Origin of the sequence: Floridaenema evergladense BLCC-F167, from assembly GCF_041929205.2 — a bacterium.
GTDB lineage: Bacteria > Cyanobacteriota > Cyanobacteriia > Cyanobacteriales > Aerosakkonemataceae > Floridanema > Floridanema evergladense.
This window is the reverse complement of the sequence record NZ_CM171625.1, coordinates 4,992,501-5,107,843: the sequence shown is the minus strand read 5'-3', so window position 1 is coordinate 5,107,843 and position 115,343 is coordinate 4,992,501. Positions and strand designations below refer to the sequence as shown.

The following is a 115,343-nucleotide window of genomic DNA, read 5'->3' as shown; positions in this document are numbered from 1 at the left end:
AACGCTAATTTGGGAAGGTTGCAGTTGACTAATGCTTCTGGCGATATTGATGGCGATGGAGATTTCGATCGCATCGAAGCGCTGGGTGCTCGCTCCTTTTCCATTTGGGATGAAGACGCTAAACTAGTCTTTGACAGCGGCGATCAACTAGAAAGAATCACTGCCGCTCAAGTACCTGGCATTTTCAACTCTGATGGTAACTTTACTAACGTAACCTTTGACAGTCGCAGCGACAACAAAGGCCCAGAACCAGAAGGAGTAGTTGTTGGTGTTGTAGGCGATCGCACATACGCCTTCATCGGTTTGGAACGCACAGGCGATGTCATTGTTTATGATGTCAGCGAACCCACCAAACCCCAATTTATCGAATATATCAACACTGCCGAAGATCTTGCCCCAGAAGGATTAACCTTTATTTCCGCTGCTGATAGTCCCACAGGTAAACCGCTATTAGTTACAGCTAACGAAGTTAGCAGAACCGTTGCAGTGTTTGAATTTACGCCTCCGGTGCGGATTAGCGATATTCAAGGTGCGGCGCACATTTCACCGTTCAATGGCAAAGCAGTTAGCAACGTTGCAGGTATTGTAACAGCGATCGCATCCAACGGCTTCTACATTCAAGACCCCACCCCCGACGCTAACCCAAAAACCGCAGAAGGTATTTTCGTCTTCACAGGTACTAATTCTCCCATCAGAACTGCCCGCAGAGTTGGCGAAGCAGTCTTGGTAAGTGGCACAGTTTCCGAGTTCCGTCCCGGTAACAACGCCAACAACCTAAGCATTACTCAAATCTCAAACAATAACAACGTTGGAGTACTTAGCGTTACACCTTGGACAACTGCACCTACTACAACTATTAAACCGATCGTCATTGGTGAAGACCGCATTCCACCTAACTCAATCATCGACAACGATGCCGTTGGCGGAAATGTAGAAAACCCTGCCACACCTTTCGATCCTGAAGAAGATGGCATCGACTTCTACGAAAGTTTAGAAGGAATGGTAGTTCAGATTAACAACCCTGTCGCTACCTCTCCCACCGCAAACTTTGGTAACTCCGAGGAAATCTGGGTATTGGCAAACAATGGTGAGGATGCTACCAGCCGCACTGCTCGTGGTGGTAGCCTAATTACAGCAGATGACTTTAACCCAGAACGGATTCAAATTGATGATTTAATCAACGAGTCTACAACCTTACCAACGGTAAATGTAGGTGCTAAACTGAGCAATATTACCGGGGTTGTTAACTACGACTTCAACAACTACGAAGTTTTGGTTGCTACTGCACCAACAGTTGTGCAACCATCCACTTTGCAAAAAGAAGTTACCAACTTAACTAGCAGTGCAAATCAACTCACAGTTGCTACCTTCAACGTGGAAAACCTCGATCCAAGTGATGGTGCAGCTAGGTTTAATGCGATCGCAGGTGCGATCGTCAATAACCTGAAATCACCCGACATCATCAACGTTGAAGAAATTCAAGATAATAATGGTGCGATCAATGACAGCGTGGTAGATGCCAGCGTCACATTTCAAACTTTGATCAATGCGATCGCTGCCGCAGGTGGCCCAACTTATCAATATCGCCAAATCAACCCTGTAGACGATACCAATGGTGGCGAACCAGGGGGTAACATCCGAGTTGGGTTCCTGTACAATCCAAATCGGGTTAGTTTTGTCGATCGTCCCGGTGGCACATCTACTTCTAACACCACTGTTACAGACATCGGCAATGATGGCATCCCAGACTTATCTGCCAGTCCCGGTTTAATCGATCCTACCAATCCCGCCTTTAACGCCAGCCGGAAACCCTTAGTTGGCGAATTTCTGTTCAACGGTCAAACGGTTTATGTGATTGGCAACCACTTTAACTCCAAAGGTGGCGATCAACCTTTGTTTGGCCCATCCCAACCACCTACCCTCACCAGCGAAGCACAACGCATCCAGCAAGCAACCATTGTCAAAGACTTCGTGCAAAGCATTTTGGACGTTAACCCCAATGCTAACATTGTGGTTGCTGGCGACCTAAACGACTTCCAGTTTTCCGAACCTCTCACCATTCTCAAAGATGGTGATTTGAATATTTTGATAGAAACCTTGCCAGAAAATGAGCGTTATACCTACAACTTCCAAGGTAACGCCCAAGTTCTGGATCATATCCTCGTTAGCAACAACTTGTTTAACAAGCTGAATGGCTTTGATGTGGTTCATATTAACTCAGAGTTTGCTGACCAAATCAGCGATCACGACCCAGTTATTGCTCAGTTTAATCTTCCCACTCCTAGAACCATTAATGGTACTAGTGGAAACGACACGCTGATTGGTAGCAGTGGTGATGATTTAATCAACGGCGGTACGGGTGATGATTTACTCAATGGCGGTGCTGGCAATGACACTCTCAATGGTGGTGCTGGTAACGATACTTTTGTAATTTCACGTAACGGTAATGGAACCGATCGAATTCAAGACTTTACCCTTGGACAAGACAAAATTGGTTTATCAGGAGGATTGAATTTCGCACAATTAAGCATTGTGGATGAGAACGGCAATGCTACGATTAACTTTGGCGGTGAAACGCTGGCATTTTTGCTAGGAGTGAATTCTAATCAACTCACAGCATCCAGTTTCACAACAGTTTAACTGTAGAAACAAGGCATCATTAAATCATTTTGAGCATCCAAAATTTTAATGATGCCTTGTTTTTACAAGTGAAAATTACTTATTGAGATTATGGCTACAGAATAAAGTTTTTTACTATAGCTTTATCTATGTGAAATTTCAGTAAATTTTTTGTATTCAGTGTAATTCCTTAACCGACACTTAATATAACAGTGAGAATCTGGATACTTGGAATCCGAAATTACACTTAATATTCCGTAATGTTACGGCAATATCCTTGATTACATAGAGTCTTTTCCTAGCTATGCAATTTTGTCATGTGTATTTTTGCTGCTTTCCTTGACGATCGCCAGTCTCGTTAAAGACAGATGAGCGATCGTTAATCACACTAAATTTCTTTGCAAACTTTTACCCTCTAAATCACACCTATGCCGTTTAACTTTACTGGGACGTATTCTCAAAATTTTGACACCCTGGCTACTTCCGGTACCAGTAACGCCTGGACAAACGACTCAACTCTTTTAGGTTGGTCGCTCTTCCGTCAACCTGTCCCAGGTACAGCAATTACAACCTACGGTGCTGACAGCGGCTCTAGCAATGCAGGTAACTTTTATAGCTACGGCAGTGTAAGTAATTCCGATCGCGCCCTGGGTGGACTGGGTTCTGGCGGTGCGTACTTCGGTAGTCCGGCTAGCGGTGCGGTGGCTGGCTGGATTGCTTTCTCTGCTACCAATACCACTGGCGCAACAATTAGCGATCTGACTGTTGCCTTTAACGGGGAACAGTGGCGCAATGGTGGAAACACAACCGCCCAAACAATGACGCTACAGTACGGCTTTGGCAGTAGCTTTACAACCGTTTCTACTTGGAATACACCAGGCAGCACTTTCAACTGGGCTTCGCCCGTGGCAACAACAACGGCAGGAGCAGTAGATGGTAATATTGCTGGTCGAGTTGCTAATGTGGGTGGTGTGCTGTCTGGCTTGAACTGGGCAAATAACGACACGCTTTGGTTCCGTTGGATCGAGAACAATGACATAGGGACCGATCATGGATTGGCGATCGATGACTTCTCTCTGACAACCTCTACCGTTCAACAGCCAGGAGTTACGATTACTCAGACTGGTGGCAATACCAGTGTAGTTGAAGGTGGAGCGACGGATACTTATACGATCGCTCTCAACACCACTCCTACAGGCGCGGTTGATATTGCGATCGCAGCGGATGCACAAACGGAAATCAGCACCGATGGCACCAACTTCTCCAACTCCGTTACCCTCAACCTGACTAGTACTACCCCACAAACCATTACAGTACGGGCAATTGACGATACTGCGGTAGAAGCAGCTACCCACACAGGAACGATCGCCCACACCATTACCACCAGTGCCGATCCAGCATACTCCGGGCTAACGATTCCCAACCTCACAGTCAGCATTACAGACAACGATATTCCTGCGACAATCCGCATCCGTGACATTCAAGGAACAGGTCATACTTCACCCTTAAATGGTCAAACCGTCAGCAATGTAGCAGGTATCGTTACAGCAGTTGCTACAAATGGCTTTTACTTCCAAGACCCCAACCCCGACAACGACGACAGAACCTCTGAAGGTCTGTTTGTCTTCACCAGTTCTGCTCCCACAGTTGCGGTAGGAGACTCAGTGCGGGTTAACGGTACCGTAACAGAGTTCCGTCCGGGAGGCAATGCCAACAACCTCACGATCACAGAGATTACCAGTCCCGCTGTCACTGTATTGTCAAGCGGCAATGCTCTACCTGCTACAACCATTTTGGGCAATGGCGGACGGGCGATTCCCACCCAGTCGATTAATAACGACTTCACCAGCAGCGGCAATGTGGAAACCGGAGGAGATTTCGATCCGGTTAATGAAGGCATCGACTTCTACGAAAGCTTGGAAGGGATGTTAGTTCAAATTAACAACCCAGTCACCACTTCTCCACTCAATGTCTTTAGTAGTTCAGAGGAAATCTGGGTATTAGCAGACAATGGTGCCAATGCTACCAGCCGTACTGCTCGTGGTGGTAGCGTGATTACCTCCAGCGACTTTAACCCAGAGCGGATTCAGATCGATGATTTGATCAACGGTTCTACTACTCTGCCAACTGTAAATGTAGGTACTCAACTGAGCACAATTACAGGGGTGGTTAACTACGACTTCAGCAACTACGAAGTTCTAGTACCGACTGCACCTACTGTAGTGCAAGCTTCTCCTCTGCAAAAAGAAGTCACCAACCTGACGGGTACTGCAAATCAACTCACGGTTGCTACCTTCAACGTGGAAAACCTCGATCCGGCTGATGGTGCAGCGAAATTTACTGGTTTGGCGAATGCTATTGTCAATAACTTGAAATCTCCCGATATTATCAATTTGGAGGAAGTTCAGGATAACAATGGTGCGACCAATGACAGTGTTGTGGATGCCAGCGTGACGTATCAAACTTTGATAAATGCGATCGCAGCCGCAGGTGGCCCAACCTACGAATACCGCCAAGTCAACCCCGTAGACGACACCAATGGCGGCGAACCGGGAGGTAATATTCGAGTTGGTTTCCTATTCAATCCGAGTCGGGTTAGTTTTGTCGATCGACCCGGTGGCACCTCGACTTCCAGCACAACCGTTACAGACATCGGCAATAATGGCACTCCCGATCTCTCTGCGAGCCCTGGTTTGCTTGACCCAACTAACTCTGCCTTCAATGCCAGCCGTAAGCCTCTAGTTGGCGAGTTTGTCTTTAACGGACAGACCGTTTACGTGATTGGCAACCACTTCAACTCTAAAGGTGGCGATCAACCCCTGTTTGGTGTGAACCAACCTCCGACCCTCAGCAGTGAAGTGCAGCGCAACCAGCAAGCGACGATTGTTAAGAACTTTGTGCAAAGCATTCTGGCGATCGATCCCAACGCCAACATTGTTGTTGCAGGCGACCTGAACGACTTTGAGTTCTCTAACCCCCTCACCATCCTCGAAAGTGCTGGACTCAATACGCTGGTGGAAACTTTGCCAGCCAACGAACGTTACACCTACAACTTTGAAGGTAACGCCCAAGTACTCGACCATATTTTGGCAAGCGGCAATCTGCTCAGTAAATTGGATGGCTATGATGTGGTTCACATCAACTCCGAGTTTGCCGACCAAGTGAGTGACCACGATCCAGTATTGGCAAGGTTCAACCTGGGAGTTCCTAACCAAGCACCGACAGCAGTTAACCTAACTAATACTGTAACCACCCTGGCAGAAAACACCAGCACCGCAACTCGGATCAAAGTTGCTGATATTGGCATCACTGATGACGGTGTTGGGACTAACGCCCTCAGCCTCAGCGGTACCGATGCCAGCTTCTTTGAACTGGATGGAAATGCCTTGTACTTGAAGGCGGGTACAACCCTGGACTTTGAAACCAAACCTAGCTATGGGGTGACGGTGAATGTGGATGATGCGACTGTAGGTAGCACCCCTGACGCTTCGGCAAACTATACCTTAACCCTGCAAAATCAGGTAGTTGAGGGCGTGGATTTGTCCAATTATGTGCGGATTGGTCGCTACGACTTGCCCGAACCAACCAGAACCACTGCGCCTACCAACAGCCTGTTATCTCAAGAAGTTTCTGCTGTAACCTACAACTGGGATACCGATACTTTGTTTGTTGTGGGTGATGGTGGTCGATCGATCGTCCAAGTCAATAAGACTGGGCAACTGATCGACTCGATGACCTTGGCTCTTGGCACTAGTCCCCAAGGTACAGAATTCTATGATACAGAAGGACTAACCTACATTGGCAATGGTGAGTTTGTTTTGATCGAGGAGCGCGATCGTCAAGCCAACTTGTTCACCTACGCCCCAAACACGACACTTACCAGAAGCAACGTCCAAACTGTCAAACTCGGTACCACCGTCGGCAACATTGGAATTGAAGGCATCTCTTACGATCCACTAACCAGCGGATACATCGCCGTTAAGGAGATCACACCACAAGGTATCTTCCAAACCGGAATTGATTTTGCAGCGGGTACAGCAACCAACGGTTCACCTACCACAGTGAACTCGATCGACCTGTTCAATCCAGCTTTAGCTAACCTGGTAGACTTCGCTGACGTTTACGCTTTATCAAATCTGCCTTCTTTAACTGGAACGCCAGATTACAGTCGTTTGCTGGTGTTGAGTCAGGAATCGGGCAAAATTATCAATATCGATCGCTCTGGAAATATCTCCAGTTCTTTGACGATCGCTTCCGATCCAGGAAATCCCCTGACAGTTGTGAATCAGGGTTTTGAAGGGGTGACAGTCGATCGTAATGGACTCCTCTACCTCACCAGCGAAGAAGGTGGTGGCGACATCAATCACCCACAACTTTGGGTCTACGCACCAGCCTCATATACCTACACAAATCAAGCCCCCATCGCTCTCAGCCTAGCCAACACTACCAACAGTTTGGCAGAAAACACCAGTGTTGCAAATCCCATCAAAGTTGCCAACATTATCATCAGCGATGACGCTTTGGGAACCAACACTCTGTCCTTAACAGGTGCAGATGCCAATTCCTTTACAATTTCTGGTACTGAGTTATTCCTCAAAGCGGGAACCACTCTCGATTTTGAAACCAAGACCAGCTATAACGTTACCGTCAATGTCAACGACGCAACCGTTGGCAGCACACCTGATGCAACGACCAACTTTACCCTCGCTGTCACCGATATTACGGAAGCTCCCTCACCGCTAATCATCTCTGAGGTAGCACCCTGGGCTAGTGGTAATAGTTCCCTTGGTGCTGATTGGTTCGAGTTGACAAATACCAGTTCCAGTGCGGTGAACATTACTGGTTGGAAGATGGATGACGACTCAAACTCCTTCACTACAGCAGTTGCCTTGAATGGTATTACCAGCATTGCTCCTGGCGAGTCAGTCATCTTCTTGGAAAGTAGTTCACCAGCTACAGTCATTCCAAACTTCAGATCCCTGTGGTTTGGTAGCAATGCCCCTGCAAACTTGCAAATTGGTACTTACACCGGATCGGGTGTAGGCTTGAGCACAGGGGGCGATGCCGTAAATATCTTTGACGCAACTGGTACAAAGATTACAGGAATCAGCTTCGGTGTATCCACAGCAACCGCACCTTTCCGCACCTTTGATAACGCGGCTGGTTTGCAAAATGCCGCAGTTTCAACCTTAAGTACTGTCGGAGTCAACGGTGCCTTCGTTGCGGCAACCACACCCAACGAAATCGGCTCTCCCGGACGGATTGCCAATGTCAATCAAGCGCCCACTGCTGTGAGTCTGGCTAACACCGTCACCTCTCTAGCAGAAAACACCAGCACCGCAACTCGGCTAAAGGTAGCTGATATCAGCGTCACCGATGACGGTTTAGGTACCAACGTTCTTGGTTTGAGTGGCACCGATGCCAGCTTCTTTGAACTTGACGGGTCGGTTCTGTACTTGAAGGCTGGAACTGCTCTCGACTTTGAAGCTAAACCCAGCTATGTAGTAGCGGTGAATGTGGATGATGCTGCGGTTGGTGGTACTCCTGATGCCAGCACTAATTTTACCCTCGCTCTCACCAATGTTAACGAAGCTCCAACGGCTGTTAATGATACTGTGAACACTACAGATCTACAAGCAGTTGTGATTCCAGTTCTGGCAAATGACACCGATCCAGATGCAGGCGATGTCTTGTCGATTCAGTCCTTCACCAATCCTTCTAGCGGTACAGTAGTGCAGAATACCGACAACACCTTCACCTACACACCTGTAGCTGGCTTTGCTGGCAACACCAGTTTCAACTACACCCTACAAGATGCGGCTGGCTTAACTTCTACCGCTACCGTAGCTCTCACCATAACTGCTGACACTAACTCCATTGTGGGTACCAATGGCAATGACAACTTGGTAGGTACTAGCGGCAACGATCTACTGCGGGGGCTAAATGGTAACGATACCCTCAATGGTGGTTTAGGCAATGATACCTTGGATGGTGGCGCTGGTGGCGATCGGATGATTGGTGGCGCTGGCGATGACACCTACGTTGTCAATGACTCCGATTTTGATAGAGTGGTGGAAGCTTTGAATCAGGGGATTGACACGGCGATCTCTTCAGTGACTTATTTTCTCCCTAATAATGTAGAGAACCTCATCCTGACGGGTTCTGCTGTGGAAGGTCAGGGTAACAGCCTGAATAACCAAATTACGGGCAATGCCAGAAACAACATCCTGAGTGGTGGTGCTGGCAATGATACCTTAATTGGTAATGCCGGGGCTGATAACCTATTTGGTGGTGCTGGTGATGATATTCTGGTCGGTGGTGCTGGCAATGACAATCTCACAGGGAATGCAGGTAGCGATCGGTTCGTCTACAATTCCTTAGATGACCGCAACGATACGATCTTAGATTTTAACCGCAATCAGGATCAACTTGACTTGCGGGCGTTGAACCTGGGTGGAAATGCCGTTGCTGATGGTTTCTTGAGATTTAATCAGTCGGGAAGCAGTACCTTAGTCCAAGTCGATCTTGATGGTACTGGCACAGCGTCTACCTTTAGTACGTTGGTGACTCTCAACAGTGTAACTGCTACCAATCTGGTTGTAGGCACCAATGTTTTGGTTGTAGGCACTATAGCGATTCCTACTTAAGTGAGGTACAGCAAAACCCTTGATTAATCAGCAATTTAGCTCTTATGGTCGTGTAGCGATCGCGTTTGACAACTATTAAGCTCTTCGATGTACTCTAAATACTAGTCATTAGTTATTACTTAGTGATAAACTAATGACTAGTTTTTTATTAACTACCAATTCCGATTGGTCAAGAATCTACTACCCATAATGCTTCTTCAGGCATAGAATGAAAAATTAGCCACGAGCTTGCTCAAATTAAAAAAAAGTAAATTTTTTTTAATTTTGAAGATTAAGACGTTATAGAATACTCTTAATTTCCTATCCTGAAGATCGTCAGGCTTTAATCCACATTGAAAAATTTGCAGGTAATTACAATGGAAATCGAATTGGACGAAATTGGGAAAAAATTTGCTGGCTTGGGTCTTCCTGGCGTAATTCTTATAATTATGGCAGCATCAGCAGCAGGTAGTAATGCCGTTGTTGCAGCCACCCTAACAGGATTAGGAGGACCATTTGGTATCCTGGGCGGAATTGGAATACTGGGTTTATTGGGCGTTTTAGGAGACGTTTTAGGAGGATATGGAATTGAAGCCGTTCTCAAATTAGTTTACAAGGAACGTAGCAAAAATGAATCTTTAACCTCTCTAATCCAAGAAATTAACAATCTACCCATTAAAGATGAGCTAAAAACCACGCTCAAAAATCATGTCAGCCCAGAAATCTTCAGAGATCCTACAGAACCAAGAATAGTGGATATAGTTGAGTAATTTACTAGCATTGTGGCTGTAAGTTTACTCAAGAAAGGATTGGCAAATAATCAAGAGAATATATGACTTTTTGTTGGTGTCGGGTCAAGTCATAATTGTTTCTAGGCTACCAATCTAATGAGGGACATTCAAATGAGGGAAGGAAATTCCTGAAAAAGAAATAGATATTTCTTTGGTGCTGTCCCAGCGAATGGTTGGTAGCCTGTTTTTAATTAAATTAGTCAAATTACCAATTTTATATAAAATTGGTAACTTTAGATTTGGAAGAATCTTTAATTAACAGATAAGTAAGTAAAGTGAATATAGCATCTCAATGCTAAATCAAATGAAATTAGGCGATCGCATCGACGAGAGCTCAAATATTAAATATTGAGATTCCCTAAGTAAGGTTAGGCAAAAAAAGGTGATGTATTCTACTGATTCAGTTCATAAACTCTCTACTTTAACCGATCGACAACAGCATAAAATATTAGTGGAGTGGAACAATACAAGAACAGATTACCCCAAAGACTTGTGCATACATCAGTTATTGGCAGCACAAGTAGAAAAAACCCCAGACAATATTGCTGTTGTTTTCAATGAGTCACAAATTACTTATCAAGAATTGAACCAGCGATCGAACAAAATAGCCCATTATTTGCAATCTTTAGGTGTAGGAGCAGAAGTCCTCGTCGGAATTTGCCTGGAGCGCTCCCTAGAAATGATTGTAGGATTATGGGGAATTCTCAAAGCAGGTGGCGCATATCTGCCCTTAGATCCCACCTATCCGCCAGAACGTCTGAGTTTCATGTTGTCGGACTCCCAAGCACAGGTGATATTAACTCAGCAAAAGTTAGTAGAACGATTTACTGAAAGCGGGGTAAACTTAGTTTGTCTGGATACTGACAGGGAATCGATCGACCAACAGAGCCAAGAAAATCCTCACAGTCAAGTAACATCAGAGAATCTAGCTTACCTAATTTACACATCAGGCTCAACCGGAACACCCAAAGGCGTGATGATTCAACATCAAAGCCTGTGTAATCTTGCCCTAGCACAAATAAAACTGTTTGACGTACAGCCACACAACCGCATTCTCCAGTTTGCCTCCCTCAGCTTTGATGCCTCAGTTTCGGAAATTGTGATGGCTCTGTGTTCTGGAGCTAGTCTAACTTTGGGAACTCAAGATTCATTGCGCCCAGGAGCAGATTTAATGCAAATGTTGCGGAAGCAAGCAATAACTCACGTCACACTACCACCCACAGTACTAGCAACTTTACCAATAGAAGAATTGCCAAACTTGCAAACCTTAATTATTGCCGGAGAAGCTTGCCATCCCAAACTGATAGCGCAATGGTCAACCGGACGGCGCTTTTTCAATGCTTACGGCCCAACGGAATCAACAGTTTGCGCCACAGTAGGAGAATCTACCTCTAGCGATAGAGTATCAATTGGTCGCCCGATCGCTAACATACAAATTTATATTCTTGATAACAATTTGCAACCCGTGTCCATTGGCACTGTCGGCGAACTATATATTGGTGGCGACGGTTTAGCCAGGGGCTACCTGAATCGTCCAGAATTAACTAAAGAAAAATTTATTCCTAATCCGTTTATTAACAGTGAACAGGGAACAGGGGAGAAAACTAAAAAACTTGCTCCCAGCGCAAAACTTTATAAAACTGGTGACTTAGCCCGGTACTTACCAGAGGGTAACATTGAATTTCTCGGTCGAGTCGATCGCCAAGTCAAAATTCGCGGCTTCCGCATAGAATTAGATGAAATCGAAACCAGGTTAATTCAACATCGAGACGTACAGCAAGCAGCGGTAATAGTGCGTGAAGACCGCCCAGGAGATAAACACCTTGTTGCCTATATTGTCCTCGACCAAAAACTGCCAACAACCGTCAATACTTTAAAAGACTTTCTGCAAGAAAAGCTGCCCAACTATATGGTGCCGGGGGTATTTGTAATATTAGATTCTTTGCCCCTGACACCTAATGGTAAAGTCGATCGCCGAAATCTTCCGATTCCCGATCGCACCAGCGCCGAACTAGAAGAAACCTTTGTTGCACCGCGTAACCCAATTGAAGAAAGATTAGCAGGTATTTGCGCCGAATTACTAGGTTTTCAGCAAGTAGGAATTCATGATAACTTTTTCCAACTGGGCGGTCACTCCTTAATATTCGCGCAACTCCTTTCCCGCATCCAAGAAAATTTCTCTATCAAATTATCCTTTCAAAACATCTTTGCTAACCCTACTGTAGCTAGTTTTGCCAAACTGATTGAAACCCAGAGTCAGCTAAAACCGCAGTTGCAGTTTTCAGCGATGCCAGCAGTTAAGAGAACAGGTAAATTACCCGTCTCCTTTGCCCAAGAGCGAGTTTACTTCATTCAGGAAATCGCCCCAGAAAATAGTGCCTACCAAGCCCAAGCAACTCTCAGATTCACAGGGCAACTTGATGTCACAGTGTTACAAAAGTGTCTCAGTGAAATTGTGCGACGGCATGAAATCTTTCGCACAACATTTCCGGCAGCAGATGGACGATTATTTCAAACGATCCATCCAACCTCACCAATCAGTTTCCGAGTGGTAGACTTGCAATTAATTCCTGAATCCGATCGGGAAACCCAAGCGCAGCGCCTATTTGATGCAGAAGTGCAAAAGCCCTTCAACATCGATCGACTACCTTTAGTTAGGTGGACTTTGTTGAAGCTAAGCGAGCAAGAACATTTATTGATCCACATTGAACATCATTTAGTTCATGATGGTTGGTCTTTTAACAATGTCTTCTTGGGAGAGTTGATAGAACTTTATCGAGCTTTCAGTTTAGGTAATCCCTCGCCTTTGCCAGAATTGTCATTTCAATTTGTGGACTATGCCCTTATGCAGCGAGAATGGGTGAAAAGCCAGGAAGCTCAAGCCCAACTCGCCTATTGGCAGCAAAAATTATCTGGCAGTTCTCCCCTGTTGGAATTACCATTAGATCGTCCAAGACCAACCCAACAAACTTACAACGGTGCTCAAATTAGGGTAGAGTTGTCGCTCGATTTATCTCAATCGTTACAAGTTTTGAGTCGTCAAGAGGGTGTCACCTTATTTATGACCACCCTGGCAGCTTTTTTAGTAATGATGCAGCGCTACAGCCGACAGGACGATCTGTGTGTAGGGACAGCAGTTGCCAATCGGCGGATGCGCCAGACAGAAAAGATCGTTGGCATGATTGTCAATAACTTAGTTTTACGCACAGATTTGTCAGGCAATCCCACTTTTCGAGAATTGCTCGATCGCGTGCGTTCCTGTACCTTAGAAGCCTTTGCCAACGAAGATTTGCCCTTCGATAAAGTAGTGGAAGCTCTCAAGCCAGTACGCAACCTCAGCTATAATCCTTTGTTTCAAGTGATGTTCAGCTTCCATGATACGCCCCTGCCTTCCTTGAGTCTTCCCGGCTTGAACATCAGTCCCAATGTCGCTCTGAGCAACAAATCTACAAAATTCGATCTGGATGTGGTTTTGATCCCAAATTCTGAGGACAAACAGAAGGGAATCACCGTTATTTGGGAATACAACACCGATCTATTTGATGCAGCCACAATTCAAAGAATGGTAGAGGAGTATCAAACTTTACTACAAGCAATTGTTGCTAACCCAGAGCAACGAATTTATCAATTACCACTACTGACGGCGATCGAGCAGCAGTTATTACAGTCGTGGAATCAGACAGAGAGAGAGTATAACTGTAAGCAGTGTATTCATCAGTTGTTTGAGGCTCAGGTCGAAAAAACCCCTGATGCTGTAGCTGTTTGGCATTTGGGTCAACAATTAACTTACCGTGAATTGTGCGATCGCGCCAACCAATTAGCACATTATCTGCAAAGTTTAGGAGTCAAACCAGAAACTTTGGTTGGCATCTGCGTTGAGCGTTCCTTAGAAATGATAGTTGGGTTACTCGGCATTCTCAAAGCTGGAGGTGCATACATTCCCCTTGACCCTGCCTATCCCACAGAAAGAATAACTGACATTATTGCAGATACGCAATTGAACATTGTCTTAACCCAAGAGAGATTTCAACCTAAATTACCAAATTACACTGGAATAACGATTTGTTTAGATAAAGATTGGTCGATCGTTGCTCAACAAAATACAGCTAATCCTGTTAGTAATGTTCAACTGCACAACCTCGCTTATTTAATTTACACCTCTGGTTCCACAGGTAAACCCAAAGGTGTAATGATTGAACATCGATCGCTAATTAATTTTGTCATGACAGCGATTCAAGAATATGAAATTAACCAATCTGACAGGATTTTACAATTTGCCTCCTTCTGCTTTGACGCATCCATTGAAGAAATTTTTCCCTGTCTTGCAGTCGGCGCAACCTTAGTGTTACGCACCGAAGAAATGTTGCATTCAATTGATGAATTTTGGCGCTGTTGTCAAGAATGGCAATTAACAGTTTTGGATCTCCCCACCGCTTTTTGGCATCAGTTAGTAGGGGCAAGTTTAGTAGATCAGTCTGCAATCACAACAAAAAAATTAAGCACAAAACCCGCCCTTACTCCGCAAGATTCCCCAATTCCTGAAACTCTCAGAGTTGTGATTATTGGCGGAGAAGAAGCACATCTAGAAAAAGTGAAGCGTTGGCACAGTGGTATTGCACATTTTACCCAGCCGCCTCTATTATTTAACACTTACGGGCCAACAGAAGCCACAGTCGTCACCACTCTAGAGCGTTTAAATTCTGCAACAGATACTTTTGTTTTTATTGGACGACCGATCGCTAATGTTCAAATTTATATTTTAGATCGATATCTGCAACCCGTGCCGATCGGAGTTCCCGGAGAATTGCACATTGGTGGCGCTTCCTTAGCCAGAGGCTATCTAAATCGCCCAGAGTTAACCCAGGAGAAATTTATCCCCTTTGTCACCAGCAGAGAAGCAGGGGAAACCCAAAACTTTCCGAGTCCCCAGTCGAACCTCCCCAGTCCCTCGAAACTCTACAAAACAGGCGATTTAGCCAGATTTCGCACCGATGGCAGTTTAGAATACCTGGGACGAGTTGACGATCAAGTGAAGATTCGCGGTTTTCGGATTGAGTTGGGAGAAATCGAAACAGTTTTGAATCAACATCCGCAGGTATTTCAAGCTGTTGTTGTGGCGCGTGAAGACAACTTACCCGGACAAAAGCGCCTTGTTGCCTATATTGTACCCCACAAACCGCAACCAAAAATTGAGGAATTGCGCCTTTTCTTGAAAGAGAAATTGCCTAATTATATGATTCCGGCGGCTTTTGTGCTGTTAGATAAGTTGCCAATGACGGGGAATCAAAAGGTTGATTATCGTGCTTTACCAGCCCCCGATTTTTCTCATAAAGAGGATGATTTTGTTGCCCCTCGTAGCATAATAGAAGAGAAATTAGTAGAGATTTGGTCGGAAATTTTAAGAATAGAAAAGGTGGGGATTCATGATAATTACTTTGAATTGGGTGGCGATTCTATCCTCAGCATTCAGGTAATTTCTCGTGCTAAACAAGCGGGGATACAAATTGCCCCTAAACAATTATTTCAGTACCAAACGATCGCAGAATTAGCTGCTGTGGCAGGTGTTACTCGTCAAGTTAATGCCCAACAAGGTTTAGTGACAGGAAAGGTGGCGTTAACCCCGATTCAGCATTGGTTTTTTGAGCAAAAATTAACCGAATTTAATTACTTTAATCAGTCAGTATTATTGGAAGTTGCACCCGATGTAAAACCCGAATTATTGCAGCAAGTTGTACAACAATTGTTAGTCCATCATGATGCTTTGCGGTTGCGGTTTGTGCCAGAGGGTGAAAGTTGGCAGCAGATTAATGGGGATGTTGAAGAATCAGTGCCGTTTAGTGTTATTGATTTATCCCACTTATCACCAGAAGCACAAGAAACAGCGATTAAAGCTAAAAATGCAGAATTGCAAGCTTTTTTGAATTTGGCAACAGGATCGATCGCACAAATAGCACTAATTCAGTTAAGTAAGAATCAACCAAATTTATTACTTTTCATCATTCATCATTTAGCGGTAGATGGTGTTTCTTGGCGGATTTTGTTAGAAGATTTAGCTATTGCTTATAAACAAATCAGCAGAGGTGAAGTTATTAAATTACCACCGAAAACAACTGCTTGGCAATATTGGAGCGATCGCTTAACAGCTTATGCCCAATCAGAAGCAATAACACAAGAAATAGATTACTGGCTGAATGAGTCTAATTTCTCATTTACAAAATTACCATTAGACTATCCTTCAAACACAGAAAACAACACTGTAGCTTCAACCTCTGCTGTATCATTTTCTTTAACTGAAGAACAAACTCGTGCGCTCTTGCAAGATGTACCATCTAAATATAATACTCAAATTAATGATGTGTTATTGACCGCCCTAATGGAAAGTTTTGCCCAATGGACAGGAGAACGTTCTCTGTTAATTGACCTGGAAGGTCATGGACGGGAAGATTTGTTTGAAGATGTGGATTTATCGCGCACCGTAGGCTGGTTTACCACCTTATTTCCCGTGCGATTACACTTAGGAAACAACGACCATCCTGGTGAAACTTTAAAGTTAATTAAAGAAAAACTTCGGCAGATTCCTAACCGAGGGATTGGTTATGGCATATTGCGATATTTGCCCAAAAATGATGCTATCCGCAGAAAATTAGAAGCGCTATCTCAAGCACAAGTGAGTTTTAATTATCTTGGTCAGTTCGATCGAGTATTATTAGCATCTGCTGAGTTAGGTTTGGTTAAAGAATTTAAAGCTGAACAAAGCTTACTAAACAAGCGTAGTCATCTGCTAGGAATTAGTGGTTTTATTCGGGGCGGAATTTTGGAAATGACTTGGGCTTACAGTGAGAATGTTCATAAACAAAGCACCATTGAAGAGTTAGCTTCCGGCTTTATGGAAGCATTAAAAAATCTAATTACTCACTGTCAATCAACCGAGTTCAAAGATTATACACCTTCTGACTTTGCTGCCGCTAGACTTAATCAACAACAACTTGACAAATTCATGGCAAAACTTAACAAAAAGAAAAATAATAAGAGGTGAGATCGTGAATAATATTGAAGATTTATATGAACTGTCACCTATGCAACAGGGAATGCTGTTTCATAGTCTCTATTCTCCTGAATCAGAATTCTATTTTGAGCAGCTATTATGTACTCTCAAAGGTGACTTAGATTTACCGATTTTTCAGGAAGCTTGGCAACAAGTTGTTTCTCGTCATCCAGTTTTAAGAACTTCCTTTCATTGGGAGGAAATCGAAAAACCATTACAAATGGTAAATAAATGGATTGATTTGTCTTGGATTTGTCACGATTGGCAAAATTTTACCAAAGCTGAACAACAAGAAAGGTTAGAGAATTTTCTGAAAAGCGATCGCAAAAAAACCTTTGATTTAAGTGAAGTTCCCCTAATGCGCTTCACTTTAATCCAGTTAGAGGAACAAACTTACCAATTTATTTGGAGCCATCATCATATTCTATTTGATGGCTGGTCAATGCAGATTATTCTTAAAGAAGTTTTTGTCTTATATGAAGCTAATTATCGCGGTGAATCTTTATCCCTAACACCTTCTCGCCCCTATCGAGACTACATTTATTGGTTACAACAACAAGATATTGAAAAAGCAAAAACCTTCTGGAAAGAAACTTTAAAAGGGTTTGAATTTCCTACACCTTTTAGAGTAGATAAAAAATCGAGAGAAGACAAGCCAGAAGAACAGCAAAATTATGATGAACAGCTATTTACCTTATCTAAAGAAATTACCGAAAACCTGCAATATTTGGCTCGACAGCATCATTTAACTTTGAATACTTTAGTACAAGGAGCTTATGCTTTGTTGCTCTCTTGCTACAGTGGAGAAAACGATCTAGTTTTTGGTGCGACTGTAGCTGGTCGCCCAACTAAACTTCACAAAGTAGATTCAATGGTCGGACTATTTATTAATACTCTCCCCGTCCGAGTTCAACTTTTTGGAAATGTAGAATTAGTACCTTGGCTTAAGGATTTACAAACTAAACAAATTGAACAAGAAGAGTATGCTTATTATTCTTTAGCAGATATTCAAAGCATTAGCGATATTCCTCCGCAAATGCCACTGTTTGAGAGTATTTTGGTATTTGAGAATTATCCGATCGATACTTCTAAATCGGAAAGTCAAAAAGCTTTAGAAGTTAGCAATCTTCGTTGTTTTGAGCAAACAAATTATCCGCTAACGATCGTCATTAATCCTGAAAGAGAATTAGCTGGCAGGATTATCTACGATACTAGCCTTTTTGCAACGGATACGATCGCACGTATGATTGGACATTTCCAAAAATTACTCTCAGATATTGCCACCAATCCTCAACAAAACCTTTCTCAATTCTCCTTGTTAACAATAACTGAACAAGAAGAAATAGTAAAGGCAGAAAGTACTGCTACAACTGAATATGAGTATAAATGTGTTCATAAATTATTTGAAGAACAAGTAGAAAAAAGTCCAGATGCTATAGCTTTAGTTTATGAAGAACAACAGTTAACCTATAGAGAATTAAATAAACGCGCCAATCAATTAGCCCATTATTTGCAAACATTGGGAGTTAAACCAGAAGTAAAAGTTGGGATTTGTGTAGAGCGATCGCTCTTAATGGTAATAGGAATATTAAGTATTCTCAAAGCAGGAGGAGCCTATATTCCCCTAGATCCAGCTTTTCCTTCAGAAAGACTACAATTCATGATGGAAGATGCCCAAATCACCATCCTGTTAACGCAAAATCACTTACAAGATAGACTCCCAATCAACGATAAAACTGTAATTAAACTTGACTCCGATTGGGAAATAATTGCCCAACAAACACAAGATAATTTACTCACAGAAGTTAATCCAGAAAACTTAGCTTATATTATTTACACCTCTGGCACAACCGGAAACCCAAAAGGATCGGAAGTTCCCCATCGTAGCTTCATTGGTTTTATGTTTGGGGTGAATTACATTCAACTTGATGCAAAACAAATTTGGCTGCAACACTCATCAATTTCTTGGGATGCACTTACCTTAGAACTTTGGACTCCTTTACTTTACGGTGGGCGTTGTGTACTTTACCCAGGAAAAATTCCCACACCCGAAGATTTAAGCAAAATTATCCGCGAACAAAATGTTAATACTCTGTTTCTAACTACAGCCCTATTCAATTACATAATCGATACAATACCGAAAGCGTTGTTAGGAATTAAACAGCTTTTGTTTGGGGGAGAATCTGTTTCTGTACCTCATGTTTTTCGTGCATTAGAACTATTACCAGAAACGCAAATTATTCATGCTTACGGCCCTTCAGAATGTACAGTTTTTACTTGTTGCTATCCAATTCCTAAACAACTTCCCGAAAATGTCAATTCAATTCCCATTGGCAAACCTATTGGCGACAGGAAAGTTTATCTTCTAGATGAATATCTCCACCGAGTTCCCATTGGTGTTCCGGGACAACTTTATGTCAGTGGCGCGAGTGTGGCTAGAGGTTACTTGAATCAACCAGAATTAACCAGGAAAAATTTTATTGCTAATCCTTTTTTGGAAGGCGATCGACTTTACAAAACTGGAGATTTAGTTTGCCGTCTTCCTGATGGGAATTTAGAATTTTTAGGGCGAATTGATACTCAGGTAAAAATTCGGGGTTTTCGCATAGAAATAGAAGAAATTGAGGGAATTTTAAATCAGCACAATAACATCAAACAAGTTGTTGTTATAGCGCGAGAAGATGAACCGGGAAACAAGTATTTGAGTGCCTATATCGTTGCCAAAAATAATGCGCCAACTGTTAGCAGTCTGCGAAACTTTCTCAAGACAAAGTTGCCTGATTACATGATTCCTGCAACTTTCGTATTTTTGGAAGCATTGCCTCTAACTTCTAATAATAAAATCAATCGTCGCGCTTTACCTGTTCCTGATATTTGCCAAAGAAATTTAGACGTTAATTTTGTTGCTCCTCGTAATTCTACTGAAACTGAATTAGCCCAAATTTGGACTGAAGTTTTGCGATTAGAAAAGGTGGGAATTTACGATAACTTTTTCGAGTTAGGAGGACATTCTTTACTAGCTACACAAGTGATTTCTCGATTAAGAGAAGCATTTTCTATAGATTTTACTCTGCGTTATTTGTTTGAAAATCCCACGATTGCTAAATTATCACAAATAGTAATCGATCGACAATTTGAACAGGTCGGAGATGATGAACTAAATCGTATTTTAAGGGAGGTTAATGAGTTATCAGATCGGGAAGTAAAACAACAATTAAGTTCTGGATAGACCAAAGACAAATGTATATTTACCGTAATAAAAGTGAGAAAAAAACAAATCTTTAACTGGCATTAAAGAATTTGTTATTGGTTCTTTAGTAAAGTACTCTAACTACTGGAAAGGTTCTCAATTAACGCTATAATTTACAGAGCTACTTGGAGTAAAAAAGCAATGTCTATCAGAAAGAAAAAAACCAAAAACCAACAAGAAGATCAACTAGTAACCGAAGATGAAAATTTAACTGAAGTTACTGAAGAAGATGCAACGGAATCATCTTTTATCGAAGAAAATGAACAACCAATTACGACAATAGAAACATCATCTACTGGCGAATCTGAACAAACAATTACTATTGAAACATCATCTACAACGGAAGGAATTGAACAACCAATGACGGCAATAGAAACATCATCTACTGGTGAATCTGAACAACCAATTACTATTGAAACATCATCTGCAATGGAAGGAATTGAACAACCAATTACGACAATAGAAACATCATTTACTGGTGAATCTGAACAAACAATTACTATTGAAACATCATCTACAATGGAAGGAATTGAACAACCAATTACGACAATAGAAACATCATCTACAGAGCAAGGAATTGAACAAATAATTACAGCGATCGAATCATCTTCTCTTGCTGTAGGAATTGATATGGCGGGAGGAATTGAACAAATTACAACGGCGATCGAATCATCTTTTCCAGAAGGGATTGAACAAATAATTATTGCTCCAGAATCAGCCACTACAGGAGAAACTGAACAACCAACTATTGCAGTTAATGAGAATGAACAAACTCCCCAGTCGCCAGTTGTTGTGGGGAAGAAAAAACGCTTAGTAGTTTGTTGTGATGGAACTTGGCATGAACTAACGAGTGCTTATCCTACAAATGTACTAAAATTAGCCCGGTTGGTTAAATATACAGCTGACGATCAAACGCCACAATTAGTATTCTATTCATCGGGATTTAGTAGAGAAGATGGTAATCTACCTGATTTGATCGATCGCTTTGGTGATAGCGCTTTTAGGTGGGGAATCGATCGGCTTATTCAAGATGCCTACCGATTTCTATGTATGAACTACGATCCAGACAGTCAGGATGAAATTTATCTATTTGGTTTTAGTCGCGGAGCTTATATTGTTCGTTGTTTAGCGGGGATGATTTACAAATGTGGTTTATTAAGACGTTCCAAGATTCAAGAAATTAGAAAAGCTTATGAGCTTTATCGAGATAGTAAAATCGTTCATGATTCTCTAGAAGCTCAAGAATTCCGTCAAGAAAACTCTAAAAAAGTTTCTCAGGGAGCAACTGATTTAGAGAATAACATCTCCATCAAAATGTTAGGCTGCTGGGAAACAGTGGGAACATTAGGCATTCCTGATGTACTACCTTTGCCAGCCATTGAGAGAATCTGGAATATCAATTATCAATTTTATGATGCTACCCTAAGCCCAATTGTGGAAAATGGTTTCCATGCTGTAGCTATTGATGAAAAACGCAAAGTTTTTCCTTCGACTCCTCTAAAGAAAAATGAAAAAAATCCTAATCAAGTAGTAGAGGAAGTGTGGTTTGTTGGTGAACATAGTTGTGTTGGTGGAGGGAATAAAAATTATCGAGGATTATCAGATTATGCACTGCAATGGATGCTCCAGAAGGCACAAAATTTAGGGTTGGAATTTTATTCAACTGAAAATGACAGCGAAGATTTTCAGATTAAACCAGATCCAACAACTTATTTTGATAATACCGTCGAGGGAGTTTATCTGTTAAGAGGAGAGGGATGGCGATCGACAAATTCATTACGAATTGCAGTTCATAGTAGTGTTGTAAAACGACTGAAAGCTTGCTTAGAGTATCGCCCGGAGAATCTTAAATCTGTGATTCCACATTTACTTGCTTCTGAGTGATTAGTAAGCCAACCTTTACAAATATCTTTTTTGACTTAATTAAAGATATTTGTAAAGGTTGATATTCACAATAAAATGATGATTAAATCATTAAAATTGGCGTTTCTCTGAATGATATTATGACTAACTTATTCAAACGTCTGGAAAATCTTTCTCCTGAAAAACGTGCATTAGTTCTGCAAAAGCTCAAAGAGCAACAAGAATTATCTCGGAAAAATGATTTTCAACAAAATTCATCCCTAAGACAGGTTTCTCGAAAACAGCCGATTCCTCTTTCTTTTGCTCAACAAAGATTATGGTTTATTGATAAATTAGAAGCAGATAATTGTCCCTATAATGTTCCTATTTTTTGGCAAATTACGGGCGATCTTAAGATATCTGTTTTAGAAAAATCTATTAGAGAAATTGTCCAAAGGCATGAAGTTTTACGCACTACATTTTCAGTTATTGATGGTTCGCCAATCCAAGTAATTCACTCTAGCGTACAACTGTCAATACAGGTGCTAGACTGGCGAGATTTGACAGAAACAGAGCAATTAAAGAAAGCTCAACACTTAGCAATAGAAGAATTCCAAAGACCTTTTGATTTATCAAATTCTCCTTTGTTACGGGTAAAATTGTTGCAATTGTCTGATAATTTTCATCTACTATTGATTGTTATCCATCATATAATTTTTGATGGTTGGTCAATGGAAATATTCCGACGAGAATTGTTTAGTCTTTATGCTGCTTTTAGCGATGGAAAACTTTCTCCATTACCCCCATTATCGCTGCAATATGCAGATTTTGCTCATTGGCAAAGAGAATGGTTACAAGGAAAAATACTGCAAACTCAACTTAATTATTGGCAACAACAATTAGCTGATGTTCCGCCTTTGTTAGAATTGCCAACAGATCGATCGCGCCCTTCAGTGCAATCTTTTCGGGGAGGGAGCGAATTTTTGCGGCTCGATCGCAATTTAACCCAAAAGTTAAAGCATTTGAGTCAAGAGTCAGGAACAACGCTGTTTATGACTTTGTTGACAGCATTTACGATTTTACTTTCGCGTTATAGCAGACAAGAAGATATTGTTTTGGGCTCTGCGATCGCTAATCGCAACCGTAAAGAAATTGAAGGGTTAATTGGCTTTTTTGTCAATAGTTTAGCCTTGCGAATTAACTTACAAGGAAATCCCACTTTCTTAGAATTACTTGCTAGAGTAAAACGAGTAAGTTTAGATGCTTACGACCATCAAGATTTGCCCTTTGAAAAATTAGTGGATGAACTGGGATTAGAGCGATCGCTTGCTCATCATCCCTTATTTCAAGTAGCATTTGGTTTGCAAAATGAAACTAACGAAAATCTAGAAATCAATGGATTAACTGTTACTACTTTTAAGTGGGAAAATACAACTACTCTGTTTGATTTATCGCTAATTTTTCGGGAAACTTCCCAAGAATTAATCGGGGAATGGGAATATGCTACTGATTTGTTTGACCAGAACACCATTCAACGAATGACTCAACATTTTACTGTGTTGCTGGAAGCAATTGTCGATCGCCCTCAACAACCGATCAATAGCCTACCATTACTCACAAAAAATGAAATTCAGCAATTACGAGACTGGAATCAAACAGATACTAATTATTGCTTGAATCAAACATTCGTTGACCTATTTGAACAACAAGTTGCAAAAAATCCCGATCGAATCGCTTTAGTATTTGAATCCCAAAGCCTAACTTATCAACAACTCAATCAAAAAGTTAACCAAATTGCTCATTATCTAATTCATAATCACCACATTAAATCTGAAACTTTAATTAGTATTTGTGTAGAACGTTCTTTCGAGATGATTATTGGCATATTGGCTATCTTAAAAGCAGGTGGCTGTTATGTGCCAATTGACCCAAAATATCCCCAAGAACGCATTCAATTCATGCTCGAAGATTCGGGGACATCAGTATTACTAACTCAAAGTTCTATCAAAGATAAATTACCAATAAAAAGTACTTGCCAAGTTATTTATTTAGAATCTGGAACTTTCGCTGACGAATCAACAGAAAATCTTCTACCACAAACTAAACCAGAAAATTTAGCATATCTAATTTATACTTCTGGTTCCACAGGACAACCCAAAGGAGTGATGATTGAACACCGCGCCTTGGTGAATTTAATCTTAACTTGGGCGGAAACTTTTCAAATTAAACCGGAAACTCGTTGGCTGCAATTTGGTGCTTTTAGTTTCGATTTATCAATTGGCGAAATTGCCACTGCTTTATCCGCAGGTGCTACTTTGTATCTAGCTAAATCAGAAACTTTATTACCTAGTCAAAGCTTGGTTAATTTGTTGCGCGATCGCCAAATTTCTCATATAGCTCTACCTCCTTCCACCTTATCTATCTTACCTCAAGCTTCACTACCAGACCTACAAAACATAATCGTTGGCGGCGAAGTTTGTCCAGCAGAAATAGTAACGCAATGGGCAAAAGAACGACGGTTTTTTAATTGCTATGGACCGACAGAATCAACGGTTACAGTGAGTATAGCCGAATGTAACCCGAATGGGAAAAAACCCGACATTGGTAAACCAATAGCTAATAACCGAATTTATATTTTAGATGCCCAAAATCAACTTTTACCTCCGGGAATTCCCGGAGAATTATGTATTGCAGGAATTGGATTATCCAGAGGTTATTTACATCGTCCTGACTTAACCAAAGAAAAATTTATTGAAGTTGATTTGTTTGGTAAAAGTGAGCGAATTTACAAAACTGGTGACTTAGCCAAATGGAATTTCCAAGGAAATATTGAGTATCTTGGACGCATTGACGACCAAATTAAACTCAGAGGATTTAGAGTAGAAATTGGTGAAATTGAAGCAACTTTATTACAAAATAAATGGGTTAAAGAAGCCGTTGTCATTCTCTACGAAGCTGATGATAATCCTCGGTTAGTGGCATATATCACAACAGCGGAGAAATCCAGCAATTTAGGTAATCAACTTAAGGAATACTTAAAAACGCTATTACCAAATTATATGGTTCCAGCGCAGATAATCCTATTGGATAAATTACCAATTACTCCTAATGGTAAGCTCGATCGCAAATCCCTACCAACACCAGACATAAATGCTGCAATTAACTGGGAAATGCCAATAACTCCCACAGAAGAACTACTGGCTAGTTTATGGCAAGCTCTTTTAAAAGTTAAATATGTTAGTCGTCGAGACAATTTCTTTGAACTTGGCGGACATTCTCTGTTAGCTACTCAATTAATTACTAGAATTCGTGATAGTTTTGGAGTAGAAATATCTGTACGCAAGGTATTTGAGTATAGCATTTTATTTGAGTTAGCAATAGAAATCGATCGAGCTGCTTTAGGTGTCACCTTACCTCCGATCGCACCTCAGCCAGAAAATGAACCCAAAACATTATCATTTGCTCAATCAAGGCTTTGGTTTTTAGCGCAATTAGAAGGTTCAGGAACTTGGGGTAACTATAATATATCAACAGCTTACTCACTTAATGGTAATTTGAATATAGAAGCCTTGCGTGCCAGTTTTGCTTATTTGATTAAACGCCATGAAATTCTCCGCACTTGTTTCCCAGTGATTGAAGGAGAGGCGCAAGTAATTATTAAAAATCCTGAACAGATAGAAGTTTTAGCGATCGTCAATCTGCAAGAACTCCCTCCCCAAATTCAAGCAGAAACCGTCCAAAACTTAGCAGACATTCATGCAGCAGAACCATTTGATTTAAATGTTGGGCCACTGTTAAAAATCAAATTATTACAACTAGGCAAACAGAAAAATGTGCTGCTTATTAATATGCACCATATTATTAGTGATGGTTGGTCAATGGGAGTATTTAAACGGGAATGGGAACAAGCTTATTCTGCTTTTGCCAGCGGGAATCTTCCCAATTTCTCACCATTACCAATTCAATATACTGATTATGCAGCTTGGCAGCGTAATTGGCTACAAGGAGAGATTTTAGAAACTCAAAAAAACTATTGGAAACAACAGCTAAAAGATGCGCCTCAATTACTTGATTTACCTACTGATTATCCTCGTCCAGCACAACAAAGTTATCAAGGTGGACGCGAAGAATATAGTTTGAGTGGGGAGTTGACTGAAAAACTAAAACTTTTGAGTCAAAAACAGGGAGTTAGTTTGTTTATGACTCTGTTGACGGCTTTCAATATTTTACTATCTCGTTATAGCCGTCAAGAAGATTTATGTGTTGGTTCTGCGATCGCCAATCGCACCCACAGTCACACCGAAGGATTAATTGGATTTTTCGTTAATACATTAGTTTTGCGGAGTCAAATTAAGCCAGAACAAAACTTTATTGAATTACTCCAAAAAACCCGCCAAACTTGTTTAGAAGCATACTCCCATCAAGATATTCCCTTTGAATATTTGGTAGAACAATTGCACCCGGAACGCAGTCTTAGTTATAACCCTTTGTTCCAGGTAATGATAGTTTTGCAAAATATGGAAAGTGCAGGGATAAAAGTTAAATTACCAGAACTTGATATTAAATATTTGGAGCAAGATTATCCATTTACCAAGTTTGATTTAACCTTGGATGTTTCTGAAAGGGATAATCAACTGCATTGTATGTGGGAATATGCGACAGATTTATTCGCGCCGACAACAATTCAACGGATGGCAGGACACTTGGAAATATTGCTAGAAGCAATTACTCAAAATCCCCAACAATCAATCAGTACGCTACCTTTAATTACCACCGTAGAAATCAAACAGCTACAACTTTGGAATCAAACAAATATTGATTATCCTCAAGACCAAACATTAATAACTCTGTTTGAACAACAGGTAGCGAAAACCCCCGATCGAATTGCTCTAGTGTTTGAAAACAAAACCTTAAGTTATGAAGAATTAAACCAAAAGGCTAATCAGTTAACTTATCATTTGTTAGCAATAAAAGAAGAGAAAAAATTGCCGAATAATTCATTGATGGCAATTTGTATCGAACGATCGCTAGAAATGGTTATCGGGATATTCGCTATTCTCAAAGCTGGTGGAGCTTATGTAGCGATCGATCCCAATTATCCCCAAGAACGCATTCAATTAATGCTCGAAGATAGTAATGCTTCTTTACTACTAACAACCAGCAATATTAAAAAGAAACTGCCCTTAGAAAAACTGCAAAATAACTGTCAAGTAGTATTTTGGGAACAAGAAATATGGACGAATCTAGCAACAGAAAACCTAATTCCTCAAAGTAAACCTAATGATTTAGCTTATGTAATTTATACTTCTGGTTCCACAGGACGACCTAAAGGCGTTGCCATTGCCCATTATAGCCCAGTAGTTTTAATCAAGTGGGCACACTCAATCTTCAGTACAGAACAACTTGCAGGTGTTTTAGCATCAACCTCAATTTGTTTTGACCTTTCAATTTTTGAAATTTTTGTTCCTCTCACTCAAGGCGGTAGTGTAATAGTAGTAGAAAATGCACTTTATATTGAGCAAGCACAAAAAAGTATTGTCCCAATTACCTTGATTAATACAGTACCGAGTGCAGCAGCGGAATTGTTGAATATGAATGTAATTCCCCCCAGCGTGAAAGTGATTAATTTAGCAGGAGAAGCATTAAGAAATAGTTTGGTACAGTCATTATATCAAGCCACATCAGTAACAGAAATTTATAATCTTTATGGCCCTTCTGAAGATACAACTTACTCAACTTTTACGAAAGTTGCTAAAAATGCCCAACATGAACCAACGATCGGAAAAGCGATCGCCAATACCCGCATTTACATTCTAGATAAACATAATCAACTCCTTCCTCCTGGTATTCCTGGGGAACTTTGTATTGCAGGTAAAGGATTGGCTCAAAATTATTTAAATCACCCCGAACTTACTGCGGAAAAATTCATTCATCTCAACCTATTCAATCAAACTGAACGAATTTATAAAACAGGTGATTTAGCCCGTTGGCTACCTGATGGGAATTTACAGTATTTAGGTCGGATCGATCGGCAAATCAAGCTGCGTGGTTTTCGGATTGAATTAGGCGAAATTGAAACATTATTAATCGAACATCCAACGATTCAAGAAGCTGTCGTTATTGTCAGAGAAGACATCGAATTCGATCGAAGTTTAGTAGCGTATATTGTCCCCACCTCAACCAAAAATGATGACCTGCAAAATCAACAAGTAGAACTCTGGCAACAAGTATTTACCGATGCTTATCTTAACTCTAATTCCTCAGAAGATCCTACACTCAATCTAGCAGGTTGGAACGATCGATACACAGGAGAACCTTATCCCAAATCAGCAATGCAAGAATGGCGAGATACAACAGTTGAGCAAATTCTAGAACTTAAACCGATTCGAGTTTGGGAAATAGGTTGTGGAACGGGAATGTTATTGTTTAAAATTGCGCCCCATTGTCAACATTATCTAGGTACAGATTTCTCATCGGAAGCATTGCAGTACATTGAAAAACATCTCAAACAACAATCTCTTCAGGAAAAAGTCACTTTAAAAACCTGTGCTGCTAACCAATTTGATGGCATTGAAATCGGTGCTTATGACTTGGTAATTATGAATTCTGTTATCCAATATTTTCCCTCATTGGATTACTTTTTGTCGGTACTGGAAGGGGCGATCGCAGCAGTAAAAAATCAAGGAGCAATTTTTATAGGAGATGTGCGAAACCTCAATTTATTAGCAGCTTTTCACACCGCAGTTGAATTTTATCGTGCCGAAGACAACTTATCAATTAAAGAATTGCGTCAACGAATTCAACAAAGTATTTGTAACGAAGGTGAATTACTAATTGACCCCGATTTCTTTATTACCATAAAACACAAATTTCCGCGAATTAGTCAAGTAGAAATTCAATTAAAACGTGGTTATACTCACACAGAAATGAGTCGGTTTCGCTATGATGTAGTTTTACATCTAGACCAAATAAATAATTCTTTCGTAACTCCAGAATGGTTAGACTGGGAAAGTGAAGAATTGAACTTGGAAAAAATTGAGCAACTTCTCACAACACAAAAATCAGATTTGCTAGGTATTAGAAATATCCCCAATGCTCGACTAACTTCAGAGATGATACTGTTAGAAAAAATTAATCAATTAGAGAGCAATGTTTCGGATTTAAAAATGGCAATTTATCACGCTAAATTAGGAATAGAACCTGAAGCATTCCGAACTTTAGTCAGGGAATTATCTTATACACCTTTTGTCCAATATAACTCAACAGATTTTTCTAGTTACGATGTTGTTTTTCAAAGGAATAATGCTGAACAAACTAGAATACCAAGATTCACTCAAGAACATAATTTGCGATCGAAACCTTGGCAACATTACGCCAATCAACCTTTACACTATCGCACCGCAGAAATCGATCCAGGATTATTAGATGAATGGCGAAGTTTTCTCAGTAAAACTCTCCCAGAATATACGATCCCTAATCATTTCATTGCTTTAGAAAAACTCCCACTCACCCCAAACGGAAAAATCGATCGCAAAGCTTTACCAAAACCAGGCACAACATTAACAACAAAAAACATTGAATTACCTGTAACATCAACAGAAAAATTGCTTGCAGAAATCTGGACAAAGTTGCTGAAATATGAATTAATTGCCCGTGAAGACAACTTCTTCAAATTAGGAGGACATTCTTTATTAGGCACTCAACTATGTTCTCGTATCCGTGACAAATTCAAAGTAGAAATACCTCTGCGAAAACTGTTTGAATTACCCACACTAAATGAATTAGCAAATTATATCGATACCTGTTTATGGATGAATTATTCCTCCGCAGATATCCAACCTTTAAACTCCGATGAAGAGGAAATAGAACTATGACACAAAAAGAGCAAGTAATTTCTTTGATGCTTAGTTTACAAAACCTGGGTTGCAAAATTTGGGCTGAAGATGATAAATTACGAATCCGAACCAGTAAAAATGCCCTTACTTCTGAACTTAAGCAGGAAATTCAAAGCCACAAAGCAGATATATTAGCCTTCTTAAAGGCTGCCAAAGTTGAAAATACTATGGCAGAGGCAATTCCTAAATTATCAGATGATGCACCAAAAATTCTTTCTTTTGCTCAACAACGCCTCTGGCTGTTAGCGCAATTTCAAGAGTTATCAGCTAGTTACAATATGCCGATCGCTCTACAATTAAAAGGCAACCTTAATATTAATGCCTTGCACTCTAGTTTCGCCTATCTGCTTAACCGTCATACCAGTTTAAGGATATACTTTCCTACAATAGCAGGACAACCTCAAGTCGCAATCCGAAATTTAGAAGAAATCGAAATTCTCAACATACTAGACTGCCAAAATCTTGATGAAAATCCTCACTCTCCCAATGTCAAGCAGTTAATTAATAGTTACGTTCAAGAACCATTTAACTTAAATATTGGCCCTTTATTTAAAGCGGAACTGTTGCAATTAAAAGAGCAAAAATATCTGTTGCTAATTAATATGCACCATATTATCAGTGATGGTTGGTCAATGGGAATATTTGTTAAAGAATTACGCCAAGCTTATATTGCCTTCGCCCAAAATCAAACCCCAAATCTGCCTCCTCTAACTATTGAATATAGCGATTATGCAACCTGGCAAAGAAACTGGTTACAAGGGGAAGTATTAGAAAGCCAAATTAACTATTGGAAACAGCAACTTAATCATGCTCCACCTTTACTGGAATTACCTACTGATTATCCCCGTCCCGCATTACAAACTTACAAAGGAAACCGCTATTCATATACTCTAAATTCTCAATTAACTGCTGCCATTAAAACATTCTGTCAGCAACAAGGAGTAAGTCTATTTATGATTTTATTGGCAGCTTTAAGTATTCTACTTTCTCGTTATAGTCGCCAAAACGATCTTTGTATTGGTTCTCCCATTGCTAACCGTACCCATAGCCAAACTGAATCATTAATCGGTTTTTTTGTCAACACATTAGTATTGCGTAGTCAAATCAAACCTGAGCAAACTTTTATCGAATTTCTCCAACAAATTCGCCAAAATTGTTTAGATGCTTATGCTCATCAAGATATCCCCTTTGAAGTTTTGGTAGAAAAGTTACAACCAGAACGCAGTACGAGTCATCATCCATTATTTCAAGTGATGTTTACCCTAGAAAATAATGAAAGTCCCGACCTAAATTTGCCAGGGTTAGAAATTCAATGGCTGGGATTAAGTTATCCATTTGCTAAGTTCGATTTAGCATTAATAGCCAGCGAATCCGATCGCCAGTTAAATTGTTCTTGGGAATATGCTACCGACCTTTTTGAGAGTAGCACCATACAACGAATTGCAGAACATTTTGTGATTTTACTTCAAGGAATTATCGATCGCCCCCACCAACCAATAAATACACTATCTTTTATCACAGCATCCGAACTGCTACAACTACAACACTGGAATCAAACTCAAACCAATTACCCCCTCAATCAAACTTTTGTTGACCTATTTGAACAACAAGTTGAACAAAATCCCGATCGAATCGCTTTAGTATTTGAATCTCAAAGCCTAACTTATCAACAACTCAATCAAAAAGCCAACCAAGTCGCTCATTATCTAATCAATCATCACCAAATTCAGCCCGACACCTTAATTGCTATCTGTGTTGAACGTTCTTTTGAGATGATTATTGGCATATTGGCTATTTTAAAATCAGGTGGTGCTTATTTGCCGATCGATCCCGACTATCCGCAAGAACGCATTCAATTTATGCTCGAAGATTCGGCAACATCATTATTGCTAACTCAAAGTTATATCAAAGATAAATTACCATTAAACACTTTAAAAAAATCCTGTAAAGTTATTTGTTTAGAACCAGAAACATTTGATTTCCAATCAATAACAAACCCCCCAACTCGAAGTAAACCGGAAAATTTAGCTTATCTAATTTATACTTCTGGTTCGACTGGACAACCAAAAGGAGTAGCGATCGAACATCGGGGATTGACTAATTTTGTTTTAGCATGGGCGCATAATTTTCAACTACAATCCCACAGCCGTTGCTTACAACTAGCATCTCTTAGTTTTGATATGTCTCTGGGTGAAATCGCCCCTACTCTCATTACCGGAGCTTGTTTATACCTGAGCAAAAAAGAAACTTTATTACACAGTCAAAGCTTGCTTAACTTCATAGCAAAAAGCAAAATTTCCCATATTATTATTCCTCCTTCAATTTTATCTGTATTACCTCAAACTGCTTTACCTGATTTGCAAAGTATTGTAGTCGGTGGCGAAGTTTGCTCGGCGGAATTAGTCACAAAATGGGCAGATGGAAGACAATTTTACAATGGTTATGGACCAACAGAAACTACAATTTGTGTGGTAGTAGCTCCTTGTCAAACTAATGGCAAAAAACCCCCGATTGGTAAACCTTTTCCAAATATCCGCATTTATATTTTAGATGCACAAAATCAACCGCTACCCCCTGGAATACCCGGAGAATTGTGTATTGCTGGAGTGAGTTTAGCTAGAGGTTATTTACATCGTCCCGAATTAACTGCCGCTAAATTTTTGCAAGTTGAGTTATTTGGAAAAACTGAGCGAATTTATAAAACAGGCGATTTAGCTAGATGGAATGATAAGGGCAATTTGGAGTATTTAGGACGCATTGACGACCAAATTAAACTTAGAGGTTTTCGGATTGAACTGGGTGAAATAGAGGCAATTTTGTTACAACATCCATCAGTAAAAGAAGCCGTTGTTACTTTATATAAAACTGAAAACAATGAGAGTTTAATTGCATATATAACTAGAAGTAATGATGCTTCTTCTTATGAATTAAAAAATCACCTCAAATCCTGCTCACCCAATTACATGATACCTGCTCAAATCATTGTACTTGAAAAGTTTCCTTTAACTGCTAATGGCAAAGTCGATCGCAAAGCCTTACCCACTCCCAATATATTGAACAAAGGTGGATGTGCAGATCCACGCAATGAAATCGAAAAACAATTAATACAAATATGGTCTGCCATACTCGAACCTCAAGAAATTGGCATTTATGATAACTTTTTCGACTTAGGTGGTCATTCTTTATTAGCGATGAAATTGCTTAATAATATTCAACAAGTTTTTGAGCAACAAGTTTCTTTAAGTACTTTATTTCAAAATCCGACAATTGCTCAACTAGCACAAGAAATTGGTAATACTAAATTACCACAAGTACACCCCGATTTACTTTCACTTCAACCTTTAGGAAAAGCAACCCCTCTATTTTGTCTTCCTGGTGCAAACGGACATAGTTTCTATTTTCGAGATTTAGCAATCAATTTAGGAATTGAACACCCCGTTTATGGACTCGAAACACCGGGAAGAGACGGACTTAGCCCTCTTCCTAAATCAGTAGAAGACCACGCAAGTCAACTAATTAATTTATTACGCCAAAAACAACCTCAAAGCCCTTACGTACTAGCAGGATATTCTTCTGGTTGTGCTGTGGCTTTTGAAATGGCTTCCCAACTGGAACAACAAGGAGAAAAAGTAGATTTACTAGCTATTTTTGACGCTGGATTGGTTGTTTATCCTGAGTATTTTACTAACAAAAAAGAAATTGATTGGATTTGGCAATTAATTCAAAGAATTAAAGCTTTAAAAGCAGTTAATTTAGAACTGAGCTACGATGATTTGTTAAGTCAACCGGACGATCGAACTCGGTGGAATCTAGCGGCAGAGTATCTATATCAAAATAATATTTTACCAGAACATTCCAGCCTCGATCTACTCAAAACTAATATGAAAGTTATGAAAGCCCTGACTCTCAATTACGCAAATTATCGCCCTACTCATTCAATTTCTGCCCCCATTGTCTTATTCCGCGCTCAAGAAATTCATGATATTGTTTTACAAGAATTGCAAGCTATTTCCGACTACAATTTACCCGACTGGGGATGGCAAGCATACACTCAGAAGCTTGTCAAGGTTATATGTATACCAGGAAATCATGGTCGAATGCTTTATGAACCCAACGTAAAAATATTAGCCACTCAATTACAAGTCTTGAAGTCTAAAGCCCCCTTGCTTTAGTAGTAAGGTATTAGCATAGCAGAAAAATTTAATTCTTCTACTTTGTATTGACTAATTCACTAAACTGATCAAAAATTAAATTTGGCAAAACATTCTATAGGAAAAGTATCATGTCCTCAAGAATAGCTAAGGTAGCGGATATCAAAGTCAGACCTTTTCTCCATTGTGCGCTTCCCCATTCCCAATTTAAAATTTTTAACTAGACATAAAGATGCAATCTCCAATTTCTCTTGATAAAAACTCAGCCAGTGATGCGGCTTCAAATTCTACAAAATTCTGGGAGAATGTCAGAGCGATCGTCGCACCTTACTGGTATCCAACCCAGGCAGGGGGAAGAGCATTTTCAGACGTAATGCGTTCCTGGGCAATGCTCCTTCTCCTAATATTATTAATTATTATGCTGGTTGGTGTGACTGCTTTTAATAGCTTCGTTGGTCGTTATTTGGTTGATATCATTATTAATGAAAAAGATTTTACTAAATTTGTAGATACATTATTGCTTTTTGGTGTTGCCTTGTTATGTGTAACATTATTACTAGGCTTTTCTAGGTTTATTAGAAAACAAATTGCTCTTGATTGGTATCAATGGTTAAATAATTATATTATAACTAAATATTTGAGCAATCGTGCTTATTATAGAATTAACTTTAAATCTGATATTGATAATCCAGACCAACGAATATCGCAAGAACTTTCGCCTCTTACTAAAAATGTTCTAAGTTTTTCAGCTACTTTTTTAGAAAAAGTGCTAGAAATGACTGTTTTTTTAGTGATTCTTTGGTCTCTGTCACGATTGGCAGCAATTGTATTAGTCGTTTACACCGTAATTGGCAATTTAATTGCTGTTTACTTAGCTCAAGAATTGAGTAAGATTAATCAAGAAGAACTGGAATTTGAAGCGGATTATAATTACAGTCTAAATCATATTCGCAATCATTCTGAATCAATAGCTTTTTTTCAGGGAGAAGACCAAGAAGCAGGCATAGTACAACGAAGATTCAAGAATATTATTCAAACTACTAAACGTAAGATTAATTGGGAAAGGGGGCAGGATATTTTTAATAGAGGATATCAAGCAGTTATCCAAATTTTCCCATTTGTAGTATTTGGGCCTTTCCATCTTAGAGGCGAAATTGATTTTGGAGAGGTTGGTCAAGCTAGTTTAGCTTGTAATTTATTTGCCACTGCTATGGCAGAATTGATTGCTGAATTTGCTACTTCAGGACGACTTTCCAGTTATATTGAGCGATTTTCAGAATTTTCTGAGGCGTTGGAAGTTGTGAGTAAACAGCCGGAGAATGCAACTACTATCAAAACAATTGAAGATAACCGTTTGGCTTTTGAAAATGTTACTTTACAAACGCCTGACTACGAACAAGTTATTGTTGATAAGTTATCACTCTCGGTACAACCAGGAGAAGGTTTATTAATCGTTGGGCCAAGTGGTCGAGGGAAAAGTTCTCTATTGCGTGCGATCGCAGGTCTATGGAACGCTGGAACTGGTCGTTTAGTCCGACCTCCTCTAGAAGAGATGTTATTTTTGCCCCAACGTCCTTATATCATTTTGGGAACTTTGCGCGAGCAATTACTTTATCCCCACACTACTGGGCAAATTAGCGATCGAGAACTGGAAGCAATTCTAGAACAAGTTAATTTGCAAAATTTACTGCCACGAATCGAAAGTCTGGATAGTGAGCTTCCTTGGGAAAATATTTTATCTCTGGGAGAACAACAACGACTTGCTTTTGCACGACTACTAGTGAATCGTCCTAACTTTACGATATTAGACGAAGCTACCAGTGCCCTTGATTTGACGAATGAAGGCAATTTATATCACCAACTACAAGCAACTAACACAACTTTTATTAGTGTCGGACATCGAGAGAGTCTGTTTAATTATCATAGTTGGATTTTGGAGTTGACAGAAAATTCTCATTGGCGACTCCTTCCAGTGTCTGATTATCAGCGGCAAAAAGCTGTGATTCCTCCAGAAAATCCTCAAGATGCGATCGCTATTTCTGCTCAGACTACCGTCCAAAATCTCCTAGAAGAATCAATCGAAATAGCAGCAGATATTTCGGTTCAAGTTGCCCAAAATCTTCCTATTTCATCAGAAACAACTCCTATTGTAGGATTGTCTCATAAGGAATTGCAGCAATTAACAGATTATCAAATAAGTAGCATTAGAAGTATGGCAAGTCAACAAAAAACTGTAACAACTAAAAATGGAGTGACATATTACTATAATAAAGATCCTAAAGTATTGAAGTGGTTAAGAGTATAGATATTAAACTCTTAAGAGCAATTTTTGTGCAAAATTTCAGGTGCATCAAATGAAAAGTATAAATCGCTTACCAAATCAATGGATATGTAACTTATCGGCTATCAAGCAGAGTAAATACAGCATTTTTGCAAATTCTCAGGTACACTCAAGATTAATTTCCTATTGCCTGTTTCCTCACTTCAAAAACTCTATATCTTATCAGCATAGGAGTTGTTATATGCAACATTTAATAGAGATTTGTTAAAAAGTATTTCAAAATAGAAAAATAATTTTTCTACACTTGTGTTGACTAATTCACCCAAATGAGTAACAATTAATGATAAGAAAGGTATGATAAAGGAAAATTTATATGTTCGCACAATAGTCCTTGTTGATATCAACCCTAAAACTAAATGTATATAAATCTTTAACAAGATTTAAAGGAGATTTAGCTAATGCAGATAGATAATTACTGTAGTCAATCTTTTACCTATTCCAATCAAACAAAAATGAAATATCAAGAAATAGCCCAAGCTATCCAATCGAGTGATCTGGTAGAAGATTGTGTGCTAATAGAACGGAAAACAGAAGATTTCCAACTAGAATTAGTAGCTTATGTAGTTCCAGTAGGTAAATTTACAAGGGAACTATTGTTGCCTAATTTAGAAACAATTCTGCCAAAAGAAGCAATTCCAAAGGCGATCGTTCCCATCTCAACTTTACCATTAACTGTAACTGGAGAGATAGACAAAACAATTCTAGAGCAGCTAGAAATCACAGACAATGGATTAGAAGAAAAATGGACAAAGCAAATTAAAACTATACCAGAAGTTGAGCAAGTAGCAGTAGTAATTACTGAAGAAATTAAAACTCAAGAATCACTGCGACTATCAGACATACTTCCCGACTGTAAAAGTATTGCAACTTCCCAAAAATTAACCAGATTTGATCGCGAAACTAACAAGCAAAACGCCTCGGAAAACCAACAAGCAATCAGTCATGGAGGAGAACTAAAACCAAAAAAAAATGCCCCCACAATACTTGCCCAAGTTTTAGAAACAGCCGCCCATCAATGGGCAGAAAAACAGTTAGTGTATATTCATGCTGACGGTTCAGAGACTATTCAAACTTATAAAGAATTACTATTAGACGCACAAAAAATCTTAGCTGGATTAAGAAAGTTAGGTGTAAACCCCCAAGACAAAATAATATTTCAAATTGACGGAAGTCAAGATTTTATTCCCGCATTTTGGGGCTGTATATTAGGTGGATTTATTCCGGTACCAATTGCCATTGCACCTACCTACGAACAAATTAACAACACTGTCAGCAAACTGCATAAAGCTTATGAAATGCTAGACAAACCGCTGATTTTGACAAGTACAAAATTAGCTGCCGATATTGAGAAATTACCAAAATTATTAAATATACAAGAAAGATTTAAAATTGAGACAGTAGATAACTTACGCCAGAACGAACCAGATAGTAATATTCATCAAAGCCACCCAGAAGATTTAGCACTGCTATTGCTAACTTCCGGTAGCACAGGCACTCCAAAAGCTGTCATGCAAAGTCATCGCAGTTTGTTAAGTATGACTGCTGGTACCGCCCAAATGAATCAATTTAACCATCAAGATATTATCTTGAATTGGATGCCATTAGAGCACGTTGGCGCGATCGTATTTTTAGGACTAATGGCAGTAGATTTAGGATGTAAACAAATCCATATACCTACAGAATATATTCTGCAAAATCCACTGCGCTGGTTAGAATTAATTCAACAGCACAAAGCCTCAATTTCCTGGGCACCAAACTTTGCTTTTTCCTTACTCAATGACCGGGCGACACAGATAAATCAGAAATCTTGGAATTTATCTTCTATGAGATTTTTGGTTAATGCCGGAGAGCAAATAGTCCCCAAAATAGCACGCAACTTTATCAAACTTTTCCAACCTTATGGTCTACCAACTAATGCGATTCGTCCCGCATTTGGAATGTCAGAAACTTGTTCGGGAATAACTTGGTCGGAAGGATTTACCTTAGAAAATTCCTCAGATGAAATGTCATTTGTAGAGTTGGGTTTACCCATTCCTGGAGCATCAATTAGAATTACAGATGACAATAATCAAATAGTTGCAGAAGGAATAATTGGAAAATTCCAAGTTAAAGGATTATCAGTAACATCTGGATACTACCAAAATCCGCAAAAAAATCAAGAAGCCTTTACCGAAGATGGGTGGTTTAATACAGGAGATATCGGCTATATAAAAGCAGGAAAGATTGTCTTAACCGGGAGAGATAAAGATGATATTATTATTAATGGAATCAACTATTACAGCCATGAAATAGAATCCGTTGTCGAAGAAGTCGAGAGAGTAGAAGTTTCCTATACAGCTGCTTGTGCGGTGCAAATTGCGGGAAATAATGCCGATCAATTAGCAATATTTTTCCATAGTTATATCTCTGATAAAACTCAACTCAAAGATTTGATTAAAAAGATTCGGGGTGCAGTAGTTAAAAATGTGGGAGTCAACCCGAATTATATTATTCCAGTTAAAAAAGAAGCAATTCCTAAAACGGATATTGGCAAGATTCAACGATCGCAATTAGCCAAACGTTTTGAAGCCGGAGAATTTGATAGTATAATTCAACAACTAGGAATTAACTTAGAAAATCCCAACTTACTACCAGATTGGTTCTATCAGAAAATTTGGCAACCAAAACAACCAAATAAGCTAATAATTGCCAGCAAACCAAGCAACATTTTAATATTCTTAGATAAGTTAGGATTAGGAGAATGTTTGGCTAGAGAATTGGAAAAACAAGGTCATTCATATTTCGGAATTGAAATCGGAACCGAATTTAAGCAAGTAAGTTCTAATCAATATCAAATCAACCCAAATAACCCCGAACATTATCAGCAATTACTATCTGATTTAAAGGCGAGAGATTGGCAAATTAATCAAATTATTCATCTGTGGACTTATGATAACAATTCAGAAGAAATTACCAGTACAGAAACTTTAGAATCTTCTCAAGTTCCGGGAGTTTACAGTTTACTTGACTTGATTAAAGCCTTAAACAAAAACCAAAACAATCAAGGGAATATTCAATTATTAGTAGCTTCGACTTATAGTCAATTTACTGGAGAAACCGACCAAATTGCCTATCAAAAATCTCCGATGATTGGGTTAGTTAAAGTTATAGAGCAAGAAATCGCTAACTTAACGACTCGTCATATTGACTTAAGTATAGATGAAACGGCGGAAAATGCCGATCGCCTAATCCAAGAAATGCAGGTTGTCTCCAAAGAAACCGAAGTAGCTTATCGCCAAGGAATTAGGTTAATTTCTCGACTAGAAAAAGTAGAATTTCACCCAGAAAATTCCCCACAAATCACCTTTAAACAGGGAGGAATGTACTTAATTAGCGGCGGTTTAAGTGGTGTTGGTATAGAAATTGCCAAATCTTTACTCAAAAATTATCAAACCAAGCTTTTATTAATTGGGAGAACTCCCTTATCAAAAGTAACATCGGAAAAAATTACCGCTTATGAAGAACTGAAAAAACTAGGGTCAGAAATTGCTTATGAAGCAGTGGATGTTTGTGATTTACTGAGATTACAAGAAATAATTCAAGAAGCCAAAACTCGCTGGAATTGTCAACTTGATGGTATACTGCATTTAGCAGGGAGTTATCAAGAGCGATCGCTAATTGAAGAAACCCCCGAAACTTGGTCAACCGCATTAAAAGCAAAAGTAAACGGAACTTGGGTACTCAATCAAATCCTCAAAGAAAACCCCCAAGCAATTTTAATTAACTTCGCTTCAGTCAGTAATTTCTTAGGCGGTGCAACAGTCGGCGCTTATGTTGCAGCCAATCAATTTTTAGAAAGTTTCACCCATTATCAACGAAGCAAACTAGGACTAAAAAGCTATTGTTTTAGTTGGAGTCTTTGGGATGGAATAGGCATTAGTCAAGACGATCGAAGAGTAAAAATAGCACAAACTAAAGGCTATTATTCCATAACTCCCCAACAAGGATTGTACTCCTTACTAATAGGATTGCGCTACAACCAAACCCATTTATTAATCGGATTGAATGGAAGTAACCGGAATATTCGTAAATATGTAGACGACACCTATTCCTTAGAAAAATTAACAGGTTATTTTACAGCTAAAAACCACATTTCTTTAGAACTTACATCGAATTGGGTAATCAAAGACCGTTTTGGAACACCCACAACCTGTAACTTGGTACAATTAGCAGAAATGCCCTTAACTAAAACAGGCATTATTGACCGAGAAAAACTGATTAAAGGCGATTTCAGTCAAGAGAAAACCCAGTCAGCACAACCCCTAAATGAAATAGAAACTCAAATAGCAAAAATTTGGCAAGAAGTTTTACAATTACCAGAAATCAGCGTCAATGACAACTTCTTTGAACTTGGCGGACATTCATTACTTTTGGTACAAGTTCAAAGCAAATTGCAAGAATTCTTTCAAATCCCACTGTCCATAGTGGATATGTTTAAATATCCCAGTATTAGCAGTTTAGCCAAATATTTAAATCAAGGACAAACTGAATCACCATCAGTAAAACAAGGACAAAAACGGGCTCAAGTTCGCAGTTCTCTTCACAAAATAGGTACATCAGATATTGCCGTAATTGGAATGTCTTGTCGTTTTCCCGGTGCTAACAACATTAACGAATTTTGGCAAAACTTAGCCAATGGCGTAGAATCAATTGCCTTTTTCAGCGAAGAAGAAGTAATAGCCTCTGGGATAGATCCAAAAGTAGTAAAAAATCCTAACTACGTCAAAGCCAAACCAATCTTATCAGATGTAGAAACCTTTGATGCCGACTTTTTTGGATATAGTAGCAGAGAAGCCGAATTAATTGACCCGCAACAGCGTCTTTTACTCGAATGTGCCTGGGAAAGTTTAGAAGATGCCGGGTATAATCCTTTTAATTATACTGGTGCGATCGGCATTTATGCAGGTGCCGTCATGAACACTTATTTACTAAATAACATTTATCCCAACCGCCACAAACTTGACATTAATGATAACTTGCAAATCGCCACAATGGACTCAATGGGTGGCTTGCAAATGATGGTTGCTAATGATAAAGATTACATCACCACCAGAATTTCTTACAAACTCAATCTTACAGGCCCCAGTGTAAATGTGCAAACCGCTTGTTCCACATCTTTAGTAACAGTTCACATGGCGTGCGCCAGCTTACTGAGTGGCGAAAGTGATATGGCTTTAGCGGGTGGAGTTTCGATTCACGTACCACAAAAAGTTGGTCATTTATATCAAGAAGGAATGATTGTCACACCAGATGGTCATTGTCGGGCATTTGATGCCAAAGCGCAAGGGACTATCTTTGGTAGTGGTGCCGGAATGGTGCTATTAAAAAGATTGGAAGACGCTTTAGCAGACAATGACCACATCTATGCAGTTATCAAAGGCTCTGCTATTAATAACGATGGGGCATCGAAAGTTGGCTACATGGCTCCTAATGGCGATGGTCAAACCTCTGTAGCGACGCAAGCAATTTCAATGGCACAAATTGACCCTGAGACTATAGGATATATTGAAGCGCACGGAACTGCAACACCGCTGGGAGATCCGATCGAAATCACCGGATTAACCCAAGCATTTCGCGCCAGTACCCAAGCAAAAAACTTTTGTGGTATAGGTTCAGTAAAAACCAACATCGGTCATTTGCAAATCGCCTCTGGCATCGCCGGATTTATCAAAACCGTCCTCGCAGTTTACCACAAACAAATTCCCCCCAGCCTACATTTTGAACAACCAAATCCGCAGTTAGATTTACCCAACACTCCTTTTTATGTCAACACCACTTTAAAAGATTGGCAAACTTCCGGTTATCCGCGACGTGCGGGAGTAAACTCTTTAGGAATTGGCGGAACAAATGCTCACGTAATATTAGAAGAAGCACCAGAAACAGCACCAATAAAAAGTCAAATTGAGCGTCCAGTTCACTTACTTACCCTCTCAGCCAAAACTGACCAAGCATTAACCAAATTACAACAAAATTATCGAGAATATTTAATATCAAATCCTGAACTTTCTTTAGCAGATATTTGCTACACAGCCAACACAGGAAGAGAACATTTTGAGCGTCGTCTCGCCTTTGTTGCTGAATCGAAAAAACAATTAATCGAGCAAATAACTGATGTAAAAATTCCATCTTTATCCCCGAAAAAACCATCAAAAATCGCCTTTTTATTCTCTGGACAAGGCTCACAATATCTCAACATGGGGCGGCAGCTTTACGACACTCAACCAGTTTTTCGCCAAACATTAGAACAATGCAATGAAATACTACTTCCCTATCTGGAAAAATCATTATTAGAGATAATTTATGCCCCAGAAACCGAAGCAGAAACATTAAATCAAACTGCCTATACTCAACCTGCATTATTTGCTATTGAATATGCTTTGTATCAACTGTGGAAATCTTGGGGAATCACACCAAACATAGTCATGGGACACAGCGTTGGCGAATATGTTGCTGCTTGTGTCGCTGGAGTATTTAGTTTAGAATCAGCACTAAAACTCATTGCTTATCGGGGCAAATTAATGCAACAATTGCCCGCAGGAGGCGAGATGGTTTCACTGATAGCTTCCGAAGAAAAAATTAGGAAAATTATCACAAATTATGGTGAAAGAGTAGCTATTGCTGCCATCAACAGTCCTCAAAGCATCGTCATCTCTGGAGTTAGCCAAGACCTAAAAACTATTGTTGAAGAACTTGCAAAAGAAAATATAAAAACCAAAAAATTAGAAGTTTCCCATGCCTTCCATTCCCCATTAATGCAACCAATGTTAGCAGAATTTGAGCAAATAGCTAACAGCATCACCTACAATCAACCGGAAATACCCATCATTTCTAACCTCAGCGGAAACCTAGCTGATGAAAACATTAATACAGCAAAATATTGGGTAAATCATATTATTCAACCCGTGCAATTTACCCGGAGTATGGAAACATTAAATCAGCTAAAACATGAAATATTTTTAGAGATAGGGGCAAAACCAATCTTATTAGGAATGGGACGGGAATGTTTGCTAGAAAACACAGGAATATGGTTGCCTTCATTGCGTCCAGGGATGAACGAATGGCAACAAATGCTTGCTAGTTTAGCTCAATTATATGTTGCTGGATTAAAGGTAAATTGGTCAGAATTCGATCGCCACTATCCCAGAAACAAAGTAATTTTACCCAACTATCCCTTGCAAAGACAGCGTTATTGGATTGACAACAAACCTTCTGGTTCTCAAAGACAACAAAACTTCCCAAAACTACACCCATTACTAGACAAAAAACTTCAGTTGCCTTTAAGCAAAGAAAACCTCTTTGAGTCTGACTTTAACACGGAAAATCAACCATTCTTATTAGACCATTTAATTTACAACCAAGTCATCGTCCCAGGAGCCTCTCATCTCTCCTTATTGTTAGGTGCAGCCAAATTAACTCTTGGTAGTGAGGCATTTATTATTAAAAATATTATCTTCCCTCAACCGCTAGTAATTCCAGAAGGAAAAACTCGTAAACTCCAATTACTCATCACAGCAAAAGAAAGCCAAACTTCCTTTCAACTTATCAGTTTTATTCCCGAATCAAACGATACCAATCAGGTAAATGAATGGCTAGTTCATGCTACAGGAGAAATCGGTAAAATTGGTAATACTAAACAAGTAGAAACTAACTTTATTCTAGAAATCAAAGCCCGTTGCACTAAACAAATAGCTGGGTCAGAAATTTACCAAAGTTGGCAAAAGCGACAAATTCAAATGGGTGCAAGCTTCCAGTGGCTTGATAGTATTTGGTGTGGCGAAAAAGAAGCCTTAGCCCAAATGAAATGGCTCGATTGGGTAGATAGTTTAGCAGATTATCAATTATATCCAGGTTTAATAGACTCTTGTTTACAAATGGCAAGCCTTTTCCTACCTAGTGAAGAAACTTATGTACCCTTTGCCATAGAAAACTTCCGATTCTACCAAAGTCCAACAACAGAGCAATTATGGTGTCATGCGCTGCAAAGACAAAGGGAAAACGCCCATTTAATCGATTTCACACTATTTGAGATTAACGGACAAGTAATTGCAGAAATTGTTGGCGTAGAAGCCAAAAAAGTCAATCCTAAATTATTACTCCATTCACTTGAGTCAAAAATTACCGACTGGTTGTATGAAATAGAATGGCAACTAGTCCCTGAAAAAACATCTAATACTAAGATGCCAGAGAACTGGTTGATTTTAATTGATTCGGAAGGACTAGGGCAACAATTAGCCAAAAAATTGCAACTCCAAGGAGCTAATTGCATATTAGTATCTGCTGGTGTAAGCTACGAGAAAATAGACGAACAACATTATCAAATTAATCCCCATCAACCAAGTCACTTCCAAAAACTGTTAACTGAAAACATCAATATCAAACAATCATTCAACATTGTTCACTTGTGGAGTATTTCAACTCACCAACCAGAAGTAAAAGAAGTAAAAAATTGTTCGAGCGTTTTACATTTAGTCCAAGCAGTTCAGCAACAAAATTGGGAAAAAGCTCCACATTTATGGCTGGTGACAAAAGGAACTCAAGCAGTAACAACAATACCCCAATCAGTTAACCTAAATGGTTCTAGTTTGTGGGGATTAGGTCGAGTCATTGCTTTAGAATATCCCGAATTACAATGTACTAGATTAGACTTATCTGCCCAAGCAACCACAGAACATAACTTGCAAGCATTATTGTTAGAGTTAGCCGCACCAGATACAGAAAACCAAATCGCCTACCGTCAGAATCAGCGATATATTGCTAGATTGGTGCGACATCAAAGCGAATCTACCAAACAAAAATCTGTGCAATTAAAGTTATCTGAATATGGAGTTTTGGATAATTTATTCCTCATAGAAATGACACCTCGCACTCCACAAGCAAACGAAGTAAAAATTCAAGTGCAAGCTACTCCGATTAATTTTCGAGATGTACTTAATGCTTTGGGAATGCTGAAAGAATATTATGCCGAACAGATGGGAATTACTCAGATTAGCGATTTAACTTATGGTTTGGAATGTGCGGGTGTTGTTGTTGCTGTGGGAGAGAATGTTTCTGACTTGCAAGTTGGGGATGAAGTGATGGCATTTGCTACCACTCACGATGCCTTGAGCAGTTTTATCACTTTACCAATAGGAACGGTAGTTAAAAAGCCCAAGAACTTAAGTTTCATTGAAAGTGTGACGATTCCGATCGCATTTCTCACCGCAGAATACGGTTTAAATCATCTAGCCAAAATTCAACCAGGAGAACGAATCTTAATTCATTCTGCCGCAGGAGGTGTAGGTTTAGCCGCAGTTCAAATCGCACTCGCTACAGGTGCAGAAGTATTCGCCACCGCTGGATTACAAAAGTGGGAAATACTCAAAGCAATGGGAGTTAAACACCTAATCAACTCCCGCAGCTTAGACTTTGCCGAACAAGTGATGAAACTGACACAAGGAAAAGGAGTAGATATTGTTCTTAATAGTTTGAATGGAGAATATATTCCCAAAAATTTAGAGGTATTAGCTCACCAAGGGCGATTTATCGAAATTGGTAAATTAGGCATTTGGAATGAGAGCCAAGTTAAAACAATTAGAGAAGATGTTTCCTATTTTCCCTTTGATTTAGGGGAAGTTAACTACAGTCAACCGGGTTTAATACGTATGATGTTAAACCAGTTGACAGAGAAGTTTGAAACAGGTATTCTTCAGCCTTTACCACCAACAGTATATTCCCTGGAAAAAGTAGTGGATGCTTTCCGTTATGTAGCTAGTGGCAAGCATTTCGGTAAAGTAGTAATATCAATGCCTCCAGTAAGTGCAACAAAAGAACCATTATCTATCAAAGCAAATGGGAGTTATTTGATTACTGGTGGATTAGGTGCATTAGGTTTAGAGGTGGCTGAATGGTTGGTGGAAAAAGGAGTACAACAAATAGTGTTAACTGGAAGAAGTACACCTTCTCCAGAAGTACAAGAACGGATTAGAGATTGGGAACAATCAGGTATAAAAGTGGAGGTGCTCAAAGCAGATGTTTCTCAAAGTACTCAGGTAGTTGAAGTTCTGCAAAAAATTCGCACGCAACTACCGCCACTTAGAGGAATTATTCATGCGGCTGGAGTTTTGGATGATGGAGTCTTGCAGCAGCAATCAAAAGAACGCTTTGAGCGAGTGATGGCGGCAAAAGTGTCTGGTGCATGGCATCTTCATTGTTTGACTCAAGATTGTCCGTTGGAATTTTTTGTCTGTTTTTCTTCGATAAGTTCGGTGATTGGGTCTGTGGGGCAAGGAAATTATGCAGCGGCTAATGCTTTTCTCGATACTTTAGCTCATTATCGGCGATCGCTCAATCTCCCCGCCTTAACTATTAACTGGGGGCCTTGGGGTGAAGTGGGAATGGCAGCTAAATTAGAGAGTCGGGATACTCAACGTTTACAAGCAATGGGTATTGGTGTTATCTCTCCTGAACAAGGTTTAGCAGTTTTAGAGCAGTTGTTGAATCAATCTTCGGCACAAGTGGCAGTTTTACCAATAAATTGGCAGCATTTAAACAGTCAATCCCCATTTTTCGCTAATTTTATCCAATCTGCTCCTGAGAAAGTCCATCAGTCTGATTTAATAACTTACCTACGGGAGCGCATTGCCAAAGTCTTAGGAATAACTACATCTAAGTTAGATATTGATGAGCCTTTAAACAAAATGGGACTTGACTCTCTCATGGTTGTAGAGTTAAGAAATCGCTGTCGAGCAGAGTTAGAGATTAATATCCCCATCACTAAATTCTTGGATGGAGTTAGTGTCGTTGATTTAACTCAATTTATCCGCCAACAAATTGTTGATGAAAAAAGTATTTCCTCAGTAGAAATTGTACCTACTATTACATCAAATCAAAACAAAAACAATTGGATTGAAGGAGAATTATGAATTTAACTAAGCTTCTACAACATCTGTCTGCCAAGAATGTTGAACTCTGGGTTGATGAAGACAAACTGCGTTACCGAGCACCGGAAAAGGTATTAACTCCTGATTTACTGACGCAAATCAAACAATACAAGTCAGAAATTATCCAAATTTTAGGAAAAAGTACTGATAATCTGGCAACATATCCCCTCTCTTACGGTCAAGAAGCTCTGTGGTTTCTTTATCAATTAGCACCGAACAGTGTTGCTTATAACGTCACTTATGCAGCCAAATTAGTTAACAATTTAAATATTCCGGCTCTCAAACAAGCTTGCCAACTTCTAGTTGAACGCCATCCAGTTTTTCGCACTACTTTTACCACAATCAATGACAAACCAATGCAGACTGTGCGGGAAAATCAACCCGTTTGTTTTACTGTTCAAGAGATTTTTGATGCTAGTAAAGATGAAATAAATAATTTACTCCTAGAAGAAAGCAGTCATGTTTTTAATTTAGAAAATGGGGAATCATCTCGCTTTCATTTGTTAGTGAATGATCGAAAAAATAATACTGAAATCACTAAAGAATATATTTTTTCGCTTGCGGCACATCATATAATTACGGATTTTTGGTCATTAGAAATTGTTGTTAGTGAATTAAAGATTTTATATGAAGCAATTACCGCAGGTAAAACACCCCAACTACCTGCACAAAATTGCCAGTATCGCGATTATGCGATCTGGTCGAGGCAAATGCTTGCGGGTAAAATTGGGGAGGATTTATATAATTATTGGCTCCGAAAACTTTCCGGGGAGTTGCCACTCCTGAATTTACCAACGGATAGACCCAGACCTGCAATTCAAACCTATAATGGTGCCAACCACTTTTTTACTATTGAAGAAGAACTGACGCAAAAGCTGACCCAATTGGCTCAGCAGGAAGGTACATCTTTATACACAGTTTTCTTAGCAGGTTTACAATTATTATTACTACGTTATACAGATCAAGAGGATATTTTAATTGGTTCGCCGACAGTGAATCGCAACCGCAGTGAATTTGAACGGGTGGTGGGTTATTTTACCAATCCGGTGGTTTTGCGAACTGACTTGTCAGGAAATCCGACGTTTCAAGAGTTACTTGGACGATCGCGTTCTTGTATCCTAGAAGCTCTAGACCATCAAGATTACCCCTTTGCGTTGTTAGTAGAACAACTGCAACCTGTGCGTGACCCTAGCTATTCACCTTTATGTCAAGTAATGCTTGCCTGGGAACGTCCTCATCAAAGTCAAGAAACTGCTTCATTGATGGAAAATGATGGGTTAATTGTGGAATCAATCATAGCAGGAGAGCCAGGAGCCGCGTTTGATTTAACTTTGACTATTTTTGACTTACCAGGAACATTGAAAGCAAAGTGGAATTACAATACAGATTTGTTTGATGGTAGAACGATCGAGCGAATGACAGGTCATTTTCAAACTTTACTAGAAGCTATTGTCGGTAATCCTGAAACACCAATTTCGCAATTACCAATCTTAACCACAACTGAACAACAGCAGTTATTAGTCGAATGGAATGATACTCAAACTGATTATCCAGTTGATAAATGTCTGCATCAATTATTTGAAACACAGGTAGAAAAAACACCAGATGCAGTAGCAGTAGTGTTTGAAAATCAACAGTTAACTTATTCACAATTGAATAATCGCGCCAATCAACTAGCACATTACTTACGCTCTTTAAGTGTGGATGCTGATGCGTTAGTAGGGATTTGTGTCGAACGTTCTATTGAAATGGTAGTCGGATTATTAGGGATTCTCAAAGCCGGAGGAGCATATCTTCCTCTTGACCCAGAATATCCTCAAGAACGTCTACAATTCATGCTTCAAGACGCTCAAGTTTCCGTAATACTGACCCAACAGCGACTTCTTGAAAAGCTAAAAATCACCCAAGAAAACTTAATTTGTTTAGATACAGACTGGCAAACAATTCAACAGTGGAGTCAGTCAAACCCCATCTGTAAATTAGCACCAGAAAACTTAGCTTATGTAATTTACACTTCTGGTTCCACAGGACAACCAAAAGGAGCAATGAACACCCACAAAGGCATCTGCAATCGCTTAATATGGATGCAAGAAGCATATCAATTGACAACAGAAGATGTAGTATTGCAAAAAACCCCCTTTAGCTTTGATGTCTCAGTTTGGGAATTCTTTTGGACATTGTGTAATGGTAGTCGGTTAGTTATCGCTCGACCAGAAGGACATCGGGATAGAGAATATTTAGTAAATTTGATCGCCCAACAGCAAGTAACCACCTTGCATTTTGTCCCCTCAATGTTGCAAGTATTTCTGGAAAGTGAAAACTTAGCACCATGTCAGAGTTTGCGGCGAGTGATTTGTAGTGGAGAAGCTTTATCGCTGGACTTACAAGCAAAATACTTTGAGCGATTAGGATGCGAATTACATAATCTTTATGGGCCAACAGAAGCAGCAATAGACGTAACCTATTGGCAATGCCAAAAAGAGAGCCAACTAACAACAGTACCACTAGGAAGACCCATAGCCAACACCCAGATTTATATACTTGACTCCTACCTGCAACCAGTACCGATTGGAGTTCCAGGAGAATTGCACATTGGAGGTGCTGGACTAGCCAGAGGCTACCTGAATCGTCCAGAATTAACAAAAGAAAAATTTATCACTAATCCCTTTGACAATAGTGAACGACTGTATAAAACCGGGGATTTAGCCCGCTACTTACCCGACGGCAACATCGAATACTTAGGACGCATCGACCACCAAGTAAAAATCCGGGGTTTCCGCATCGAGTTAGGCGAAATAGAAGCAGTTTTGAACCAACATCCCCAAGTGCAATCTAGCGTAGTCATCGCCAGAGAAGACAACTCAGGAGAAAAAAGGTTAGTTGCTTATCTAGTTTCCGATTCCGAAGTTACACCTACTATAAACGAACTGCGAGAATACTTAAAAGCCAAGTTACCAGAATACATGATACCGAGTGCCTTTGTATTCTTAGAAACCTTACCACTCACACCCAACGGAAAAATAGACAGAAAAGCCCTACCCAAACCCGAAACCCGTTCAGGAATCGAAACCAAACTAATCGCCCCCCGCACCCCAGAAGAAGAAACACTAGCAACAATTTGGAAACAAGTTTTGCGAGTCGAACAAATCGGAATTCATGATAACTTCTTTGAACTCGGAGGGGATTCAATCTTAAGCATCCAAATCATCAGCCGAGCCAAAAAAGCCGGAATAGAACTAACAGTCAAACAAATATTTTCCCATCAAACGATCGCCGAATTAGCCAGAGTAGCCGGAACCAGAAAAACCACTCAAATTCCCCAAAGACTAATCACAGGACTAGTAGAATTAACCCCAATTCAACAGTGGTTTTTCGAGCAAAACCCAGCCGAACCACACCACTTTAATCAATCATTCCTACTCACAACCCCACCCGACTTTCACCCAGAGTACCTCAAACCAATTTGGCAAGAACTACTCAAACATCACGATGCCTTGCGACTAAGATTTACCCAGACACAATCAGGTTGGCAACAAATTCACGCCACTCCAACCGAAGACATAACCATTCACGAAATCGACTTATCAAATATAGCAGAAACCGACGAACTGTCCGCAGAAATTGAAAAACAAGCCAATCGCATACAAGCCAGCTTAGATTTAGCAGAAAATCTACTGCAAATCGCCTATTTTAACTTAGGAAAATCCCAACCAGGAAGACTACTAATCATCATTCACCATTTAGTAGTAGATGGCGTATCATGGCGGATATTATTAGAAGACTTCCAGACAGCATACCAACAAATAACTCAAAATCAACCAATCCAACTTCCAGCCAAAACCACCTCATTCCAAGACTGGGCAAAGCATCTCAAACAATATGCTCAATCAGAAAAATTAAAATCAGAATTGACTTACTGGTTAAAAGAATCCGATGTAGTTTCTCCAATTCCAGTAGACTATTCCCAAGGAGAGAATACAGTAGCCTCAGCCAAAAATATTTGTGTATCGTTAAATGGCACACAAACCCAGGCATTAATCCAAGAAGTACCAGCAGCATATAAAACCCAAATCAACGACATATTATTAACAGCCTTAGTTCGGGTAATTAGTAAATGGACTAACGCCAAAGCAGTGTTATTCAACCTAGAAGGACACGGGCGAGAAGAAGAAATAATTGGGGAAGTAGATTTATCCCGGACGATCGGTTGGTTTACCACAATTTTTCCAGTATTAATAGAGCTAGAAGACCAACATGATTGGGGAACAATCATCAAATCAGTCAAAGAACAAATCCGGGCAATTCCTCACAAAGGAATCGGCTACGGAATCCTACGTTATCTCTGTGATGACCCCGAAATTAACCAGCAATTTAAAGCCGCCAAAATCGTAGAAATTACCTTCAACTATTTAGGTCAATTTAGTCAAACATTCAATCAATCATCTGGATTACAACTAGCCAAAGAAGCTAGTAGAAATAACCAAAGTTTAGCAAATCAGCGATCGGCACTACTGGATATTAACGCCATAATTAGCAATGAATGTTTGCAAATAAATTGGACATACAGCAGCAATATTCATCAACACCGAACCATTGAAAAAATCGCCCAAGAATTTGTGGCAACATTGCAAGAAATCATTACTCACTGTCTCAACCCAGAAAACAGTGATTATACAGTGAGTGATTTCCCATTAATCAAGCTCAATCAACTCGAACTAGAGCAAGTATGGACAAACTTATCATTAACCGCCACTCAAAAGCGAAATATTGAAGATATCTATCCCCTCTCACCCATGCAACAGGGGATGATGTTTGAAAGTTTGTCTGCACCAGAATCAGGAGTATATTTTGAGCAGATGATTTGCACCTTGAGTGGCAACATAAATGTGTCCACCTTGGAACAAGCATGGCAACAAGTTGTAGCACATCATTCCGTATTCCGCAGTGCCTTTGTCTGGTCATCTTTGCCACAACCAGTGCAAATAGTGTTTCGACAAGTAGAAGTGAAACTCCAGACTCAAGACTGGCGAGAGTTATCCCCATCACAACAGCAACAAGAATTAGAAGCATTTCTCAAAGCACAAAGACAGCTTGGGTTCGATTTTACCCAAGCACCATTACTGCGCTTACATCTAATCCAACTAGAAGCAAATACTTATCAATTGGCGTGGAGTTTTCATCACATACTACTGGATGGTTGGTCATTACCTTTAGTATTTCAAGACCTGTGGCAAAGTTATCAAGCAATTAGCCAAGGAAAAACTGTCGAGGCGCGACCATCGATAAGCTATCGTCACTACATAGCATGGTGGCAACAACAAGAAATCGCACCAGCCGAAGCTTTTTGGCGGACTAAACTCCAAGGTTTTACAGCCCCAACACCGTTAATGATAGAGCAAGCTTTAGCTGGTCGAACCACTGGAGAAGCGAGTTATCGGGAACAAGAACTTCACTTAGGTAGGGAAGCGACGGCTAAGGCAGTATCTTTTGTCCGGGAACATCAATTAACGTTAAATAATTTGGTACAGGCAACATGGGCGCTGTTGCTGTCTCGCTATTCTCAAGAATTCGATGTGGTGTTTGGTGCGACGGTTTCTGGTCGTCCAGCAGCGATCGCAGGTGTGGAATCAATGGTAGGGTTATTTATTAATACTTTACCGATGCGGGTTGAAATCACAGAGCAGACCGAACTGCTGGAGTTGTTAAAAGGGTTACAAGCGCAACTGATTGAGTCGGAACAATTTTCTTATAGTTCCTTGGTGGAGATCCAAGGATGGAGTGATGTTCCTAGAGGCACCGCTTTGTTTGATAGTATTGTGGTGTTTGAGAATTATCCCATAGAACGGCAAGCTCTAGAAACGAATGGTGGTTTCTCGCTGACGAATTTCCGGGGAATTGAACAAACCAATTATCCGTTGACGCTGGTAGTGATGCCTGGGGAACAATTGTTGGTGAAAATCAGTTATGATGCTAACCGTTTTGAGTATGACTCTATCAATCGGATGTTGGGTCATTTTCAGACTTTACTCGCAGCTATCGTTGAAAATCCCCAAACACCAATTTCGCAATTACCAATCTTAACCACAACTGAACAACAGCAGTTATTAGTCGAATGGAATGATACTCAAACTGATTATCCGATCGATCAATGTCTGCATCAATTATTTGAACAGCAAGTAGAAAAGACACCAGATGCAGTAGCAGTAATATTTGAAGACCAACAATTGACTTATTCACAATTGAACGATCGAGCCAATCAATTAGCACATTATCTACGTTCTTTAGGTGTGGATGCTGATGTGTTAGTAGGGATTTGTGTAGAACGTTCCCTAGAAATGGTAATCGGATTATTAGGGATTCTCAAAGCCGGAGGAGCATATCTTCCTCTTGACCCAGAATATCCTCAAGAACGTCTACAATTCATGCTTGATGATTCTCAGGTAAAAGTTTTACTCACACAACAGCAAGTCCTTGATAAATTACCCGCCACCCAAGCAAACATTCTCTGTTTAGATGATATCTGGTCACAAATTAGCCAAAATCCCCAAGATAATCCAAATAGTGAAGTGAGTTCTTCACATCTGGCTAATTTGATTTATACTTCTGGTTCTACAGGTAAGCCTAAAGGAGTAATGGTGGAGCATCGGGGATTGTGCAATCTAGCTATGGCTCAGATTCAGGCTTTTGCTTTGGATTCAAATAGTCGTGTCCTTCAGTTTGCTTCTTTGAGTTTTGATGCTTCGATTTCGGAAATTATCATGGCTTTTGGCTCTGGGGCAACACTTTATTTGGGGAGCAAAGATTCTTTCATGCCCGGTCAGCCGTTAATGGAACGATTAAGAGATGATGCCATTACTCATGTCACTTTACCACCATCGGCTTTAGCAGTGCTGCCTGTTGCGGAACTGCCAACACTGCAAACGATCGTTGTTGCAGGTGAAGCTTGTGCTGCTCAACTGATTCAACAGTGGTCTGTGGGTCGTCATTTCTTCAATGCTTATGGGCCAACAGAAGCTAGTGTTTGTGCCACTATTGCTCAATGTGGTGATGGCGATGGTAGAATTTCGATCGGTCGCCCGATAGCTAATACTCAAGTTTACATTCTCGATTTCTACTTACAACCAGTCCCAGTAGGAGTACCAGGAGAATTGCATATTGGCGGTGCTGGACTAGCCAGAGGCTACCTGAATCGGAAAGAATTAACACAAGAAAAATTTATCACTAATCCCTTTGACAATAGTGAACAACTGTATAAAACTGGGGATTTAGCTCGTTATTTACCGGATGGGAATATTGAATACTTGGGACGGATCGATAATCAAGTAAAAATTCGCGGTTTCCGTATTGAATTGGGCGAAATTGAAGCTTTGTTAAGTCAATGTCATCAAGTGCAAGCTGCTGTGGTAATTGCTAGAGAAGATATCCCTGGTGATAAACGTTTGGTGGCTTACATTGTGCCACAACCAGATACAGCACTGACGGTGAGTGAACTGCGGGAATTCCTTAAAGTTGAGCTACCAGATTACATGATACCGAGTGCTTTTGTGATTTTGGAGTCTTTGCCTTTAACTCCTAATGGTAAAGTCGATCGCCGTACTCTGTTAAAACATGAGCTAACTATTCAACCTAAAGACGATTATGTAATGCCAACAACAGAGGTAGAAAAAATCATTGCTTTGGTTTGGCAAAAAGCTCTGAAATTAGAAAAGGTGGGAATTTATGACAATTTCTTCGAGATGGGGGGTCATTCATTACTTATGGTGCAAATTAATAAACAATTGGAAGAAATGTTGAATTTGCAATTCCCACTTACGGATATGTTTAAATATCCAGATATACATAATTTAAGTAAGTATTTGACCGATAAGTTACAAGAAGAAACTCGATCTGAAGATAACGATCGCAGCCAAACTCACAGCAATAGTAAAGCTTCAAGAAACCAACGTTCGCAAGTTAGACAACAATATCGTTCTCAAAAAAGGAGTGAAAAATAACTATGAATTTAATTAATAACAACGATGAATTCACAAATTCGGAAATAGCTATTATTTCACTCGCTGGTCGCTTTCCCGGAGCAAACGATATTGAGTCTTTTTGGCACAATCTTTGTAATGGTGTCGAGTCTATATCTCGGTTTAGTGATGAAGAATTACTAAACTCTGGCGTTGATGAAAATTTATTGAGCAATCCCAACTATGTGAGAGCTAGTGGAGTACTTTCAGATGTTGATTTATTTGATGCAAATTTCTTTGGTTATAGCGCCAAAGAAGCTGAGTTTATAGATCCGCAACAACGCTTATTTTTAGAAATAGCTTGGGAAGCTTTAGAAAAGGCAGGTTACGACCCTGAAACTTACAAAGGGTTGATAGGAGTTTATGGTGGGGTAAGTAGTAATAGTTACTTGTTCAATAATCTTTATCCCTATTTAGAAACAATTGATTCTTTTCAATTGGGGATTTCAAATGATAAAGATTTTTTGCCAACGCGAGTTGCTTATAAACTTAACTTGACTGGCCCTGCGTTGAATGTGCAAACGGCTTGTTCTACTTCTTTAGTGGCAGTTCATTTAGCTTGTCAAAGTTTATTGAATGGCGAATGTGATATGGCTTTAGCGGGGGGAGTTTCGATCAGGATTCCTCAAAAGATCGGGTATTTATATCAAGAAGAAATGATTCTTTCTCCTGATGGACATTGCCGTGCTTTTGATGCTAAAGCGCAAGGAATTGTTGGTGGTAGTGGTGTGGGTATTGTTGTTTTGAAAAGATTGCCGGATGCGATCGCCGATCGGGATTACATCTATGCAATTATTAAAGGATCGGCTATCAATAATGACGGTTCATCAAAAGTCGGTTATACTGCTCCTAGTATCAACGGTCAAGCAGCAGTAATTGGCGAAGCTCAAGCTGTAGCAAGTGTAGATCCCGAAACTATTTCTTATATCGAAGCTCATGGCACCGCTACGCCTTTAGGAGATCCAATTGAAATTGCGGCTTTAACTCAAGCTTTTAGGCAAAATACTGATAAAAAAGGTTTCTGTGCGATCGGTTCGGTAAAAACTAATATAGGACATTTGGATTCAGCAGCAGGTGTAACAAGTTTAATTAAGACTGTATTAGCATTGCAACATAAAAAACTGCCTCCTAGTTTGCACTTTGAAACACCATCACCAAAAATTGATTTTGCTAATAGTCCTTTTTATGTTAATACAACTCTAACTGAATGGAAAACTAATTGCATTCCTCTTCGTGCTGGTGTTAGTTCTTTCGGCATCGGTGGAACTAATGCTCATGTTATTTTAGAAGAAGCTCCTCTGTTGGACAAAGAAAGCAGCGAAACAGACAAACAGGGGAGAAACTATCAACTGTTGGTACTTTCGGCTAAAAGTGAAAATGCCCTCATTTCAGCAACTACTAATTTAATGACGCATTTAAAAGAGCATCCAGAACTTAATTTAAATGATGTGGCTTTTACTCTGAACACTGGTCGCCAGGGTTTTAATTATCGAAGGATGTTAATTTGTCGGGAAATAGAAGATGCTGTAAAAGCTCTCAGTAATTTAGATCCAAAAGAAGTTTTTACTAATCATACAGAAATTAAAGAACGGTCAGTTGTTTTTATGTTTCCCGGTCAAGGTTCTCAGTATGCAAACATGGCAAAGGATATTTATAAAACTGAGGCAATATTTCGAGAACAAGTTGATTTTTGCTCAGAATTTCTTAAACCTTTATTGGGGTTGGATTTGCGTCATGTACTTTATCCTAGTGCCGAAAAGACTGAGGAAGCAACCAAGCAATTGCAACAAACAGCGATCGCTCAAACTGCTATTTTTGTGATTGAGTATGCTTTAGCAAAATTATGGCAGTTTTGGGGAGTGCGTCCGGTAGCTGCGATCGGTCATAGTATTGGTGAATATGTAGCAGCTTGTCTAGCAGAAGTTTTTTCCCTAGAAGATGCTTTATCTCTGGTAGCAATTCGTGGGAAACTGATGCAGCAAATTGAGAAGGGAACAATGCTTTCTGTTCCTCTACCTGAAGACAAAGTAAAATCTTTATTAAACGAAGAACTTTCTCTAGCAGCGATTAACCAACCGTTGCAATGTATAGTTTCTGGTTCAACAGCAGCAGTAGAATCACTACAAAATCAGTTAGCTGCTCAAGGTATTGAATGTCGCCGTTTGCATACTTCTCATGCTTTCCATTCTCAGATGATGGAACCAATTTTGCAACCATATCTTGAGCAAGTCAAAAAAATTACTTTAAATCGTCCCAAAATTCCTTATATTTCCAACTTAACTGGAACTTGGATTAAAGTTTCCCAAGCAACAAATCCTGAATATTACGCACAACATTTGCGTTCTACAGTGCTATTTGCTCAGGGGATAGAGAAATTATTGGCAACACCTGAACAAATTTTATTAGAAGTGGGGCCAGGAAATACACTAACTACATTAACTAAAAGGCATCCAGAAAAAGCAGCGACACAAACAGTTTTAAATTCCCTTCGTCATCCTCAAGAAGAACTATCGGACGATCGCGTTTTATTAACTACATTAGGTCAACTTTGGTTAGCTGGAGCTAAAATAAATTGGTCAGAATTTTACGATCGACAAGAGTGTTATCGTCTTCCCTTACCAACTTATCCTTTCGAGCGTCAACGTTATTGGATTGAAGCACCGAAAAAAGATGCTAGTAACTCGGAAATCACATTTAGTAAAAAAAGTGCGATCGCTGATTGGTTTTATATTCCATCTTGGAAAAGATCGCCACTTCCCATTAGTCAACTCAGAGAAGTACAAGATAGCATTTTGATGTTTGTTAATGAGTGCAACTTAAGTAGTCAGTTAGCAAAACATCTGCAAGAAAAGGCTCAAAGAGCGATCGTTGTTAAAATCGGAGATTCATTTAAAAAAGAGAATCAAAACTTATACACTATCAATCCTCAAAACCCTGAAGATTACGAAAGTTTGTTGGTAGAACTTGGGGAGAGTATGCCGCAAGCGATCGTTCATTTATGGAGTTTGTCTGAGAAAACCAAAGCATTATCAGAACTTTCAGTCATTGACCAAAGTTTAGATTTAGGTTTTTACAGTCTGCTATTTCTAGCTCAAGCTTTTGGGAAACAAAATATAACTGACGAAATTCAATTAATAGTTGTGTCTAACAATATGCTGGACGTAACTGGAGAAGAAGAGTTAAGTCCTGAAAAAGCAACTTTAATCGGTCCAGTCAGAACTATTCCTTACGAATATCCTTACTGCAATTGTCGAATTACTGACATAGTGATTCCTCAAGCAGGAAGCTTACAAGAAAAGCAAGTCATAGAACAGATAGCAGCAGAATTAAAGTTTAAGTCTCCCGATCAAATTATTGCTTACCGCCAACAACATCGTTGGGTAGAAAGTTTTGAGTCAGTCAAACTAGAGAACTCAAATCAGGGAATTCAAAGGTTAAAAGAAGGCGGAGTTTATTTAATTACAGGAGGACTGGGAGGAATTGGATTAACACTGGCAGAATATTTAGCGCAGACAGTTAGAGGTAAATTAATACTAGTAGGACGTACTAATTTTCCGACTCGTTATGAATGGGAAGAATGGTTAGCTAACCATGATTTAGAAGAACCCATTAGTCGCAAAATTCGCAAAGTCTATGAATTAGAAAAACTAGGTGCCAAAGTTTTAGTAATTACTGCTGATGTCGCCAACTTATCACAAATGCAAACAGCGATCGCAAAAGCCAACGCACAATTTGGCAAAATTAATGGAGTAATTCACTCTGCTGGTCTTCCGGGAAATAGTATTATTCAGCATAAAACCAGAGAAAAAGCCGAAAATGTGATGTCTGCTAAAGTGAAAGGAACACTCATTCTCGATCTTTTGTTGAAGGATAGTAAACTAGATTTCTTTGTTCTTTTTTCATCTTTGAATTCAATTATCTCCACATTCGGACAGGTAGATTATTGTGCAGCGAACGCTTTTTTAGATGCTTTTGCTCATCAAAATAGTTCCAGAGATAACACATTTATCGGAGCAATTAATTGGGATGGATGGCAAGAGGTAGGAATGGCAGCAAAACAAGCAAATAAATCCGATTTGCTGCACAAAGATTTTCTATTGCCAGCAGAGGGTGTAGAAGCATTTAGCCGGATTTTGCATCATCAATTACCACAAGTTTTGGTATCGACAGTAGATTTTTCTACCAGAATTAAACAAGGAACAAATGTAGTGAAACAAGAACCTACTTTATCACTACATTTTCGACCAGAACTAAAAACTTCATATATTGCTCCGCGCCATGCGATCGAACAAGAACTTGCAAATATTTGGCAAGAATTGTTAGGAATCAACCAAATAGGAATACATGACAACTTTTTTGAATTAGGAGGAGATTCTCTCATCGGTACTCAACTTATTTCCCGATTACAAAAGATATTTTCATTCAAGTTATCTATAGCGACGTTATTTAAGCTTCCCACAATAGCTGAAATAGCAGCGACTATCGAGAAACAACAACCAGATATCAACCTAAGTACAAATGACCGAGAAGAAATAGCGATATAAATGTAAATGAAAATTGCTAATACTTATTGATTAGCAAAGCTCCCAAATTCTGCTTTAGTTCATTAACAAAATAGAGGTAATAGTTCAATGAATCTCAATCAATTTTTATCGGATATTTCTGACCAAGGTGTAAAGTTATGGGTTGAAGGCGAGCAGTTGCGTGTTAATGCTCCTAAAGGTTTTATCACCCCAGAGATTCGCGAGTTATTAGTTAAACATAAAGCAGAACTTATACCTTTATTGCAACAGCAAAATAGGAGTACAACCGATAGTGAATTAACGATTACAAAAGTCGATACGCACGCACTACGCGAAAGCGATAACAAAAAAATAGTACCGCTATCTTTTCCGCAAGAAAGGATATGGTTTTTGAGCCAGTTAGAACCAGATAATCCCTTTTACAACGAACAATCTGCTCTAAAGCTTCATGGTTCCTTAAACATCATGGCACTAGAGCAGAGCATTAACAAAATTATCGATCGCCACGAAATTTTACGTACTAACTTCCAAATTTTAGATGAAGCACCAATTCAAGTAATTGCAGAAAATTTAACCTTAAATATACCAGTATTAGACCTCACAGGAATTCCTGAAATAGAGAAAGAAAACACTATTCAACAATTAGTAAAAACCGAAGTTTCTCAACCTTTTGATCTTCCTAACTCTCCTTTAATTCGAGTTACTCTCCTCAAACTAACAGAGTTAGAGCATATTTTACTGTTAACAATACATCATATTATCTTCGATGGTTGGTCATTCGGTATATTTATGCAGGAATTAGCAACCATTTACTCAGCCTTCTGCAATAATGTATCTCCAAAATTACCAGAATTACCAATTCAATACGCTGACTTTGCAGTTTGGCAGAAGCATTACTTCCAAACAGAAGAACTACAAAATCAGCTTAACTACTGGAAGCAACAACTCGAAAACTGTCCCCCCTTACTAGAATTACCCACAGACCGACCAAGACCAGCTATTCAAACTTACCAAGGTATTCGCAAATATTTAGAACTACCAATAGACTTAAGCGAAGCAGTTGTAAATTTGAGTAAGCGTGCAGGTGTTACTCTGTTTATGACACTATTTGCAGCCTTTGTTATTTTACTGTATCGGTATACAAATAGCGATCGTATAGCCATCGGCACACCTATTGCTAACCGTAATCGTTTAGAACTTGAACAATTAATCGGCTTTTTTGTCAATACTTTAGTTCTAGATACAGACCTATCAGGCAATCCCAATTTTTTAGAGTTATTGAATCGGGTACAAAAAGTCTCTTTAGGAGCATACGCTAATCAAGATTTACCCTTTGAAATACTAGTAGAAACCCTGCGACCTGAAAGGAACTTAAGTCATGCACCTTTATTTCAGGTAATGTTTATACTTCAGAATGCACCCTTACAGGAAATAGAAGTTTTTGGATTAAAAGTTAGTTCAATGCCAGTGGAAAGCGTAGTTTCCAAATTTGATTTGACACTATCAATGCAGAACACTACTAATGGACTAGTGGGATTATGGGAATACAATACTGATTTGTTTGATGACAGTACCATTGAGCGAATGATGGATCATTTTCTAACCTTACTCGCAGCTATTGTTGCCGATCCACAAACACCAATCTCTCAATTACCAATCTTAACCGCAGCCGAACAACAGCAGTTATTGGTAGAATGGAATAATACGCAAACAGATTATCCAACTGATAAATGTCTACATCAATTATTTGAAGCACAGGTAGAAAAGACACCAGATGCAGTAGCAGTAGTCTTTGAAAATCAACAATTCACTTATCAGGAATTGAATCTTCGCGCCAATCAGTTGGCAAATTACTTACGCTCTTTAGGTGTGAGTGCTGATGTACCAGTAGGGATTTGTGTGGAACGCTCTTTGTTGATGATGGTGGGAATACTGGGCATTCTCAAAGCGGGTGGAGCTTACGTACCCCTAGACCCAGAATATCCTACTCAACGTCTGGATTTTATGCTGACAGATTCATCTGTGGCGGTGCTGCTCACACAACAGGGATTGGTGGACAGACTACCGAAGCATCAAGCACAAACTGTTTGTTTGGATCTTGATTGGCAGGTGATTTCCGGCTTTAATCAGGAAAATCCTGCTACTAATGTGCATCTCAACAACTTGGCTTATGTAATTTATACCTCTGGTTCCACAGGTCAGCCCAAGGGGGTAGCGATGAATCATCTCCCCCTAGTCAATCTAATGATTTGGCAACAGCAACATACTACTATTTCTCCGGGAGGCAAAACCCTACAATTTGCACCGATAAGCTTTGATGTCTCTTGCCAAGAAATGTTTTCTACTTGGTGCGATGGCGGGACATTGGTGCTGATTAGTGAGCAATTGCGCCGAGATCCAGTGGCTTTATTAGGTTTACTGCAAGAACAAGCAGTGGAGAGACTGTTTCTTCCTTTTGTCGGCTTACAACAACTGGCTGAGGTAGGGATGGATAGTACGTCAGTGCTGCAACTGCGGGAAATCGTGACAGCTGGGGAACAGCTACAGATGACTCCGGCAATTACCCGTTGGTTGAATCAGCTGAGGAATTGTACGTTGCACAATCATTATGGGCCGTCAGAAAGTCATGTGGTGACGAGTTTTACCTTGAGTGATTCTATAGCGAATCGGTCGCTACTACCACCGATCGGTTGCCCCATAGCCAACAGCCAAATCTACATTCTCGATTCCTACCTGCAACCAGTACCAGTAGGAGTATCAGGAGAATTGCACATTGGAGGAGTTGGACTAGCCAGAGGATACCTGAACCGCCCAGAATTAACTATTGAGAAATTCATCCCCAATCCCTTCAGCAGTGAACCCGATTCCCGCCTCTACAAAACCGGAGATAAAGCCCGCTATTTACCAGATGGCAACATCGAATATTTGGGACGCATCGACAACCAAGTGAAAATCCGAGGTTTCCGCATCGAGTTAGGAGAAATCGAAGCAATTTTGGGGCAATATCCCCAAGTCAAAGCGGCTGTAGTAATTGTCCGGGAAGACAACCTCGGAGATAAACGCTTGGTTGCTTATTTAGTTTCTGATTCCGAAATCACACCGACAACCAACGAACTGCGGCAATATCTCAAAGCTCTTTTGCCAGAATACATGGTACCGAGTACCTTTATCTTCCTAGAAACCTTGCCACTTACACCCAATGGTAAAGTCGATCGCCGCGCCCTACCAACACCAGAATTAAATAACGCACCCACAGAGAACTATGTAGCACCAAGAACCCCAATAGAAGAAATCCTTAGTCATCTGTTTTCCCAAGTTCTCAAACTAAATCAAATCGGAATTAACGATAACTTCTTTGAAATCGGGGGACACTCACTACTAGCGACCCAACTAATATCCCGAATTCGCACACACTTACAAATAGAACTACCACTAAGGACACTGTTTAGCGCACCCACAGTTGCCGAACTAGCTTCATTAATTCAAGCCATAAAACAACAAAACCTCCAACTGAATTTCCCCCCAATTGTTAAGCGAGAAAACCAGAATGAATTACCACTATCTTATGCTCAAACGCGATTGTGGTTTATCGACCAACTTCAACCCAATAGTGCCTTATACAACATACCTTCGGCATTGCGAATAGCCGGAAGATTGCCAATAGCCACCTTAGAAAAAAGCTTAAGAGAAATAATTCAGCGACATGAAGTATTAAGGACTAATTTCATCACGATTGACGGGGAAGCAAATCAAATCATTAACCCCGAAAACAACGGGTTTTTATCATTAATAGACTTGCAGCATTTAGGAACAAAAGAACAAGAAATAACTGTCCAAGCATTAATCCAAGAACAAACAATTAAACCCTTTGACTTAGCCAAAGATTCCTTAATCAGAATCACATTAATCAACAAGAGTGAAACCGAACATATTCTGATTATCTGTATGCACCATATCATCAGTGATGGCTGGTCAATAGGTGTATTTGTTCAAGAACTGGCAGCACTGTACAATGCTGATATTCAAAATCAACCATCACCATTAACACCGCTACCGATTCAGTACGCTGACTTTGCAATTTGGCAGAGAGAATGGTTGTCAGGGGAAGTTCTGGAAACTCAATTAAGTTATTGGAAACAACAATTAGCTGATACTCCAGCTTTATTATCCCTACCGACAGACCGCCAAAGACCAGCAGTACAAACTTATACAGGTGCTCATCAAAAATTTGCTCTCTCATCAGACCTGACTGAGAAATTAACACAACTAAGTCAAGAACAAGGAGTAACTTTGTTTATGACTTTGTTGGCAGGATTTAATACTTTACTTTACCGTTATACGGGACAATCAGATATTGTGGTTGGTTCACCTATTGCTAACCGCAACCACAGCGAAATAGAAGGGTTAATAGGCTTTTTTGTCAATACATTGGTATTGAGAACTGATTTAGCAGAAAATCCCAGTTTTACCGAATTAATTCATCGAGTAAAAGAAGTATCATTGGCGGCATACACTCATCAAGATTTGCCGTTTGAAATGTTAGTGGAAGCGGTGGCACCATCACGAGATTTAAGTTATAGTCCGTTGTTTCAAGTGATGTTTGTGCTTCAGAATGCGCCGCTATCAGAATTAGAGTTATCTGGGCTAACTCTGAGTCCTCAAGAATTGGAAATGCCGATCGCTAAATTCGATTTAACTCTGTCAATGGAGAACAGTTCTACCGGACTAGTGGGATGGTGGGAATACAATACAGATTTGTTTGATGGTAGTACGATCGAGCGGATGATAGGTCATTTTCAGACTTTACTCGCAGCTATCGTTGAAAATCCCCAAACACCAATTTCGCAATTACCAATCTTAACCACAACTGAACAACAGCAGTTATTAGTGGAATGGAATGATACGCAAACTGATTATCCGATCGATCAATGTCTACATCAATTATTTGAACAACAAGTAAAAAAGACACCCGATGCAGTAGCAGTAATATTTGAAGACCAACAATTAACTTATTCACAATTGAACGATCGCGCCAATCAATTAGCACATTATTTACGTTCTTTGGGTGTTGGTGCAGATGTATTGGTGGGGATTTGTGTCGAACGTTCAATTGATATGATTGTGGGATTATTAGGGATTCTCAAAGCCGGAGGAGCATATCTTCCTCTAGACCCAGATTATCCGCAAGAACGCTTACAATTCATGCTTGATGATGCTCAGGTAAAAGTGCTTTTGACCCAACAGCGACTTCTTGAGAAGCTAAATGTTACTCAAGAAAATTTAATTTGCTTGGATAGAGACTGGCAAATAATTCAACAATGGAGTCAGAACAATCCCATCAGTGAAGTGTTAGCAACTAATTTGGCTTATGTGATTTATACCTCTGGCTCTACAGGACAACCCAAAGGAGTACTAATCACCCATCAAGGACTGCTCAATCTAGTGTTCTGGCATCAAAGTACTTTTTCGATCGCTCCATCAGACAAAGCCACCCAATTAGCCGGAACCGCATTTGATGCAGCTGTCTGGGAATTGTGGCCTTACCTGAGTGCTGGAGCCAGTGTTTACTTAGTGACATCAGACACCCTTTACTCCCCAACAGATTTGCGAGACTGGCTAATTGCCAAAGAAATCAGCATTACTTTTGTACCCACGCCATTGGCAGAAAAGTTATTACTTCTGGAATGGAATGAAACAAGTGCGTTGCGAACTATGTTAGTTGGTGGAGATCGGCTTCACAACTATCCATCGCTTTCTGTTCCATTTTCGGTGGTAAACAATTATGGGCCAACAGAGAATACAGTGGTAACAACTTCTGGGTTGGTAGTCCCGAAAGCAGAGGAATTTAGTGCATCACCATCGATCGGTCGCCCGATTGCTAATACTCAAGTTTACATTCTCGATTCTTACTTGCAACCAGTCCCAGTAGGAGTACCAGGAGAATTGCACATTGGAGGTGCTGGACTAGCCAGAGGCTATCTGAATCGGAAAGAATTAACACAAGAAAAATTTATCCCTCATCCTTTTGACAATAATGAACGAGTTTATAAAACCGGGGATTTAGCTCGTTATTTACCGGATGGGAATATTGAATACTTGGGACGGATCGATAATCAAGTAAAAATTCGCGGTTTCCGTATTGAATTGGGCGAAATTGAAGCTTTGTTAAGTCAATGTCCTCAAGTGCAAGCTGCTGTGGTAATTGCTAGAGAAGATATCCCTGGTGATAAACGCTTGGTGGCTTACATTGTGCCGCTTCCAGATACAGCACTGACGGTGAGTGAACTGCGGGAATTCCTCAAAGCTCAAGTTCCAGAATATATGATACCGAGTGCTTTTGTGATTTTGGAGTCTTTACCTTTAACTCCTAATGGTAAGGTCGATCGCCGTGCCTTACCTAAACCAGATTTCCACTCCGAACAAAAAGACAAATATGCAGCCCCCCGTAACTCAGTTGAAGAAATCCTCACCCAAATTTGGGCAGAAGTTCTCAACTTAAATTCTGTGGGAATTTATGATAATTTCTTTGAATTAGGGGGATACTCCCTACTTGCCATCCAACTGGTGTCGCGGATAAGAAGCCAGTTGCAAGTGGAAGTGCCTTTGCAGAGTCTTTTTGCTGCACCGACTGTAGCCGATCTAGCAACGATAATTGCTGCTACACTTGACTCTTCTGCTCCGATTACCACTGATACACAGGTAGATTTAGAGGCAGAGGCGGTTTTAGATCCAAGTATTCAGATTGAGAATGTGCCTTTTACATATACGAATGAACCGAAGAAGATATTTTTGACTGGAGCTAGTGGTTTTCTGGGATCTCATTTGTTGTATGAACTTTTAGAACAAACTCAGGCTGATGTCTATTGTCTAATCCGTTCTGCTGATGAAAAACAGGCTTATCAAAAGTTACTTCGTCAGATGGAATCGTTACAAATTTGGCAAGAGGCTTTTAGTTCTAGAATTGTGCCTGTGGTTGGAGATTTGTCGCAGAATTTACTAGGTCTTTCTCGATCGAATTTTCAAGATTTGGCTGCGATGATTGATGTTATTTATCACAATGGCGCACTGGTAAATTTCGTTTATCCTTACTCAACTCTTAAGCCAGCAAATGTTTTAGGAACGCAGGAAGTTGTGCGATTAGCAAGCGAAATTAAGCTTAAGCCTGTCCATTATGTTTCCACTCTTTCGGTTTTTGCTTCCCCAGCTTATTCGGGAAAAATAGTCTTAGAATCAGACCCGCTTGAACATAGCAAAGATATGAATAATGGCTATGCTCAAACTAAGTGGGTAGCAGATAGGTTGATGATGCTGGCACGCGATCGCGGACTGCCTGTTTGTATATACAGACCCGCGAGAATTTTAGGACATAGCCAAACAGGTATTTCCCCGCCGGACGATTTTTGGAGCACATTTATTTTAGGCTTCATTCATTTAGGAATGGCGATCGCACTAGATAACGCGAAAGATAACATTATTCCCGTTGACTATATGAGTCGTGCTATTGTTCATCTATCCCAACAAAAAGAGTCTTTAGGAAAGGCTTTTCACTTGCTGAATTCTCACTACACTCCGATCGCGGATCTATACAACTGGATTCGGGCTTTGGGCTATCCTCTTAAAGAGATTTCTTATGAAGAATGGCGATCGCACCTGATACGAACTAATCAGACATCTTCCAACAAATTGTTGCAATCACTTGTGGCAATGGCTCCCGAACCAAACAATCAGACCACCGAGCAAAATCAACCCCCTGAGTTTGATTTTACTAATGCCCTTTCTGGATTAGCAGGTACAGATCTTGTTTTCCCTGCGATCGAGCCAGATTTGATAGCAAAATATTTGTCTAATTTGCTCGGTAAAACTGATATTTTCTTAAAAAAACAATAATTTTTATCTGATAGAGGAGGGTTTTAAATGTTCGGCTAATCAACCGTAGTATCCTTAATCTCAAACCCTGTAGAGACGTTGTATACAACGTCTCTACAGAATGGGTATTTGACCAGACATGATATCAGTTATTGTTCCTTAAAAATGTAAATGAAATTGACGTTTTTTAAATAATTACTATTGTCTTATGCTCAATTTCTCCATTGGTGCAACTCCTCAGATTTGCTATGAAACTAAAAGATAAAATTATTAATAGATTGCTTGACTAACTTACTTAATTGAGCAATAATTAATGGTGACAAAGCACTTTGCAAGGAAAAATATCATGGCTACAGAAATAGTAAAGAATACAGATATTAATGCTGTACCTTTTTTCGCTCGTTTCTTAGAAGAGCAACCATCTGAACCTTCAGATACTCCTTCGACCCCTACTCAACCTCCTTTTCCTTTTCCCTTACCATATACTTTTAAGTTTCCTTCTGATTGGGAAGATCGGTAGATTTAGCTATTGGCTCGGAAAATCAGGAAGTTAGATTGCAAAACTTTTAATTACTTCGGAAACATAATCTTTGCCATTTTAAAGCTAATTCTCGGATGGCAAAGATTATGCCTTCCCAAAAAATCGCCAAACAAATATTTTATGCGCTAAGTTAGATAATTACAATCTCAACCCAAATGACTGTTTTAATTATTACTTTTAGCAATGATAACGAAAGTATTCCTTTAGTAATGAAAGCGATCGAAGCTAGAGGAGAAAAAGCTTTTCGTTTTGATACAGATAGATTTCCGACTGAAGTGTTACTAGACATTAATTACGGTGATGCGGAACAGATAGTTATTACTGATGGCGAACAAAAGTTAGATTTGAGCGAAGTTTCGTCAGTTTGGTATCGACGAATGCGTTATGGAGCAAAAATTCCGCATTCAATGGATAGGCAATTAAGAGATGCTTCAATTGAAGAATGTCGTCTTAGCGTTAGAGGCATGATTGCTAGTTTAAAAGCTTTCCATTTCGATAAAATGTCTAATGTTGATGTAGCTAAAAATAAGCAAATTCAGGTGCAAATTGCTCAAAAATTTGGGTTGCTAACTCCTCGCACTTTGACAACAAATAATCCTGAAGCTGTGAAGCAATTTGCTCAAGAGTTTCCCCAAGGAATTATTACCAAAATGCTTTCTTCTTTTGCTATTTATGATGAGCAAGGACAAGAAAAGGTGGTGTATACTAGCCTGGTGAAAGAAGAAGATTTAAGAAATCTGGAAGGACTACGTTTTTGTCCGATGACGTTTCAAGAAAATGTACCCAAAGCGTTGGAGTTAAGGACAACTATTGTTGGACATCGGGTATTTACAGCAGCAGTTGATTCGCAAAAATTTGCAGGTTCTACTTATGATTGGCGCAAAGAAGGGAGAGCTTTAGTTAAAGATTGGCAACCTTATAATTTGCCGGAAGATGTGGAAAAAAAGTTGCTGCAACTGATGGCTTATTTTGGGTTAAATTATGGAGCGATCGATATTATTGTCACACCGGACGATCGACATATATTCTTGGAAGTTAACCCAGTAGGTGAATTCTTTTGGCTGGAAACATTTTCCCCTCATTTCCCTATTTCTGAAGCAATTGCTGAAATTTTAGTTACAAATAGACAATAGTTAGGACTTTGAGTTCTAGAACAACTGAACTCACTACTAAAAACCTAATTAGACAATTGTCATACCCTCAAAACAGTTATTTTATGTCTCTATCCCGTGATGTCATTTTATTAATTACCCATAGTGGAGATTTCTTCACCATAGATAGAGTAGCAGAAGCCTTGGCAAAAAAAGGAGTTCAACCATTTCGCTTCGACACTGATAAGTTTCCGCTAGAAGTACAATTAACAGCACAGTTTGATAAGTCGAGAAGTTACCATAAGTTGGAATATGGCGCTAATTCTATAAGTACAGAGCAGGTAAAAGCAGTATGGATGCGCCGGATATGGGAGCCAAATTTGGGTAAAGAATTAGCTCCTCAATTCCGAGAAGCTTGTATTAAAGAATCACTAGCAACTTTGGATGGTTTTTGGGATAGTTTGAGAGCAGCCCGTTGGGTGGATAATTTAGAAAGAATCGATGTTGCACATAATAAGTTACGTCAACTGCGCGTTGCTTCTGAGTTAGGTTTGATAATTCCGCAAACTCTTGTTACTAATAAGGCGGATGCAGCTAGGGAGTTTTTCCAAAAAGTTAAGGGAAAAATGGTGAGTAAATTATTAACTTCTCTTTCCCGGAGTATGGAACAGCCTGCTTTTTTTCTGTACACAAGTGTGGTGAAAGAGGAAGATTTACTTGATGCTGAGTCACTGCGTTATTGTCCAATGGTTTTTCAAGAAGAAATTCCGAAGCAGTTAGAATTGCGGGTGGTGTATGTGAATGGTAATGTATTTGTGGGGGCTTTGGATGCCTCTATTTATGCCGGAGCTAAAGTTGATTGGCGTTCTCCAGGCGTTGATGTTGGTAAATGGCAACATCATGAACTTCCTGAGCAGATTGTTGGTTGTCTGAAAGCTTTTATGGATAAATTTGGTTTATTGTTTGGAGCGTTTGATTTTATTGTGACACCATCGGGAGAATATGTGTTTTTGGAAGTTAATCCTTTGGGAGAGTGGGGAATGTTGGAGAAAGATTTAGATTTGCCGATTTCTGAGGCGATCGCAAATGTGCTAATTTCCTAAATTTTAGGTAATATGATTGAACGAATCAAGGAAAACAACTAAAGTTTATATGCCAGGAATATGCAAACAAACGATCAACCGCTAAACAGTGCTTCTGCCAATTTTTTGAGGTTTTGGCAGAATGTGAGAGCGATCGCTCAACCTTACTGGTATCCCACACAAGCAGAAGGAAGAGCATTTTCTGAGGTAATAAAATCATGGGGAATGTTAGTTCTCATGATTTTATTGATAATTGCTTTGGTCAGCGTCACGGCTTTTAATAGCTACTGGAATCGTTATGTAATCAATATTGTTATTGAAGAAAAAGACCTATCAAAGTATATTGATACTTTATGGATTTCTACTCTAGGAATTTTCGCAGTCACTGTCTTAATAGCATTTTCAAGATTTGTGAGAAAAAAGGTTGCTCTTGATTGGTACAAATGGCTAAACAACCATAGTTTGGAAAAATACTTAAGCAATCGAGCCTATTATCAAATTAACTTTAAATCTAGTTTAGATAATCCAGATCAACGCATATCTCAAGAAATTGAACCTATCACTAGATATTTTCTCAGTTTATCAGCTACTTTACTGGAAAAACTGATGGAAATGGTAACTTTTTTAATAATTATTTGGTCAATTTCTCCGATAATTACAACTATTTTAATTATTTATACATTAGTAGGGAATTTTGTTGCTATTTACTTAAATCAAGAAATGCACAAGATTAGTCAAGCAGAACTGAGATTTAAAGCTGACTATAATTATTGTTTAACTCATATTCGGAATCATGCTGAATCGATCGCATTTTTCCAAGGAGAAACGGAAGAAGCTAAAATTGCCCAGAGGAGATTCGAGAATGTATTATCTAGTATTGAACGCAGATTGAAGTGGGAGAGAAATCAAGATGCTTTTAACCAAGGATATCAATCTGCCATTACTATATTTTCAATGTTCATACTGACACCTTTATTTATCACCAATAAAATTGATTTTGGCGAAATTCAACAAGCCAGTTTATGTAGTTTTCTCTTCTCTAATGCTTTAGGACAATTAATTAGTGAATTTAGTAATGCAGGAAGATTTTCCAGTTATGCTGAACGGTTAGCAGAGTTTTCGGAAGCTTTAGAATCTGTCACCCAAAAACCCAAAAATGTAAGTACCATTAAAACTCTAGAAGAAAATCGTTTAGGTTTTGAGAATTTAACTTTACAAACCCCAAATTATGAACAAGTGATAGTAGAACATTTATCACTTTCTGTACCTGCGGGAGAAGGTTTATTAATCGTTGGACACAGTGGAGTTGGGAAGAGTTCTCTATTGCGTGCGATCGCAGGTTTGTGGAATTCTGGAACTGGTCGATTAGTGCGACCTCCTCTAGAAGAGATGTTATTTTTACCCCAACGTCCTTATATAATTTTGGGAACTTTGCGCCAACAATTACTTTATCCCAATACCAATCGGGAAATAAGCGATCGAGAATTGGAAGCAGTCCTAGAACGAGTTAATTTGCCACATTTACTATCGCGAATTGAAAGTTTCGATCGAGAAGTTCCTTGGGAAAATATCTTATCTTTGGGAGAACAACAACGCATTGCTTTTGCTCGAATACTAATAACTTGTCCCAGATTTACTATATTAGATGAAGCCACTAGTGCCTTAGATTTAATAAACGAAGAAAATTTATATCAACAGTTACAAGAATCTCAGGCAACCTTTATCAGTGTAGGACATCGAGAAAGTATATTAAATTATCATAAATGGGTATTGGAGTTAGGAGAAAATTCTCAATGGCAACTTGTTTCTATCTCTGATTATCAACAGCAAAAAACTAAGAATCTTAATCTCAAATCTAATGGTAAATCTAACTTAAATACTGTCCTTACTAGTTAGTTCATAATGGAGTACAGACTTAAAAATAGTACTAAGTGTAAGGACGATCGAATTACTGTTGAGCTAGAAACTGAGAACAAGGGGATGGGGGATGGGGAGAAAAAACGTATTACTATATTAACGGATAAAGCTCATTTACAAATAACTAAAAAATTTTACGAAACCGGATGGACTTCCAACTACTATCCCCTCAACTGCTTATTCAATTAATACTGGGACTGTTCTCTGTCCTATATGCCGAAGTGGTACGGGATGCCTATCACCTGGCTGGGCACTACTGGAAACCTTTGCAAAGCTTCCATAACCTGCATCACAAAGCTTATCGTCCTGATTTGAGTATGACCAGCTTAGAAGCTTATAAGAAAGCACAGTGGTACAATGATGTACCTGAGTCTTTGGTAATGCTTGGAGTAACGGCTTTAGCAGCAGGAATAGCTCAGAGCTTTGGCATCTATGGAATGTGGCTCGGTGCCTTATATTCTCTCATTTTTGTGATTCCTGCGATCGCACGCTCCCAAGGACTGTTGCTCGTCACTGATTTTGCTCATAAACAAGGAGATTTAGTCGAAATACCTTCCCAATGGACAGTGAATCGTACTTATCACTGGCGACATCACTTCGATCAAGGAAATGCTTACTTTTGTGGTTACTTTACATTAACAGATAAAATGTTGGGAACTGCTCTATCTTTGAAGGGAAAAGTAATAGGAATTACCGGAGCTTCTGGTACTTTAGGACAAGCATTAATTGAAGAACTTTCCCTCCAAGGAGCAAAAATAGTCGCTTTTACTACTAATAAATCTGCTGAATTTCAGCCAAAAATTGAAGTAGTCTACTGGGAATTAGGAGCGGAAGCAGAGTTAATCAATCGTCTGAAAAGCATTGATATTTTGATCGTTAATCATGGCGTGAATGTACATGGCGATCGCTCTCCCGCAGCCATCCAAAAAGCTTACGAAATCAACACTATTTCTGCCGTAAAATTAGGGGAATTATTTCTAGAAACAGTCACCGAATCTGACCACAAAGCGATTAAAGAACTCTGGATTAACACATCCGAAGCCGAAGTTAATCCAGCATTTAGTCCCTTGTACGAACTGTCTAAAAGAACTCTCGGAGACTTAATTACTCTGCGTCGATTAGATGCTCCTTGCGTGATTCGTAAGTTAATTTTAGGCCCATTTAAGAGTCAACTAAATCCTTATGGTGTAATGTCTGCTCGATGGATAGCTTGGGCGATCGTAGCTTTAGCAAAAAGGGATTTTCGGGACATAATTGTTACCATTAACCCGATTACTTATATTGCTTTTCCCATTAAAGAGTTTTCCCAATCTCTTTATTTCCGCTTGTTCACGTCTAAATAAGCAGGGGAGATGGGGACAAGAAGACAACTCAAAACTCTATCAGGATTTCCAGAATTTACCAGATTTCTTGATTAATCCTGTTCATCATGTAAATCAATAAATCCTGGTTAAGCTTTCCCCAGTCCCCAGCCCCAACTCAAAACTCAAAATTCAAAACTCAAAACTTTCCAAATTACCACAATCCCCTAACGTTTTTAGAAACAAAGCGTAAAACGCCTGATTCTTGTTCGACCTGATAATAAATTGTTAGACCTTTATCATCTAACTCGAATCTTTGAGCACCTTGTAATGCTTTTAGATACTTAGACTCTTGATTCATAATCGGTTCTTCACAAGCTTTGAAAGTTGATGCAAGTTGACTGATAGTTAATCGATCGCCCTGAATTTCATAACTACCCATAAAGCGATTACATCCACCCGAACCAGAAATACGTCCATCAGCAAATTCTGCTGTTAGTTCTTGCGAGGGAACCATCGGCGTTGGCAAGTCTAATAATGCCATATTTCCCAGTCGCCAACTTCCTTTAAGTGGAGAGAATTGAGCCATTTGCAAAGATGAAGTAGGTTTTTTTGTAGTTTGTTGTGCCACTACAGAATTTATCGATGTAATTCCAAGCGATCCAACTATTAAAGTGACAATCAAAAAAGTTTTACGGTTCATATTCTACATTGATGAATTGAAAAATTGATGGCTAGGCATTCCGGTAGAATTAGTTGGCAAGCAAAATAAATCTCCGGCAGTAATTTCCTGTTGAATTTCTTTTTGACTCAGCCCGATCGATGCCGATGTAATATAAAGGTCTGTGAGATTAGTTCCACCGAAAGCAACACTAGTAGGGCGTTGTACTGGCATTCTAACTCGAAAAATTTCTTCACCTTTTGAGTTAAAGCAAGCAACACACCAACCATTCCAAAGTGCAGACCAAAGATTGCCTTCAGAATCGATCGCTAATCCATCAGGTTCTACACCTTCATCGCTTAGGTCAATTAACACACGACGATCGCTAATTGTTCCTGTCTCCACTTCAAAATCATAAGCATAAATCTTATGTTGAGCAGAATCAGTCAAATAAAAAGTTGACTCGTCGGGACTCCAACCTAATCCATTAGAAATAGTTAACCCTCTTTCCATGATTTGTAAAGAACCATCTGGATCGTAACGATACAAAGTTGCTTGCCCCGATGCTTCACAAATGGAACCAATCCAAAAGCGACCTTGAGAATCGCATTTGCCATCATTAAAGCGAGTCTGGGGATGAGGAAATTGCACTTCGGAAATGGGCGTAATTTCACCTGTTTGCAAATCAAGAAAAGCAAGGCTTTTAGAGAGTGCAATCAGTAATCGATCGCTACCTGCTTTCTGAATCGCACTCACCACATCACCGACATCAAAAAAGCGATCGTGCCGAGTCGCTGGATCGAACAAATGAACTCGGTGATTATAGACATCCACCCAAAAAAGTCGTTGATTCTCAACATCCCACACCGGACTCTCACCCAAACGGGCACGAGCATTAAGTACATTTTGAACAGACGATTGATTCATCACAATTGTTGCCAAATGATTCGTTGACACTCTCCTAAGATCTTGCACTCTGGAGGTGGAACCTCCCTGATCCTCGTTCCCAGGTTCAACCTGGGAACGAAAAATGGAGGCTCCGCCTCTTGATGCAAGATCTCAGTCTCCCCATCTCCCCATCTCTCCACTACCGATACTTCGGTAAATCCCCAGGAGTCAAGGGATCTAACACTATCTCTGGTGTAATGTAGCCCAAAGCGTGAATGATTCGGGCTACACAGCCTGTCCATCCAGTTTGGTGACTAGCACCAACTCCCGCGCCGTTATCGCCATGAAAATATTCGTAGAACAGAATCAAATCGCGCCAATGGGGGTCTGTTTGGAATTTTTCGGTATCGCCATAGACGGGACGACGACCTGATTCATCTTGGCGAAAAATGCTAACAATTCTTTCGCTGATTTCTTTGGCGACATCAAACAGAGTTACATATTTACCAGATCCGGTTGGGCATTCAATGGTAAAGGAATCGCCGTAGTAGCCGTAAAGTTGCAGTAGCGATCGCATTAACAAGAAATTCACAGGTATCCAGATCGGCCCACGCCAGTTAGAATTACCACCAAACATCCCAGAGTCAGAATCAGCCGGAACATATCCCACTTTATACTCTTGTCCTTCATGATAGAAGCAATAGGGATTTTCCAGATGGTAGCGAGACAAAGAGCGAATTCCGTAATCGCTTAAAAACTCAGATTCATCCAGCATTCTAGAGAGAACTCGCCGCAATTTGCTTTCATTTAACAAGGACAACATCAGCCGACCTCGCACCCCCGGTTGGTTGGGTATATGAATATTCTGAGTTAGTTCGGGGTGGCGCATAATGAACTCTAAAGCTTCTGCTCTAAAGCGTGGCAGTTTGTCAAAAGCTTCTCTGGGGAAGACAGCCACAGCCATCAGCGGCAATAATCCTACCATCGATCGCACCTTCAAGCGAGTAGAATTCCCGTCTGGTAAACGTAGCACATCATAAAAGAAACCGTCCTCTTCATCCCACATTTCATCTTGATGTACGCCAATTCGATCCATAGCTCCGGCAATCCACATGGTATGCTCGAAGAACTTGATTGCTAGGTCTTCGTAGAGCGGATCGTGCAGTGCTAATTCAACAGTAATTTGAAACATCCGTTGGCTAAAGAAAGCCATCCAAGCTGTGCCGTCTGCTTGTTCCAAATATCCGCCTGTGGGTAAGGAGGAACTGCGATCGAATACCCCAATATTATCCAACCCCAAAAAACCACCTTCAAACAAATTACTACCATTTCGGTCTTTGCGATTCACCCACCAAGTAAAGTTAATCAGCAATTTGGAAAAGGCATATTTGAGGAAATCGATGTCTCCTACACCATTGTTGCGTTCGCGATCGCGAGTGTAAATTTCCCAAGTAGCAAAAGCATGAACTGGCGGATTCACATCCCCAAAATTCCATTCATAAGCCGGAATTTGACCGTTAGGATGCAGATAATCTTCCCGCAGCATCAGCATCAACTGATCCTTAGCAAAATCCAGGTCAATCAAACTAATCGGAATCATGTGGAATGCCAAATCCCAAGCAGCATACCAAGGATATTCCCATTTATCAGGCATCGAAACCACATCATCATTGTGCATGTGGAACCAATCGCTGTTCCGTATATGCCTCTTTTGCTCGGAGGGAGTCCAGGGAGTAATGTTGCGTTCCCTCAACCATTGATCCAAATCGTAGTAAAAGTATTGTTTTGTCCACATCATCCCCGCTAATGCTTGCCGCATGATGTTAGCGCGATCGCTATCCGCCTGAACAGATTGAGGAATCACACCTTGATAAAATTCATCTGCTTCTTTAAGGCGATCTCCAAATATTTGGTCAAAACTGCTGCCAAAAGGCTCTATTAATTGATTCGGATGATGTTTGGTCAGACGCAATCGAATTACTTTTGTTTCTTGTGCGCCAACGGTAATTTCGTAATGAGATGAAACTTTGGTGCCAAATTTGTTAGGATTAACCCCATCTGATTGCCCATGTACAATATAATTATTGATGCCATCTTTCACAAAAGGACTAGCATTTTCCGTCCCAAAAATCCGTTGATTATTAGTTTCGTTTTCCGTAAATAACAACGGAACTACACCTTCACAGTAAAAATAATAATCGCTAATCAGATCCTTAAACAAAGTATCATTCATTGAGGCATGAACAACCGCATTGCCAGTCCCTTCATACTTAGTTAAAACAGGTTTTGCTCCACCATCAGACCAAGACCAAGTATTACGAAACCACAGCGTTGGTAGTACATGAATAGTTGCTGCTTCCGACCCTCGGTTGGCAATGCTAATTTTAATTAAAATATCTTCGGCATCTCCTTTGGCATATTCTGCAAATACGTCAAAGTAGCGATCGTCATCAAAAATCCCTGTATCTAACAACTCATATTCCAGTTCATAACGGCTGCGATTACGATTTGTTTGGACTAAATCATCGTAAGGAAACTCTGCTTGGGGATATTTGTACAGATATTTCATGTAAGAATGAGTCGGCGTACTATCGATGTAGAAATAGTACTCTTTAACATCTTCGCCATGATTACCTTCGCTGTTAGTTAACCCAAACAATCGTTCTTTGAGAATTGAGTCTTTGCCATTCCACAAAGCTAACGCAAAACAAAGTAAATTGTGGTTATCAGTGATTCCGCCTAGTCCATCTTCACCCCAACGATACGCTCGACTTCTGGCATGATCGTGGGGAAAATAATTCCACGCATTCCCATCAGCACTGTAATCTTCCCGCACTGTTCCCCACTGCCGTTCGCTCAAATAGGGACCCCATTTATACCAATTAACTTCACCAGTACGATTTTGTTTGAGTCTTTGTTGTTCTAATGTCATAGTTTTGCCCTGTAAACTTCAAGTAATTTGAGACTTTCGATTGATTAAAAAAACTGTCGTAATCTTAAAGTGAGCTAATCAAAAAATCGAAAATTTCATGCTGACCATGCTTCTCGAAAGTCAGCATAAAGTGTCAATCCGCCATCAATAAACAGCGTTTGTCCTGTGATATAAGCAGCTTCATCTGAGGCTAGAAAAGCCACCGCAGGTGCCACTTCGTCAGATGTTCCAACTCTTCCCATTGGAATGTGACTTTCTACGATCGCCTTTTTTTCTAAATCCTCTGTCCAGGCTTCATTGATTGGTGTTATTGTGGCTCCAGGCGCGATCGCATTCACCCGAATTCCTCGATTTGCATATTCCAATGCCAATGTTTTTGTTAAATTTCCCATGCCACCTTTGCTGATAGAATAACTGATATACATCGGACGAGGAATGATTTCATGAACGCTAGAAACATTAATAATTACACCCGATCGCTCATTTGCCAACCAGTGTTTAATTGTTTCTCGCGCACAAAGATAAGGCCCTCTTAAATTTACATTAATCACTTGATCAAACTTATCTGTGGGAACTTCATGAGAAGGAAACTCTGTTTGGATTCCTGCATTATTAATTAATATATCTAGACCGCCAAATCTTTCAATTACCGAGTTTACCATGCGGAGTACATCTTCTTCTTGAGAAACATCCGCCTGTACTACTAAGGTTTGAACGCTGTCTTTCCCTGCTTCACGGGCTTTTTCCAAGGCTATTTTTTCGGTATATTGCCCTTCTTCTAACTTTCTCCGGTAATTTATCCCAATGTTACAACCTTCTTGGGCCAGACGAATTGCGATCGCTTGTCCGATTCCTGAACTCGCACCCGTAACTAATGCCGTCTTTCCAGCCAATCCTTTCATGCTTACCATTCTCCAAAATACCACAGTTCTTTTTGCTCGATCCTAGAGAAACCCTCACTTCTCAAAACTTTTGAGGACAATTTGATTAACTATTTACTGAAATTGCTAATAGCCTTCAGGATTATACAACTCTACCTTCATTAAAAATCTAAATATTTCTGGAAATTTTGCTAAATATTTTAAGTTATAGATTTTAGAACAAAAAAGTATGAAATTGATAAGAAAGCCAGCCATTGAAGTTAACAATTCTCAATCTTTTTCGAGTTGTTAAATAGTAAAATCATCTTTGGCGATCTGGTAAAATTTCCAACGACGAAGCGTATCCGTATGACGCTTACAGAAAAACCAGAGTTATCTAAAAGCAACGATTAATTTCCGAGAACAAACATGAGAAAAAATATACTGTCTTTGCAGGTTACAAAATACGCAACTGCTACCCTACTCACAGGGCTAAACCTACTAGCTTTCGGTGGGTCATTCACTCCAGCCCAAAGCACACAACAGCTATTTTGTAAAGGACGAATGAACAACGGATGGAACTATACAGCAGAATATCTCAACGGACGGTTTACGCAAATTCGCTGGGAGCGATCGGGACAACCCCCCCAAGTATCGCGCCTCACCTTCTACAGAACTAACCCACAAGGAGAGCCAGTCTACAGAGGAAGCTTTCAGGCAGCTACTCTGGTAACATTAGTTGACCTTTCTCGCGGAGACGTGCGACGCGGTTCCCAAATCTCCGTAGGCGTAGAAGAATGGGGATGGTCTAGAGGAACTTGCGGTACCTCGTCAGGAGGTGGAACAAGTGGAACAGGTTCATCAGTTCCCATTGCAACAGTGCGGCGAAATTTGATCGGTGTTAATCAAGTTCAAGCGAGAAAGTGGCTGAGAAACAATAATTTCGTCTTCATACGAACCGTACAACATAATAATATTCGCGTCATTGAGCGCTGGAATCAAACAGACAATCGTTCTCAAGCCATTGACGTAACTATTACTAGGGGCACGGTCACAAAAGTTGTAGAAGCTGGTTAAAACCCCTATTGGTAAAATTCAATTGCCATATTCCAACGTCCAAACTCAATGAAGCGACACCTGTGTAGTTACATCGTGCCACTGTTAGTATTGCTTACAGCTTGCACAGAACCAAAAAAACCAGTAGAACCTGCCACTCAACTAAAAGCTGTCACCCTTGACAACACAGTAAAAATTGTTGGAGGTCAAACCATCTATGTTCCTATCTACTCTCAAATATATGTTTGGGAGCGTAATCGAACAATGGAGTTAACTAGTACGCTTAGTGTTCGCAACACCGATCGGACTAACCCCATAATTATTGCCTTTGCTAACTATTACGATAGTAACGGTAAGCTGGTTCGCAAATACTTAAAGCAGCCGATCGAACTTCCACCATTAGCTTCCACAAATTTCATCGTCGATCAAGAAGACACTACTGGTGGATCGGGTGCTTCTTTTGTGGTAGAGTGGGTAACTCAAAAGCCAGTTTCTGAACCCGTAATTGAGGCAGTGATGATCAATGCAGGTGGCAATCAAGGAATATCTTTGATCAGTCCTGGTAGAGTTATCAAAACTCGCAGGGGAGCAGGGGAGCAGGGGAGCAGGGGAGCAGAGGAGCAGGGGAGAATTTAAAACGGAAAACTTTCCAACTCGTTCCTAACTCAAAACTTCCTCAGTCCTCAGTCCCCAGTCCCTAAAACCAGGATTTGTCACCACAAGTGGTGGAGAGCTTATTGTGGGATGGTAATTTGAAAGTCAGGGCTAAGTCGATCGGCCGCCGCTGCAACTTTCTTGATTACATTAGAAGGTAACTGAATATAACCAAGTTGGGGAGAGAGTTTTTGCCCATCAGTTAAGCAATATTGAACCATTGCTTCCATCGCGATCGCTTTATTTGGATCGTCATACTTTTTATACAACAACATCCAGGTATAAGTAACGATCGGATAAGAACCTGCTCCCGGAGGATCGGTAATAAATGCTAATAAATTATCAGGTAATTCAACTTGGGCGAGAGTTTCCGAACCTGATTTATTACTTGGCGCAACAAACTTTCCGGCTTTGTTTTGTAATTCTGCCATACTCAGATTATTTTTCTTAGCAAAGCTATATTCTATATAACCGATCGAACCAGGAGTTTGCCCCACCAAACCAGTTACTCCATCATTTCCTCTCCCAGCAATGAAAGTCTTGCCAGCACCGCTAGGCCATTGTACCGCTGTGCCAACACCAACCTTTTTTTTCCACTCCGGGCTAATCTCTCCCAAATGCCTAGTAAAAACTGCTGTAGTTCCACTACCATCGGAGCGATGTACCACAGTAATATTTTGATTTGGTAATTTAACTCCCGGATTGGATTGAGCAATTTTGGGATCGTTCCATTTGGTGATTTTGCCTAAGAAAATATCAACGTAAGCTTGCCTACTTAGCTTCAAATTCTTCACTCCGGGGAGATTATAAGCCAAAACCAGGCTTCCTGCTGTCATTGGTAACAAGACAACGCCTCTGTTAATTTTAGCGATTTGTTCATCGGTCATTCCAATATCGCTGGCAGCAAAATCTACCACTCCTGTAGTAAACCGTTCTATGCCAGCCCCACTACCGACAGATTGAAAGTTAAACTGAAGTCTTGGTTCTTTGAGACTCAAATTGCGAAACCAACCTTGATACAGTGGAGCCGGGAAAGATGCACCAGCACCATTTACTCTCATCCGCTGTTCAAAGGGAAGATTCTTTTCTACTGTAGCTTGTGGTCGTTCAGTTTCGTTACAAGCAGTAACACTAACGATCGCACCACAAGCCAATAGAAAATAGGCTACACCATAATGTATACGTCGCTTCATTTGTCTGGCTCCTTATCTGATGTTTGGCTGATGCTATGGACGGTTATTTCAAACTGTTTTACAGCTTGAACAACTAATACAAACTGAATCCATAGAGTCAAACTCTATGAAAGTATTAACTTGCAAGTAACTTAGATGGGAGAACGATCGCACTAATGCAAGAAAGTAACAGGTTTCGATCGGCTTTTATATTAAGCTTTTTAGCTTATTTTTAACTGCTCAACCATTCCTGCTACCCTGGATTAGGAGCGATTAAGCATTAGTGAAATTATTCCCGCACTAGGTTATAACACAAAAATATGAAATTTATATGAAAATAATAAAATCTTTATCGTGCTCTGATAATTAACTACTTGATTGGGTTTAGCAATGCTCAAATATATTCGTTCCACCATTCTCCCCTCCAAACCAGCCCAACTTCTAATCAAAACGGGAATGAAGTGGGATCGGGATAATTGTCCTGGGATGGCAGCTTCTTTATCATACTTTGCTCTCTTTTCACTGTTTCCCATGCTATTAGTTATTCTCAGTGTTATTGGCGCATTTATTGGGCCGAACACTGAAGCATTTAAAACGATTCAAGAAACAGTAGAAAAGTTTTTACCTCCACAAGTCCATAATTTGATCAAAGATACTATAATTTCTTTGAATCAAAATAGTGTAGGAGCAGGAATTATTGGTTTTGTGGTGCTTTTGTGGACTGCGAGTTCAGTTTTTGCGATTCTGAGGAATTCAGTCAATACAATTTGGCGATCGCATCACACCTCAGAAGGCGGCTCAGTTCCCAAAATGGTACTGTTATTTGTGGCTAACAGGCTGTTTTCTTTTGTATTAGTCTTAGCGACTGCTTTACTGTTGGTGACTTCATTAATCTCACACATTATCATTAAAATTATTCTCACTTTATTCACGACTTTTCAAGAAAGTTTTCCGTTTATTAAATTGGACGAAATGCAATTAACCAAAGGACTTGAGATAAGTTCTTCATTTTTTATTTTGACTCTGGCTATCTGCATTTTATTCAAAATCTTGCCCACAGTTTATGTTAGTTGGAATGATGTCTGGTTGGGTGCGTTACTTACTACTTCTTTGCTGATTGGATTGCAACAATTAGTTAGCAATAGCGTCCTTTCGATCGGTAGTCATTTCCTATCTTACGGAGCAATCGGTACAGTGATGATTCTGTTAATGTGGATTTTTCTCACCTGTCAAATCTTCCTGCTTGGCTGCGTGTTTTCCTACGTTTATGCTCATCTTTTTGGCAGTCGTCGTCATGAAGCTGGGGACTGGGGATTGGGGACTGGGGACTAGGGACTAGGGATTGGGGATTTCTTACAATCAATAGCATTTTGAGAGAGGTTGGAGTATGAAGAAATTAATCGGTTTGAGTTTATTAATAGCGATTTTGGGAAGTGGGGTAGTACGGGAAACAAAAGTTATGGCTCAAACCGAATATACTTGGTATAATTGCCGTACTCGTGAAGTGTTTACCCCAGAAAAACAAGCTTGGTGCGATCGCCTTTTCAAATTGCAAAATGCTACTTACAAAGTTCCAAAAAACCTTAACTCAAATCCAGAATACATCACCGTTACTTTAAAAAATGGTCGCTATCAACGGCAAGATAACCGATTTATTGTCGAACTTGTGAATCAGAGAGGATGGCTAACTTTTGGCGATATTAATAATGATGGTAAAGAAGATGCAGCTGTGATTTTTGGCGTAGCTTTAGATCCAAATGGAAAAGCTATCGGTACTTACTTAACCGCAGTGTTAGATATTGACGGCAAAAGGCAAGCACTCACTCCCATTAAACTAGGGGAACGAATTATGCTTAATGGACCGATCGCAATTGAGAACGATCGCATCATCATACCATTTTTAACCAGAACAGAAGTTATCAATCGGATTTATATTGTTGATGGCACAACTTTGAGACAATCTTCTTAAGTCAACCCTCAGTTTTATTTGACAATCCAAAATCTAAAATCTAAAATCCAATGACTGTTATTTACGACCTCGAACATATTACAACTTACCGCTACGCCAATCCCGTAACATTCGGTGAACATCGGGCGATTTTCTTGCCTAGTGGAGGCTATGTTGGTCGAATTTTGAGTTATTCGCTGGAAACTAATATACCGTCCAAAGTCCGCTGGATCATGGACACTCTCTCCAACAATGTGGCATTTATTGAATTTAGCGAACCTGCAAAAGAATTGATTTTCACTTGTCGAGTTAGGGGCGAACATTTTGGCATTCCTGCGATCGCAGATTTTCCCCTTGATGCCCGCGCCAAGGAAGTTCCCGTACAATATACCCCAGACGAGTGGCTCGATCTCTCAACATTCATGCGCCCCCATGCTGAAGATCCTGACGGTAGTGTAGCAGCATGGGCAAAAAGTTTCGTGATTGGCGATCAAGACGTTACCCTTGATGTCTTAGAACGGATGATGGATAAAATTTGGAACACTTTAACTTATCAAGCAAGGGAAACTGAGGGAACCCAATCTCCAGGGGAAACTTTGCGCTTAAAGTCGGGTACTTGTCGTGACTATGCTTGGTTGATGATTGAGGCGTTGCGACGACTGGGTTTTGCCTGTCGCTTTGTTAGTGGTTATCTTTATGATTCAGCTTTGGATGGTGGAGAAGTTGGGATGACAGGTTCGGGGGCGACTCATGCTTGGTTACAAGTTTATCTGCCTGGTGCAGGGTGGCGAGCTTACGATCCGACTAATCGCATCACCGCAGGATATGATTTAATTCGAGTAGCGATCGCACGTCATCCCGCACAAGTCATTCCCCTAACAGGTTCCTGGTTCGGTGACGCTAAGGATTACCTGGGTATGGATGTCAAAGTATCAATTCGTAAGCTTGGGACGCTACCTGAGTTTGAGCAGATATAAATATACTCAGATCTTACACGAATGGAGGTTCCACCTCCCAGATCCTCATTCCCAGGTTCAACCTGGGAATGAAGAATGGAGGCTCCGCCTCTTGGTGCAAGATCTGAGTATACCGATCGCCTGAATTGGGCGATCGGATTAGCAGAGTCTACCCAAAAATATCAAAATTTTTTGCTTAATTATCAACTCAGTTCATTGTAGGTTTTGATAAATATAAATAGAGGTACATTATACAACAGATTGTCAGAAAATTAACTTCTCTCAAGTTTCTAGCTATTTGATCTTTTGTTTTATAAGATTAATAGGTTTGAGTGCAAAACTACCTATTGCTGAAAGCAAGACGACTGGAGAATGAATAAAAGAATGTTGGATAAGCACCTGGCAAATATTCAGAAGCAGTTTAGGAAGTTGATGGGGTATGGATTTTTCTTTCCCTTGTTGGGGACTTGCTCCCTGGTATTTACCTTGACTGCTTTGCCCGGTAGAGCAGCCGATCGCATCTACTTTAATTATGGCCCTCTCGACTTTTCCATTTCTGTTGATTCTTTAGAAAACTTTGCCAAAGAAGGAAAAGTAGATTCAGAATTAGCCTTCATTCTTAATCGCTTAAATCCCGAACAAAAAGCCCAATTACACGATCTATTAAACTCCCGTTATCAATTTAATTCGGTATTAATGTCTCGATTCTTTTACTCTTCATTTGGGGAAAGATTTCTCACTTATTTGGGAGAGTTAATTCAAGTTGAAGGAGGTCAAAATGGCTTGTACGGAATTAGGTCTGCTTTAATTTTATCTACTGCTGATTCTGACGGGTTATCTCTGATTAATTTCCTGCGTAAATTCCCCACAAATATGCGGCTGAATACTAAACGCATCCTGCAACAATTTCAAGAAGTTTCAGCGCTGCAAGAAGAAACAAAAGCTTTTGTTACAGCAATTGAAAGAACCAATACCCAAGTTAAAAAGTCTGATTCATCGATCGATTTTTCTCAATTACCAGACTTAAAAGAACCGGGTAAATACAGTTATACAAAGCAAGTCAAAACTCTGCGAGATGCCAGTCGTCAGCGTGAATTTATCGTTGAGCTTTATTTACCTGAAGTACCAAATGGCGAGAAAATACCTGTAGTAGTTATTTCTAATGGAATTGGGACAAAACTCGATCGCTACGATTATTTAGCCCAACATTTAGCCTCTCATGGTTTTGCAGTTGCCATTCCCCAACATCCCGATAGTGACGACATACAACAGCAAGCATTTTTCCAAGGTTTATCGCCACAAATGTTTAAAACAACCGCATATATTAACCGACCATTAGATGTAAGTTATATGTTAGATGAACTCGATCGATTGAATTCATCTGAATTTAAAGGACAACTAAATCTACAACAAGTCGGACTATTCGGCAATTCCTTTGGTGGCGATACAGCACTTTCTTTAGCGGGTGCCCAGATTAACTTTGACCAATTAAAGAAAGATTGTACTCCTGAAAAAAACTTAGTAAAACTATCTCTGTTAATTCATTGTCAAGCTTTAGAATTACCAGAAAAAACTTATAATTTTCGGGATAATAGAATTAAAGCGGTGTCCGTACTTTTCCCTGGTAGTAGCAGCCTTTATGGTGAAGCTGGTTTAAGTAAAATCAACATTCCAGTTCTCTGGGGAGCCGTTGATAAAGATATTTTTAGCCCACTTTTAATAGAACAAGCTCCGGCTTTTAGTTGGTTAAAAACTAAAGAAAAATATTTGATTATAGCTACAAAACTCGATCACCTTAATCTTAATTTTTCGGCTTTAAGTAGCATTGCTTCTCCCGATCGAGAAGTAGCCGACAAAGTAACAATTAAGGAACCAGAGGTTGCCAAATCCTATCTAAAAGCTTTAAACTTAGCTTTTTTCCGAGCGTATCTTACCAATGATTCTAATTACCTTCCTTACCTTTCAGCTGCTTATGCTCAGGCGATTAGTGAAGATCCTTACAATTTGATTTTGCTAAGGTCGATCGACCAAAGGTTACTCCGCAAAACGAGTAATTGATTCAGGCAGAAAAGCAAATTTAGCAGTTGGAAAAACCTCAATCTTTCCGGTTATTGAGGTTTAAATCTTATCTAGGTGTCGTAGGAGTGCAATAGTGATTATTTGGATTTTGGCACTAGCCAAATTAATGGTGCATTTTTTAACTAATGGGCAATACGGTTATCAGATTGATGAACTTTACTATATTGCTTGTGGAGAACATTTAGATTGGGGGTATACAGAATTACCGCCTTTAGTTCCGGTGATTGTTAATTTGAGTCGATCGCTTTTTGGAGATTCCTTATTTTCGATTCGGTTTTTTGCTGCTATAGCTGGAGCTTTATTAGTAGTAATAACCGGATTAATGGTGCGGGAACTTGGAGGAGGAAAATTTGCTCAATGTTTAGCAGGTTTAGCCATAATTTTCTCACCTTACTATCTCTTCATTCAGACAATTTTAACAATGAATGCTTTTGAGCCGCTGATTTGGACATTATGTGCATTCATCATTCTACTTAGCGTGAAATACAGAATGCCTCAGCTTTGGTATCTAGCAGGATTTATAGTTGGGATTGGCTTACTCAACAAATATTCCATGCTTTTCTTTGGGTTTAGCTTGTTAGTTGGTTTATGCCTAACACCCTATCGTCAAATTTTTGGGGAAAAATGGATTTGGACAGCAAACTTAATAGCTATTATCATGATTTTGCCGAATCTTCTGTGGCAAAATCAACATGGCTGGCCTTTTTTTGAACATCAAGCAGCAGCAAATTTATCTAGTAAAAAGCCGTTATTAGAATCTATGGTTGATTTATTTATTCAACCAATTCTAATGATGCAACCGTTAACTTTACCCGTTTGGTTAGCCGGAATTTACTATTATCTTCGTTCTCCAGACGGAAAACTTTATCGCTTCTTTGGTTGGTCTTTTTTGGTGCTTTTTGCGATCTTCTTTGTCTTGGGGGGAAAATCTTATTATTTGGCTCCCATTTATCCGGTATTGTTTGCACCTGGAGCAATTATGGTTGAGAAATTTGTTCGCCATAAAAAGCGCTGGAAAACATCTATCTTTGTAGCTTTATTTGCAAGTAGCGTCTTCTTAATTCCGATGTCTCTGCCTATTTTGCCTTTGCCAACATTACTTCAGATTTCTAAATTTTACTCCTCAATTTATACACTTCCCGATCGCGAAAGTACAGACCTAAACTCCATAGAAGCACCTTGGCATTTTAGACAAATGCTTGGTTGGGAAGACATCGCGGCTCAAGCGAGCAAAGTTTATCACAGCCTAGCATTGAGCGATCGATCTGACGTAGCAATTTTAACGTGGGATTATGGTTACGCATCTGCGATCGATTTCTTTAGCAAAAAGTACAATATACCAAAAGTAATTAGCGGTGCTCATGCTTTTTATTTTTGGGGGCCAAGGGATTATTCAGGTAAGATCGTGATTAGCGTAGGTGGTGATTTTGATTATCTGCAAAAGCTGTTTAAACAAGTGGAAAAAGTCGATACTATTACCCACGAAAATACGATCGGCATAAAGAGCACTATTCCGATTTACATCTGCAAAGAAATTCAAGTTTCACTCCAACATGATTGGTCGGATTTCAAAGCTTATTTTGGTGAAGTTTATCGTCAGTAATAAGCTTTGAAAATTCAGTAGGGGCGATTCATCAATCCCCCTACTTTCCTAGTTCCTAGTCCCTGTTCCCCATTCCCTAAGAATAATCCAAACACAAACTATACCTAAAGGAATCCAAGCTAGGATGCCATTGTAGCCAACCCACAACCAATTTTTGCTGCCATAAAATAGCATTAATGTTAGAGAACCGCCAATAGCATTTGTCGCTCCGTGACCTAAGCTAGCAGCCCAAACACTTCCGGTTTTTAATCTTAACCAACCCAAAATAATCGATAACAATATTGTGAACCCAGTAAAAATTAGTAGTCCCAAAAATTGATTTTCATATCGTTCATAGCCCATGAAAATTAGCGGATAATGCCATACTCCCCAAATTATCCCCGTAGAGATCGCTGCCATTAACGGACGTTCTGCTAGTAAGCGGATTTGTAAATAGCTACGCCAGCCAAATTCTTCGCCCCAAACAATAGGGGTAGCGAGTACGATCGCTTGAATCAATAGAGTTGGTATGAGGAAAAATAAAATATTATTAGAAGTTTTTGGATTACCATCTGGTAAATTTAAGGTGGTAAAGAACTGCTGCAAAGTAAAATCTGGTTGACTTAAGTTTAAGAGAATTGCTAAGGCAATGATTATTGCTGTTACTCCTAATGGTAATAGCCAAGCAAATAAATAATAGCCCCAATTATTTTTTAAATTTAGTTTGAGTCCGGCATCGGTAAAACCTTCTTTAGTTACCCATTTGCGAACGATAAAACAAGCTAATGCTGGAGCGAACGCTCCCGGTAATACAGCTGCTTGAAAAGCGGGATTAGTAGCAGAAATTCCGGTTTTCCAAACCATAGCCCAGTAGAGCCAAGCGGGGATAAATGCGATCGCCAAATAAGCCAGTATTCCTTTAGTTTTCTGATTCATATTGAATTGGGTAGTTTAGGTTAGCTCGAACAAGAGTCATCACAGCTTTCAGTAATTCTTCTAAGTTAAAAGGCTTTGTGATGTGACATTGATAGCCACTAGCAATAGCTCGCTGATAATCCTCTTCTCTAGCATAAGCAGTGAGAGCGATCGCCGGAACTTGCCCGCCCTTTTCGGCAGGTAAAGCCCGAATCTGTTCGATCAAAGAATAGCCATCCACATCGGGCATTCCGATATCGCTAACTAACACATCAGGTTGAAATGATTCCAGGTTAGCCAAGACTTGAGCCGCAGAGGAGACAGACATCACCTCTGCGCCATACTGGGTTAGCATTACTGTTAATAATTCACTGGCATCAGGTTCATCATCTACAATCAGGACTCGCAGCCCAGAGAAATTAACTTCTCGATCGCACTCTTCCTCTATTTGTATAGATTCCGGTTCCACATTCAACAGCGGCAACCGAACAGTAAAGGTCGCTCCTTTGCCCTCACCCGGACTATCAGCCGTAATGGTACCACCATGAGCCTCAACCAACTGACGAACGATCGCCAACCCCAGCCCTAAACCCCCATACCTGCGAGTAGTCGAAGCATCTTCCTGGCGAAAGGATTCAAAAATATGGGGAAGAAAGTCCGATCGAATACCTTTACCAGTATCCCGCACCGTAATTTCTGCCTCATTCCCTACCCGATCTAACCAGATGTTGACTTGTCCACCATTAGGAGTGAATTTTATCGCATTAGATAGCAAATTCCAGATAACCTGTTGCAAACGAGCCGCATCCCCAGAAACCAAGAGGTAGGGGGATGGGGGGGTAGGGGGATGGGGGGAGATGGGGAGGTAGGGGGATGGGGGGGTAGGGGGATGGGGGGAGATGGGAAGGTAGGGGGATGGGGGGGTAGGGGGATGGGGGGAGTTTCTAGTTCTAGATCTCTCCCCATCTCCCCATCTCCCCATCTCCCCAGTTCTTCTCTCCCCATCTCCCCATCTCCCCATCCCCCCATCCCCCCATCTCCCCATCTCCCCATTCCCTGTGCTCACAGTTAAGCAAATAGACTTTGCTACCGCTGCTGCTCTGACGGTTTCGATCGCCGCTTCAATCACACAGGATAAATTAACAGAGTCGATATTTAAGCTGAGTTTGCCGCGCAAAATTTTGGCGATATCCAGCAAATCATCAATTAATTGAGTTTGTAATCTGGCATTTCTTTCAATAGTGGAGAGAGCTTGTTTTGTTTTCGCCTCATCAAACGTCCGAGTTTGCAACAACTTTGCCCAACCTAAAATCGGGTTGAGGGGCGATCGCAATTCGTGAGACAGTACAGCTAAAAACTCATCTTTAATTCGATTCGCTCGTTCTGCTGCTTCCCTTGCGGCTTGTTCTTGTTGAAACAGTTGCTCCCGTTCGGCTTCTAATTGCTTTCTTTCGCTAATATCAACCGCTGCACAGGTAATGCCTACGATCGCATTTCGACTGTCTCGTAGCGGGTCGATCGTCAAGTCATAATAACAGGTTTGTTCGTCCCGCGTCACCTTGACTTCTTCCCGCAAAGCTATGCCCGTATCTAGCACTTGCTGCTTTAATTGAGTCAGACGAGTAGCTGTTTCTTCTGATACTAAATCCTCATCTCGCTTGCCAATCACCTCTTCAACAGCATAATTGTGAGTAGGGTTATAAATCCAGGTGTAGCGGAGATTCAAATCTTGATTGAACAGAGTAATGGGAGTACTCTTGAGGGCAACATTAAGCCGTTCGCTAGTTTGTCGCAAAGCTTGTTCAGTTTGTCGGAGGTCGGTAATATCTGTATTGGTACCAAACCAACGGGACACTTTGCCTTCTCGATCGCGAACTGGAATAGCACGGCTCAAAAACCAGCGATAAGTCCCATCTTTACCGCGCAAGGGAAAAGTATCCTCCCAAGCTTCCCCTGTTTCCATACTATGACGAAACTTCTGGACTACTCGTTCTACATGGTTTGGGTGATGTACCTTCTGCCAACCCCAACCTTGCATTTCTTCCAGGGTTGTACCCGTGTAGTCAAACCAGCGCTGATTGTACCAGAAAATCCATCCAGTTTCATCAGTCATCCAAGCAAATTGGGAGATGTTATCTGCCAGGGTGCGGAAGCGTTCTTCGCTTTCCCGGAGTTCCTGTTGAGCAGTTGCTAACTCGGTAATATCCATTACGGATACGCCAACCCCGATTACTTCACCAGATGGTAAACAAACGGGATAGTGATTGGCGATCGTACTCCGAAATACTCCCGGACTAACTTCCCCATTAAACTCTAAATTGAGAACGGGCTTTTGAGTTTCCATAACCTGGCGCAGTATCGGAGCAAACTGCGGTGCCATCAGAGGCAAAACTTCCCACAGAGTTTTTCCCAGGGCTGCATCTAATGGGAGATCGTTCATTTGGGCGAGAGCTTCGTTGACGTAGAGGAAGCGGAGTTCTCGATCGAAGAAAGCCAAAGAAATCGGACAAGCTCTCATAAATGCTTGAAGCATAGCTTCGCTGCGCTGACGTTGCAGTTCGGCTTGTTTGCGATCGGTAATATCAGCAAGAGCACCAGGAAAGGCAATAGGTTTCCCATAATCATCGTATTCTACCTTTCCCTTAGCGATCATCCAGCGTTCCTCTCCGTCAGCATTGTAGATGCGGAACTCAGCAATGTAATTTTCTCTGTTTACGATCGCTCGTTCGATCGCGTTAACCACCTGAGCCTTATCTTCTGGATGAATCGCATTGAGAAATCGCTCAATGGGCAATCCTCTAGCCGCACCCTCCGGCTCAACACCGAACAACTGAGCAAAGCTGCGGTTTGTCACCACCGAATTTAAGGCAATATTCCAACGCCAAGTGTAAATCGAACCTGCTGCTAGTGCGGCTTCTAATTGAATATGAGCTTCGCGCAAATCAAATTGAGTTCGTTTGCGTTTGGTAATATCTTCTGTCGAGCCAACAATGCGGGTTACTTGTCCCTGCTCGTCACGAATCAAACAACCCCGCTCCCAGACATCCACCCAATGTCCGTCATGATGCAGAATCCGATACTCTGTTTCATAAAGCTGGCTAGAATTAGCCAACCATTCCTGCATTTGCAGTTGCAGGCGAGCCAAATCGTCAGGATGAATCCGTTCGTGCCACCAAGTTGAGGTAAGAGGAACATCTTCTGGATAAAAGCCGAGCAGATCGAATAGTTTTTCCGATCGATAAACTTGGTTTGTTTCTAAGTTCCAGTCAAAAACCAATCCATTAATAGCCCGCATTGCCAGACGGAAGCGTTCTTCCAATCGCTTTTGCTCGTCAATATCTGTAATTGTGCCGATCCAACCTGTATTTTGTCCCTCGCGATCGGAAGTTGGAATTCCACGATTGATAAACCAGCGGTACGTACCATCCCAACGACGAATCCGGTGTTCAATTTCAAAGGATTCAACTTTGGCGACAGACTGACTCCATTTGGCAAGCGTGCGATCGTACTCTGTAGGATGAATCGTCATCGCACCAGCCAAACCCATTGATTCTGCTTCACTTAAACCAGTATATTCGTACCAACGTTGATTCCAATAATTGACTAACCCGGTTGCATCAGCAGTCCAAACCATTTGGGGCATTGCTTCTGCTAACTCTCGATAGCATTGTTGAGTGATTTGGATTTCTGCTTCTGCTTGCTTCAGGGAAGTTAACTCATCGCTGCTATCCATGATTGTCTTATAGGGTTTGGGGGATAGGGAGAAAAAATCGTCATCAATAATTATAAGAATTTGACCGGGCTTTAGCATATTGAACAATAGTAACCATTTAGATCTGCGATCGCCAGCAAATCGAGTGATAAATTAAAGAACCAATCTTCATCTATTTAAAAATTGGTTTTTTATAGCCCAGTAGCCGAAAAGTTAAACTTCTGATAAACTTGCGATAATTTATTGACTCTAAATTTTGATAGTAAAATTAATTTGTTTTAAATCATGATAGACATCAACTCTCTGTTTGATAGCAGATTTTACTTATCACTCTACCAAGACGTTGCCCAAGCAGTAACCAGAGGAGTGTTTAGTAGTGCGTTAGATCATTACCAAAGATTTGGTAAATTTGAAGGTCGCCAACCGAGTTCTATTTACAATGACCAATATTACTTAAGCTTAAACGAAGACGTAAGAGCAGCTGTTGCCAGAAATCAAATCACCGGAGTAGATCATTTTCTCAGATTTGGTCAATCGGAAAACCGTAATCCTAGTTCCCTATTTAATTTTAATTATTATCGAGATAACAACCCCGATGTAGTAGCCGCTGTTAATAACAGGGTTTTTAGCAATTCAATTACCCATTATCAGCAATTTGGTAGAAACGAAGGGCGCAGGAGTTCTGCGTTCGTCGATTCAGTAAGAGGAACTTTACCAAATGGAGTTGCATCTGGCGATACCACAGCCACTTCTACAGTATTGTGGACTCGGAGTAATAACCCAGGCAGGCTATTGTTTGAATATTCCAGGAATGCTAACTTTAATAATATCGATCGCCAGGTAGAAACTGTAGTTACCGAACCCAGTTTGCCAGTAAAAGTACAACTGAATAATCTAACACCGGGAACGCAATATTATTACCGAGTGACGGATGCTGCTGGTAATTCTGCTCAAGGAAAATTCGAGACATCTGCAATTTTAGGAAATCGTGCAGGTTTAAGATTTGGTGTTTCTGGAGATTGGCGAGGAGAATTAGCTCCTTATCCGGCAATTTCTAATGTTGACGATCGTAATTTAGATTTTTTTGTATTGCATGGCGATACAATTTATGCAGATTATCCTTCTCCAGATTTGCCGCAAGAACAAGCGACAACTCTGTTAGAATACCGCATAAAAAATAATGAAGTTTATGCTAGTCGTAATGGGTTGAATACTTGGGCCGATCTACGTAGTTCTACTTCGGTTTTTGCTACGATTGATGACCACGAAGTAACTAATGATTTTGCGGGTGGTGCTCCGGCATTTAGCGATTCTCGATTTGAGAGCAGTAGTAATTTAATTAATGATTCTACGCTCTATGAAAATGGGTTACAAGCTTTCCAAGAATACAACCCTATTCGAGATGAATTTTACGGACAAACAGGCGATCCTCGCACCGCTTTAGAACGTAAATTGTACCGTTTTAATACTTACGGTAGTGATGCCGCAGTCATTGTTTTAGACAATCGTTCTTTTCGCGACGAACCTTTAGATGGTATAACTAATCTCAACGATCCAAATCAAATAGCTGCGTATTTAGCTCGTTCTTTTGATATCGATCCACTTACGGGACAACCAACGCCAAAACGTACAATGTTGGGACAAGCGCAATTAGCAGATTTAAAGCGAGATCTGTTAACTGCTCAGAATAATGGCATCACTTGGAAGTTTATCATGGTGCCAGAACCAATTCAAAATTTAGGTTTGTTGGGAGCGAGCGATCGCTTTGAAGGATACGCTGCCGAAAGAACCGAAATTTTGCGATTTATTGAGGAGAATGGCATCAAAAATGTGGTGTTTGTTGCGGCAGACATTCATGGCACAGTAGTTAATAATCTCACTTATCAAAATGCTCCTGGTACCGCACAAATTCCCACAAATGCTTGGGAAATTACGACCGGATCTGTAGCTTTTGATGCGCCATTTGGCCCAACAGTTATTGACTTAGCAGCTGCGAATAACTTAATTACTCCACAACAAAGAGCGACATATAATGCTTTGCCTAGAGAAGGTAAAGAACAGTTTATTCAACAGTTGATCAATGGTTCGCTGACACCTTTAGGTTATGACTCGATCGGCTTACAAAACTCCCCGGTCAATGCTACTCTTTTAAGAGGTAGTTATACAGCTACTAGTACTTACGGTTGGACTGAATTTGAAATTAATCCACAAACACAACAATTAAGGGTAATTACCTATGGAATTGAACCTTACACAGAAGCCCAACTGAAAGCAAATCCTAGTGCAATTATCGATCGTAGGCCAACTGTAGTCAGTGAATTTGTGGTTAATCCTGAATTCACCCGTTTTGCTACCTTTAATGCTTCGTTAAATCGAAACAATACCGGAGAATTAATTCGAGACTTATCCACACCAAATAATGCTCAAGCAAAAGCAGTTGCAGAAATTATTCAACGCACAAATCCTGATGTGTTGTTAGTTAATGAATTCGATTACGATACTTCAGGTGAAAATGGCACTAGTCTAAGTTTAAAACTTTTCCAAGATAACTATCTTTCAGTTAGTCAAAATGGAGCCACACCAGTTAATTACCCCTATCGCTACAGCGCTCCATCCAACACCGGAATTGCTTCAGGATTTGACTTAGACAATAATGGTTCAGCAGTAACTACTCCCAATGCCAATGGTTACGGTAACGATGCTTTAGGATTTGGTAATTTCCCCGGTCAATTTGGCATGGCATTTTATTCTAAGTACCCAATTATTACTAATGAAGTTCGCACATTCCAAAACTTTTTGTGGCGAGATATGCCAGGAGCATTGTTACCTGACGACCCCACAACTCCGGCTCCAAATGACTGGTATTCAACGGCAGAATTGAATATTTTCCCGCTTTCTTCTAAGAGTCATTGGGATATACCAGTTAACATTAATGGTCAAAAGGTACATCTGTTATTAAGTCATCCTACACCACCTGTTTTTGATGGCCCGGAAGATAGAAATGGGAGACGTAATCACGACGAAATTCGCTTTTGGGCAGATTATATAACTCCGGGAAGAGGAGATTACATTTACGATGATACAAGAAGATTTGGGGGATTAGCTCCGGGCGAAAGTTTTGTGATTATGGGCGATCAAAATGCCGATCCATTAGATGGGGATAGCGTGAATAATGCGATTAATCAAATACTCAATAATCCTCGCGTTAATACTAGCGTGACTCCATCAGCACCGGGCGGTTTAGAACAAGCTTTTACTGATGGTGGTCGTAATGCTTTACATTTAGGAAATCCAGTATTTGATACTGCTGATTTTGGTGATGGTGCGAATAGTTCTGGTAATTTGCGGGTGGATTATGTTTTGCCTTCTTCAAATTTACCAATTGGTTATGCTTCTATTTTCTGGCCTCTCTCAAGTGATCCGCTTTACAGATTAGTCGGAGATAGACAAAATGCTCAAACAACTCCTAGTTCTGACCATAGTTTAGTCTGGGCTGATGTTTATGTGAACTAATACAGGACTTACGCCACTAAATATGGTGGAATGGTGCGTTACTGCTAACGTAACGCACCTTACAAATAAACGAACCAAAATCAAGGGGTGAAACTTCAATTAATTTAACTGAAACTGTTTTTGTACTTGAACTAGAGGCAGATGCCATAAAGTTTCAGGTTGCCAACAATCAACATCAAAATTAGATGCTTTTCCTCGCTGATACGCTGAATAGAGGCGTTGCCAAAGGTCGGGGTAATGAAGAGATTTTTTGTAAATTATTCGCAGAATACCCAGACCCAAAATAATATTAATTAAGTGAAATTTACCACCTAACAAAAAGGCTTGTACTTCTGCTTCGCCAATCGGAGTGGTATCATAGCCTGTAAGCACATGAATGCTATCATGTAATTGCTTGCGACGGGAGCCTGTGGTGAATGGTTGAAGTTGGTTTTCATCGAGGAAATCTGCTAGAGATATTCCTAAAGTTTCCGGTGGTAATTGTCGCAATGTTTCTATTTTAACTATGGGGGGAACGCTTTTTCCTAAGCGATCGCTAACCTCATCAACCATATTTAAAAAACAGCGAATCCGTACACCTTCAGAGTTAAAAAATGTTGGCGATACAGTTGAATTTTCTTGCATAATTTCTACTCCTTAACTGACAACCAGACAAAAAACCGAATTTCTTTAGAGTAACTAGACTTTCAGCAAGGTTAATTACTAGAAATCCGGGTAATTACGCTAGTGAAAGATTTCAATTAAACAAAGGTAAATCCTGAATTAAAATCTGTTTAACTGACTAAAATCAATCTCTGACAAAGGAACATCAACACTATTTTGAATATCCTTAATTAAGATTTCAATATTCTGTTTTTGTTCGTCAGAAATGGTTAATTTAATTTCAGTTTGTGGTTGAAAACGAGTCATGGTTTATTCTCCTTAATTGTAGTAAGTTTGGTTTGTTGATATGTGGAAATTTGATTTAACGATTTTGCCTCGTGGCGCGAATGTTACGACGCAGTTGTTGCTGTTGTTTTGGGGTAAGAATGCTGTTTAACTCTTGCCTTACTCCCTGAAAAATTTGCCGAATTTGAACTCTTTGTTGGAAAGTTAAGTTTAAAGATTTAACTGCACTTTCTAAATCCTGCTTTTGACCTAACGAAGTTTTCAAATCTTCCCGCTGTTGTGCAGTTAAAATATTCTCAACCTGAGTGCGTGTTTGCTGACGAAGTTGGGTAATTTGACTTTTTTGTTGTTCCGTCAATTCAATGCCAGCTAAAGCAGGAAATTGATTGATTTGTGCCTTAATTGGTGCGGCATTTAGCGAAAATAAAGAAACAACTGTTAGTGTTGTCAGGGCAATTAGTTTGAATTTCATCTCAGTTATTACCTCAATTTCGATGCTTCAATCATGCCAGGAGTTTTAGTTTCAACGCATGAGTCAACTGTCCTGAAATTATTTGGGACATTTGTCCTATGGTCAGTTGTGATAATAGTCACTTGCGATCGCAATCTAAAAGCTATTAAATTTAGAATTATTTAACTGTCAATGTCGATGCCCTTGCCTAAATACACCCGCAATCATCCTTTACAATTTCTCGTTTACTTGGAATGGATTTTGTTAATAGTTCTTCTTGTCAGCGAAATCCAACCTATTGGAGTTTACCAACTGCCTCGTGTAGTTTGGTTGAACTTTTTAGGAATAGTAATTTTCACTTTATTGGGATGGTTTGCGCCGACTCGTTTATGGCAGCGATTTCTTTACACTACTTTAGAATTTATCCTAATTCTACTAATATCGTTGTCCGGTGGTATTCGATTGATTGCAATTCTATTTATTGTGCTAATTATCCGTAGTTGTTTTATTTTTTCACCACGTACTTGTTTAACCATTACGGGAATTTCTTTGTTTTTGGTGTGTGCTATACAGGTGTATCGATTTCAGTTTCTTACTGGAATTCCACTGATGAGGAATCCAGATCAAATGAAACTATTTTGGTTAGGTAGTATTGTTTTAATAGGATTGATCTTAGTGTTTTTACAACTGCTAATGTACGCAGTTCTTTCCGAAAGGCAAAGTCGAGAACAATTAGCTCAAGCTCATGCTAAACTGCGAGAGTATGCTTTGGAGATTGAAAACTTAGCAACGGTACAGGAACGTAATCGAATTGCTCGTGAAATTCATGATTCTTTGGGACATTCTTTAACCGCGTTTAATCTGCATTTAGAAGCAGCTTTGCGATTGTTAGAATCAGATCCAGAAGAGGCGCGAGAATTGCTTGTAGAAGCTAAGTTGTTAGGTTCAAATGCCTTGCGAGATGTCCGTCAATCTGTGGCAACATTAAGGTCTGATTTGTTGAAAGATCGATCGCTCGATGTAGCTTTAACAGAACTCATGCAAAACTTTCATCGCACTACTAACATTACTCCTAATTTCACCTATAGCCAGTCTAAATGAATTGTGAAAAAGCATCGTAGTTTTTAAAGTTAGGAACATTAAAAAGTTTGAAATCAACAAAAAGCTGAAATAACCGCTTCACAATGGCAAAACTTTTACCAAACCGATAAAATCTTCTTAGTAAATTTTTTAACTGTAGCCAAATTGCTTCTACAGGATTTTCTTGGGGAGCGTAAGGCGCAAATCTATGACAAGTAACATTCCATTCTTCGGGAGTCATTTCTTGATTCTGTTGAGTTAAAAATTTTTTCATTTCCTCTCCTCTATGATAACTAGCTCCATCCCAGATCAATAAAATTTTGGCTCCCGGATTTCTTTGTTGTAGTTGAGTGACAAAATTGACAGTGTTTTCTCCATTTCCTTGGGGATAAGGGTCGAGAATAAATTCTTTCGTTAATAGATCTAAAGCTCCATAATAAGTCTGTCTTTCTTTGGGATTCAACAGTGGAATTTTCACTGGTTCTTTGATGAAGTTCCACAGATAACCACAGATATCGTCCCAGAGTAGATGGCATTCATCAATAATATACACCACCAGCTTTCTGGCCTCTATTTCGGTGCGATGTTTTTCGAGAAGTGCGGCAATTTCTTGGTTTTTTTTTTAGTTAATTCTGCATCATATCGAGGATTCACCTGTTCTCCTTTTTGCCAAGAGATTTTCGCTTCTTGAAAAATCTGATAATAGCTTTGTCGCGATTGAAAAACTACATCATATTTGTCAATTAAATAAGTTTCTAATTCGGAAATATCCCAAGCTTTTTGCTGAATTAACCACGCAATTGTTTCCGCTCTTTCTTCTGGGCTTAAATAACTTTCTGTGCCTTTATACCTGGATTTTAAAGCTTCATTACCGCCGACTTTAAAAGCATTAAACCATTTACTGATAAACCCTACTGAGACTGCTAAAATTTCTTTAATTTTCTCATAGCGATATCCCTCTAACGCCAATTTAGCTGCTAATGCTCTCTTCATTTCTGCCGATTTTGGATTACTTTTAATAAAATCTTCGAGAGTCTTTAGCTGTTTTCTAACTTCTGAATCTTCTACTGCTCTCATTTCTACTTCTCGGTTACAAGCCGTTCTTATTTTACCAGATTACCCTTTTACTTCTTTCATGACTCATTTAGACTGGCTATATCAAGTAAATTTTTCCCTCTCCACTCCCATCAAAATCGCAGTTTATCGCATTGTCCAAGAAGCTTTAACTAATATTTGTAAATATGCAGCTGCCTCTGAGGTAAATATTTCAATTCAAGCTGATAAAATGTTAAAAGTAATTATTCAGGATAATGGTAAAGGTTTTGATACCGAGAAAACTACTTCTGGATTTGGACTTCAAGGAATGCGGGAACGTACTTTAGCTTTGAATGGCAATTTTACCTTGACTACCGCACCTTTAGCTGGATGTCAAATTGAAGCTATTTTTCCTCTTAATTTCTCATCTGCTTTATGATTAAACTATTACTGGTGGACGATCAACCGTTGCTGCGTCGTGGAATGAAGGCATTGTTAAAAACTGATGATGAATTGCAAGTGGTGGGTGAAGCGGAAAATGGACAAGAAGCGATCGCCCAAGTAGAAGCATTAAATCCTCATGTAGTATTAATGGATATCCGAATGCCAATTATGGACGGTGTGGCAGCAACTCGTACTATTTACCAACAATTTCCTGAAACAAAAGTGTTAATCTTAACTACTTTTGACGATCGCGAATATGTTATCGAAGCTTTACGTTACGGCGCATCTGGTTATCTACTTAAAGATACTCCTTTTGAAGAACTCACCCAAGCAATTCGCTTAGTTAATAAAGGTTATACTCAATTAAGTCCGGGTTTAACTAGCAAGTTAATTACTCCAGAACCTTCGCCCACACTTCCGTCAAATTTAGTTGATTTGACTCCCAGAGAAAAGGAAATTTTACATTGGATTGCGAAAGGAGCAAGTAATCGAGAAATTGCCGAAGCACTGTATATTTCTGAGAAAACTGTTCGCAATCATGTGACTAATATTTTAAGTCGATTGGGTTTGCGCGATCGAACTCAAGCAGCAATTTATGTTCATTCCATCCTAGATTCAAACTAGGGGCAATTCATGAATTGCCCCTGCGACTTATCAGTACAAGTACTAGAGAGCCGAAATGAAGTCTATCCATTGAGAGAATGAATTATTTCAGGAGTTAATTCATTAAAATGATTGCTACAGATAACTGATGGGGAGGTAGGTAGAGAGATTTGTAGCATTATTTTTTACTTAATTCAGCTTTATAAGGAGTATTACTCATGTCTCTTGCTGCTTATTACACTTTAGGACGTTCTGGTTTGCGAGTCAGTCGTCTTTCTTTGGGTACAATGACCTTTGGTACGGAATGGGGTTGGGGTTCAGATGAGGATACTGCTCGTCAAATGTTTAATACCTACGTCGATGCAGGTGGTAATTTTGTTGATACGGCAGATTTGTATACCAACGGGACTAGCGAAATTTGGACTGGCAAATTTATTGCTGAACGGAATTTGCGCGATCGCATCGTCCTTGCTACCAAATTTACTTACAACGGAGACCCCAGCAACCCAAATTCAGGCGGAAACGGACGCAAGAATATTTTACGTGCAGTTGAAGGATCGTTAAAGCGATTAGGAACGGATTACATCGATCTGTATTTCTTGCACACCTGGGATCGAATCACGCCAGTTGAAGAAGTGATGCGAACCTTGGATGATTTGGTGCGATCGGGCAAAGTGCGTCATATTGGATTGAGCGATACTCCTGCTTGGTACGCAGCAAGGGCACAAACTTTGGCAGAATGGCGTGGTTACGAACCCATCAGCACACTGCAATTAGAATATTCTCTGGTAGAACGCAACATCGAGCGCGAGTTCGTTCCGGTGGGATTAGAACTGGGAATGGGAATCATGGTGTGGAGTCCGCTGGCAAGTGGGTTACTAAGTGGCAAATATCGCCCCAGCGAAGGTGTTTTAAGTGCAGAGGGAAGATTGGACGTGATGAAGGATACGCAAAACCCTGCATTTCAAAAATTTAGCGATCGCAATTGGAAAATTGTCGCCGAACTAGAAGCGGTTGCGAAAGAATTGGGACATAGTATGGCGCAAGTTGCTGTTAATTGGATTGCTAATCAACCGGGTGTTGGTTCGGTAATTGTAGGAGCTACCAAATTATCACAATTGGAAGATAATTTAAAAGCGTTAGACTGTGAATTGCCGAAGGAATTGAGCGATCGACTCGATGCGATCGGTCGTCTGGAATCGCAATTTCCCTACACTTTCTTTACCCCCGGACACCAAGCAATGATTCATGGCAATAAACCCGTCGGTATCAAACCAGCGGGATATTATCCATCAGTTTAGAGTGGGGACTGGGGACTGGGGACTGGCGACAAGGGGACAAGGGGAAATCAAAAATAATCGACTCATTCAGGATATGTATGAACCACTCTTCAGCAAGCCCTAAATACTCATTTTTTACGACTGGTAGGAATTTCTCCAGAATCACGCTCATACAGAGAGGGAAAAGGCAATCACCGATCGCCTTTTCCCTCTCCCCGACCGGAGAAATTTTTCTTTTCCTTCCAGTTTAATTAAACCTTTATGAAAGTGAGAAGAAAACTACCCTAAAGGGTCGGGGCTTCTATTGCATTATTTTCGTCAAAGAACTCGGGTCAGGGCAGTAATCTTAGACAATTTGGTTGGTTCCAGTCCCAATAAGTCTTCAATAGCCAACCAACCGTCTTTAGTTAGCTTGGCGAGAACGAATAGGCTCTCGCTCTCTCTATCGTCATACTTGCCGTCAATATCAAAGCGGCGAGCACTCAAAAAGTCATTAAGATGCCAAACATCGTCAATAGTAGCCACGCCACTGGCTCTTTCACGAATAACATTTATTAGAGACTGGATTTCTCGATTGTGCGCTGTCTTTAAAGCTGCCTTAGCGATTTCCTTCTCCTGAGTTGACCACTGAGTTTCACTAACCTGCATCTCTGAGTATTAAAAAAACTAATCCACTATTTTAGTATCTCTCAATATTAAGGTATTTTGCAATACCTTAATATTATTTATTATTAGGATTTAGCCGGAGTTCTTGCTAATGGGGTTTCGGCTTTGAAGCGATAGAAGCGCTAAGGCTAACGCACAAGGTTTAGCAACTCCTTTGGAGAAGCCAGTAGGTCGATGGCAACAAAGAAAATCTTGCCATCAGGGTTTAATAAGAACCGCCACGAGATGTTCATCCCCACTGCTGCGCCAAACCAAGGAGTCTGAACCTTCCCTGTGACCTTGACTTGGGTAAAGCCCTGTTCTGCTGGTTCAACCACCCCTCGTTCGGGAATCAGCTTCAAATTCTGGCATTCTTCCCTAAAGAAACGTAGGATTTTGTCTTTTCCTACAATGGGTCGTTGGAAAGGGGGTTGCAAGGCTCCATCAGGAGTAAACAATTCAATTACCGCATCAAAGTCATTGGCGTTTAAGTTATTCATGTAGCTCAAGACAGTGGGATTATTAATCCCCTCAATCGCGACATTTGTGCGTTGAGCCATATCCTGCGGAGACACGAGCGGTTCCGAAACTCGGCTGTAAGACTCCATTTTACTGGGATCAAAGCCCATATCGACTACCAAATTCCGTAATACAGTAATTTGTTGTCCAGGGTCAAGGTCTCTGATAGCCTGGAGTACGGCAGAGGCATTGGCTGAAAGCTGATAACCTGTGGGGATGGGAGCAACTGTTCCTTCTTCCATCCACTGTCCTAAGCGATACCAGAACCCTAGCTTGATATTCTGAGACCACGAGGCGTAAGTACGGCAAATGGCAGTGTCAGTCCGGTTTGCCAAATCACACATGACCTGGGATTGTTGTGGGAAGGGCATCTTGCGAATTTCTTCCAGGGTTGGCTCTGCAAACTGCATACTGGCAGCGCCGGGAGCAGCGATGGTGATAGTCTTACCCATTTCTAGATAGGCAAACCAAATGAGAGCCAGTTGATCCTCAGTACTAAGCTGGTTAAATCTAGCAGTGGTTGCTGGTACAGCATCAGCGGTTAGGGTGTTTGGAAAAATAGATCGAGCTGATTCAAGATTAAACGCCATATTATGCCTCCTTAGATCAAGTTTTTAAGAAACACTATATGATGATAGGCTAAATTAATACCATCTACAAGTGTCTGAAAATTGTCGCTGAACTGGAAGCGGTTGCGAAAGAATTGGGACATAGTATGGCGATCTCCGTTAGTTATTTTTGCGAATTGCATCTACCATCATTCTGGCGATATCTTTCATTTTGTACTTAGCTTCCCAGCCAAGTTTTTGTTTTGCTTTAGCTGGATTTCCGCGACTAATGGCAATATCTGTTGGTCGGAAAAGAGTAGTATCAATAGTTATATGTTCGCGCCAATCAAGACTAAAATAATTAAATACTTCGGCAACAAAAGTTTCTAATTTGTTAGTTTCTCCAGTGGCGATCGCATAATCATCTGGTTGTTCTTGCTGCAACATCAAGTACATTGCTTCTACATATTCTGGTGCCCAGCCCCAATCTCTTTGAATAGATATGTCTCCTAAAAAGAGTTTTTCTGCTTTTCCTTGGGCAATTTGGTCAGCAGTAGCGACGATTTTTTGGGTAACAAAACGCTTCGGTCTTAGGGGCGAATCATGATTAAAAAGAATCCCGGAACAAGCAAATAAATCGTAAGCTTCTCGATAGTTTGCTACTTCCCAAAAAGCTGCTGCTTTAGCTACAGCGTAAGGACTTCGCGGACGAAATGGGGTGTGTTCGTCGGCGGCGCGATCGCCTGTATCACCAAAACATTCGCTCGAACCTGCATTATAAAATTTGATTTTCGACCTGGTAAATCTAATGGCTTCTAATAAATTTAAAGTACCAAGAGTAACACTTTCCATTGTCTCTACAGGTTGCTCGAAAGATAGACCTACTGATGTTTGTCCAGCCAAGTTATAAATTTCATCAGGTTTGGATTTATTAATTACTTGTAAAACACTACGAAAGTCACTCAAAGCCATTGATTCTAACTTAACTGAATCCCGAATTTCTAAACGCACTAAATTATCAAAATTTGATACTTGGGCATCTCTTGATGTTCCCCAAACATTGTATCCTTTATTTAAAAGTAGTTGAGCTAAATATGCTCCATCTTGCCCAGAAATTCCACAAATTAATGCTGTTTTCATTTTTAATAACGGTTAACTTGAGATTGTCGAACACTATATAGCGATTCTTTTGCTTCGTAAAGCACAGTCAAGTTTATTTTCTGCTCCCTGTTCCTTACTCCTTAAAACCATAACCTCTACACTTTATAAGCAGGAGAATTGCTATTTCTCTATAGATATTACTACCTTTCCGTACCAATTGGCAATTTTTTGGACTTACCACTGTTTTAAAATTAAATTTTTTTAGTTTATTTTTGTAAAATTACTAAAATTTTTTTAGAATTTCCAGAAAGATTTATTGATTACTTTAAATCAGGTACTTTAGATTCTGACAGATGCCCAACTTCTTCAAGAAGTCAGTTATCTATAAATTTTTTGGACAAAATCTTGATGTTCCTGAGTTGCCAAACCTTGTTGTAAAACCTCTAAAACTCTCGCTAAATTTCCCGCTAATAAAGCAGTTTTATCTAGCCACAATCCTGGGAAAATTTGAGAGTGAATTATCCCATCTTGATTAGACTCAATTTTAATATATTCTCCAACATTTAACCTAAACCAATCAAACTCTTCATCATAAACTCGCCAGATTAAATATTCTTGCACTCCATTCCGACGATAAACGTTAAGTTTTTGGTGCAAATCAAGAGAAACACTACTAGCAGCAATTTCTACTATTAATTCTGGCGCACTTTCTACATAACCATCCTGACTAATTGTAGATTGTCCACCTACTTCAATTCTTAATAGTGCATCAGGTTGAGGTTCGTTATCTAAATCGAGTCTAACTGTACAATTATCCCCTAATTGTAGGTTTGGGGTAAAAGCTTTGTAGAAACCTAACCATAGCATAATATGAGCATGGGGTTCGCCATGTTGTGTAATTCTTAAAGCTGATGCCATGTAAACTATTCCTTCAATTAATTCCGCTTTTTTCAGATTGGGCATGGCAGAATAACGATGCTCAAATTCAAAGCGAGTAAGTCGATCGCCATTTTCTAAAGGAGGAGTTAATCCAGACGAAGTTGTGGCAGATATCATAATTCCTCTCCTAAAAATTGGTAATAATAATATTTTCAAATCATAGCAAACCTTGTTTATGTTCGCTGAATACAATATTTTGTTTGATGGTGTCTTATGCTACAAACAGCTATTTCTGCGGCTTGGAAGCAAGCTGTACTTTAATTTATGCGATCGCTCACTTTTCTAAGTATTAAATCCAAACTGATCGTAATACTGCTGGCTGTTAGCAGTTGCTCGATTTTAGTCACCGCTTATCTGGGATATCGCAGCGGACAAATTAACTTGATAAACCGAGTTTTTAATCAGCTTACCAGCGTGCGAGCGTCCAAAGCATACCAGATTGAATCTTATTTCCAAAACATTCGTAATCATACCCAAACTTTGAGCGAAAATCCGGCTATTATTACTGCAATGCAGGAATTTACTACTGCTTATAATCAACTGCAAAATGCCAATGTACCGCCAACTTTTGAACAGAAATTAACAGCTTACTATCGGGATGAATTTCTCGATCGCTTGGCTAAGATGATAGAAGGTTCGCCAATTCTACAATCTTATTTGCCAAAGGCGATCGCTTCCCGCTATCTACAATATCATTATATTGCCACTAATCCCAACCCAGTGGGAAAAAAATATGCCTTAAATAGCCCGCAAGATAACAGCGAATATAGTAAAATTCATGCTCGTTATCACCCAATTTTTCGCAAAATTATTCAGAAGTTTGGCTATTACGATATGTTTCTGATCGATCCACAGGGAACAATTGTTTATACTGTCTTTAAAGAAACCGATTTTGCCACAAATTTGGAGAGTGGTGCTTATAAAGATAGTAATCTGGCAACGCTGTATCAAATGGTACGAGAATCTAAAGCTAGAGACTATGCGAAAATTATAGATTTTGCACGTTATTCTCCTTCCTATGGAGCACCTGCGGCGTTTATTGCTGCACCAATTTATAATCAATCTGAACTGATTGGAGTGTTAGCATTTCAGCTTCCCGTTAATGAAATTAATAATGTAATGACAGGTAATCATAACTGGGAAAGAGATGGTTTAGGCAACACGGGAGAAACTTATTTAGTAGGGCGAGATGCGCTAATGCGATCGGTTTCTCGGTTTTTAGTACAAGATCCTCAAAGTTATTTTAAGACTTTGCGATCGCTAGGAGTAAGTGAGATAGAGATCGATCGAATAAACCAATATCAAACATCAATTTTACAACAGTATGTAAGAACCGAAGCCGTTGCAGATGCCTTAACAGGAAAGCAAGGAACGAGGATTATTAAAGATTATCGTAACATTCCCGTTCTCAGTTCTTATGCACCACTTCGCATTGATGGATTAGATTGGGTAATCCTTTCCGAAATGGAGCTTTCTGAAGCATACTCTCCCATTTATTCCTTTCGATATCAAATTTTAATTTCAGCAACCTTACTGATGCTATTGGTGACATTGTTAGCGATGGCATTAGCTAATTTGTTTGTGAAACCGATTAATCAACTTATTAATAGTACACACCAAGTAGCACTAGGAAAACTTGATGCGATTACTCCTTTAGAAACTGAAGATGAATTTGGTGAACTGGCGAATTCTATCAATGAAATTGTGCAAACTCTTCACACTCAAACTAATTTGGTAGAACAAAAAAATCGAGAAAACGAACAACTACTTTTAAGTATTTTCCCAACTTCGGTAGCGAAACGCTTTCAACGGGGAGAAAAAGAAATTGCTGAAGATGTGGCAAATGTTGCTGTTTTGTTCTCAGATTTAACCGGATTTTCTAAACTATCAAATAGCTTAATTGCTTCTGAATCTGTAGCTATTTTAAATGATTTAGTTACCGCATTTGATGAAGCTGCCGAACGATACGGCGTAGAAAAAATCAAAACAATTGGCGATAGTTATCTAGCGGTTTGTGGACTTTCTATTCCCTATTTGGATCATGACAAACGAGCGATCGATGTAGCACTAGAAATGTTAATGATTCTGCGTCGATTCAATCATGAACGAGGATTACAACTGAACATTCAAATTGGCATCAACTCAGGCGATATCATTGCCGGAATTGTCGGTAGAAATCGTTGTATTTACGACGTTTGGGGCGATACAATTAATGTTGCTGCTGCGCTGAAAGATGCTTGTCCACCAGGCGGAATTCTAGTTTCTCAAACAGTTTATCGTCGTTTACAAGACCTTTATCAGTTTGAACAAATGACTAACACGGAAACAAATGGTAAATCAAAATTGAATGCGTGGCTATTAAAAAGTACGCTCTCACCTGTTGAAGTTGGCAGTAGTTAACGAGTTAAAAATATACTACTCTCTTTCTCTTTTTCTTTCCTTCGCGTCTTCGTGGTTTAAAATAAAAATTTTTTTGAACCACGAAGACACGAAGAACACGAAGAAAGAAGAAGAAAAGTTTTGAGACATTTAAATTTGTGAACAATGCAATGAATAATACAACAATTGAAAGTATTTTATTAATTTGGTCGATCGCACTTGTAGTTGGCTTCCCCTTCTTAATAATTATTCTGGGCGAAGTAATCCATCGACTAAAGCGGCGCGGTAAACCCCTCGCAGCTACTTTGTTAGTTGTGCGAAATTTGGTATTACCCGTTTTGGTTTTCATGTTGTTCATGCAGCAAATTCTCAAGCTGAATCCTAACGGCAATTTAATTAAAGCAGTGCAAACTTTGCTATGGATTTGTGTGATTCATGCTGCACTTTCTTTGCTGAATGTTATATTATTTGAACAAGCAGAAGCTAATACTTGGCGGGCAAGATTTCCTAAATTATTGGTCGATCTTTCACGGTTATTGTTAATATTGTTGGGAACTGCGATCGTCCTAGCAAGCGTTTGGAATGCAGATTTGGCAGGTTTAGTTACAGCTTTGGGTGTAAGTTCGATCGTCATTGGTTTAGCATTGCAAGATACTTTGGGTAGCGTTATGTCAGGCATTGCGCTATTATTTGAACGTCCATTTTCTGTGGGAGATTGGTTAAAAGTTGGGGATATTGTTGGGCAAGTTATTGATATTAACTGGCGGGCAGTGCGGTTACAAACATTCGATCGCGAAATGATTGTAATTCCCCATAAAGCGATTAGCGGAGAAACAATTCGTAATTTTAGCCAACCTTTGTGTATTCATGCACAACGTATAAAAATTGGGTTTTCATATAGCGATCCGCCTAATTTAGCCAAGCAAGTTTTGCAAAGCACAGCATTATCAACCCAAGGAATTCTTTCCGATCCAGAACCGCAAATTTTTACTGTTTCTTACGACGATTCGAGTGTAACTTATGAAGTCAAATTTTTTATTGAAAATTATAGCGAGTTGGAGGAAATTCGCGATCGCTTTATGACGAGAATCTGGTACGCAGCACAAAGAAGCAATCTCACCATTCCCTTTCCTATTCGGACTTTATATCATTTTCACGGGCCAACTTCGCGATCGCAAGGCAGTAAAAAATTCGCTGAAAGTCTGCAATCTATCCCCGCCTTTGTTCCCCTCAACAAAGAACAAGCAAACCTAGATAACCTCTCTCAAGGAATAGTATTACACCACTTTGGAGCCGGAGAAAAAGTAGTTCAACAAGGCTATCCAGTCAACGATTTATATATCATTATTTCAGGACAAGCATTATTAACCACAACAGATGAATGGGGAACAGAACATGAAGTTCTACCCCTAAAAGCCGGAGAATTTTTTGGAGAAATGGCACTTTTTTCCGGTGAACCAAGCGCCGTTTCGGTAACAGCTGTCAACGATTTGGAAGTAATGATTATTTCTGCAAATATCGTCAACCAAATGATAGAACGTCAACCCAGTTTTGCCCGTGAAATTGGTCAAATTCTCGAAATTCGTAGAAGGGCAATTCAAGTAGTAAAACAACAATAATTGATAGGTACGTTGTTGCGCTTTAGCGCTATATTAGTAGCGCTGAAGCGCAACAACGTACTCTGTTCAGGTAACTTGACCAAATCCCCCACCTCCAGGTGTTTCAATTGTAAAAATATCACCGGGATGAATGAGAATTTCGGCTTTACTTTCTAACGATTCAATGTTACCTCGATCGCGCTCAACATAATTGCGCCCGACTGCACCTGATTCCCCACCTTCTAACCCAAAAGGCGGGATTTTTCGATGACCTGATAATATAGCAGCAGTCATTTTTTCCCGGAAACGAATGCGACGAATCACACCATTTCCGCCATGAAATCTTCCTTTTCCTCCACTGTTATTACGAATAGAAAACTCTTCTACTAGAACCGGAAAACGCCACTCTAAAACTTCTGGATCGGTGAGACGCGAGTTAGTCATTTGAGTTTGTACAGCATCAGTTCCATTAAAATCAATTCCTGCACCGGAACCTCCACAAATTGTTTCATAATATTGATATTGCTGATTACCAAAAGTAAAATTGTTCATTGTTCCTTGAGAAGCTGCCATCACACCTAAAGCACCATAAAGGGCATTTGCGATCGCTTGTGAAGTCTCCACATTACCTGCTACAACTGCGGCAGGATAATGAGGATTTAACATACAACCTTCAGGAACAACAATTTCCAAAGGTTTAAGACATCCAGCATTTAAAGGAATGTCATCTTCAACTAAGGTGCGGAAAACATAAAGAACCGCAGCTTTACAAATTGCTAATGGTGCATTTAAGTTGCTTGATTGTTGCGAGGAAGTTCCGGTAAAGTCTATTTTAGCCGATCGCTTTTCACGATCAATAGAAACCTGAACCACAATCTCACAACCATCATCCATTCGATATGTGAAACTGCCATCATTTAAAACATCGATCGCTCGTCTTACAGATTCCTCAGCATTATTTTGAACGTGCTGCATATAAGCTTGCACAGTTTCTAAATCATAACGATTCACCATGCGAAGCAATTCTTTTGCCCCCCGTTCATTAGCCGCAATTTGTGCCTGTAAATCGGCAATATTTTGTTGGTAATTACGGACTGGATAACTGCCAAATGTCAGCAGTTCTAGTAATTCTTTTTCTCGAAAATGCTCACCATCAACTAATAAGAAATTGTCGATTAATACACCTTCTTCTTCAACTGATGTACTGTGAGGAGGCATAGAACCGGGAGTAATTCCGCCAATATCGGCGTGATGTCCGCGAGAAGCAACGTAGAATAGGGGATTGGGGGATTTTTGCGTAAATACGGGAGTGATTGCTGTGATATCTGGGAGATGAGTGCCTCCGTTGTAGGGATTGTTGGAGATGTAAACATCGCCCGGTTTTAAAGTATCACCTTTAGCTTCGATGAGACTGCGAACACTTTCACTCATTGAACCCAAGTGTACGGGAATGTGAGGAGCGTTGGCGACTAATTGACCTTGGCGATCGAAAATAGCGCAAGAAAAATCCAACCGTTCTTTGATATTCACCGAGTAACTTGTGTTTTGCAAAGTAATTCCCATTTCTTCAGCAATAGCTCTAAATAAATTGTTGAATATTTCCAGAAGAATGGGATCGGGGACTGGAGATTGGGGACTGGGGACTGGGAAATTTTCCATTTTCGAGCGATCATTTCCTCTGCCCTTTTGCTGTCTGAGAATTAAGTGATTTTGGGGGGTTAATTCTGCGTTCCATCCAGGTTCAATTACGTTAGTTCCTGTTGGTTCAATGATTAAAGCTGCGCCGGAAATTTGATCGCCCGGAACTAAATCTTCCCGTCGATAAACTGGAGTTTTATGCCAATTACCTTTAGTGTAAATTTGCACTATGGCAACAGGTTCTAAAGGTGCGGTTCTACCTGCTGAAAGAGTCGGTTCTTGATGAGTGGTTGTTTGTCCGATCGCTTCCACAGAAACTGCTTCTACAATCATGTTTTTATCAGGCATAATAAAGCCATATCGCAGTTGATATTCCTCTTCAAACTGTTCGCGCATGACTTCTAAATCGCCAAAATCCACAATGATTGCTGAATCTGTACCTTCGTAACGAAGATGAGTTTTGCACAGAACTTGAATGGAAGAATTATCGACTCCTTGAGCAATAATTTCCCCTTGACTTTCGGCACTCAATCTGTCTAAAATTTCCCTTAATTTGGGGATTGCGTCATCATTTAATTGTAATTCTACAGCCTGTTCTTTGATCGATCGCAAATCCGCCAAACCAATTCCGTAAGCAGACAAAACTCCCGCATAAGGATGAATAAAAATTTGCTTCATCCCCAAAGCTTCCGCAATTAAACAAGCGTGTTGTCCTCCCGCACCACCAAAGCAACAAAGCGTGTATTCTGTAATATCATAACCACGTTGCACAGAAATCTTTTTAATCGCGGTTGCCATCTTATCAATTGCGATCGCTAAAAATCCTGCTGCCACCTGTTCGGAAGTACTAAAACTCCCAGTTTTTTGGCTAATTTCTGTTGCTAACTGAGCAAAATTTTGACCGACAATCTCCACATCTAAAGGCAAATTTCCTTCTACACCAAACACAGCCGGAAAAAATTCAGCTTGCAGTTTACCCACCATCACATTACAATCAGTCACGGTTAAAGGCCCCCCCCGACGATAGCAAGCAGGGCCAGGGTAAGCTCCCGCAGACTCCGGGCCTACGCGATAACGGGAACCATCGAATGCTAAAATTGAGCCGCCCCCAGCCGCAACGGTGTGAATCGACATCATCGGCGCACGCAATCTTACCCCGGCAACCTCAGTTTGATATGTGCGTTCGTATTCCCCGTTAAAGTGAGAAACATCCGTAGAAGTGCCACCCATATCAAAACCAATAATTTTATCAAATCCAGCCATAGAGCTAGTTTTGACCGCACCCACAATCCCCCCAGCAGGCCCCGACAAAATGCTATCCTTCCCCTGAAACATTCGCGCATCAGTAAGTCCACCATTCGACTGCATGAACATCAATTTGGGAACTGGGGACTGGGAGGAAGAACTATCCAGATTCCCCTTGTCCCCTTGTCCCCCCATCTCCCCTGCCTGCAACTCTGCGGCGACGCGATCGACATACCTGCGTAAAATAGGAGAAAGGTAAGCATCAACAACTGTAGTATCGCCTCGACTAACTAATTTCATTAATGGGCTAATTTGGTGAGAAATTGAAATTTGAGTAAAGCCGATTTGTTGAGCTAAATTAGCGATTTCTTGTTCATGTTTGGGGTAGCGGTATCCGTGTAAAAAAGCGATCGCACAACCTCGAATCCCATCATTGTATGCTGTTTGTAATGACTCAATTAATTCCTCATTAATTTGCACAGGTAACAGTTCTTCTCCCTGTGCCGTGTAGCGTTCTGCTACTTCAATAACTCGCTCATAAAGCATTTCAGGAAGTACAATTTGACGGGCAAAAATTTGGGGACGATTTTGATAACCGATTCGCAAAGCATCGCGGAAACCTTTAGTAATTAAGAGGATGGTGCGATCGCCTTTTCTCTCCAACAACGCATTTGTCGCCACAGTCGTTCCCATCTTAACCACAGCAATTTCTGTTGCCGGAATAGGTTGCTCATTCTCAATTCCTAAAATCTCTCGAATTCCCTGAATTGCTGCATCAGCATAGTGTTCTGGATTTTCCGAAAGTAATTTGTGAGTGATAATTTCACCCTCTGGACTACGAGCTACTATATCGGTAAAAGTGCCACCGCGATCGATCCAAAACTGCCAACCTCCAGTAATATTTTCGTTTGACATAACACTATTTCCTCAATTGTTCAAATGCAGTTCTCTAAAACTACCTTTCTTTCTTAACTACCCAGATACTTATTGAGTTTATGACGATCGTCATCCATAATATTAACTGATATAGCAACTCCCAAGGTGTCATCAATGTTATTAAAACCTAAATTCGTTAACTATTTGGCTCTGTTTGCTATTTTATTCGGTATTACGATTCGCTTTTCTCAATACTTGAGCAATCGTTCTTTATGGGGTGATGAAGCAAGTATAGCGTTAAATATTGTCGATCGCTCTTATCTAGAACTACTTCAACCCTTAGATTATAATCAAGCCGCGCCCCCTGGATTTCTTTGGATTGAAAAGTTAGCAGTTCAACTATTTGGAAACAATGAATATGCTCTTCGTTTCTTTCCATTGATCGCCGGAATTATTTCTTTATTTGCTCTCTACGAATTAGCAAAAAAGACTGTATCTGTCATTGCTATACCGATCGCATTAATTTTATTGGCTTCCCTCAAAGAACCACTTTATTATGCTACTGAAGTTAAGCAATATTCTAGCGATATCATGGTAGCACTATTGATTTCTTTGCTTCTGATACCCCTACAAAATAAAACTTTAGAAACAAGCAAAATTATTTTAATTAGTAGTTTGGGAATAGTAGCATTTTGGCTATCTCATCCAGCTATTTTTGTCTTAGCAGGAATTGAGATTGTCAGTTTTATATTAACTCCTGCACTTAGAAAAAAAGAAATTTTAATTAACCGTTTACCACTCTATCTTATTTGGATTATTGGTTTTATTTTTTTGTATTTTATAACCTTGACAAATGTAGCGAAAAATCAAAATTTGCATAACGCTTGGAAACCTGAATATCCCCAATCTATATTTGATTTTATTTGGCTAATACATTCATTTATAAGGTTCTTCAATCAGCCGTTAGGATTTAAGATTATGGATGAAGTTGCTATTGTCGTATTTATCATCGGCACCATCATTTTCTTAAGAAAAAAGAAACAGACATTCTTAATTTTAATGTCTCCATTACTTGTAACTTTAGTAGCTGCGTATCTTCATAAATATCCTTTTCGTTCTCGCTTAATTTTATTTCTAACTCCTTTTTTCATCTTAATTATTGCTGAAGGAACAGCATTCTTCTTTTCCCATTTTACCAAGCCCAAAAAAAGGATAAAGATTGCCGGATTAATAATTGCTACTTTATTAATCTTTCCTCCCCTAATCCAATCAAGCGTATACTTTTTTCATCCCGA

General features: G+C 39.9%; 49 protein-coding genes and 1 pseudogene (2 of these 50 cut by a window edge). 34 read left to right on the top strand and 16 right to left on the bottom strand.

Features of this window, described 5'->3' with window-relative positions; translation table 11 throughout:
* The 18 genes from ACE1CA_RS24670 to ACE1CA_RS24585 form a co-directional block, all read left to right on the top strand.
* Positions 1-2,640, top strand: partial view of a choice-of-anchor I family protein gene (locus tag ACE1CA_RS24670; RefSeq protein WP_413280125.1) — the 3' portion only. The gene continues 1,335 nt to the left of window position 1, outside the view; 2,640 of the gene's 3,975 nt are visible here — the last part of the coding sequence; its start codon lies off the left edge, out of view; it ends in the stop codon at positions 2,638-2,640.
* Between the two features lie 407 nt (positions 2,641-3,047).
* A complete protein-coding gene (locus ACE1CA_RS24665) occupies positions 3,048-9,266 on the top strand; it encodes an SdiA-regulated domain-containing protein (protein ID WP_486517518.1) in 6,219 nt (2,072 codons plus the stop codon).
* 356 nt (positions 9,267-9,622) lie between these two features.
* Positions 9,623-10,015, top strand: a complete 393-nt coding sequence (locus ACE1CA_RS24660) for a hypothetical protein (RefSeq protein ID WP_413280123.1) — start codon at positions 9,623-9,625, stop codon at positions 10,013-10,015.
* A 403-nt stretch (positions 10,016-10,418) separates the two neighbouring features.
* A complete protein-coding gene (locus ACE1CA_RS24655; protein WP_459563683.1) occupies positions 10,419-17,072 on the top strand; it encodes an amino acid adenylation domain-containing protein in 6,654 nt (2,217 codons plus the stop codon).
* Positions 17,073-17,076: 4 nt separating this feature from the next.
* Positions 17,077-20,310: a non-ribosomal peptide synthetase gene (locus ACE1CA_RS24650; RefSeq protein WP_413280121.1), complete on the top strand. Its 3,234-nt coding sequence runs from the start codon at positions 17,077-17,079 to the stop codon at positions 20,308-20,310.
* 162 nt (positions 20,311-20,472) lie between these two features.
* A complete protein-coding gene (locus tag ACE1CA_RS24645; protein WP_413280120.1) occupies positions 20,473-22,215 on the top strand; it encodes a DUF2235 domain-containing protein in 1,743 nt (580 codons plus the stop codon).
* A gap of 119 nt (positions 22,216-22,334) precedes the next feature.
* Complete coding sequence (locus ACE1CA_RS24640) at positions 22,335-30,047, top strand: amino acid adenylation domain-containing protein (RefSeq protein WP_413280119.1); 7,713 nt, start codon at positions 22,335-22,337, stop codon at positions 30,045-30,047.
* Entirely contained in the window at positions 30,044-34,240 is a 4,197-nt protein-coding gene (locus ACE1CA_RS24635) for an amino acid adenylation domain-containing protein (protein WP_413280118.1), read from the top strand. The genes ACE1CA_RS24640 and ACE1CA_RS24635 overlap by 4 nt, the downstream gene beginning before the upstream one ends.
* A gap of 211 nt (positions 34,241-34,451) precedes the next feature.
* Entirely contained in the window at positions 34,452-36,524 is a 2,073-nt protein-coding gene (locus ACE1CA_RS24630) for an ABC transporter ATP-binding protein/permease (RefSeq protein WP_413280117.1), read from the top strand.
* A gap of 488 nt (positions 36,525-37,012) precedes the next feature.
* Complete coding sequence (locus ACE1CA_RS24625; protein ID WP_413280116.1) at positions 37,013-47,500, top strand: SDR family NAD(P)-dependent oxidoreductase; 10,488 nt, start codon at positions 37,013-37,015, stop codon at positions 47,498-47,500.
* Positions 47,497-55,512, top strand: a complete 8,016-nt coding sequence (locus tag ACE1CA_RS24620) for an amino acid adenylation domain-containing protein (protein ID WP_413280115.1) — start codon at positions 47,497-47,499, stop codon at positions 55,510-55,512. Before ACE1CA_RS24625 ends, ACE1CA_RS24620 begins: the two co-directional genes overlap by 4 nt.
* A gap of 2 nt (positions 55,513-55,514) precedes the next feature.
* Entirely contained in the window at positions 55,515-60,074 is a 4,560-nt protein-coding gene (locus tag ACE1CA_RS24615) for a type I polyketide synthase (protein WP_413280114.1), read from the top strand.
* Positions 60,075-60,161: 87 nt separating this feature from the next.
* Positions 60,162-67,940, top strand: coding sequence for an amino acid adenylation domain-containing protein (locus ACE1CA_RS24610; protein WP_486517517.1), 7,779 nt, complete (start codon positions 60,162-60,164; stop codon positions 67,938-67,940).
* A gap of 325 nt (positions 67,941-68,265) precedes the next feature.
* Positions 68,266-68,439, top strand: a complete 174-nt coding sequence (locus ACE1CA_RS24605; protein WP_413281561.1) for a microviridin/marinostatin family tricyclic proteinase inhibitor — start codon at positions 68,266-68,268, stop codon at positions 68,437-68,439.
* 176 nt (positions 68,440-68,615) lie between these two features.
* Entirely contained in the window at positions 68,616-69,593 is a 978-nt protein-coding gene (locus ACE1CA_RS24600; protein WP_413281562.1) for an MvdD family ATP-grasp ribosomal peptide maturase, read from the top strand.
* An 83-nt stretch (positions 69,594-69,676) separates the two neighbouring features.
* Positions 69,677-70,654, top strand: coding sequence for an MvdC family ATP-grasp ribosomal peptide maturase (locus tag ACE1CA_RS24595; RefSeq protein ID WP_413281563.1), 978 nt, complete (start codon positions 69,677-69,679; stop codon positions 70,652-70,654).
* Between the two features lie 60 nt (positions 70,655-70,714).
* The gene (locus tag ACE1CA_RS24590; RefSeq protein ID WP_486517516.1) at positions 70,715-72,529 is read left to right on the top strand and encodes an ABC transporter ATP-binding protein/permease; all 1,815 of its coding nucleotides are present in this window, start codon (positions 70,715-70,717) and stop codon (positions 72,527-72,529) included.
* Positions 72,530-72,696: 167 nt separating this feature from the next.
* Positions 72,697-73,893, top strand: a complete 1,197-nt coding sequence (locus tag ACE1CA_RS24585; protein WP_413281565.1) for a bifunctional sterol desaturase/short chain dehydrogenase — start codon at positions 72,697-72,699, stop codon at positions 73,891-73,893.
* Positions 73,894-74,065: 172 nt separating this feature from the next.
* Here the strand turns inward: ACE1CA_RS24585 and ACE1CA_RS24580 are convergent, their stop codons facing one another.
* From ACE1CA_RS24580 to ACE1CA_RS24565, 4 genes are all read right to left on the bottom strand, one after another.
* Positions 74,066-74,554 carry an META domain-containing protein gene (locus ACE1CA_RS24580; protein WP_413281566.1) on the bottom strand — a complete coding sequence of 163 codons (489 nt, stop codon included), beginning with the start codon at positions 74,552-74,554 and terminating at the stop codon, positions 74,066-74,068.
* A gap of 3 nt (positions 74,555-74,557) precedes the next feature.
* The gene (locus ACE1CA_RS24575; protein ID WP_413281567.1) at positions 74,558-75,439 is read right to left on the bottom strand and encodes an SMP-30/gluconolactonase/LRE family protein; all 882 of its coding nucleotides are present in this window, start codon (positions 75,437-75,439) and stop codon (positions 74,558-74,560) included.
* Positions 75,440-75,599: 160 nt separating this feature from the next.
* A complete protein-coding gene (locus tag ACE1CA_RS24570) occupies positions 75,600-78,332 on the bottom strand; it encodes an MGH1-like glycoside hydrolase domain-containing protein (protein ID WP_413281568.1) in 2,733 nt (910 codons plus the stop codon).
* Between the two features lie 95 nt (positions 78,333-78,427).
* Complete coding sequence (locus ACE1CA_RS24565) at positions 78,428-79,234, bottom strand: glucose 1-dehydrogenase (RefSeq protein WP_413281569.1); 807 nt, start codon at positions 79,232-79,234, stop codon at positions 78,428-78,430.
* Positions 79,235-79,621: 387 nt separating this feature from the next.
* On the opposite strand from ACE1CA_RS24565, the pseudogene ACE1CA_RS24560 reads away from it, so the two are divergent.
* Positions 79,622-80,026 (top strand): annotated as a pseudogene (locus ACE1CA_RS24560) (hypothetical protein); the annotation flags it as partial.
* Positions 80,027-80,344: 318 nt separating this feature from the next.
* Entirely contained in the window at positions 80,345-80,884 is a 540-nt protein-coding gene (locus ACE1CA_RS24555) for a DUF3124 domain-containing protein (protein WP_413281571.1), read from the top strand.
* Between the two features lie 98 nt (positions 80,885-80,982).
* Here the strand turns inward: ACE1CA_RS24555 and pstS are convergent, their stop codons facing one another.
* Positions 80,983-82,095 (bottom strand): phosphate ABC transporter substrate-binding protein PstS, encoded by a 1,113-nt coding sequence (gene pstS, locus ACE1CA_RS24550; protein ID WP_413281572.1) that lies wholly within the window; start codon positions 82,093-82,095, stop codon positions 80,983-80,985.
* A gap of 369 nt (positions 82,096-82,464) precedes the next feature.
* Here pstS and ACE1CA_RS24545 point away from each other — a divergent pair, with 369 nt between their 5' ends.
* From ACE1CA_RS24545 to ACE1CA_RS24520, 6 genes are all read left to right on the top strand, one after another.
* Positions 82,465-83,406, top strand: a complete 942-nt coding sequence (locus tag ACE1CA_RS24545; protein ID WP_413281573.1) for a YihY/virulence factor BrkB family protein — start codon at positions 82,465-82,467, stop codon at positions 83,404-83,406.
* A gap of 55 nt (positions 83,407-83,461) precedes the next feature.
* Entirely contained in the window at positions 83,462-84,043 is a 582-nt protein-coding gene (locus ACE1CA_RS24540) for a hypothetical protein (RefSeq protein WP_413281574.1), read from the top strand.
* A 50-nt stretch (positions 84,044-84,093) separates the two neighbouring features.
* Positions 84,094-84,999 (top strand): transglutaminase family protein, encoded by a 906-nt coding sequence (locus ACE1CA_RS24535; protein WP_413281575.1) that lies wholly within the window; start codon positions 84,094-84,096, stop codon positions 84,997-84,999.
* Positions 85,000-85,074: 75 nt separating this feature from the next.
* Positions 85,075-85,200 carry a hypothetical protein gene (locus tag ACE1CA_RS24530; protein ID WP_413281576.1) on the top strand — a complete coding sequence of 42 codons (126 nt, stop codon included), beginning with the start codon at positions 85,075-85,077 and terminating at the stop codon, positions 85,198-85,200.
* A 162-nt stretch (positions 85,201-85,362) separates the two neighbouring features.
* Positions 85,363-87,036, top strand: a complete 1,674-nt coding sequence (locus ACE1CA_RS24525; RefSeq protein ID WP_486517515.1) for an alpha/beta hydrolase — start codon at positions 85,363-85,365, stop codon at positions 87,034-87,036.
* A 94-nt stretch (positions 87,037-87,130) separates the two neighbouring features.
* A complete protein-coding gene (locus ACE1CA_RS24520) occupies positions 87,131-88,660 on the top strand; it encodes a glycosyltransferase family 39 protein (RefSeq protein ID WP_413281578.1) in 1,530 nt (509 codons plus the stop codon).
* Between the two features lie 48 nt (positions 88,661-88,708).
* Here the strand turns inward: ACE1CA_RS24520 and ACE1CA_RS24515 are convergent, their stop codons facing one another.
* Together ACE1CA_RS24515 and ACE1CA_RS24510 are read right to left on the bottom strand one after the other, a co-directional pair.
* Complete coding sequence (locus tag ACE1CA_RS24515; RefSeq protein WP_413281579.1) at positions 88,709-89,575, bottom strand: CPBP family intramembrane glutamic endopeptidase; 867 nt, start codon at positions 89,573-89,575, stop codon at positions 88,709-88,711.
* Entirely contained in the window at positions 89,559-93,287 is a 3,729-nt protein-coding gene (locus tag ACE1CA_RS24510) for a PAS domain S-box protein (RefSeq protein ID WP_486517514.1), read from the bottom strand. Before ACE1CA_RS24510 ends, ACE1CA_RS24515 begins: the two co-directional genes overlap by 17 nt.
* Before the next feature lie 264 nt (positions 93,288-93,551).
* On the opposite strand from ACE1CA_RS24510, the gene ACE1CA_RS24505 reads away from it, so the two are divergent.
* A complete protein-coding gene (locus ACE1CA_RS24505; protein ID WP_413280563.1) occupies positions 93,552-96,779 on the top strand; it encodes an alkaline phosphatase D family protein in 3,228 nt (1,075 codons plus the stop codon).
* Positions 96,780-96,878: 99 nt separating this feature from the next.
* Here ACE1CA_RS24505 and ACE1CA_RS24500 read toward each other — a convergent pair whose 3' ends face one another.
* The 3 genes from ACE1CA_RS24500 to ACE1CA_RS24490 all read right to left on the bottom strand — a co-directional run bounded on the left by ACE1CA_RS24500 (position 96,879) and on the right by ACE1CA_RS24490 (position 98,139).
* Positions 96,879-97,403, bottom strand: coding sequence for a Coq4 family protein (locus tag ACE1CA_RS24500; protein WP_413280562.1), 525 nt, complete (start codon positions 97,401-97,403; stop codon positions 96,879-96,881).
* Between the two features lie 138 nt (positions 97,404-97,541).
* Positions 97,542-97,688: a hypothetical protein gene (locus ACE1CA_RS24495; RefSeq protein WP_413280561.1), complete on the bottom strand. Its 147-nt coding sequence runs from the start codon at positions 97,686-97,688 to the stop codon at positions 97,542-97,544.
* A 55-nt stretch (positions 97,689-97,743) separates the two neighbouring features.
* The gene (locus ACE1CA_RS24490) at positions 97,744-98,139 is read right to left on the bottom strand and encodes a Spy/CpxP family protein refolding chaperone (protein ID WP_413280560.1); all 396 of its coding nucleotides are present in this window, start codon (positions 98,137-98,139) and stop codon (positions 97,744-97,746) included.
* 171 nt (positions 98,140-98,310) lie between these two features.
* Between ACE1CA_RS24490 and ACE1CA_RS24485 the strand changes: the two genes are divergently transcribed.
* Positions 98,311-99,219 carry a sensor histidine kinase gene (locus tag ACE1CA_RS24485; RefSeq protein WP_486517513.1) on the top strand — a complete coding sequence of 303 codons (909 nt, stop codon included), beginning with the start codon at positions 98,311-98,313 and terminating at the stop codon, positions 99,217-99,219.
* Here the strand turns inward: ACE1CA_RS24485 and ACE1CA_RS24480 are convergent.
* A protein-coding gene (locus tag ACE1CA_RS24480; protein ID WP_459563618.1) for an IS630 family transposase occupies positions 99,212-100,275 on the bottom strand; the annotation gives its coding sequence in 2 pieces (ribosomal slippage) (positions 99,212-99,819 and positions 99,819-100,275; 1,065 coding nt in all). The genes ACE1CA_RS24485 and ACE1CA_RS24480 overlap by 8 nt on opposite strands.
* Positions 100,276-100,333: 58 nt before the next feature.
* Here ACE1CA_RS24480 and ACE1CA_RS24475 point away from each other — a divergent pair.
* The 3 genes from ACE1CA_RS24475 to ACE1CA_RS24465 all read left to right on the top strand — a co-directional run bounded on the left by ACE1CA_RS24475 (position 100,334) and on the right by ACE1CA_RS24465 (position 102,581).
* Positions 100,334-100,672, top strand: a complete 339-nt coding sequence (locus ACE1CA_RS24475) for a sensor histidine kinase (protein ID WP_486517512.1) — start codon at positions 100,334-100,336, stop codon at positions 100,670-100,672.
* The gene (locus tag ACE1CA_RS24470; protein ID WP_413280558.1) at positions 100,669-101,301 is read left to right on the top strand and encodes a response regulator; all 633 of its coding nucleotides are present in this window, start codon (positions 100,669-100,671) and stop codon (positions 101,299-101,301) included. The genes ACE1CA_RS24475 and ACE1CA_RS24470 overlap by 4 nt, the downstream gene beginning before the upstream one ends.
* A 197-nt stretch (positions 101,302-101,498) precedes the next feature.
* Positions 101,499-102,581 (top strand): aldo/keto reductase, encoded by a 1,083-nt coding sequence (locus ACE1CA_RS24465; protein WP_413280557.1) that lies wholly within the window; start codon positions 101,499-101,501, stop codon positions 102,579-102,581.
* 297 nt (positions 102,582-102,878) lie between these two features.
* Here the strand turns inward: ACE1CA_RS24465 and ACE1CA_RS24460 are convergent, their stop codons facing one another.
* The 4 genes from ACE1CA_RS24460 to ACE1CA_RS24445 form a co-directional block, all read right to left on the bottom strand.
* On the bottom strand, positions 102,879-103,208 hold the full coding sequence (locus ACE1CA_RS24460; protein ID WP_413280556.1) for a hypothetical protein: 330 nt from the start codon (positions 103,206-103,208) through the stop codon (positions 102,879-102,881).
* A gap of 146 nt (positions 103,209-103,354) precedes the next feature.
* Entirely contained in the window at positions 103,355-104,314 is a 960-nt protein-coding gene (locus tag ACE1CA_RS24455; RefSeq protein WP_413280555.1) for an orange carotenoid-binding protein, read from the bottom strand.
* Between the two features lie 138 nt (positions 104,315-104,452).
* The gene (locus ACE1CA_RS24450; protein WP_413280554.1) at positions 104,453-105,412 is read right to left on the bottom strand and encodes a GDP-mannose 4,6-dehydratase; all 960 of its coding nucleotides are present in this window, start codon (positions 105,410-105,412) and stop codon (positions 104,453-104,455) included.
* Positions 105,413-105,751: 339 nt separating this feature from the next.
* The gene (locus ACE1CA_RS24445; protein ID WP_413280553.1) at positions 105,752-106,429 is read right to left on the bottom strand and encodes a Uma2 family endonuclease; all 678 of its coding nucleotides are present in this window, start codon (positions 106,427-106,429) and stop codon (positions 105,752-105,754) included.
* 147 nt (positions 106,430-106,576) lie between these two features.
* Between ACE1CA_RS24445 and ACE1CA_RS24440 the strand changes: the two genes are divergently transcribed.
* Both ACE1CA_RS24440 and ACE1CA_RS24435 read left to right on the top strand, forming a co-directional pair.
* Positions 106,577-108,712 (top strand): adenylate/guanylate cyclase domain-containing protein, encoded by a 2,136-nt coding sequence (locus tag ACE1CA_RS24440; protein WP_413280552.1) that lies wholly within the window; start codon positions 106,577-106,579, stop codon positions 108,710-108,712.
* A 149-nt stretch (positions 108,713-108,861) separates the two neighbouring features.
* Positions 108,862-110,310, top strand: coding sequence for a mechanosensitive ion channel domain-containing protein (locus ACE1CA_RS24435; RefSeq protein ID WP_413280551.1), 1,449 nt, complete (start codon positions 108,862-108,864; stop codon positions 110,308-110,310).
* A 66-nt stretch (positions 110,311-110,376) separates the two neighbouring features.
* Here the strand turns inward: ACE1CA_RS24435 and ACE1CA_RS24430 are convergent, their stop codons facing one another.
* Positions 110,377-114,087: a hydantoinase B/oxoprolinase family protein gene (locus ACE1CA_RS24430; protein ID WP_413280550.1), complete on the bottom strand. Its 3,711-nt coding sequence runs from the start codon at positions 114,085-114,087 to the stop codon at positions 110,377-110,379.
* Positions 114,088-114,222: 135 nt separating this feature from the next.
* On the opposite strand from ACE1CA_RS24430, the gene ACE1CA_RS24425 reads away from it, so the two are divergent.
* A protein-coding gene (locus ACE1CA_RS24425; RefSeq protein ID WP_413280549.1) for a glycosyltransferase family 39 protein crosses the window boundary here: on the top strand, positions 114,223-115,343 show its 5' portion. 373 nt of this gene lie beyond the right edge of the window; the window shows 1,121 of its 1,494 coding nt (coding positions 1-1,121); the start codon lies at positions 114,223-114,225; its stop codon lies beyond the right edge, outside the window.

Excerpts from the sequence above, each read along its gene's own strand:
- ACE1CA_RS24665 (WP_486517518.1), top strand. The coding sequence starts at position 3,048 with ATGCCGTTTAACTTTACTGGGACGTATTCTCAAAATTTTGACACCCTG.
- ACE1CA_RS24660 (WP_413280123.1), top strand. The coding sequence starts at position 9,623 with ATGGAAATCGAATTGGACGAAATTGGGAAAAAATTTGCTGGCTTGGGT.
- ACE1CA_RS24645 (WP_413280120.1), top strand. The coding sequence starts at position 20,473 with ATGTCTATCAGAAAGAAAAAAACCAAAAACCAACAAGAAGATCAACTA.
- ACE1CA_RS24640 (WP_413280119.1), top strand. The coding sequence starts at position 22,335 with ATGACTAACTTATTCAAACGTCTGGAAAATCTTTCTCCTGAAAAACGT.
- ACE1CA_RS24635 (WP_413280118.1), top strand. The coding sequence starts at position 30,044 with ATGACACAAAAAGAGCAAGTAATTTCTTTGATGCTTAGTTTACAAAAC.
- ACE1CA_RS24630 (WP_413280117.1), top strand. The coding sequence starts at position 34,452 with ATGCAATCTCCAATTTCTCTTGATAAAAACTCAGCCAGTGATGCGGCT.
- ACE1CA_RS24625 (WP_413280116.1), top strand. The coding sequence starts at position 37,013 with ATGAAATATCAAGAAATAGCCCAAGCTATCCAATCGAGTGATCTGGTA.
- ACE1CA_RS24620 (WP_413280115.1), top strand. The coding sequence starts at position 47,497 with ATGAATTTAACTAAGCTTCTACAACATCTGTCTGCCAAGAATGTTGAA.
- ACE1CA_RS24615 (WP_413280114.1), top strand. The coding sequence starts at position 55,515 with ATGAATTTAATTAATAACAACGATGAATTCACAAATTCGGAAATAGCT.
- ACE1CA_RS24610 (WP_486517517.1), top strand. The coding sequence starts at position 60,162 with ATGAATCTCAATCAATTTTTATCGGATATTTCTGACCAAGGTGTAAAG.
- ACE1CA_RS24605 (WP_413281561.1), top strand. The coding sequence starts at position 68,266 with ATGGCTACAGAAATAGTAAAGAATACAGATATTAATGCTGTACCTTTT.
- ACE1CA_RS24600 (WP_413281562.1), top strand. The coding sequence starts at position 68,616 with ATGACTGTTTTAATTATTACTTTTAGCAATGATAACGAAAGTATTCCT.
- ACE1CA_RS24595 (WP_413281563.1), top strand. The coding sequence starts at position 69,677 with ATGTCTCTATCCCGTGATGTCATTTTATTAATTACCCATAGTGGAGAT.
- ACE1CA_RS24590 (WP_486517516.1), top strand. The coding sequence starts at position 70,715 with ATGCAAACAAACGATCAACCGCTAAACAGTGCTTCTGCCAATTTTTTG.
- ACE1CA_RS24585 (WP_413281565.1), top strand. The coding sequence starts at position 72,697 with ATGGACTTCCAACTACTATCCCCTCAACTGCTTATTCAATTAATACTG.
- ACE1CA_RS24580 (WP_413281566.1), bottom strand. The coding sequence starts at position 74,554 with ATGAACCGTAAAACTTTTTTGATTGTCACTTTAATAGTTGGATCGCTT.
- ACE1CA_RS24575 (WP_413281567.1), bottom strand. The coding sequence starts at position 75,439 with ATGAATCAATCGTCTGTTCAAAATGTACTTAATGCTCGTGCCCGTTTG.
- ACE1CA_RS24570 (WP_413281568.1), bottom strand. The coding sequence starts at position 78,332 with ATGACATTAGAACAACAAAGACTCAAACAAAATCGTACTGGTGAAGTT.
- ACE1CA_RS24565 (WP_413281569.1), bottom strand. The coding sequence starts at position 79,234 with ATGAAAGGATTGGCTGGAAAGACGGCATTAGTTACGGGTGCGAGTTCA.
- pstS (WP_413281572.1), bottom strand. The coding sequence starts at position 82,095 with ATGAAGCGACGTATACATTATGGTGTAGCCTATTTTCTATTGGCTTGT.
- ACE1CA_RS24545 (WP_413281573.1), top strand. The coding sequence starts at position 82,465 with ATGCTCAAATATATTCGTTCCACCATTCTCCCCTCCAAACCAGCCCAA.
- ACE1CA_RS24540 (WP_413281574.1), top strand. The coding sequence starts at position 83,462 with ATGAAGAAATTAATCGGTTTGAGTTTATTAATAGCGATTTTGGGAAGT.
- ACE1CA_RS24535 (WP_413281575.1), top strand. The coding sequence starts at position 84,094 with ATGACTGTTATTTACGACCTCGAACATATTACAACTTACCGCTACGCC.
- ACE1CA_RS24530 (WP_413281576.1), top strand. The coding sequence starts at position 85,075 with ATGGAGGCTCCGCCTCTTGGTGCAAGATCTGAGTATACCGATCGCCTG.
- ACE1CA_RS24525 (WP_486517515.1), top strand. The coding sequence starts at position 85,363 with ATGTTGGATAAGCACCTGGCAAATATTCAGAAGCAGTTTAGGAAGTTG.
- ACE1CA_RS24515 (WP_413281579.1), bottom strand. The coding sequence starts at position 89,575 with ATGAATCAGAAAACTAAAGGAATACTGGCTTATTTGGCGATCGCATTT.
- ACE1CA_RS24510 (WP_486517514.1), bottom strand. The coding sequence starts at position 93,287 with ATGGATAGCAGCGATGAGTTAACTTCCCTGAAGCAAGCAGAAGCAGAA.
- ACE1CA_RS24505 (WP_413280563.1), top strand. The coding sequence starts at position 93,552 with ATGATAGACATCAACTCTCTGTTTGATAGCAGATTTTACTTATCACTC.
- ACE1CA_RS24500 (WP_413280562.1), bottom strand. The coding sequence starts at position 97,403 with ATGCAAGAAAATTCAACTGTATCGCCAACATTTTTTAACTCTGAAGGT.
- ACE1CA_RS24495 (WP_413280561.1), bottom strand. The coding sequence starts at position 97,688 with ATGACTCGTTTTCAACCACAAACTGAAATTAAATTAACCATTTCTGAC.
- ACE1CA_RS24490 (WP_413280560.1), bottom strand. The coding sequence starts at position 98,139 with ATGAAATTCAAACTAATTGCCCTGACAACACTAACAGTTGTTTCTTTA.
- ACE1CA_RS24485 (WP_486517513.1), top strand. The coding sequence starts at position 98,311 with ATGTCGATGCCCTTGCCTAAATACACCCGCAATCATCCTTTACAATTT.
- ACE1CA_RS24475 (WP_486517512.1), top strand. The coding sequence starts at position 100,334 with ATGACTCATTTAGACTGGCTATATCAAGTAAATTTTTCCCTCTCCACT.
- ACE1CA_RS24470 (WP_413280558.1), top strand. The coding sequence starts at position 100,669 with ATGATTAAACTATTACTGGTGGACGATCAACCGTTGCTGCGTCGTGGA.
- ACE1CA_RS24465 (WP_413280557.1), top strand. The coding sequence starts at position 101,499 with ATGTCTCTTGCTGCTTATTACACTTTAGGACGTTCTGGTTTGCGAGTC.
- ACE1CA_RS24460 (WP_413280556.1), bottom strand. The coding sequence starts at position 103,208 with ATGCAGGTTAGTGAAACTCAGTGGTCAACTCAGGAGAAGGAAATCGCT.
- ACE1CA_RS24455 (WP_413280555.1), bottom strand. The coding sequence starts at position 104,314 with ATGGCGTTTAATCTTGAATCAGCTCGATCTATTTTTCCAAACACCCTA.
- ACE1CA_RS24450 (WP_413280554.1), bottom strand. The coding sequence starts at position 105,412 with ATGAAAACAGCATTAATTTGTGGAATTTCTGGGCAAGATGGAGCATAT.
- ACE1CA_RS24445 (WP_413280553.1), bottom strand. The coding sequence starts at position 106,429 with ATGATATCTGCCACAACTTCGTCTGGATTAACTCCTCCTTTAGAAAAT.
- ACE1CA_RS24440 (WP_413280552.1), top strand. The coding sequence starts at position 106,577 with ATGCGATCGCTCACTTTTCTAAGTATTAAATCCAAACTGATCGTAATA.
- ACE1CA_RS24435 (WP_413280551.1), top strand. The coding sequence starts at position 108,862 with ATGAATAATACAACAATTGAAAGTATTTTATTAATTTGGTCGATCGCA.
- ACE1CA_RS24430 (WP_413280550.1), bottom strand. The coding sequence starts at position 114,087 with ATGTCAAACGAAAATATTACTGGAGGTTGGCAGTTTTGGATCGATCGC.